General features: G+C 57.2%; 109 protein-coding genes and 2 tRNA genes (2 of these 111 running past the window's edge). 66 read left to right on the forward strand and 45 right to left on the reverse strand.

Going from position 1 to position 113,494, the window contains the following annotated elements; translation table 11 throughout:
- The 18 genes from J2Y91_RS05005 to J2Y91_RS05090 all read left to right on the forward strand — a co-directional run.
- A protein-coding gene (locus J2Y91_RS05005) for a fimbrial protein (protein WP_253537539.1) crosses the window boundary here: on the forward strand, nt 1-399 show its 3' portion. Its footprint begins 159 nt before the window's first position; only the last 399 of its 558 coding nucleotides appear in the window; its start codon lies off the left edge, out of view; the stop codon is at nt 397-399.
- A gap of 397 nt (nt 400-796) precedes the next feature.
- Nucleotides 797-3,280: a fimbria/pilus outer membrane usher protein gene (locus tag J2Y91_RS05010; protein WP_253537541.1), complete on the forward strand. Its 2,484-nt coding sequence runs from the start codon at nt 797-799 to the stop codon at nt 3,278-3,280.
- Nucleotides 3,281-3,327: 47 nt separating this feature from the next.
- On the forward strand, nt 3,328-4,068 hold the full coding sequence (locus tag J2Y91_RS05015; protein ID WP_413449785.1) for a fimbrial biogenesis chaperone: 741 nt from the start codon (nt 3,328-3,330) through the stop codon (nt 4,066-4,068).
- A gap of 21 nt (nt 4,069-4,089) precedes the next feature.
- Nucleotides 4,090-4,713, forward strand: coding sequence for a fimbrial protein (locus tag J2Y91_RS05020; RefSeq protein ID WP_253537548.1), 624 nt, complete (start codon nt 4,090-4,092; stop codon nt 4,711-4,713).
- Nucleotides 4,713-5,771 carry a fimbrial protein gene (locus J2Y91_RS05025; protein ID WP_099754639.1) on the forward strand — a complete coding sequence of 353 codons (1,059 nt, stop codon included), beginning with the start codon at nt 4,713-4,715 and terminating at the stop codon, nt 5,769-5,771. Before J2Y91_RS05020 ends, J2Y91_RS05025 begins: the two co-directional genes overlap by 1 nt.
- Before the next feature lie 9 nt (nt 5,772-5,780).
- Nucleotides 5,781-6,329: a fimbrial protein gene (locus J2Y91_RS05030; RefSeq protein ID WP_253537551.1), complete on the forward strand. Its 549-nt coding sequence runs from the start codon at nt 5,781-5,783 to the stop codon at nt 6,327-6,329.
- A gap of 23 nt (nt 6,330-6,352) precedes the next feature.
- A complete protein-coding gene (locus J2Y91_RS05035) occupies nt 6,353-7,018 on the forward strand; it encodes a DNA-binding response regulator (RefSeq protein WP_187497119.1) in 666 nt (221 codons plus the stop codon).
- An 88-nt stretch (nt 7,019-7,106) separates the two neighbouring features.
- Nucleotides 7,107-7,304 (forward strand): DUF4762 family protein, encoded by a 198-nt coding sequence (locus J2Y91_RS05040; protein ID WP_048917458.1) that lies wholly within the window; start codon nt 7,107-7,109, stop codon nt 7,302-7,304.
- Between the two features lie 74 nt (nt 7,305-7,378).
- On the forward strand, nt 7,379-8,044 hold the full coding sequence (locus J2Y91_RS05045; protein WP_133625004.1) for a DsbA family protein: 666 nt from the start codon (nt 7,379-7,381) through the stop codon (nt 8,042-8,044).
- A gap of 5 nt (nt 8,045-8,049) precedes the next feature.
- Nucleotides 8,050-9,000 carry an ABC transporter gene (locus tag J2Y91_RS05050; RefSeq protein ID WP_253537554.1) on the forward strand — a complete coding sequence of 317 codons (951 nt, stop codon included), beginning with the start codon at nt 8,050-8,052 and terminating at the stop codon, nt 8,998-9,000.
- A gap of 8 nt (nt 9,001-9,008) precedes the next feature.
- Nucleotides 9,009-11,123, forward strand: coding sequence for a peptidase domain-containing ABC transporter (locus J2Y91_RS05055; RefSeq protein ID WP_253539463.1), 2,115 nt, complete (start codon nt 9,009-9,011; stop codon nt 11,121-11,123).
- Entirely contained in the window at nt 11,113-12,264 is a 1,152-nt protein-coding gene (locus tag J2Y91_RS05060; protein WP_191149828.1) for an efflux RND transporter periplasmic adaptor subunit, read from the forward strand. The genes J2Y91_RS05055 and J2Y91_RS05060 overlap by 11 nt, the downstream gene beginning before the upstream one ends.
- Before the next feature lie 3 nt (nt 12,265-12,267).
- A complete protein-coding gene (locus J2Y91_RS05065) occupies nt 12,268-14,199 on the forward strand; it encodes an ABC transporter permease (protein ID WP_253537558.1) in 1,932 nt (643 codons plus the stop codon).
- Complete coding sequence (locus J2Y91_RS05070; protein ID WP_253537561.1) at nt 14,196-15,590, forward strand: TolC family protein; 1,395 nt, start codon at nt 14,196-14,198, stop codon at nt 15,588-15,590. Before J2Y91_RS05065 ends, J2Y91_RS05070 begins: the two co-directional genes overlap by 4 nt.
- The gene (locus J2Y91_RS05075) at nt 15,577-16,830 is read left to right on the forward strand and encodes a beta-ketoacyl-[acyl-carrier-protein] synthase family protein (protein ID WP_253537564.1); all 1,254 of its coding nucleotides are present in this window, start codon (nt 15,577-15,579) and stop codon (nt 16,828-16,830) included. Before J2Y91_RS05070 ends, J2Y91_RS05075 begins: the two co-directional genes overlap by 14 nt.
- Nucleotides 16,827-17,618 (forward strand): hotdog family protein, encoded by a 792-nt coding sequence (locus tag J2Y91_RS05080; RefSeq protein WP_253537567.1) that lies wholly within the window; start codon nt 16,827-16,829, stop codon nt 17,616-17,618. The genes J2Y91_RS05075 and J2Y91_RS05080 overlap by 4 nt, the downstream gene beginning before the upstream one ends.
- A 14-nt stretch (nt 17,619-17,632) precedes the next feature.
- Entirely contained in the window at nt 17,633-17,872 is a 240-nt protein-coding gene (locus tag J2Y91_RS05085) for an acyl carrier protein (protein WP_048917451.1), read from the forward strand.
- 1 nt (nt 17,873) lies between these two features.
- Nucleotides 17,874-18,611: an SDR family NAD(P)-dependent oxidoreductase gene (locus J2Y91_RS05090; RefSeq protein ID WP_253537570.1), complete on the forward strand. Its 738-nt coding sequence runs from the start codon at nt 17,874-17,876 to the stop codon at nt 18,609-18,611.
- Between the two features lie 117 nt (nt 18,612-18,728).
- Here the strand turns inward: J2Y91_RS05090 and J2Y91_RS05095 are convergent, their stop codons facing one another.
- Together J2Y91_RS05095 and J2Y91_RS05100 are read right to left on the reverse strand one after the other, a co-directional pair.
- Nucleotides 18,729-19,214 carry a FidL-like protein gene (locus tag J2Y91_RS05095; RefSeq protein WP_048917449.1) on the reverse strand — a complete coding sequence of 162 codons (486 nt, stop codon included), beginning with the start codon at nt 19,212-19,214 and terminating at the stop codon, nt 18,729-18,731.
- Nucleotides 19,207-19,941 (reverse strand): winged helix-turn-helix domain-containing protein, encoded by a 735-nt coding sequence (locus J2Y91_RS05100; RefSeq protein WP_062818068.1) that lies wholly within the window; start codon nt 19,939-19,941, stop codon nt 19,207-19,209. Before J2Y91_RS05100 ends, J2Y91_RS05095 begins: the two co-directional genes overlap by 8 nt.
- A gap of 172 nt (nt 19,942-20,113) precedes the next feature.
- Here J2Y91_RS05100 and J2Y91_RS05105 point away from each other — a divergent pair, with 172 nt between their 5' ends.
- The 3 genes from J2Y91_RS05105 to J2Y91_RS05115 all read left to right on the forward strand — a co-directional run bounded on the left by J2Y91_RS05105 (nt 20,114) and on the right by J2Y91_RS05115 (nt 23,680).
- Nucleotides 20,114-20,461 (forward strand): FaeA/PapI family transcriptional regulator, encoded by a 348-nt coding sequence (locus J2Y91_RS05105; protein ID WP_048918870.1) that lies wholly within the window; start codon nt 20,114-20,116, stop codon nt 20,459-20,461.
- A gap of 431 nt (nt 20,462-20,892) precedes the next feature.
- Nucleotides 20,893-22,395, forward strand: coding sequence for a helicase HerA-like C-terminal domain-containing protein (locus J2Y91_RS05110; RefSeq protein WP_253537572.1), 1,503 nt, complete (start codon nt 20,893-20,895; stop codon nt 22,393-22,395).
- A gap of 7 nt (nt 22,396-22,402) precedes the next feature.
- Entirely contained in the window at nt 22,403-23,680 is a 1,278-nt protein-coding gene (locus J2Y91_RS05115) for a DUF445 domain-containing protein (RefSeq protein WP_253537575.1), read from the forward strand.
- A 131-nt stretch (nt 23,681-23,811) separates the two neighbouring features.
- On the opposite strand, the gene lptG is transcribed toward J2Y91_RS05115, so the two are convergent.
- Together lptG and lptF are read right to left on the reverse strand one after the other, a co-directional pair.
- A complete protein-coding gene (lptG, locus tag J2Y91_RS05120) occupies nt 23,812-24,888 on the reverse strand; it encodes an LPS export ABC transporter permease LptG (RefSeq protein WP_048914532.1) in 1,077 nt (358 codons plus the stop codon).
- Nucleotides 24,888-25,988, reverse strand: a complete 1,101-nt coding sequence (gene lptF / locus J2Y91_RS05125; RefSeq protein ID WP_048914531.1) for an LPS export ABC transporter permease LptF — start codon at nt 25,986-25,988, stop codon at nt 24,888-24,890. The genes lptG and lptF overlap by 1 nt, the downstream gene beginning before the upstream one ends.
- A gap of 256 nt (nt 25,989-26,244) precedes the next feature.
- On the opposite strand from lptF, the gene pepA reads away from it, so the two are divergent.
- The 3 genes from pepA to J2Y91_RS05140 all read left to right on the forward strand — a co-directional run bounded on the left by pepA (nt 26,245) and on the right by J2Y91_RS05140 (nt 31,137).
- Complete coding sequence (gene pepA / locus J2Y91_RS05130; RefSeq protein WP_048914530.1) at nt 26,245-27,753, forward strand: leucyl aminopeptidase; 1,509 nt, start codon at nt 26,245-26,247, stop codon at nt 27,751-27,753.
- Between the two features lie 66 nt (nt 27,754-27,819).
- Nucleotides 27,820-28,269 (forward strand): DNA polymerase III subunit chi, encoded by a 450-nt coding sequence (locus tag J2Y91_RS05135; RefSeq protein ID WP_048914529.1) that lies wholly within the window; start codon nt 27,820-27,822, stop codon nt 28,267-28,269.
- A gap of 12 nt (nt 28,270-28,281) precedes the next feature.
- Complete coding sequence (locus tag J2Y91_RS05140) at nt 28,282-31,137, forward strand: valine--tRNA ligase (RefSeq protein WP_048914528.1); 2,856 nt, start codon at nt 28,282-28,284, stop codon at nt 31,135-31,137.
- 66 nt (nt 31,138-31,203) lie between these two features.
- Here the strand turns inward: J2Y91_RS05140 and J2Y91_RS05145 are convergent, their stop codons facing one another.
- Both J2Y91_RS05145 and J2Y91_RS05150 read right to left on the reverse strand, forming a co-directional pair.
- Nucleotides 31,204-32,226, reverse strand: coding sequence for a M48 family metallopeptidase (locus J2Y91_RS05145; RefSeq protein ID WP_253539466.1), 1,023 nt, complete (start codon nt 32,224-32,226; stop codon nt 31,204-31,206).
- A 2-nt stretch (nt 32,227-32,228) separates the two neighbouring features.
- Nucleotides 32,229-33,416, reverse strand: a complete 1,188-nt coding sequence (locus tag J2Y91_RS05150; protein ID WP_133622644.1) for a YjgN family protein — start codon at nt 33,414-33,416, stop codon at nt 32,229-32,231.
- Between the two features lie 224 nt (nt 33,417-33,640).
- On the opposite strand from J2Y91_RS05150, the gene J2Y91_RS05155 reads away from it, so the two are divergent.
- Nucleotides 33,641-34,144 carry a GNAT family N-acetyltransferase gene (locus J2Y91_RS05155; protein WP_048917313.1) on the forward strand — a complete coding sequence of 168 codons (504 nt, stop codon included), beginning with the start codon at nt 33,641-33,643 and terminating at the stop codon, nt 34,142-34,144.
- Between the two features lie 38 nt (nt 34,145-34,182).
- On the opposite strand, the gene miaE is transcribed toward J2Y91_RS05155, so the two are convergent.
- Nucleotides 34,183-34,941 (reverse strand): tRNA isopentenyl-2-thiomethyl-A-37 hydroxylase MiaE, encoded by a 759-nt coding sequence (miaE, locus tag J2Y91_RS05160; RefSeq protein WP_099754124.1) that lies wholly within the window; start codon nt 34,939-34,941, stop codon nt 34,183-34,185.
- Between the two features lie 51 nt (nt 34,942-34,992).
- Nucleotides 34,993-35,415, reverse strand: coding sequence for a ribonuclease E inhibitor RraB (gene rraB, locus J2Y91_RS05165; protein ID WP_048917315.1), 423 nt, complete (start codon nt 35,413-35,415; stop codon nt 34,993-34,995).
- A gap of 156 nt (nt 35,416-35,571) precedes the next feature.
- Between rraB and argF the strand changes: the two genes are divergently transcribed.
- The 5 genes from argF to ridA all read left to right on the forward strand — a co-directional run bounded on the left by argF (nt 35,572) and on the right by ridA (nt 38,792).
- Nucleotides 35,572-36,582 (forward strand): ornithine carbamoyltransferase, encoded by a 1,011-nt coding sequence (gene argF, locus J2Y91_RS05170; RefSeq protein WP_048917316.1) that lies wholly within the window; start codon nt 35,572-35,574, stop codon nt 36,580-36,582.
- Nucleotides 36,583-36,674: 92 nt separating this feature from the next.
- Nucleotides 36,675-36,824, forward strand: coding sequence for a hypothetical protein (locus J2Y91_RS05175; RefSeq protein ID WP_166643152.1), 150 nt, complete (start codon nt 36,675-36,677; stop codon nt 36,822-36,824).
- Nucleotides 36,825-36,836: 12 nt separating this feature from the next.
- Nucleotides 36,837-37,775, forward strand: a complete 939-nt coding sequence (gene pyrB / locus J2Y91_RS05180; RefSeq protein WP_253537579.1) for an aspartate carbamoyltransferase — start codon at nt 36,837-36,839, stop codon at nt 37,773-37,775.
- 10 nt (nt 37,776-37,785) lie between these two features.
- The gene (gene pyrI, locus J2Y91_RS05185) at nt 37,786-38,250 is read left to right on the forward strand and encodes an aspartate carbamoyltransferase regulatory subunit (protein WP_133622642.1); all 465 of its coding nucleotides are present in this window, start codon (nt 37,786-37,788) and stop codon (nt 38,248-38,250) included.
- A gap of 155 nt (nt 38,251-38,405) precedes the next feature.
- Nucleotides 38,406-38,792 carry a 2-iminobutanoate/2-iminopropanoate deaminase gene (gene ridA / locus J2Y91_RS05190; protein WP_253537581.1) on the forward strand — a complete coding sequence of 129 codons (387 nt, stop codon included), beginning with the start codon at nt 38,406-38,408 and terminating at the stop codon, nt 38,790-38,792.
- A gap of 130 nt (nt 38,793-38,922) precedes the next feature.
- Here the strand turns inward: ridA and J2Y91_RS05195 are convergent, their stop codons facing one another.
- Nucleotides 38,923-41,295, reverse strand: coding sequence for a beta-N-acetylhexosaminidase (locus J2Y91_RS05195; RefSeq protein WP_253537584.1), 2,373 nt, complete (start codon nt 41,293-41,295; stop codon nt 38,923-38,925).
- 192 nt (nt 41,296-41,487) lie between these two features.
- Here J2Y91_RS05195 and treC point away from each other — a divergent pair, with 192 nt between their 5' ends.
- Nucleotides 41,488-43,149: an alpha,alpha-phosphotrehalase gene (gene treC, locus J2Y91_RS05200; RefSeq protein WP_253537587.1), complete on the forward strand. Its 1,662-nt coding sequence runs from the start codon at nt 41,488-41,490 to the stop codon at nt 43,147-43,149.
- 26 nt (nt 43,150-43,175) lie between these two features.
- Here the strand turns inward: treC and J2Y91_RS05205 are convergent, their stop codons facing one another.
- Genes J2Y91_RS05205 through uxaC form a run of 3 tightly spaced genes read right to left on the reverse strand, consistent with a single transcriptional unit; the run spans nt 43,176 to nt 47,546 of the window.
- Nucleotides 43,176-44,666 carry a UxaA family hydrolase gene (locus tag J2Y91_RS05205; RefSeq protein WP_253537590.1) on the reverse strand — a complete coding sequence of 497 codons (1,491 nt, stop codon included), beginning with the start codon at nt 44,664-44,666 and terminating at the stop codon, nt 43,176-43,178.
- A 9-nt stretch (nt 44,667-44,675) separates the two neighbouring features.
- Nucleotides 44,676-46,124 (reverse strand): tagaturonate reductase, encoded by a 1,449-nt coding sequence (locus J2Y91_RS05210; RefSeq protein WP_253537593.1) that lies wholly within the window; start codon nt 46,122-46,124, stop codon nt 44,676-44,678.
- 12 nt (nt 46,125-46,136) lie between these two features.
- Nucleotides 46,137-47,546, reverse strand: coding sequence for a glucuronate isomerase (gene uxaC / locus J2Y91_RS05215; protein WP_133622638.1), 1,410 nt, complete (start codon nt 47,544-47,546; stop codon nt 46,137-46,139).
- Nucleotides 47,547-47,913: 367 nt separating this feature from the next.
- Here uxaC and J2Y91_RS05220 point away from each other — a divergent pair, with 367 nt between their 5' ends.
- From J2Y91_RS05220 to J2Y91_RS05270, 11 genes are all read left to right on the forward strand, one after another.
- On the forward strand, nt 47,914-49,224 hold the full coding sequence (locus tag J2Y91_RS05220) for an MFS transporter (RefSeq protein ID WP_253537595.1): 1,311 nt from the start codon (nt 47,914-47,916) through the stop codon (nt 49,222-49,224).
- Nucleotides 49,225-49,371: 147 nt separating this feature from the next.
- Nucleotides 49,372-50,148, forward strand: a complete 777-nt coding sequence (exuR, locus tag J2Y91_RS05225; protein ID WP_048917326.1) for a transcriptional regulator ExuR — start codon at nt 49,372-49,374, stop codon at nt 50,146-50,148.
- A gap of 315 nt (nt 50,149-50,463) precedes the next feature.
- A complete protein-coding gene (locus J2Y91_RS05230; protein WP_048917327.1) occupies nt 50,464-51,135 on the forward strand; it encodes a DedA family protein in 672 nt (223 codons plus the stop codon).
- Nucleotides 51,135-51,524 carry an EnvZ/OmpR regulon moderator MzrA gene (gene mzrA, locus J2Y91_RS05235; RefSeq protein WP_048917328.1) on the forward strand — a complete coding sequence of 130 codons (390 nt, stop codon included), beginning with the start codon at nt 51,135-51,137 and terminating at the stop codon, nt 51,522-51,524. Before J2Y91_RS05230 ends, mzrA begins: the two co-directional genes overlap by 1 nt.
- Nucleotides 51,525-51,691: 167 nt before the next feature.
- Nucleotides 51,692-52,060 carry a DUF1090 domain-containing protein gene (locus J2Y91_RS05240; protein ID WP_048917329.1) on the forward strand — a complete coding sequence of 123 codons (369 nt, stop codon included), beginning with the start codon at nt 51,692-51,694 and terminating at the stop codon, nt 52,058-52,060.
- A 41-nt stretch (nt 52,061-52,101) separates the two neighbouring features.
- Entirely contained in the window at nt 52,102-52,407 is a 306-nt protein-coding gene (locus tag J2Y91_RS05245) for an ElaB/YgaM/YqjD family protein (RefSeq protein ID WP_048917330.1), read from the forward strand.
- A gap of 1 nt (nt 52,408) precedes the next feature.
- A complete protein-coding gene (locus J2Y91_RS05250) occupies nt 52,409-52,801 on the forward strand; it encodes a phage holin family protein (protein WP_048917331.1) in 393 nt (130 codons plus the stop codon).
- Nucleotides 52,801-53,082, forward strand: coding sequence for a YqjK-like family protein (locus J2Y91_RS05255; RefSeq protein ID WP_048917332.1), 282 nt, complete (start codon nt 52,801-52,803; stop codon nt 53,080-53,082). Before J2Y91_RS05250 ends, J2Y91_RS05255 begins: the two co-directional genes overlap by 1 nt.
- A gap of 208 nt (nt 53,083-53,290) precedes the next feature.
- Nucleotides 53,291-53,680 carry a DoxX family protein gene (locus J2Y91_RS05260; RefSeq protein WP_048917333.1) on the forward strand — a complete coding sequence of 130 codons (390 nt, stop codon included), beginning with the start codon at nt 53,291-53,293 and terminating at the stop codon, nt 53,678-53,680.
- Nucleotides 53,681-53,757: 77 nt separating this feature from the next.
- On the forward strand, nt 53,758-54,744 hold the full coding sequence (locus J2Y91_RS05265) for a glutathione S-transferase family protein (protein WP_133622637.1): 987 nt from the start codon (nt 53,758-53,760) through the stop codon (nt 54,742-54,744).
- Nucleotides 54,745-54,897: 153 nt separating this feature from the next.
- On the forward strand, nt 54,898-55,044 hold the full coding sequence (locus J2Y91_RS05270) for a hypothetical protein (protein WP_166643151.1): 147 nt from the start codon (nt 54,898-54,900) through the stop codon (nt 55,042-55,044).
- 22 nt (nt 55,045-55,066) lie between these two features.
- On the opposite strand, the gene J2Y91_RS05275 is transcribed toward J2Y91_RS05270, so the two are convergent.
- Nucleotides 55,067-55,972 (reverse strand): LysR family transcriptional regulator, encoded by a 906-nt coding sequence (locus tag J2Y91_RS05275; protein WP_099754119.1) that lies wholly within the window; start codon nt 55,970-55,972, stop codon nt 55,067-55,069.
- A gap of 123 nt (nt 55,973-56,095) precedes the next feature.
- Here J2Y91_RS05275 and J2Y91_RS05280 point away from each other — a divergent pair, with 123 nt between their 5' ends.
- Nucleotides 56,096-56,800 carry a pirin family protein gene (locus J2Y91_RS05280; RefSeq protein ID WP_048917336.1) on the forward strand — a complete coding sequence of 235 codons (705 nt, stop codon included), beginning with the start codon at nt 56,096-56,098 and terminating at the stop codon, nt 56,798-56,800.
- 43 nt (nt 56,801-56,843) lie between these two features.
- Here the strand turns inward: J2Y91_RS05280 and J2Y91_RS05285 are convergent, their stop codons facing one another.
- Both J2Y91_RS05285 and J2Y91_RS05290 read right to left on the reverse strand, forming a co-directional pair.
- Nucleotides 56,844-58,322, reverse strand: coding sequence for a SulP family inorganic anion transporter (locus tag J2Y91_RS05285; protein WP_133622636.1), 1,479 nt, complete (start codon nt 58,320-58,322; stop codon nt 56,844-56,846).
- The gene (locus J2Y91_RS05290) at nt 58,319-58,942 is read right to left on the reverse strand and encodes a carbonic anhydrase (protein WP_133622635.1); all 624 of its coding nucleotides are present in this window, start codon (nt 58,940-58,942) and stop codon (nt 58,319-58,321) included. The genes J2Y91_RS05285 and J2Y91_RS05290 overlap by 4 nt, the downstream gene beginning before the upstream one ends.
- A gap of 733 nt (nt 58,943-59,675) precedes the next feature.
- Here J2Y91_RS05290 and J2Y91_RS05295 point away from each other — a divergent pair.
- The 4 genes from J2Y91_RS05295 to aroQ are packed head-to-tail and all read left to right on the forward strand — an operon-like array spanning nt 59,676 to nt 63,611.
- Nucleotides 59,676-61,055, forward strand: a complete 1,380-nt coding sequence (locus J2Y91_RS05295) for an MFS transporter (protein WP_048914525.1) — start codon at nt 59,676-59,678, stop codon at nt 61,053-61,055.
- A 17-nt stretch (nt 61,056-61,072) separates the two neighbouring features.
- Entirely contained in the window at nt 61,073-62,332 is a 1,260-nt protein-coding gene (locus tag J2Y91_RS05300; protein ID WP_133622634.1) for a gallate dioxygenase, read from the forward strand.
- Nucleotides 62,332-63,168 carry an amidohydrolase family protein gene (locus J2Y91_RS05305; protein WP_048914523.1) on the forward strand — a complete coding sequence of 279 codons (837 nt, stop codon included), beginning with the start codon at nt 62,332-62,334 and terminating at the stop codon, nt 63,166-63,168. The genes J2Y91_RS05300 and J2Y91_RS05305 overlap by 1 nt, the downstream gene beginning before the upstream one ends.
- A complete protein-coding gene (gene aroQ, locus J2Y91_RS05310) occupies nt 63,168-63,611 on the forward strand; it encodes a type II 3-dehydroquinate dehydratase (RefSeq protein ID WP_048914522.1) in 444 nt (147 codons plus the stop codon). Before J2Y91_RS05305 ends, aroQ begins: the two co-directional genes overlap by 1 nt.
- A 19-nt stretch (nt 63,612-63,630) precedes the next feature.
- Here the strand turns inward: aroQ and epmA are convergent, their stop codons facing one another.
- Nucleotides 63,631-64,608: an elongation factor P--(R)-beta-lysine ligase gene (epmA, locus tag J2Y91_RS05315; RefSeq protein WP_099754289.1), complete on the reverse strand. Its 978-nt coding sequence runs from the start codon at nt 64,606-64,608 to the stop codon at nt 63,631-63,633.
- 252 nt (nt 64,609-64,860) lie between these two features.
- Here epmA and frdA point away from each other — a divergent pair, with 252 nt between their 5' ends.
- From frdA to J2Y91_RS05340, 5 genes are all read left to right on the forward strand, one after another.
- On the forward strand, nt 64,861-66,651 hold the full coding sequence (frdA, locus tag J2Y91_RS05320) for a fumarate reductase (quinol) flavoprotein subunit (RefSeq protein WP_253537598.1): 1,791 nt from the start codon (nt 64,861-64,863) through the stop codon (nt 66,649-66,651).
- A complete protein-coding gene (locus J2Y91_RS05325; RefSeq protein ID WP_048914519.1) occupies nt 66,644-67,378 on the forward strand; it encodes a succinate dehydrogenase/fumarate reductase iron-sulfur subunit in 735 nt (244 codons plus the stop codon). The genes frdA and J2Y91_RS05325 overlap by 8 nt, the downstream gene beginning before the upstream one ends.
- 10 nt (nt 67,379-67,388) lie before the next feature.
- Nucleotides 67,389-67,784 (forward strand): fumarate reductase subunit FrdC, encoded by a 396-nt coding sequence (gene frdC, locus J2Y91_RS05330; RefSeq protein ID WP_253537601.1) that lies wholly within the window; start codon nt 67,389-67,391, stop codon nt 67,782-67,784.
- Between the two features lie 9 nt (nt 67,785-67,793).
- Nucleotides 67,794-68,150, forward strand: a complete 357-nt coding sequence (gene frdD / locus J2Y91_RS05335; protein WP_253537605.1) for a fumarate reductase subunit FrdD — start codon at nt 67,794-67,796, stop codon at nt 68,148-68,150.
- A 284-nt stretch (nt 68,151-68,434) separates the two neighbouring features.
- Nucleotides 68,435-68,959: a lipocalin family protein gene (locus J2Y91_RS05340; protein ID WP_253537608.1), complete on the forward strand. Its 525-nt coding sequence runs from the start codon at nt 68,435-68,437 to the stop codon at nt 68,957-68,959.
- Nucleotides 68,960-68,995: 36 nt separating this feature from the next.
- Here J2Y91_RS05340 and J2Y91_RS05345 read toward each other — a convergent pair whose 3' ends face one another.
- Entirely contained in the window at nt 68,996-69,127 is a 132-nt protein-coding gene (locus J2Y91_RS05345) for an entericidin A/B family lipoprotein (protein WP_048914515.1), read from the reverse strand.
- 139 nt (nt 69,128-69,266) lie between these two features.
- Entirely contained in the window at nt 69,267-69,833 is a 567-nt protein-coding gene (gene efp, locus J2Y91_RS05350; protein WP_048914514.1) for an elongation factor P, read from the reverse strand.
- A gap of 41 nt (nt 69,834-69,874) precedes the next feature.
- Here efp and epmB point away from each other — a divergent pair, with 41 nt between their 5' ends.
- Together epmB and sstT are read left to right on the forward strand one after the other, a co-directional pair.
- Nucleotides 69,875-70,903 (forward strand): EF-P beta-lysylation protein EpmB, encoded by a 1,029-nt coding sequence (epmB, locus tag J2Y91_RS05355; protein WP_048914513.1) that lies wholly within the window; start codon nt 69,875-69,877, stop codon nt 70,901-70,903.
- Between the two features lie 229 nt (nt 70,904-71,132).
- On the forward strand, nt 71,133-72,371 hold the full coding sequence (sstT, locus tag J2Y91_RS05360; RefSeq protein ID WP_048914512.1) for a serine/threonine transporter SstT: 1,239 nt from the start codon (nt 71,133-71,135) through the stop codon (nt 72,369-72,371).
- Between the two features lie 39 nt (nt 72,372-72,410).
- Here the strand turns inward: sstT and J2Y91_RS05365 are convergent, their stop codons facing one another.
- Both J2Y91_RS05365 and J2Y91_RS05370 read right to left on the reverse strand, forming a co-directional pair.
- Nucleotides 72,411-74,969: a DEAD/DEAH box helicase gene (locus tag J2Y91_RS05365; protein WP_253537611.1), complete on the reverse strand. Its 2,559-nt coding sequence runs from the start codon at nt 74,967-74,969 to the stop codon at nt 72,411-72,413.
- A gap of 148 nt (nt 74,970-75,117) precedes the next feature.
- Nucleotides 75,118-76,944, reverse strand: a complete 1,827-nt coding sequence (locus J2Y91_RS05370) for an FAD/NAD(P)-binding protein (RefSeq protein WP_253537614.1) — start codon at nt 76,942-76,944, stop codon at nt 75,118-75,120.
- Between the two features lie 218 nt (nt 76,945-77,162).
- Between J2Y91_RS05370 and J2Y91_RS05375 the strand changes: the two genes are divergently transcribed.
- The 3 genes from J2Y91_RS05375 to nrdG all read left to right on the forward strand — a co-directional run bounded on the left by J2Y91_RS05375 (nt 77,163) and on the right by nrdG (nt 81,056).
- On the forward strand, nt 77,163-78,329 hold the full coding sequence (locus J2Y91_RS05375) for a YbfB/YjiJ family MFS transporter (protein ID WP_253537617.1): 1,167 nt from the start codon (nt 77,163-77,165) through the stop codon (nt 78,327-78,329).
- A 127-nt stretch (nt 78,330-78,456) separates the two neighbouring features.
- Nucleotides 78,457-80,595 carry an anaerobic ribonucleoside-triphosphate reductase gene (nrdD, locus tag J2Y91_RS05380; RefSeq protein WP_253537620.1) on the forward strand — a complete coding sequence of 713 codons (2,139 nt, stop codon included), beginning with the start codon at nt 78,457-78,459 and terminating at the stop codon, nt 80,593-80,595.
- Complete coding sequence (nrdG, locus tag J2Y91_RS05385; protein ID WP_253537623.1) at nt 80,592-81,056, forward strand: anaerobic ribonucleoside-triphosphate reductase-activating protein; 465 nt, start codon at nt 80,592-80,594, stop codon at nt 81,054-81,056. Before nrdD ends, nrdG begins: the two co-directional genes overlap by 4 nt.
- Before the next feature lie 2 nt (nt 81,057-81,058).
- Here nrdG and J2Y91_RS05390 read toward each other — a convergent pair whose 3' ends face one another.
- Nucleotides 81,059-81,457, reverse strand: coding sequence for a DUF350 domain-containing protein (locus J2Y91_RS05390; RefSeq protein ID WP_133622622.1), 399 nt, complete (start codon nt 81,455-81,457; stop codon nt 81,059-81,061).
- Between the two features lie 177 nt (nt 81,458-81,634).
- Between J2Y91_RS05390 and J2Y91_RS05395 the strand changes: the two genes are divergently transcribed.
- Both J2Y91_RS05395 and J2Y91_RS05400 read left to right on the forward strand, forming a co-directional pair.
- Complete coding sequence (locus J2Y91_RS05395; protein WP_253537626.1) at nt 81,635-82,156, forward strand: type 1 glutamine amidotransferase domain-containing protein; 522 nt, start codon at nt 81,635-81,637, stop codon at nt 82,154-82,156.
- A gap of 103 nt (nt 82,157-82,259) precedes the next feature.
- Nucleotides 82,260-82,565: a GIY-YIG nuclease family protein gene (locus tag J2Y91_RS05400; RefSeq protein ID WP_133622620.1), complete on the forward strand. Its 306-nt coding sequence runs from the start codon at nt 82,260-82,262 to the stop codon at nt 82,563-82,565.
- On the opposite strand, the gene J2Y91_RS05405 is transcribed toward J2Y91_RS05400, so the two are convergent.
- Both J2Y91_RS05405 and ubiT read right to left on the reverse strand, forming a co-directional pair.
- A complete protein-coding gene (locus J2Y91_RS05405; protein ID WP_133622619.1) occupies nt 82,552-83,055 on the reverse strand; it encodes a GNAT family N-acetyltransferase in 504 nt (167 codons plus the stop codon). The two genes, J2Y91_RS05400 and J2Y91_RS05405, sit on opposite strands and share 14 nt — an antisense overlap.
- Nucleotides 83,049-83,573, reverse strand: coding sequence for a ubiquinone anaerobic biosynthesis accessory factor UbiT (gene ubiT / locus J2Y91_RS05410; RefSeq protein WP_413449794.1), 525 nt, complete (start codon nt 83,571-83,573; stop codon nt 83,049-83,051). The genes J2Y91_RS05405 and ubiT overlap by 7 nt, the downstream gene beginning before the upstream one ends.
- Nucleotides 83,574-83,781: 208 nt before the next feature.
- On the opposite strand from ubiT, the gene ubiU reads away from it, so the two are divergent.
- Nucleotides 83,782-84,777 carry a ubiquinone anaerobic biosynthesis protein UbiU gene (gene ubiU, locus J2Y91_RS05415; protein ID WP_253537629.1) on the forward strand — a complete coding sequence of 332 codons (996 nt, stop codon included), beginning with the start codon at nt 83,782-83,784 and terminating at the stop codon, nt 84,775-84,777.
- A gap of 9 nt (nt 84,778-84,786) precedes the next feature.
- Nucleotides 84,787-85,665: a U32 family peptidase gene (locus J2Y91_RS05420; protein WP_253537631.1), complete on the forward strand. Its 879-nt coding sequence runs from the start codon at nt 84,787-84,789 to the stop codon at nt 85,663-85,665.
- 269 nt (nt 85,666-85,934) lie between these two features.
- Here the strand turns inward: J2Y91_RS05420 and J2Y91_RS05425 are convergent, their stop codons facing one another.
- Genes J2Y91_RS05425 through J2Y91_RS05435 form a run of 3 tightly spaced genes read right to left on the reverse strand, consistent with a single transcriptional unit; the run spans nt 85,935 to nt 89,151 of the window.
- Complete coding sequence (locus J2Y91_RS05425; protein ID WP_253537633.1) at nt 85,935-87,047, reverse strand: ABC transporter permease; 1,113 nt, start codon at nt 87,045-87,047, stop codon at nt 85,935-85,937.
- Nucleotides 87,044-88,198, reverse strand: coding sequence for an ABC transporter permease (locus J2Y91_RS05430; RefSeq protein WP_253537635.1), 1,155 nt, complete (start codon nt 88,196-88,198; stop codon nt 87,044-87,046). Before J2Y91_RS05430 ends, J2Y91_RS05425 begins: the two co-directional genes overlap by 4 nt.
- Nucleotides 88,180-89,151, reverse strand: coding sequence for an HlyD family secretion protein (locus tag J2Y91_RS05435; protein ID WP_253537637.1), 972 nt, complete (start codon nt 89,149-89,151; stop codon nt 88,180-88,182). The genes J2Y91_RS05430 and J2Y91_RS05435 overlap by 19 nt, the downstream gene beginning before the upstream one ends.
- Before the next feature lie 338 nt (nt 89,152-89,489).
- Here J2Y91_RS05435 and J2Y91_RS05440 point away from each other — a divergent pair, with 338 nt between their 5' ends.
- A complete protein-coding gene (locus J2Y91_RS05440) occupies nt 89,490-90,500 on the forward strand; it encodes a luciferase-like monooxygenase (protein ID WP_133622612.1) in 1,011 nt (336 codons plus the stop codon).
- 98 nt (nt 90,501-90,598) lie between these two features.
- Here J2Y91_RS05440 and J2Y91_RS05445 read toward each other — a convergent pair whose 3' ends face one another.
- From J2Y91_RS05445 to rlmE, 17 genes are all read right to left on the reverse strand, one after another.
- Entirely contained in the window at nt 90,599-92,512 is a 1,914-nt protein-coding gene (locus J2Y91_RS05445; protein ID WP_062818065.1) for a DEAD/DEAH family ATP-dependent RNA helicase, read from the reverse strand.
- Entirely contained in the window at nt 92,505-92,585 is an 81-nt protein-coding gene (yrbN, locus tag J2Y91_RS23040) for a protein YrbN (protein WP_099753987.1), read from the reverse strand. Before yrbN ends, J2Y91_RS05445 begins: the two co-directional genes overlap by 8 nt.
- 104 nt (nt 92,586-92,689) lie before the next feature.
- The gene (gene nlpI, locus J2Y91_RS05450; RefSeq protein WP_133622611.1) at nt 92,690-93,574 is read right to left on the reverse strand and encodes a lipoprotein NlpI; all 885 of its coding nucleotides are present in this window, start codon (nt 93,572-93,574) and stop codon (nt 92,690-92,692) included.
- A gap of 129 nt (nt 93,575-93,703) precedes the next feature.
- The gene (pnp, locus tag J2Y91_RS05455; RefSeq protein WP_099753986.1) at nt 93,704-95,842 is read right to left on the reverse strand and encodes a polyribonucleotide nucleotidyltransferase; all 2,139 of its coding nucleotides are present in this window, start codon (nt 95,840-95,842) and stop codon (nt 93,704-93,706) included.
- A gap of 308 nt (nt 95,843-96,150) precedes the next feature.
- Nucleotides 96,151-96,420, reverse strand: coding sequence for a 30S ribosomal protein S15 (rpsO, locus tag J2Y91_RS05460; protein ID WP_048914493.1), 270 nt, complete (start codon nt 96,418-96,420; stop codon nt 96,151-96,153).
- A 107-nt stretch (nt 96,421-96,527) separates the two neighbouring features.
- A complete protein-coding gene (truB, locus tag J2Y91_RS05465) occupies nt 96,528-97,472 on the reverse strand; it encodes a tRNA pseudouridine(55) synthase TruB (RefSeq protein ID WP_048914492.1) in 945 nt (314 codons plus the stop codon).
- On the reverse strand, nt 97,472-97,885 hold the full coding sequence (gene rbfA, locus J2Y91_RS05470; protein ID WP_048914491.1) for a 30S ribosome-binding factor RbfA: 414 nt from the start codon (nt 97,883-97,885) through the stop codon (nt 97,472-97,474). Before rbfA ends, truB begins: the two co-directional genes overlap by 1 nt.
- A gap of 69 nt (nt 97,886-97,954) precedes the next feature.
- Nucleotides 97,955-100,648: a translation initiation factor IF-2 gene (gene infB / locus J2Y91_RS05475; RefSeq protein WP_048914490.1), complete on the reverse strand. Its 2,694-nt coding sequence runs from the start codon at nt 100,646-100,648 to the stop codon at nt 97,955-97,957.
- A 24-nt stretch (nt 100,649-100,672) separates the two neighbouring features.
- A complete protein-coding gene (nusA, locus tag J2Y91_RS05480; RefSeq protein WP_048914489.1) occupies nt 100,673-102,178 on the reverse strand; it encodes a transcription termination factor NusA in 1,506 nt (501 codons plus the stop codon).
- A 24-nt stretch (nt 102,179-102,202) separates the two neighbouring features.
- Nucleotides 102,203-102,655: a ribosome maturation factor RimP gene (gene rimP, locus J2Y91_RS05485; protein WP_048914488.1), complete on the reverse strand. Its 453-nt coding sequence runs from the start codon at nt 102,653-102,655 to the stop codon at nt 102,203-102,205.
- Nucleotides 102,656-102,867: 212 nt separating this feature from the next.
- A tRNA-Met gene (locus J2Y91_RS05490) sits at nt 102,868-102,944 on the reverse strand.
- Between the two features lie 48 nt (nt 102,945-102,992).
- Nucleotides 102,993-103,079 (reverse strand) — tRNA-Leu (locus J2Y91_RS05495).
- A gap of 55 nt (nt 103,080-103,134) precedes the next feature.
- The gene (gene secG, locus J2Y91_RS05500) at nt 103,135-103,467 is read right to left on the reverse strand and encodes a preprotein translocase subunit SecG (RefSeq protein ID WP_048914487.1); all 333 of its coding nucleotides are present in this window, start codon (nt 103,465-103,467) and stop codon (nt 103,135-103,137) included.
- A gap of 257 nt (nt 103,468-103,724) precedes the next feature.
- Nucleotides 103,725-105,059 carry a phosphoglucosamine mutase gene (gene glmM, locus J2Y91_RS05505; protein WP_099753985.1) on the reverse strand — a complete coding sequence of 445 codons (1,335 nt, stop codon included), beginning with the start codon at nt 105,057-105,059 and terminating at the stop codon, nt 103,725-103,727.
- A gap of 4 nt (nt 105,060-105,063) precedes the next feature.
- The gene (folP, locus tag J2Y91_RS05510) at nt 105,064-105,900 is read right to left on the reverse strand and encodes a dihydropteroate synthase (protein ID WP_099753984.1); all 837 of its coding nucleotides are present in this window, start codon (nt 105,898-105,900) and stop codon (nt 105,064-105,066) included.
- Between the two features lie 159 nt (nt 105,901-106,059).
- Nucleotides 106,060-107,994 (reverse strand): ATP-dependent zinc metalloprotease FtsH, encoded by a 1,935-nt coding sequence (gene ftsH, locus J2Y91_RS05515; RefSeq protein ID WP_048914484.1) that lies wholly within the window; start codon nt 107,992-107,994, stop codon nt 106,060-106,062.
- A gap of 102 nt (nt 107,995-108,096) precedes the next feature.
- Nucleotides 108,097-108,726 (reverse strand): 23S rRNA (uridine(2552)-2'-O)-methyltransferase RlmE, encoded by a 630-nt coding sequence (gene rlmE, locus J2Y91_RS05520; RefSeq protein ID WP_048914483.1) that lies wholly within the window; start codon nt 108,724-108,726, stop codon nt 108,097-108,099.
- Nucleotides 108,727-108,854: 128 nt separating this feature from the next.
- Here rlmE and yhbY point away from each other — a divergent pair, with 128 nt between their 5' ends.
- Nucleotides 108,855-109,148 carry a ribosome assembly RNA-binding protein YhbY gene (yhbY, locus tag J2Y91_RS05525; RefSeq protein WP_048914482.1) on the forward strand — a complete coding sequence of 98 codons (294 nt, stop codon included), beginning with the start codon at nt 108,855-108,857 and terminating at the stop codon, nt 109,146-109,148.
- A 130-nt stretch (nt 109,149-109,278) separates the two neighbouring features.
- On the opposite strand, the gene greA is transcribed toward yhbY, so the two are convergent.
- Nucleotides 109,279-109,761, reverse strand: coding sequence for a transcription elongation factor GreA (gene greA, locus J2Y91_RS05530; protein ID WP_048914481.1), 483 nt, complete (start codon nt 109,759-109,761; stop codon nt 109,279-109,281).
- Nucleotides 109,762-110,010: 249 nt separating this feature from the next.
- On the opposite strand from greA, the gene dacB reads away from it, so the two are divergent.
- Genes dacB through pmrB form a run of 3 tightly spaced genes read left to right on the forward strand, consistent with a single transcriptional unit; the run spans nt 110,011 to nt 113,163 of the window.
- Nucleotides 110,011-111,444, forward strand: coding sequence for a serine-type D-Ala-D-Ala carboxypeptidase (gene dacB, locus J2Y91_RS05535; protein ID WP_253539468.1), 1,434 nt, complete (start codon nt 110,011-110,013; stop codon nt 111,442-111,444).
- A gap of 4 nt (nt 111,445-111,448) precedes the next feature.
- Nucleotides 111,449-112,111, forward strand: coding sequence for a two-component system response regulator PmrA (gene pmrA, locus J2Y91_RS05540; RefSeq protein WP_187498678.1), 663 nt, complete (start codon nt 111,449-111,451; stop codon nt 112,109-112,111).
- Nucleotides 112,108-113,163 (forward strand): two-component system sensor histidine kinase PmrB, encoded by a 1,056-nt coding sequence (pmrB, locus tag J2Y91_RS05545; RefSeq protein ID WP_253537638.1) that lies wholly within the window; start codon nt 112,108-112,110, stop codon nt 113,161-113,163. Before pmrA ends, pmrB begins: the two co-directional genes overlap by 4 nt.
- Nucleotides 113,164-113,303: 140 nt before the next feature.
- Here pmrB and cgtA read toward each other — a convergent pair whose 3' ends face one another.
- Nucleotides 113,304-113,494: the 3' end of an Obg family GTPase CgtA gene (cgtA, locus tag J2Y91_RS05550; protein WP_048914473.1), read on the reverse strand. The gene runs 988 nt beyond the window's last position; only the last 191 of its 1,179 coding nucleotides appear in the window; its start codon lies off the right edge, out of view — the gene reads right to left on this strand; its stop codon occupies nt 113,304-113,306.

A 113,494-nucleotide genomic window follows, 5' to 3' on the forward strand; every position in this document is an offset into this window, starting at 1 on the left:
AATTTCTACCAGGTTCCTGTATCAGCACTGGCAAATGGCCAGCGTGCAGCCAGCGTTCAGAAAAATATTGAACTGCAGTACTGCGACACCACCATAGCGCAAAGTGCTGTTGTCACCTATAACCCAACCAGCCCAAATGCCGTTGATGACTCACTGGCAGCATTTACTTCGGGTACTGCCTCTGGCGCGGGTATCGGCCTGCTGGACAGCGCTAACCAGGAAGTTAAGTGGGGCCAGCCTACTGCATCCGTGAAGCTGGTTAACGGCACGACGACCATTCCGTTTGTTGCTTTCCTGCGTTCAGAAAAAACCACAGATACTGAGAATAATGTTGCTTACAGCCCGGTTACAGCAGGTTCTTTCGAGTCGACAATTAATTTCGAAATCGCCTACCAGTAATACGCAATAAAGATACAGTGCGGGGGGATCCCCCCGCACATTTTCACATTCGATGGCAATGCCAGGGAGAGTCAGAATGGAGATCGGCAACGCAATAAGTAGCGATGAGCGTCTCACTGCTCTTTTTTCTGCGCGCGCTGAAGCAGGAAAAAGTCAGACCCGATCGGGCCATAAACGGAAAAATAAAATATCACCACAAAAAAGAACCCCAGCAAAGAGCAGAAAAATTAAACTCAGAGCATTAAAACACTTATCATTGAGAGCGCTAGCCAATAAAAAAACACCCCGATGATATTACGGAAGGCATCTGTTTTCGGGGGGTAGGTTTACGCTATCCGTACTGAAAAGTTCGTTATGAAACGCAGAGCATTTAAACATTTTTTCCAGGATTGAAATCATGTTGGGAACTTTCAGAGTTAAATCAACCGCGGCCATTTTGCAGGCAATCAGCGTCTGCTACGCCACGGCAATATATGCTGACGATAGCGTTGAATTCAATACCGACGTGTTAGATACCGCCGATCGTACCCATATCGATTTATCTCGTTTCTCAACGGATAACTACATCTCGCCTGGCAGCTACCTGCTTGATATTCGCGTTAACGGCAAGTCGCTGGATCAGGAAAAAATTCGCTATATCGAAACCGCAAAGGGAAAAAGTGCCCAGCCCTGCATCAGCAGCAGCCTGCTGAATAAGCTGGCGCTGAAAGAAGAAGCGCGGCTGAAGGTCGCCCAGCCCTATGAGAATTGCTACTCGCTGCAAACGCTGCCGGGTGTGCAATTAAGTAACTATGCCGGTTCGCTCGACATTACCGTGCCCCAGGCATGGATGAAATACGACGATCCTGACTGGACGCCCCCCGAGCGCTGGGATAACGGCATCGCCGGGCTGATTTTTGATTACAGTCTTAACGGACAAATGACCCGACAATTCGACGACAGCCATAATTACAGCACGGTATCAGGCTACGGCCAGGCCGGCGCTAATCTTGGCGCGTGGCGTCTGCGCGGTGAGTATCAAACCAGCTATTACAGTGACAATCACCAGTTTGCTTTCGACTGGAATCAGATTTACGCCTATCGTCCCCTGCCGATGATGGCGGCCAAACTGACGCTGGGTGAAATCTCGCTCAATTCGCAGGTTTTTAGTACGGTGCGTTTTACCGGGGCAAACCTCGTCAGTGACGAACGCATGCTCCCCCCCGCCCTGCAAGGCTACGCGCCTGAAATTCAGGGAATTGCGCGCGGGAACGCCACCGTAACGGTCAGCCAGAGCGGTCGTATTATCTACCAAACCACCGTGCCTGCGGGACCGTTCAATATTCAGGACTTGCGCAGCTCGGTGCGCGGCACGCTGGACGTCCGCGTCGAAGAGCAGGACGGCTCGGTGTCTACCTTCCAGATTAATACCGCCGACATTCCCTATCTGACGCGCCCGGGATACGTACGCTACAACCTTGCCGGCGGCACGCCGTCGACTTACAGCCATAAGCTGCAGGGGCCTTCGTTCATTTCCGGGGATTTTTCCTGGGGGGTCAGTAATGCCTGGTCGTTATACGGCGGGCTGCAAACGTCTGGTGAGGAATTTTCCGCCTCCACAGTGGGCGTCGGGCGCGACCTGAGCGTGCTGGGGGCCCTTTCTGTCGATGCCACCCAATCCCTGAGTAAACAGCGTGATGGCGAGCGTCTTACCGGCACCTCCTGGAAGCTGAGCTATGCGAAAACCTTTGACGAATACCACAGTGCGATCACCTTCGCAGGCTACCGCTTTTCGCAAAAAAATTACCGAACGATGGCGCAATACCTCGACGATCGCTACCGCGACTATCAGGACTCACCGTTTTTTGGCCGTGAAAAAGAGCTGTACACCATCACCGCCAATAAAACCTTTTGGCCGGATAGCGCGGACCAGGCTACCACACTGTTTTTGTCCTACACCCATCAAAATTACTGGGAAAACAAACGCAGGGAGCGCTACGGCATGTCTGTCAGCCGCAGCTTCCGCGTGGGGGATACCAAAGGCATCAGCGCTAATCTTTCGGCATACCGCTCCGACTATCGGGGACGCACGGATGATTCTCTCGCCCTCTCGCTCTCGATCCCGATAGGTGACAGCCGGTGGGCCGGTGTGGATGTACAGAGCTATAACGGCAAGAGCAGCCCGATGGCGTCCTACACCGATAACAGCGACGCTAACAATCTGTGGCGTATCCGCAGCGGCGCCAGCCAGGACGGCAACGCCAGCGTTGACGGCTACTACCAGCGTCGTGCGCAGATGGCAGATATCAACACCAATGCCAGCTACCAGCAAAATCGCTTTGTGGCGCTAGGCACATCAGTGCGCGGCGGCTTTACCGCCACACGTCATGGCGCGGCGCTGCACAACGGCGGAGCCACCATGAACACGGCGCGGGTGATGGTCGACACCAACGGGATCGGCGGCGTGCCGCTTAATGACAAACGTTCAAGAACCAACAGTTTTGGTATTGCCGTGGTGCCGGACATCGTGAGCTACAGCAGTTTTGATACCCGCGTTGACGTTGACGCGATGGATGGCGACATCGAACCCGCCAAAGCCATTACCACCGCAACGCTGACCGAAGGGGCCATCGGCTATCAGGCTTTTGGCATGGCAAGGGGATTGAAAATCATGGCCACGCTGCGCCTGGCTGACAATAGCGTACCGCCATTTGGTGCCGAGGTTTATAACGCAGACGGTGTCAGCGTGGCGATGGTGCTGGATAACGGGCAAGCCTGGCTGGCCGGGGTCAATCCTGACGAGACGCTCAACGTGGTCTGGAATGGTAAAAATCAGTGCCGCATCGCCATGCCGTCGGATATCAACGAGCAAGCCACCAGCATGCTGCTGCCGTGCCGCTAAGCACGCACATGATGTTAATTCACAGTCATAAAAGGTCAAAAATGAGCATGAATAAATACACAACCCATTGGATGGCCGCCGTGGCGCTGAGCGTACTCAGTGGCCAGGCCGTAGCGGGTATTTCACTCGATCGGACCCGGCTGATTATTACCGAGAAAGAGGCCTCAGCTAGCGTAAATCTCTCGAATACCAGTTCAGCCATTCCTTTTCTTGCCCAGTCGTGGGTAGAGGATGAAAAGGGCAATAAGATCACGGCACCGCTGCTGGTTTTACCTCCGCTGCAGCGCATTAATGGCGGGCAAAAGGGAATTGCACGCGTCACAAAGACTTCGGGAATAGAGCAGCTGCCTAAGGACAGAGAGAGTCTGTTCTTCCTCAACGTGCGTGAGATCCCGCCGAAACCCGATAAGCCGAATACGCTGCAGCTGGCGATGCAGTCACGCATCAAGCTGTTTTACCGGCCGGCTGCCGTGATCCCAAAAAGTAAAAGCGAGGTCTGGCAGGACCAGGTGGTGTTCCAGAAAAACGGCAATCAGATAACGGCACAGAATCCGACGCCTTATTACATCACCCTTCTTGGCCTGTCGGACGATGCGAAGCGCAAACTCACCCACTTTCCAGGGATCATGATTGCGCCGAAATCCAGCCAGCAGTTTGCTATCACGGAAGCGAGCGTCAGCACCTTCTCCATGATGTACGTCAACGATTATGGCGGCCACCCGGAGCTGAAATACCGCTGTGACGGCAACACCTGTAAAGCGCTACCGCCTGCGCAGCAGGATCAGTAACCAGGTAACAGGGAGCCGACAATGCGCCACACACTTTCATCTCTGTCTCTGTTGATGATGAGCCTGACACTTCCGCTGCAGGCAGAGACGTTACGGCTGCCAGATCTTAAGGCCGGGGAGCAGACTCGCGAGGTCAACGGCATTGTCCGGTTCCACAGTCTGGATCTTACCTTGCCGTGTACGGTGATAACGCAGAGCCATATGCGGGATATTGCGCTGGGCGCAATTGACGCGGGACGTTTTCATCAGGCTGGCGATCGCAGTCAGCCGGTACACATCAGACTGAATCTGAAAAATTGCCTGAAAGGAGCCGCCGGTGCGCCAGCCCCTAACGGGGCGAAGCGGGTGGTCAGTAACAGGGCGGCCAATCCCGCGGGTGAGCGAACTATCCAGCTGATTTTTATGGGAGAGGCCGATCCCAGCAACGCGGAACTGCTGCGTATTCGCGGAACCGTGCAGGGCGCAGGCATCCGGCTGCTGGATATCAACGGCAACGCGCTGGCGTTCAATCAAACAGCCCGATCTTATCTGATCAATGCCGGAGACAGCGAGTTTGACTTTGTGGCCGCGCTGGAATCAACGGGCGGTCACGTCAGCAATGGCGAATTTAGCAGTCTGATCCGCCTGAAAATGGAGTATCTGTAATGAAAAATTCCACGCTGTTACGCCAGCCACGCTGTCGGGGCCTGCTCTCTGCTGCTGCACTGCTGCTGCCTCATTTAGCCTGGTCCGCCGAGCCTCATGGCGCCATTGAGCCGACGGCGGGCACCTATGACTACAACATCAACCTGGAAAATCAGGACATTACCGATAACCGCATAGGGGCCACTATCCCGCGCGCTTATAGCCTGAGCGGAAGCTACTCGGCCAGGGTGTTTTGCAACAGCAATATTAGCAATGCGCCTATCTACTTCTCCTCCACGGCGACGCTGCCACAGGACAGTCGCTACGCAGGCTTTCTCAAGCTCAATGACTACCTGTCCGTCAAAATTGAGATCTGGATTAGCGGCGCGCGGCGCGAGTATTTTGCCGTGCCGTTTAATAACGTTTCAAATATGTTGGCGAACAGCTGCACCGCGCCCTCCTCAAGAATAACGCCCGATATGGACTCGGGCTCGATGGGCCGCGTGACCTTTATGGTGACCAAACCCATTATTAACGGCATCAGGCTGGAGGGTACCGAGATTGCCAGGCTGTTCGGCAGCCTCGTCGCGGGTAACCAGGGCACGGTGGCCCTTTCGCGCACCAACATCAATTCCGCCATCATTACCGTTCCGGACAAGTGCATCATTAATCAGGGCACGCCTGTGGTGGTGGATTTTGGCACCATCCCCGGAACGGGCAGCAAGCTGAACGGCATTAATTACAGCCAAAATATACCGATCCACGTGAAGTGCCAGGGAGGAAGTTTTGCCAGTGGCGCACTGAATATCAAGCTGGGTATTCAACAGCCCTCGCCGGCTTTTGACGACGGTCGATATCTCAGCGTCAGTGGCTCTCCTGCGCGTCCCGAGCTGGGTATCGCCCTTAAGGACAGTCAGGGTAAAGCCATCATCCCCAATACTTTTTATGACGTTCCGGGCTTTACCAATAATGAAGGGAACTGGAATCTCGTGGCCGCGCCGATTGCAAAAAGCGCCACGTCGATGATTCAGGAAGGCGAATTCAGCGCCTCGGCAACTATCGTTGCGCAATTCCAGTAAGGGAAGAGAATGAAAAATATCATTATTGGTCTCGTACTGATGCTGCCTTTGCTTCTTGCGGGTCCCGCGCAGGCCGCTGGCGAACTGATTGGTGGCCAGCTGGATTTTAAAGGCGTTGTGGTGGCTATCCCCTGCAGCATCGCTCCGGAATCGGAAAGTGCACCGGTAGATTTTGGCAAAATTTCCACGCGCGATCTTTACCACTCTGAGAAAAGTGAACCCATTGCTTTCACGCTCAAGCTACAGGACTGTAATCCGCAATTGGCAAGTACCGTCACCGTAACCTTTAGCGGCAGCGAAAACCCCAATCTGAAAGACCACCTGGCGATAAAGCCCTCAACATCCAATGGGGCCAGCGGTATTGGCATCGGACTGCTGGAAGAAAATAACACGCCGATCCAACTGGGAGTGGCAACGCTTCCTGTCACGCTTAAAAGCGGGATGATGCAGCTGAACTTTAAAGCTTTTATCGCCGCAGAGCCTGAAGCGCTATCAAAAGAAACCTTGACCACCGGGCCTTTTACCGCCACGGCAAACTACATATTGAATTATCAGTAACGGCATCAAAAGGGATTTTCAGCATGACGTATCGATGTTTTTTTTATGACGAAAATGCCTACTTTTTTGAGGGGATGAAGGCGAGCATTTCATCTTTATTTCGTGAAACAAGAAATGTGTCATTTTCGCTAACGGATGATTACGAACAGCTTATTGATCGAACTAAAAGCAGGATCGAGGGTAACCAACACCTGTGGCTTTTCTGCGATTTAGATATGCTCCCTATGGAGCGTTTTGTGATGCTGAACAGAATGCAGGGTTGTTATAAGCACCAGAACAAAAAGCTGGTCATTATGCTAAGCAATCATCATATGCCATTTTTCTTAACCATCTACAACCTGTTTCCACAGGCGCACTGGTTAATGAAAAATGAAAAAATGGAGCATATCCCTGCTTTTCTTAATGGACTGAATCAAAAAAAAGCCAATGAAAACCGGTTCAGCTACTCGCTGATAGATTATACCCGTAACACTATACGCAGTGGTGATGTCCATCATTTAATCTCCTGTAATGAGTGGTGGTTAATTGAAGAGATATTGAGAGGGAAATCTCTGTCAAATATTGCCCATCAGGCGGACACCGACATCCGAAAAATAAGCTATGTAAAGCGCAAGCTAATGAAAAGGCTAAATATAAAAAACAACATCGCTCTTTTTGAGAAGTTCAAATGGCTTACGCCCTCAAGATAAAGCAATAAATTCGATATTTACCGCCGGGTTTTCCGTCGGTATCGCGCAGCACCTGTCTGCAAAATCAACCTAAAGTAAGGAAATAAAGATGAAAAAAGTGACCGCTGTTGAAGCCGCACGCATTATTGGTGGCACCTGTAAGACCTGTGAAAGCACCTATCAGCTGATTACATCAGGGAGCGTGAAGTCCTGTAAGCTGGTAACAACCTGCACCGATAAGCACGGTACGGTTATTTCCAGCACCTCAAAAGATGCGGCCAGCAGCAATTGTGGCGTGTTGAACTAAACCCTTGAAGGGCTAATACCCGGAGTCACTCTTTTCCGGGTATTTTTCTGTTTCATAACGAGATGAAGATGACTATCCAGATTAAACGCCGCACATTTATCGGCTATTCCCTGTTGCTGATTATAATCTCTGTACTGATAACCGTACTGTGCTATCACCTGTTTGTGTTTAATACTTTTTCCTCTGACGTTAACCAGACGCAAGCTTTTCGTGAGGTCAGCGATGAAGAGGTTAAAAACAGCCCTATTAAGGACAACAAAACCATTATTGAGGTGATGTCCCTTGGCTGCCACTACTGTGCCGCGAATGAAGATAACCTCGCCGAATTCGCACGTTCGCTGCCGGCGGGAAGCCAGTTCAAAGCGATTCACATCACCAGCGACGATAATGGCCTGGCCGTCTACGCTCCGCTATTTGCCACGCTGGAGGAGATGGGTATTGAAGAGAAGTATCGCGACAGCGCCTATAACGCCATCATTACGCGCAATATTAACCTCAGCGATGGCGAAGCGCTTGAAGCCTGGCTAACAAAAAATAATATTGACGTGGGGGAATATCATCGTGTCAGTCAGAGTGACGCAGTAAAAAATCGCCTGAACTATATGGCGGAGGTGACCCGCCATTACGCTATCCGCTCCACGCCAATTTTTATTATTAACCGGCGTTACGTCGTCGCTCAGGATCGCGATTTCCCGGCGTTTGCCGACCGAATGCGGCAACTGCTCAGCGAGGATAAGTGATCCCAGTGCTGAAGCTTCTGTTGATCCGTATCGTCTTTAGCGTCAGAAATGGCGTTGAGCGGACTGCTGCATTACGCAGTCTGGGGTCGCGCGCGGCCATGGTGATACTGCGCAAAATTTTGCGATACGGCTATCTGCCCGCGCTACTCGCGGTCGCCAGGGCGCTCTGTGCACTGCGTATTGTCGGCCGGGGCTGGCGTTTGCAAAATGCGGTGGCAACCGAGAACTACCGCTGTCTGACGGGGCAGACTGGGCAGATCAACGCCGCGTGGATTGCGGTGCGCCGTCGCCTGCTGGAAGAAGCGGCCACCTGGGGACAGAACCCGGCACTTCTGCAACAGATCCAGCGCTGCGCCAGACAGCTTGATGCGGTAGTGGCACCGCTGCACCGCGAAAAGCACCCGATTATTCTCGCGCCGTTACACTCCGTCTCCGATGTGCTGGCCGCGATGGTGGGCGCCAGCGTGACGCCGGGGAGAGCCAGCGTGGTCGTCTCCGCCAGTGCGGCGCGCTATAACCGCCACACGCGGGCGCTGGGTGGGATCCAGCTCTCCTACTGCTCTATTCATCAGCAGAATAAGGCGCTGGCTGGCGATCTGATGTCGCTGCTGAACGACGTCATCGATGGTCAGCAGAATATGATCATTTTCCCGGATATTACTCCGGACTATACCCTGCAGGCAGAGGGCGCGCTGGCGGCTAAGCTGCCCTGCCGTCTGTTTGGACGCGCGGCAAAGTTACACAACGGCGTGGTACGCCTATCTGCTGCCATCTCCGCACAGGTGGTTTTTTATCATCTCTATTACGATCGCGGCCTGCATATCCATATTCATGCCCCCGTGGCGGCTAAAGCGGTGCCCGGCGCCCTGCCTGGCATTATCGAACAGACGCTGCGAACCCGTCCCCAGGACTGGTTGCTCTGGCACAACCACTCTCTCTATTTTATTAATCACTGAACATCATGATGAAAACGACGATCCCCGATGTTATTTTTCAGGAAGAGACCAACGAGTGCGGTCTCGCCTGTGTGGCGATGCTGGCACAAACCCAGGGGCACCGCGTCTCTCTGGAAACCCTGCGCGAGCTGTTTCCGGCTTCCGATCACGGCACCTCACTTGATGCACTGATGAAGATGATGGCCCGCCTGGGCGTGGCCACTACGCCGGTCCTGTTTGAGCATGCTGAGCTGCGGGATCTGCCGCTACCGGCCATTTTGCACTACGGTGCCAGCCACTTTGTGCTGCTGGCTTACCGCAAAGGCAATCACGCCTGCGTGATGAATCCGGCGATAGGAGAGCAGTGGCTGCCGCTGGCGGCGCTGAAGCAGGAGATCAGCGGCTATGCCCTGATTGTCGATCCCGACACGCATCTGACCGCTCAGATCGCTGAACCCCCGCAGAGCAAAACGCCGCGCGCGCCGCGTGCTATGAGCCTGAAAGAGACCGCCGCCGTACCGGGGATCTACCGGCTGATGATGCTGACTTTTCTGGTGTCGCTTAGCCTGTTTCTGATGCCAACGATGGTGAGCAACGCGATTAACCAGGCCTTCTCCAGTACCGGGAGCGACACCTTCCCCTACGGGGCATTTATCGTGGCGTTTATTGTCTCCACGCTGATGGCAATGGGTGTCAGGATCGTCAGCGAAAGGTTTATCAAACGCTTCGTGCTGATCAACAGCAGCCTCGGCTTTTCGCGTCTGCTGAACAACCCGCTGCGCTTTTTTGAAAAGCGCGCGCCGGGGGAGATTTTCAGCCGTTTCACCGCCTGGCAGTCGGGAATGCTACAAAAGATCGAGCTCGACAACAGTCTGCGCTCCGACTGGGTGATCGCCGTCATCTCCCTTGCCATCATGTTCTGGATCGCCCCCCTGCTGGCGGCCATCTCTGCCGTCGGCGTGACGGTCATGGGCCTGATCAGCATCTGGGCGGTGATCCGCGATCGCTGGTACACCCAGCAGCTACAGCTGAAGGGTGCGGCACTGAACGATTTCTTTATGGAGACGTTACAGGGCGTTCTGACGGTCAAAACCGCCGGGCTGGAGAGCCAGCGCCAGATCGCCTTCGCTGCCTATAGCCGCGATCTGTTCTCCTGCCTGCAGCGGCAAAAAATCTATCAGCAGGTAAAAGAGGGGCTTTACCAGCTGACGGGCAGCATAGAGATGGTGATTTTTATGCTGCTGGTGCTGCCCATGGTCCACAGCAAGCTGATCTCGCTGGGCGATTTTTTTGCCTACAGCTTTCTGCGCCAGATCTTTACCTCATACATTACGCGCATCTTCTACTCGGTGATCCAGAAGTCTCAGCTGCACATCATTGACGGCCGCGCGCACAGCCTGTTTCTGCCAGCGGAAAACGGTGCAGAAGCCGCCCCGCCCGAACCGGTCCTGGCGCACAGCCCGCCACATCTCCACTTTGAGGCCATCCGCTATGCCTGGGATGCGGAGAAAACGATTCTCGACTCGGTCTCTTTCTCTCTGGCGGCCGGTGAGCAGATAGCCATTTTCGGTGAGTCCGGCGCGGGGAAAAGCACCTTACTGCGGCTGATTGCCGGGCTGTTTTCGCCGCAGGCGGGCACCTGCTATGCCGGTGATATTCCGCTACCTCGCCAGCAGCTGGCGCAGTTTGTCTGCCTGCAAAGCCAGGAAGATATCCTGTTTAACGCCTCCGTACGCGAAAACATTACCCTGTTTGACGCCGCCTACCGCGAGCGCGACCAGCAGCGCATTGAGGCACTGCTGGAGTCGCTTGCGCTCGGGGAGGCGGTGCGCGGCTTGCCCGGTGGGATTAATGCCCTGATCCGCGAAAGCCATGCCGCTCTGTCGCTGGGGCAACGTCAGCGCCTGCTGCTGGCGCGGGCGATGTACAGCTCGCGCCCGGTTCTGCTGCTTGATGAACCGACGGCCAATCTTGACGACGAAACGGCCGCCATCGTGATGGCAGCCCTCCACGCCCACTGTCAGCGCCACGGAAAATCGTTGATTGTCGTGACCCATAGCGAACAGGTGATGTCCGGTTTTCATCGCGTTTATCGTCTCGCTGAAGGCCACCTGACGCCACAGGAGCCGCGACGTGAAGCTTAGACCCCGTTGGATAGCGACAGGCTGTGTGCTGGCGATAGCCGTGACCCTCGCCGCCATTGCAGCCTTCGACACCTCATCTTCCCCACAGGAAAGCCTTCAGCTTGAAACGCTTGAACGTGGTGACATCACAAAAATAGTCATGGTTACCGGCATACTGAAACCCGCCGTGCAGGTTAACGTCGGAGCCCAGGTGAATGGCCAGCTGCGCAAGCTCTACGTGCAGCAGGGCGACACTGTGCGTAAAGGCCAGCTGCTGGCCGAGATCGATCCCACTCTCCAGGAGTCAGAACTGAACAATGCGCTGGCGCAGTTAGCCAGCGCGAAGGCGCAGAAGCTGGCGGCGCAAGCCACGCTGCTGCGCTACCGCCAGGAGTATCAGCGGCAGAAGATGATGATGCGCGATGGCTCCGGCATTCGCAGTGAATTTGAACAGGCGAAGGCACAGTACGATGCGCAGCAGCAGCAAATTGCGGTAAACGACGCGCTGATTGTGCAGGGTGAAATGGCGGTGAAAACGGCCAACGCGAACCTTGGCTATACCCGCATCGTCGCCCCAATGGACGGCGAGGTACTCGGTATTGTGACACGCGAAGGGCAGACGATTGTGTCGTCGCAAACCGCACCGACGATCCTGGTGCTGGCCGATCTCGACACCATGCAGGTACAGACGCGCATTTCCGAAGCGGATATTCAGAAGATCCATCCTGGCCAGCCGCTGCAGTTTTACGTTATCGCCAATCCCGACAAACGCTACGACAGTGAGATGGGCTACGTGCAGCCGGCCCCCCAGGAGGCGCTGGAAGAGCAAAACAGCCGGGGAAATAGCACCAATCAGCAGGCCTCTGCGGTCTATTACACCGGCACCTTTACCGTGCCGAACGCCGACCGCGAGCTGAAAACCTCGATGACGGCTCAGGTGTTTATCCGCATTGCTGAAGCGAACAACGTGCTGCGCATTCCGCTGGCCGCACTGGGGCAGCCGCTGGAGGCCAACCACTACCGCATCCGCGTCTTTAATCACGGCAAACTCTACTCGCGCACCGTACAGATTGGCATCTCCGACCGTCAGTACGCCGAAGTGCTGGCGGGGGCTCAGCCCGGCGATCGGGTGGCACTGACCCCGGACGGAGGCCAGGCGTAATCCATGGAACCCATAATCATCTTACGCCATGTCTGCCGGGCGTTTCGTGCCGGAACGCAAACCCTACCGGTGTTAAGCGATATCTCACTTACCATTGGGCACGGGGAGATGGTGGCCATCGTCGGCGCTTCCGGTTCCGGTAAATCTACCCTGATGAATATCATTGGCTGCCTGGACCGCCCGACCTCCGGCGAGGTGCTGATCGATGGCGCGGCGGTACACCTGGCCGACAGCCAGCATCTTGCCGAACTGCGCAGTCGCTATCTGGGCTTTATTTTTCAGCGCTACCACTTAATGCCCTATCTGACGGCGGAAGAGAATATCGCCATGCCGGCGCTGTATACCGCGATGCCGGAAAAAGAGCGCCACGCCCGTATTCATTCCCTGGCAGACAAGCTGGGCCTGCGCGAACGCCTTCATCATCGCCCGACCCAGCTTTCAGGCGGTCAGCAGCAGCGCGTCAGCATCTGCAGGGCGTTAATCAACGGGGCGCAGGTCATCCTCGCCGACGAGCCGACCGGAGCGCTCGATAGCGTCAGCGGCAAAGCCCTGATGGACGTACTGCATCAGCTTCATGCCGCAGGTCACACGGTGATTATCGTCACCCATGACCACCAGATTGCCCGCCAGGCGCAGCGAGTGATTGAGATCCGCGACGGCAGAATCATCAAAGATGCCCGTCAGACCCGGCCAGCTACGCCCGTCTCCCTGCCTGAGCAGGATAACGGGCGTGCCTCGCTGACGCGCAGTCTGACGGAATCTTTCCGCATGGCCTGGCGCGCCCTGCGCGGGCACCGCATGCGCGCCTTTCTCTCCATGCTGGGGATTATTATCGGCATCTCCTCCGTTGTCTCCTCCATGGCCGTGGGTGAAGGCGCCCGTCAGACCATCATGAATGAAATTGGTAAGTTCGGCACCACCACGCTGGAAATCCATCCCGGTAGCGGCTGGGGCAATCAGCGCCCGGATATGACACGTGCTCTGTCAATGGATGATGTCAGCAGCCTGGAAAAACTCCCGTGGGTGGTGGGCGTCTCCCCGCTGCTGAGCAGCATGACGACAGCCGTGCGCAAAGGCTACGACGCTTCCGTCATGCTGAACGGCGTGTCGCAGAACTACTTTGCCTTACAGGGACTGCAGTTCGTACAGGGACACGGCTTTGGCGCACGGGATGTGGCTGAAAGCGAACCGGTGTTGATCCTTGATGAAACCGGCCGTGATGCCCTCTTTCCGGATGGCGAGGATCCGTTAGGCAAGATCGTTCAGATTGCCGGGGCGCCCTGGCGCGTGATCGGCGTGGCCTCACGCCCCGGGCCGAAGATGATCGGCGGTTTTGTCAGCGGCTGGATACCCTACACCTCGCTACAGCAGCGCATCACCGGCGACAAACCGCTCGAAGCCATCACTCTGCGCTTTCAGGAGACGCTGTCGCCTGCCGACGCGACGCGCAGAGCGGTGGATCATCTGGTACGCAGTCATGGCAAAAAGGATTTTTTTACCCAGACCGACGATAAGCTGGCAACGGCACTGCAAAAAACCTCGGACTCGATGTCGCTGCTGATTACGGCGATTGCCGCTATTTCGCTGCTGGTCGGCGGCGTCGGTGTGATGAACATCATGCTGGTATCGGTGACGGAACGCACCCATGAAATCGGCATTCGCCTGTCTGTTGGGGCGCGGCCATCGGACATTATGAATCAGTTTCTGATCGAGGCCGTCACCATCTGCGTGCTGGGCGGGCTGGCAGGCATCGCCGGTTCGTGGCTGGTAGGTACGCTGTTTTCACTGATAACGGATGAGTTCACGATGGTGTTTACCCTCTTTCCGCTGGTCATCGCCTGCCTGTTTTCCGCGGCTATTGGAGTGACGTTCGGCTATTTTCCGGCGCGCAGAGCCGCCCGGCTTAACCCGATGGAGGCGCTGGCGCGAGAATGAAGATCCCCGCCTTACTTACCGCGATATTGCTGCTGAGCGGCTGCGGTCACCTCGGCAAGAGTGACTATCAGCGCCCGCTGCTTTCACTGCCCGAGCGCTGGCCCGCTGTCGATCGGGCCGATCGGTTCGATCGGCGATATGACAACTGGTGGGAGCGTTTCGACGATCCCACACTGTCGCGCATCATCACCCAGGTTCTGACCAGTAATAACGATGTGGCCGCCGCGGCCATTACCCTGCAGCAGGCGCGCGTGGCTGCCGGGCTAACCGCAACCAACCTGTCGCCAAACGTGGAGCTGAACGGCAGTGCCAGCAACAGCCAGCGGCTGCGCGGCGCGGCGGCGTCCAGCGAGAGCTACAGCAGCCAGTTAAGCCTGAGCTACGAGCTGGATCTGTGGGGCAAGCTGGCGCGTATTCGCGAGCAAAGTGAATGGCAGGCCGTCGCCAGCGCTGAGGACTATCAGGCCACGCTGCTCTCCACCATTGGCACCACCGCGCAGCTTTACTGGAACATTGCCCTCTACAACCAGCAGATCCGCAACCGGCAACAAAGCCTGGCGATCGCGCAACAGACGGCGCAGCAGGTGGCATCCTGGTTCAGGGCAGGTAAGGTCGGACAGCTGGATGTGTTGCTCTCTCAGCAGGCGCTGATTGAGCATCAGAACCAGCTGCGCACGCTGCAGCAACAGCGTGAAAACGCGCGCAATGCGCTGGCGCTGCTGCTTAACCGCCCTGCGGAGCAGCACACGGCGGAGGCCGCCTTCCTGCTGCCCAGCCAGCGCGTGCCGGTGCGGGAAAAAACGCCGCTGCAGGTGATTGCCCATCGCCCCGATATTCAGGCGGCTGAGTCACGCCTGCGCGCGGCACTGGCGGGCTATGACGCCTCGCGGCTGAGCTTCTACCCCTCGCTGTCGTTAAATGCGGCTCTGAATGCCGGAAGCCAGGCGTTCAGCCAGTGGTTCCGCGACCCCGTTCGCACCGTCGGCACGTCACTCGCGCTGCCCTTTATCCAGTGGAATACCACACAGCTCACCGTCAGGCAGTCGGGGCTGGCGATCCAACAGGCGGCCATCACTTTTCGCCGCACCGCGTATACCGCTCTCGCCGAGGTGGATAACGCGATGGAGAAGCGCCTCAGCGCCGCGGAGCAGCGAAGCCGCCTGCAGCAGTCGCTGTCGCTGGGCCGCCAGCGTTTAACCCTGACTGAAAGCCGCTATCGCGCTGGCGCGGTGGATTTTAAAACGCTGCTGGACGCCCAGGACGATCTGCTGACGCTGGAAAATACCCTTGCACAAACGCAATACGATTACCTCTACGCCACGCTTCAGCTCTGGCTGGCGCAGGGGGGTGGCAAAACGCAATACAGGATATTAAATAATGACGTTAAATAATCAGGGAAAACGCGTGGTTGTGACCGGATACGGTGCCGTCACGCCGCTTGGCGCAACGGCAGCAGCAAGCTGGCAGTCGATCATGGAATACCGCCGGGGCTACCGCTACGTGGATAAAACTGAGCTGGGCATCCATACCCGTTTTCTCGGGCTGATCGATGAGGAGCCAAGCCTGAAAGGTGTGCCCGCAGCGATCCGCCGTAAGCTGCCGCGCTTTGCGCGCCTGACGGTCGGCGCGGCGCGCCAGGCGATGGCAATGGCCTTTGGTGAGGCGCTGCCGCGGGCATTTTATTCTGCGCTGGATTGTGGGGTGATTATGGGAACAGGCTGGGCGGGACTGGATGAAAGCTACAGCGCCCAGGAGGAGTTTGCCACCACCGGCGTCACCTCGCCGTTTAACTGTTTCTTCGCGATGCCCAGCGTGACCACGGCCGCGTGCAGCCAGTTCTGGGGGCTAAGCGGCTATCAAAATACGGTTATTGCTGCCTGCGCCACCGGTACAATGGTGATTGGCGATGCCTGCGAGGTGATCCGCAGCGGCAGAGCAAAAATGATGCTGGCCGGCGCCGGAGAGTCGCTGACCAGCCACTGCGCGGTGTGGAACATCGACGTTCTGGGGGCGTTAAGTAAGGAGCAGTCCGATCCACAACGCGCCAGCTGCCCGTTCAGCGCCCACCGCAGTGGGTTTGTGCTCTCCGAAGGCGCGGCGGTACTCTGCCTTGAAGAACGCGAAAGTGCCCTGGCGCGCGGCGCAACGATCCTCGGGGAGATCACCGGTTACGCAAACTTCTCCGATGCCTGGGACTTCACGTCGCCCGCCGGGGATTGTCTCGCGCGCGTTAAAACCATTACTGAAGCCCTGCATCAGGCGCAGCTGGCGCCCACGCAGCTGGACTATATCAATGCTCACGGCACTTCAACGCCGCTGAACGATCTCAATGAAACCCAGGCGCTGAAGATGGCGCTCGGTGAGGCCGCGTATGCGATCCCCGTCTCCAGCACCAAGTCCTACTCGGGCCATCTCATCTCCGCTGCAGGCGTTTTTGAAAGCATTGTTTGTCTGCAGGCGATGGCACAGAGCACCATGCCGGCAACCGCCAACTATCAGCAGCCGGACGAGCTCTGTGACCTCGACTATATCGTTGAGGGACATCGCGCCGGGAACATTCGCCGCACGCTGAACCTGAGCTTTGGTTTTGGGGGAGCCAATGCGGCACTGATTCTGGAAAAACACCCATGATGCCGCTGCACTACACCCTGAGCGATGCACACGGCTGGGCAGGCTTCTCCGGGGATTACAATCCTGTCCATTTCGACGCGTCCTGGGCAAAAAAACAGGGCGCAGCGCATCTTAGCGTACACGGCATGCGCGCGTTACTTGATGTTAAAGCCGCAATCAGTCCATCTGCCAGCGATGCCCCCCTGCTGAAATGCACGGTACGCCTGCGCAGACCGCTGTGGTGTGACATGCCCTATCAGCTGATACGCGATGAGAAAAAAGCGGCAGCGGCCATCGTTCGCGACCCGGCCAGCGGAGAAATCTGCCTCACCTGCCAGATCGCACCCACCGCTGCCCTGCCGGACGTCGACAGCGTCAACGTCAGCCGCGGCGAGCTGGATCGCCCCACGCTGGCGCGACTTCAGCAGAAGTTTGCCTCGCTTTTACCTGCCGGACAGCGCTGGCACTTCCTCGACGCGCTGCTGTTTCGCCACCTGATTCAGGATGAGGCGCTGCTTCGTCAGGAGGCCGTCGCCGCTATGCTGCCGCAGGGCACGACGCTGGAAGCCCTGTTCGCCCACATTCCCGTGATTCAGACGCATCAGGAAAGCCTTTTTGACCACCGCCTGCTGGCAGACTGGCATCCGCACGACCCGGCAGAAAATCTGACGCTGGAAACGCTGCCGGTGATGGTCATCGGCGATCTTCAGCAAGGTGCGATTATCCGTATTGCAGCCAGAACCCACTCGCGCAATCACTTTATCAGCACTGCCGTCACTCTCAAGATTGGCCCGGTGGCCATAGCATAAATAAGGATAATATTATGACTGTATACCGCAAAATCAGCGAAATGATCTGCGATGCAAAGGATCTGGAACCCGGCGAAATCACGCCAGAAACGACGCTGCCACAGCTTGAGCTGGATAGCCTGGATTATGTCGAACTCATGGTGCTGGCAAAGCGCGAGTTTAAGGTCACGCTGACGGCCGATATGTTTATCAATCATCCCTTTATGACCCTCAAAGAGCTTTGTCAGCTTATTGAGCAGGAGATGGCGCGTTAATATGACCAACAAATGGATATTGATAACCGGCGGCAGCCGGGGAATAGGCAAGGCGCTGGTTATGCACCTGCTGACCGAGTGGAACATCGTCTTTACCGGCCGCAGCGCAGAGAGCATTGCGCCGACGCTGGCGCAGGCACGGAGTATGGGCACCGACACCTGGGTTGAAGGGGTATGCTGCGACGGCACGGATGACGGGCGCGTCGCGCAGGTCGCCGGGTCGTTACTCGAACAGTTTGGCGCACCGCACGCCATTATTCATAACGCGGGGATCGCCCGCGATGCCCTGCACATTCATCAGAATGCGCAGGACTGGCGCGCAATTCTTGATAACAACCTGGTCTCAGTGATGAACTGGCACCAGGGGCTGCTTGCCGAGATGATGACGCAGGGAAGCGGTGCGATCGTGCTGATGTCGTCCGTCACAGCGCTTCAGGGCAACAGCGGGCAGACGGCCTATGCCGCCAGCAAGGCGGCGATGATTGGCATGGCTCGTTCGCTGGCGCGGGAGGTCGGCCGGTTTGGTCTTCGGGTCAACTGCCTGGCCCCGGGATTAATCGCCAGCGAAATGATTGAGGCTGTGCCCGCCGCGAAACTGAAAACGATGCGGCAAAATATCGCGCTGCGGCGGCTGGGCGACCCTGTGGATGTGGCCCAGGCCGCCGCCTTTCTGATTGGTGATAACAGCAGCTATTTAACCGGGCAGACGCTGGTGCTTGACGGTGGGCTCTCGGCCTGATTAACCCACGCCGCGAAATAGCTGATTTCGCGGCATCATCAGCTGTGATTGGGCCCACCGCTTGCGGTTAACCTGCTGCACCTGGACAGAGAATTTCCTGTTAGCGCAGCGAGGGGATTAACTGTGGGCCTCCGCTGGATTGCGTAGGCAACCGAACTGCGGAAAGGTATTATTGCCGAACAAAATGACACTATCCCCGACACGCTTAAGGAAAATAATTTTTTCCTTCTGCCTCATACCGAAAAGCAAGCCCGAGACCAGCCCATCATCAATATTGTCTGTGTCGTCGCGCACAGTGTCGAGGCTGACAACTTTATAGAGGTCGGCCTTAAGATTATAGCGTTTATACGCTAGCTCAATCGTGCGGGCGATAATATACTTTTTGCTTTGGTGAGTGAGCAGGCCATCCATTTTAATAAACAGTTTATCACCGTCAACATGGACAAACATGACGCCCTGGGCACGGATCACCTCATTATTTACATTTTGAGTCATGGTGAATGGCGTTTCACAGATAAAAACGGGATCCTTGGAAAAATAAATTACTCCGCCTACCGACAGCAGACAGGTAATAATTGCAAGCAAAGCTGACAGCTTAAGCATTGTGAATCTCTCTTATATACTCACTGGTACAACGATTGCCATTTCGTTCGCATTCAACCATCAAAATTTGAACGTGGTAACCTAAATCACTTTCTATAACCTGACTGTAAAGATAGATTTTTTTTGGCACCGAGCAGTCCAGCACTCTTCCGGACAAAGAAAAAGCGTTATGAATATCCTGCATTGACATGGGAAGATAGACATAAAAACTACACTGATTCAGTGACATCTTTGACGGAATTAATTCTGTGATGTGCTCTTCCACCCTGAAGAAAAAGACAATAAATGCTAAAAAAACAACACTCCCTCCGGCCATAAAATAGATCCGACCCGCGATGAGCTTTTCGTATAAAAAAGGCAGCCATCGTTGATTGACAGCGACATTGGGAGCGTTGACTTCTTCATTAATTACCGCATGTTCCGAGATCGTAAACCCAACGCGAGGGACAGTAATAATAATCTCCTGTTCGATCCCCAAATCATGTAAATTTTTTCGCAGTATTGAAATATATTGATTCAAATTACTGTTAGAAGCCCGTGCGCCAAACTTATCAAAAATAGACTGAAAAATCTCATCGCGCGCTAATACCTCTCCGGAATGCGTCAGCAATGCAGCCAGCAGGCGCGCCGATGTTTGGGATAACTCGATACAATCTCCCGTGAGCAGATTGACAAGTAAAGCCTTTTCGGTATCAAAAATAACTACGCCTTCGATATTGAATCTCATATTCTCCTCCAAACTTAGATTTACTGAACACCCAAAAACAGAACAATAAAATAAAAAAATGATAAATTTTAGATAAAACTTCTGATTCAAGCTTCATTTCACGTTAATGTTGCTAACGAATTACTGGGATCTCATACTACGAGCTTCCTTTGAAGCCCATGGAGTAGGCAAAATGAAAACCTCTGTATGTTCTTACAGTTCAGGTGAGTTACGCAAAGGTCACCACAATCATCTTAAAAATCTGCTTATGCTGGCAATGGAAATGGGTATTAGCAATGTCGAGATTAAAAAGGTTAATATCCCCGAACAGATCTTTATTCTCAACTCGTTAAAAGAGCACTCTTCTGAGGGGTTGTCGACAAGAGAAATTGCCGACCTATGCGGCATTTCCATTTACAAAGTCAGACATTTGCTTCTCCCGTTAGAACAACGCGGCTGTGTGAGCAGAGATAAAATAAAAAAGTATCATAAATGGTACTTACTCAAGGACCAACAGGATCTTAAAATATTGCAGCGATGAATGTTCCCTCTTAGAACAGAAAATCACGCTATATTCATCGCATTTAGAGCATTAAGAGCCGTTGCATCCAAAATGGGGTGCAACGCTCTTTCATTTAAATTGTAATTATTAATAACATCCTGTCTAAGACGGATGATTTAACTTTAAAAAACACCCCTGCCCGCCAGCACATTTTTTAACCTTCCTGGCTTTTATTTTCATCATGAAAATAAAAAGAGATGAGGAGTTGTTATTATCTCCGCCATCCTCCCCTGCCGTGACAGCTTGAAAATCCGCATTGACAGAGAGTAAATAGCGCTATTAATTTATCCTTTACACTACGCGATGATTTCCTCATCATCGCCTTATGGTTATGTATTTTTTGTAGAAAAATGGATGCCTGCCAGGCTTACAGGGGTCCCCTCCTCTTCCAACCCGATGGATAACTCACTATGACCGAGCCGCTGCTGATTGCCCAGACCACCGAACACCAACTGCACCTGCTGCCCTCTATGGCCAACCGTCACGGGCTGATCACCGGGGCGACCGGCACCGGAAAAACCGTCACGCTGCAAAAGCTGGCGGAGAGCTTCTCCAACATCGGCGTGCCGGTGTTTATGGCCGATGTAAAGGGTGACCTGACCGGCATTGCCAAAGCAGGTGCGGAGTCGGAAAAGCTCAGCGCCAGGCTGGCAAAAATCGGCGTCAGCGGCTGGACGCCGCAGAGCAACCCGGTGGTGCTGTGGGATATTTTCGGCGAGCGCGGCCACCCGGTGCGCGCCACGGTGTCCGACCTTGGCCCGCTGCTGCTGGCGCGCCTGCTAAACCTTAATGAGGTGCAGAGCGGCGTGCTGACCATCATCTTCCGCGTGGCCGATGACCAGGGGATGCTGCTGCTCGACTTTAAAGATCTGCGCGCCATGACGCAGTATATCGGCGACAACGCCAAGGCGTTCCAGAGCCAGTACGGCAACATCAGCAGCGCGTCGGTCGGGGCGATCCAGCGCGGGCTGCTGGCGCTGGAGCAGCAGGGTGCCGAGTATTTCTTCGGCGAGCCAATGCTGGATATCAAAGACTGGATGCGCACCGATGCCGACGGCAAAGGGGTGATCAACATCCTCGCCGCCGAGAAGCTGTACCAGATGCCGAAGCTGTACGCCACCAGCCTGCTGTGGCTGCTGTCGGAGCTGTACGAGCAGCTGCCGGAGGCGGGCGACCAGGAGAAACCCAAGCTGGTGTTCTTCTTCGACGAGGCGCACCTGCTGTTTGATGAAGCGCCCGCCGTTTTGCTGGATAAAATTGAGCAGGTGATCCGCCTGATCCGTTCCAAGGCGGTCGGGGTGTACTTCGTGTCGCAGAACCCGGCGGATATTCCCGATGCGGTGCTCGGCCAGCTGGGGAACCGCGTGCAGCACGCGCTGCGCGCCTTTACGCCGAAGGATCAGAAAGCGGTGAAGGTCGCCGCACAGACCATGCGCGCCAATCCGGCGTTTGATACTGTCACAGCAATTCAGGAGCTGGGCACCGGCGAAGCGCTGATCTCCTTCCTGGATGAGAAAGGCAGCCCGTCGGTGGTGCAGCGCGCCTCGGTCATCGCCCCCGGTTCGCGCATGGGGCCGGTCACCGACGATGAGCGTAACGGGCTGATCAATCACTCGGCGCTGTCGGGCAAGTATGAAGAAGCGGTCGATCGTGAGTCGGCCTACGAGCTGCTGCAAAAAGGGGTGCAGGCAGCCACCGACAGCGCCAGCGCGCCGGCGGCGAAAGGCGATGCGGTGGCGGTCGATGACGGCATTCTCGGCGGGCTGAAGGATATCCTGTTTGGCAGCACCGGGCCGCGCGGCGGCAAGCGCGAAGGCGTGGTGCAGAGCGTGGCAAAAAGCGCCGCCCGGCAGATCACCAATCAAATCATTCGCGGAGTATTGGGCAGCATTATGGGCGGCCGCCGCAAGTAGGGAGTTTATGGATAAGGAACTGGAACTGCGGCAGGCCAGGCGCCTGCCGCTGATACTGCTGGGCGTGGCGGCGCTGCTGTTTATCGCCACGGTGGTCTGGCCGCTGTACTACCCGCCAAACCTATGGATAGCCGGACTTAAGGCGGTGTCGGAGGCGTCGATGGTTGGCGCGCTGGCCGACTGGTTTGCGGTCAGCGCGCTGTTTCGCCGCGTGCCGATCCCGCTGGTTGGCCGCCACACCGCGATCATTCCGCGCAACAAGGACCGCATCGCTGATAACCTCGCGCTGTTCGTACAGGACAAATTCCTCAACACCGAGTCGCTGCTGGCGCTGATCCGCCGCCACGATCCGGCGCAGATTATCGCCCGCTGGCTCAGCAGCGCTGAGAATACTGCCCGCCTCAGCGGCTATCTGCTGAAGATGGTGCGCGGCTTTCTCGACCTTGCCGATGACCAGCGTATTCAGGCATTCATGCGCCGCGCCATCCACAAGGCGATCGACAAAGTGGACCTCACGCAGTCGGCCGCGATGATCCTGGAAAGCCTGACCAAAAATAACCGCCACCAGCAGCTGCTGGACGATGCGCTGGCGCAGGTATTGCAGCTGATCAACAAGCCCGGCACGCACGAGTTTATCGCCCAGCAGGTGGTGCGCTGGCTGAAGCGCGAACACCCGCTGAAGGAGAAGATGCTGCCGAGCGAGTGGCTGGGTGAGCAGAGCGCCGGCGTGGCGGCGAAAGCGGTGCAGTCGATCCTCAGCGAGATTGAAAATGATGAGTCGCACCAGCTGCGCCAGGGCTTTAACCGCGCGGTGCAGCGGCTGATTACCCGCCTGCGCACCGACGCGGAAATGGCAGAAAAAGCGGAGGAGATTAAAACCTGGCTCAAGCAAGACGAGGCGCTGAACGGCTATATCAGCCAGCTGTGGGGCGATCTCAGAGCCTGGCTGAAGGCCGATCTCGACCGTGAGGACTCACAGCTGCACGCCAAAGTGAGCGCCGCCGGGCAGTGGTTTGGCGAAACGCTGATGCAGGACAGCGCGCTGCGCAGCTCGCTTAATCAGCATATGGAGGACGCCGCCAGCAGCGTGGCGCCGGAGTTCTCGGCGTTTCTCAGCCGCCATATCAGCGATACGGTAAAAAGCTGGGATGCTAAAGATATGTCACATCAGGTGGAGCTGAATATCGGCAGCGATCTGCAGCGCATCCGCATTAACGGCACGCTGGTCGGCGGGGTGATTGGTTTGATTTTGTATCTGCTGTCGCTGTTGCCGCTGGTGCTGTAAGAAAAAAGGGCTGACCGAAAAAGAGGGTCAGCCCCTACAGGGGGTAGTGAACGGTGCGCCGTCATCAGGGGCGGCCTGTACCGATCTTGTAGGGGTCGACCGCTTTTCTGGTCGACCCGCAACCGCAACAATTACCTGCGTTTCAACAGCATATATACGCTAATGGCGAAGAACGCCGCGCTGGGCAGCAGCGCGCCGAGGATCGGCGGGATGTTATACACCAGGCTCAGCGGGCCGAAAATCTGGTCCAGCACGTAGAACAGGAAGCCAAAGCTGATCCCGGTCACCACGCGCATCCCCATCGACACGCTGCGCAGCGGTCCGAAGATAAACGACAGCGCCATCAGCATCATCACCGCCACCGACAGCGGCTGGAAGATTTTGCTCCACATATTCAGCTGATAGCGTCCGGACATCTGGCCGCTCTGCTTCAGATACTTCGAGTAGTTATACAGGCCGGTGATCGACAGCGCCGCCGGGTCCAGCGCCACCACGCCCAGCTTGTCCGGCGTCAGCGTGGTTTTCCACTCGCCGGTCAGCGTCTGGCTGCCTCTCACCTGCTGCGGGTCAGTCAGGTCTGATTCATCTACCTGCGCCAGCGCCCACGCTTTTTTATTCGCATCGTACTTGGCCGATGCCGCGTAGCGCACCGACTGCAGGCGGCGCTGCTGGTTAAAGCTGTAGATGCTGATGCCCGCCAGCTGGTTGTCGTCGCGAATACGTTCAATAAAGATAAAGTTATTCCCGTCCTTCGCCCACAGCCCGCTCTGCGTGGAGAGCAGCGAACCGCCCACCAGCTGCTGCGCACGGTAGTTACGCGCCATCTGCTCGCCCTGTGGGGCGACAAACTCACCAATCGCCATGGTCAGCAGCACCAGCGGGATGGCGGTTTTCATCACCGAGGCGGCAATCTGCATACGGGTAAAGCCGGATGCCTGCATCACCACCAGCTCGCTGCGCTGAGCCAGCGTTCCGAGGCCCAGCAGCGCCCCCAGCAGCGCCGCCATCGGGAAGAAGATCTCGATATCTTTCGGCACGCTGAGGATGGTGTACAGCCCGGCGCCGAGCGCGGTGTAGTCGCCCTGCCCGGTTTTACGCAGCTGATCGACAAACTTAATGATGCCGGAGAGCGACACCAGCATAAACAGCGTCGCCATGATGGTATTGAAAATCGTTTTACCGATATATCTGTCAAGAACGCCAAACATCAGACCGATCCTCCGCGAGTAAAGCGCGCGCGCAGGCGGCGCATCGGTACGGTATCCCAGGCGTTCAGCACTATCGCCAGCCCCAGATAAGCCAGGTTAACCACCCACATCCAGAGTGCCGGGTCGAGGCGCCCTTTGCCGCCGCTGGAGCGTAACGAGCTCTGCAACAGGAAGAAAATCAGGTAGAGCAGCATGGCGGGCAGCATCGACAGCACGCGCCCCTGGCGTGGGTTGACCACGCTGAGCGGCACCACCATCAGCGCCATCACCAGCACCGAGAACACCAGCGTCAGGCGCCAGTGCAGCTCGCTGCGGAAATCGGGTTTATCGGACTGCCACAGGGCTTTCATGCTCATCTGCTCGGAATCATTGGGATCCAGAATCGCTTCCTGATGGCCGACAATCGCCTGATAGTTCTTGAAGTCGGTAATGCGGAAGTCGCGCAGCAGCGCGGTGCCTTCGAAGCGCGTGCCGCTATCCAGCGTCACCACCTGGGAACCATCGGCACGCTGCGACATATGGCCATGATCGGCCACCACCACGGACGGGCGGGCATTGCCCTTCGGCCGCATCTGCGCCAGGAACACGTTGTCAAAGGTGTTGCCTTTGGTGTTCTCGATAAACAGCACCGACTGGCCATCGCCCGACTGCTGGAACTGCCCGGCCGCGAGTGCAGCGGCACCCGGGTTGGCTTTGGCGTTCTGCATCACTTCGCTTTGATAGCGCGAGGACCACGGCCCGAGGAAGCCAACGTTGACCGCTGCCACCAGCGCGGTAAACAGCATCAGGATCATCGCCGCCTTCACCAGCACGCTTTTGCCTAAACCGCAGGCGTGCATCACCGTGATTTCACTCTCGGTGTATAACCGGCCAAGCGTCATCAAAATGGCTAAAAACAGGCTTAACGGCAGGATAAGCTGCGCCATTTCCGGCACGCCAAGGCCCAATAATGTGAGTACTAAATTTGTTGGAATCTCGCCATCCACCGCGGCTCCCAAAATCCTGACTAACTTCTGGCAAAAGAAGATCAGCAGCAGGATGAACAGGATAGCCAACTGGCTTTTGAGCGTTTCCCGAACCAGATATCTAATGATGATCACGCTGAGTACGCCTGTGAAAACTTGTCTTTTTGCAGGAAAATCGCTAGTTTCATCGCTTACACGCCATTTTTTCTATCAATGGCCCAAGTCATAGCTAAAATAGTATGACAACAATCGCGTTCTGGTGATGCAAAAAAAAACTTATTATCACCAAAACTCAATCTGACAGCGACATATTGCACCAGCGCTATACGGTACGAAAGCGGTCCATTCTAGCCGGAGCAAGCGCCGTTGTCTTTAAGATTCAGGAGAGTGCATGGAGTTCAGTGTAAAAAGCGGTAGCCCGGAAAAACAGCGCAGTGCCTGTATTGTAGTGGGCGTGTTTGAACCGCGCCGCTTGTCACCGATTGCTGAACAGCTCGATAAAATCAGCGATGGCTACATCAGTGCCCTGCTGCGCCGTGGTGAACTGGAAGGAAAAGTCGGTCAGACGCTGCTGCTGCATCATGTACCGAACATTCTCTCTGAGCGCATCCTTTTGATCGGCTGCGGCAAAGAACGTGAGCTGGACGAGCGCCAGTACAAGCAGGTTATTCAGAAAACAATTAACACTCTGAATGATACCGGTTCGATGGAAGCCGTCTGTTTCCTGACCGAGCTGCACGTAAAAGGTCGCAATACTTACTGGAAAGTGCGTCAGGCGGTGGAAACCTCCAAAGAGACGCTGTACAGCTTCGACCAGCTTAAAAGCAACAAGGTCGAGCCGCGCCGTCCGCTGCGTAAAATGGTGTTCAACGTGCCAACGCGCCGTGAGCTGACCAGCGGCGAGCGCGCTATCCAGCACGGCCTGGCCGTTGCGGCGGGCGTGAAGGCAGCGAAAGATCTCGGCAATATGCCGCCAAACATCTGTAATGCCGCATACCTGGCCTCGCAGGCGCGCCAGCTGGCGGATGCGTGGAGCAATATCACCACCCGCGTGATTGGCGAGCAGCAGATGAAAGAGCTGGGCATGAATGCCTACCTCGCCGTCGGAGCCGGATCGCAGAACGAATCGCTGATGTCGGTGATTGAGTACAAGGGCAACCCGGATGCGGATGCGCGCCCGATTGTGCTGGTCGGTAAAGGCGTCACCTTCGATACCGGCGGGATCTCGCTGAAGCCGGGCGAAGCGATGGACGAGATGAAGTACGATATGTGCGGCGCGGCGTCGGTGTACGGCGTGATGCGCATGGTGGCCGAGCTGGGCCTGCCGCTTAATGTGGTCGGCGTGCTGGCAGGCTGTGAGAACATGCCTGGCGGCCGCGCCTATCGTCCGGGTGACGTACTGACCACCATGTCCGGCCAGACGGTGGAAGTGTTGAATACCGATGCCGAAGGTCGCCTGGTGCTGTGCGATGCCCTGACCTACGTTGAGCGTTTCGATCCGGACGTGGTGATCGACGTGGCGACCCTGACCGGCGCCTGCGTGATTGCGCTCGGCCACCATATCAGCGGCCTGCTGTCGAACCATAACCCGCTGGCACACGAGCTGATTGGCGCGTCCGAGCAGGCGGGTGACCGCGCATGGCGTCTGCCGATGGCCGATGAGTATCAGGAGCAGCTGGACTCCAACTTTGCCGATATGGCAAACATTGGTGGCCGTCCCGGCGGTGCGATTACCGCGGCCTGCTTCCTGGCGCGCTTCACCCGTAAGTACAACTGGGCACACCTCGACGTGGCCGGTACGGCCTGGCGCTCCGGCAAGGCCAAAGGCGCAACGGGTCGCCCGGTCGCCCTGCTGTCGCAGTTCCTGCTTAATCGTGCGGGTCTGAACGGCGACGATTAATCCCGGCGGGGCGACCGAAAAAGAAGGTCGCCCCCTACAGTTTTATCGCAATCATTTGGCATCATTATGAAAAACGCAACTTTCTATCTGCTGGAAACCGACACCCCGGTTGACGGGCTGAGCGCGCAGGAAGCGCTGGTCTGTGACCTGGCCGAGGCGCGCTGGCGGGAAGGGAAACGCGTGCTGGTCGCCTGCCAGGATGAAGCCCAGGCTATCCGCCTGGATGAAGCCCTGTGGCAGCGTCCGGCCAGCGCCTTTGTGCCGCATAATCTGGCGGGTGAAGGCCCGAAATATGGCGCACCGGTCGAACTGGCCTGGCCGCAGCGGCGCGGAAACTCGCCGCGTGACCTGCTGATCAGCCTGCTGCCGCAGTTTGCAGATTTTGCCACCGCTTTCTATGAAGTGATAGACTTCGTTCCCTATGAAGCATCCTTGAAACAGCTGGCGCGCGACCGCTACAAAGCGTATCGCAGCGTTGGATTCCACTTGAATACGGCAACGCCGCCCCTTGCCTAAGACATAGCAGAAATGGAAAAGACATATAACCCGCAAGATATCGAGCAGCCGCTCTACGAGCACTGGGAACAACAGGGCTACTTCAAACCGAATGGCGACACCAGCCAGGAAAGCTTCTGCATCATGATCCCGCCGCCGAACGTCACCGGTAGCTTGCATATGGGGCACGCCTTCCAGCAGACCATCATGGACACCATGATCCGCTACCAGCGCATGCAGGGTAAAAACACCCTGTGGCAGGCGGGTACCGACCACGCGGGCATCGCCACGCAGATGGTGGTTGAGCGTAAAATCGCCGCCGAAGAGGGCAAAACCCGTAAAGATTATGGCCGTGATGCGTTCATCGAAAAAATCTGGCAGTGGAAGGCCGAGTCTGGCGGCACTATCACCCGTCAGATGCGCCGTCTGGGCAACTCCGTGGACTGGGAGCGCGAGCGCTTCACCATGGATGAAGGCCTGTCGAACGCGGTGAAAGAAGTGTTCGTGCGCCTGCACAAAGAGAACCTGATCTACCGCGGCAAGCGCCTGGTGAACTGGGATCCGAAGCTGCGCACCGCGATTTCTGATCTCGAAGTGGAAAACCGCGAGTCGAAAGGCTCGATGTGGCACATCCGCTACCCGCTGGCCGACGGCGTGAAAACCGCTGACGGTAAAGATTACCTGGTGGTCGCCACCACCCGCCCGGAAACCGTACTCGGTGATACCGGCGTGGCGGTCAACCCGGAAGATCCGCGCTACAAAGATCTGATCGGCAAATTCCTCGTGCTGCCGCTGGTCGGTCGCCGCATTCCGATTGTGGGCGATGAGCATGCCGATATGGAGAAAGGCACCGGCTGCGTGAAGATCACCCCGGCGCACGACTTCAACGACTACGAAGTGGGCCGTCGTCACAAGCTGCCGATGATCAACATCCTGACTTTCGACGGTGATATCCGCGAAAGCGCCCAGGTTTACGACACCAACGGCGAAGAGTCTGACGCCTGCGACCCGACCATTCCGGCGGCGTTCCAGAAGCTGGAACGCTTCGCGGCGCGTAAAGCGATTGTCGCGGCGATTGATGCACTCGGCCTGCTGGATGAGATCAAACCGCACGACCTGACCGTGCCTTACGGCGACCGTGGCGGCGTGGTGATCGAGCCGATGCTGACCGACCAGTGGTACGTGCGCACCGCTCCGCTGGCGAAAGTGGCGGTAGAAGCGGTGGAACAGGGTGATATCCAGTTCGTGCCGAAGCAGTATGAGAACATGTACTTCTCCTGGATGCGTGACATTCAGGACTGGTGCATCTCCCGCCAGCTGTGGTGGGGCCACCGTATTCCGGCCTGGTACGATGCCGAAGGCAACGTCTATGTGGCGCGCAGCGAAGCAGAAGCGCGTGCGGAAAACAACATCGCGCCCGAGGTGGTGCTGACCCAGGACGAAGACGTGCTCGACACCTGGTTCTCCTCCGGCCTGTGGACCTTCTCCACCCTCGGCTGGCCGGAGAACACCGAAGCGCTGCGCACCTTCCACCCGACCAGCGTGCTGGTCAGCGGCTTCGATATCATCTTCTTCTGGATTGCGCGCATGATCATGCTGACCATGCACTTCATCAAGGACGAAGACGGTAAGCCGCAGGTGCCGTTTAAAACCGTCTACATGACCGGCCTGATCCGCGACGACGAAGGGCAGAAAATGTCCAAGTCGAAGGGTAACGTGATCGATCCGCTGGATATGGTTGACGGGATTTCGCTGGAAGACCTGCTGGAAAAACGCACCGGTAACATGATGCAGCCGCAGCTGGCGGAGAAGATCCGCAAGCGCACCGAGAAGCAGTTCCCCAACGGCATTGAGCCGCACGGCACCGATGCCCTGCGCTTCACGCTGGCGGCGCTGGCCTCAACCGGCCGCGACATCAACTGGGATATGAAGCGCCTGGAAGGTTACCGCAACTTCTGTAACAAGCTGTGGAACGCCAGCCGCTTTGTGCTGATGAACACCCAGGAGCACGACTGCGGCTTCAACGGTGGCGAGCTGGAACTGTCGCTGGCGGACCGCTGGATCCTCGCGGAATTCAACGAAACCGTGAAGGCCTACCGCGGCGCGCTGGACAGCTACCGCTTCGATATCGCCGCCAACATCCTGTATGAGTTCACCTGGAACCAGTTCTGCGACTGGTATCTGGAGCTGGCGAAGCCGGTGATGAACGGCGGGACTGAAGCCCAGCTGCGCGGCACGCGTAATACGCTGGTGACGGTTCTGGAAGCGTTGCTGCGCCTGGCGCACCCAATTATTCCATTTATTACCGAAACCATCTGGCAGCAGGTGAAAGTGCTGAAGAACATCAGCGACGACACCATCATGCTGCAGCCGATGCCGGAGTTCAGCGCAAGCCGCGTTGATGCCGCTGCAATGGCCGATACCGAATGGCTGAAGCAGGCTATCGTCGCGGTGCGTAATATTCGCAACGAGATGAATATCTCCCCGGCTAAGCCGCTGGACGTGCTGCTGCGCGGCGCCAGTGCCGACGTGGTGCGTCGCGTTAACGACAACCACAACTTCCTGAAAACCCTGGCGCGCCTTACCACGCTGGCGCTGCTGCCAGCGGGTGAAAAAGGCCCGGTTGCCGTGACCAAGCTGGTTGATGGTGCTGAACTGCTGATCCCGATGGCGGACCTGGTGGATAAAGCGGCGGAGCTGGAACGTCTGGCGAAGGAAGTGGCGAAAGTGGAAGTGGAGATGGAAAAAATCACCACCAAGCTGGGCAACGAAGGGTTTGTGGCGCGCGCACCGGAAGCGGTAGTGGCGAAAGAGCGCGAGCGCCTGGCCGATTTCGAGCAGGCTAAGAGCAAACTGATTGAGCAGCAGGCGGTTATCGCCGCGCTGTAAAATGAGCGGGAGGGGCATGCCCCTCCCCTACAACACCCGTAGGGGCGCGGCATGCCGCGCCCTTTTTTATTGCCGCGATCCGTCCTGAATCGCCCTGATGCGCGCAGGCATATCCGGGTGGGTACTCATCCATTCCGGCAGACTCAACCCGCCGCTCACCTTCTCCCCCGACTGCGCCAGCTGCTGATAAATCTGCACCATCGCCGCCAGAGAGCGCCCCTGCGCCTTCATCTGTGCCACCGCGTACTCGTCCGCTTCGCGCTCCATACTGCGCGAGAACTGCAGCTGGTTAACAAAGGCGGCGGACTGCAGCAGCGTATCGCCGATGCCGCTGACGTCCCCGGTTAGCCACAGATAGCTGAGGCTGACCAGCGAAGAGCGCACCAGCATGCGCATTGGGTGACGGTAAGCGTGATGGCCGATTTCGTGCAGCATCACCGCCGCCAGCGCATCGTCGCTTTTCGCCATCTGCACCAGCTCATCGCTGATAATCAGCGTGCCGTCCGTCAGCATAAAGGCGTTGGGACCGCCGGAGAAATGCATCACCTTCAGCCGCAGCGGCGTCGGGTCATCTTTCATCTCAGCGGGCACGGTGGCGGCGAACAGGCCCTGTAAGCGCTTAAGCTGCCCGACCGCCAGCTGCCCGCTGCTAAAGCCGCTGTTTTGTAGCAGGGTGAAAGTCTGCTGCCCCACCTGACGCTCAACGTAGCTGGGGATATGGCGCGCCAGCACGCTGCTGACGGCGGGCAGGATCACCCAGACATACAGCGCGATAGCCGCCAGCGTTGCCAGCAGCATCAGGCCGACGCCGCGACGATGCTGCTCCAGCCGGTGAACCAGCCCCGGGCGATGGCGCTGCTGCCACCACTGGCGAAACGCAGCGTCATCCTGCGGCACAAAGCGGCCGCCGTCGGCAAAGGTCAGCGTCAGGGGGATGGTGCCGAGCGCAGCGGAAACCTTAACCGCGCTCAGCAGCTGGATCTGCTGCTGCCCACCCTGCTCCAGCGTCAGATGGCGCTCGCCCAGTGTGAGACGGGCAGCCTCGCGAGCTGCCCGTCCAGGGGACTGATAGTAGCCGTTCAGCTGCAGCATCAGATGCCCGGGTTAAGATCGAACGCCGCCACCACTTCTTCCGCCACGGCGGTACGCGCCGATTCGTGGTGCGCACTGATATCCAGCAGGGAGATATCGCCTTCCAGCGCGGTGGCGTTCGCCAGATAGCGCGCCAGACGAATTTCAGCAATTGGCGCACCCAGGCCCAGCGTGAAGATCACAATCAGGGTATTGGTCAGCGTCAGCGCAAGGAATGAACCTGTCGATAAAGTTGACTTAAGGCGCAGTTTTTCACCAAGTTGAGTCTGGCCGAAAACATAATTGCGCTGTGCGGCAATTAAATAGGCGGAGGAAACCAGCCCGCCGAAAATTAACACCACAAAGGTCAGGAAAATATTAAACAGATTGCCGCCCATCAGGTTGCCCATCATCGCTGGATCGCTCATGCCCATCGCGGCGGCATAAATAAGCGAAATAAACAGCGAGCCAATCAGCATCCCGGCGACAATCAGGAATGGCAGCATAATCGCGAAGCTGATTAATACCATTTTGATAAAGGTCTTTTTCTGCAGCTCAGCCTTAAAGGGCTGCTGGCCGTAAAACATATTATTGATATACAGGTCGTGATTCATTGCCGCAACCGTGCCCTGCACCGCTGCCAGCCCGGCGAGGAACAGCACAAAGCACAGCACGCCAACGGTCAGGGCCGCGCTGATATTGCCGCTGGTCGCCGCCATCATGCCAATCATACCCACCACCAGATACAGGGCGGCAATCATCAGCACCGGTGCCAGATACATGGTCCAGTAAGCGCGGCCAATGCGGCAGTGATAGTTAAAGCGCACGCCGCGGAAGCTGCTCATCAGCGCGTTGTAGCGCCAGCTGCGCACCACAATCCACGGCACCAGCGCAAAGAACGCCAGCAGGAACACCAGTGAAATGGTCGGCAATGCGGCGGAGAGAATAAAGAACAGCACCAGACCGACAAAGACAATAATGCGCCCTTTCAGAATGTCGATCGGGCGGGCATGATAATCAAAACGGTCACCGGCGATTTCGGTATTGCCATAGAAATAACGGCGGCGGCGCACGGTCGCCCAGGCGGAATAAATCCCCAGGGTAATGATGGTCAGTAATGCGTTGACCAGCCAGATAGAGAAATATTCGCCGGAACGGCCATGAAACAGCACAGCATGGCGCTGTGAAGTCGAGGTATTGTTTTCCATTAGATTTTCTTCCTGAAAATAAGAATAGTTATCTGCCAGGCAGATTATTAAAGTTAAATAAGTAGCGCGGCTATTTAAGCATGCCCCTCAGAAACGGACAATAAATAATTATCATTCAGCTTAATAGCGGTCTCTCAGGGGCGTTGCCACTGCGCAGGCATTGCATCAATACGCCACCAGTGTTATTACACTTACCTGCTGCCGAACTGCTATGAGCCTGAGTTATGACTACCGCTATAAATTCCACCCTGCTGGTGCGCCCGATCGCTGCTGCGGATAATCCCCACATTGCCGCCGTAATCCGCGCCGTGTCTGCCGAATTTGGCCTGACGGCGGATAAAGGCTATACCGTCTCCGACCCGAATCTCGATCATCTGTTTGAGGTTTACAGCGCAGCCAGCTGCGCCTATTGGGTGGTCGAGCTGGAAGGGAAAGTGGTGGGCGGTGGCGGTGTCGCACCGCTGGCGGGCAGCGATGCCGATGTCTGCGAGCTGCAGAAAATGTATTTCCTGCCGCAGGTGCGCGGCCTCGGGCTGGCACGTCGCCTGGCGATTCAGGCCATGGATTACGCCCGCGAGTGCGGCTTTAAGCGCTGCTACCTGGAAACCACCGCTTCGCTCACGCGCGCAATCCGCCTGTATGAGCACCTCGGTTTTTCCCATATCGACGGGCCGATGGGCTTTACCGGCCATGTCGACTGCGAAGTGACGATGCTGAAAAGTTTGTAACCGTGGCGGGCGCACCATCCAAGCGCCCCCCAACCCTGTCAGACCGGCACGCCGCTGTGAAAGCGCAGCTGGCTGTCCGGTTCGCTGATTAAGCGCGCTTCGACCTCCCCCATCTTCTGCACTCGCGCCGTGATATCCGTCGGCGAGATCAGCGCCGCCAGCGCCAGATAATCCTGATAGTGGCGCGCCTCGGAGCGCAGCAGCGAGACATAGAATGCCGCCAGCTCCCGATCGAGATGCGGCGCCAGGCTGGCAAAACGTTCGCAGGATCGCGCCTCGATATACGCCCCGCAGATCAGCTTATCCACCAGCGTTTGCGGCTCATGGGTCGCCACTTCGCGCAGTAATCCTTTGGCATAGCGGCTGGCGGTAATGCGCGCATACGGAATGCCGCGCGCCTGCATAATCTCCAGTACCTGATAAAAGTGGTGCAGCTCCTCTTTAATCAGCAGCACCATCTTATCCACCAGCTCGTCGCCGTAAGGCACCTCTTCGCGGCTGATAATGGTTTTCGACAACCCTTTGTGCTGTTCAAGGAAGGTGAGATCGGCCTGGTCGTTGTGGACAAAGTTTTCCCACGGTTTCAGCCACGCCAGCAGCGCATCGCCGCTCTCTTTGTCGGCCACGTATTTGCGGATCAGCCACATTGCGGTCTGGGCCGCTTTCAGCTCGCACACCAGGTGGTCGGTGAGCAGCGTTGCCAGGTTTTCCGGCTGGCGCGCGGCATCAATCCAGGCTTGCGGGGTGCGGCAGTGCAGGAAGCGGGTGACGGGGGCAAGAAGGTGTTCGATGTTCATCAAAGCAAACTCTATAGGGGTCAGACATGCCTGACCCGTCCTGATACAAAATTAATGGCGGATGCCGTTGTCTTCGCCGTCGATCTCTTCGCCGTCTTCGTCGTCTTCCTCTTCGCCGTCGGGATCTTCGAAGTAGGTGCCCCAGCCGTCGTAGTCGACGTTAAACTTCGCCACCAGGTCAATCAGCTGCTCAACCTGCGCGTCAATCAGCTCGGCGGTCAGCGCGCTCTCACTGATGATGTCGCAGCACTGCACTTTGGTGCCATCTTCCAGATCCAGCTCTTCTGGTTCAGTCACTTCATAGCCCAGCTTGAAGGCTTCTACCGCGGCTTTTTCCAGCGCGTCGAAGCTGTCACAGGAGAGATGATGCTCAATGGTGTACAGTGCATCAGGGTCGCTGCCATCATCCAGCAGCTCTTCAATAATCAGCCGCGTCTCTTCACGCTGCTCTTCCAACAATGCTTCGTTAGCCATGATCCATTCCTCATTAGGGCGTTATTTCCAGTATTTTCCCACAGTGCCCTCCGCGCCACTACCTTTAAACAAAAGTTTCTTCACGCCGGGGTTGAAAATGCATATTCATACGGTTAAATTGAATTTTAATTCATTAAAGGTTATCCGGAGTGCGTTATGAGTCACTTATATCACCGTCACTTTCTCAGGCTGCTGGATTTCACTCCCGCTGAAATCACCGGCCTGCTGGCGCTGGCGGCCACGCTGAAGACTGACAAGAAAAATGGCGAAGAAATTCAGCACCTGAAAGGCAAGAATATTGCGCTCATCTTCGAAAAAGACTCGACCCGTACCCGATGCTCTTTCGAAGTTGCCGCATTCGATCAGGGCGCCAACGTCACCTATCTTGGCCCGAGCGGCAGCCAGATAGGCCATAAAGAGTCGATGAAGGATACCGCCCGCGTGCTGGGCCGCATGTACCATGCCATCCAGTATCGCGGCCACGGCCAGGCGCTGGTGGAGTCGCTGGCTGAACATGCCGGCGTGCCGGTATGGAACGGGCTGACTAACGAGTTCCACCCTACCCAGCTGCTGGCCGACCTGCTGACCATGCAGGAACATCTGCCGGAAAAAGCGTTCAGCCAGATGACGCTGACCTACGTCGGCGATACTCACAACAATATGGGTAACACCCTGCTGGAAGCCGCCGCGCTGATGGGCATCGACCTGCGCCTCGCCGCGCCGGAAAGCTGCTGGCCGGACGCAGAGCTGGTCGCCGAGTGCCGCAAGGTGGCGGAGAAAACCGGCGGCAAAATCACCCTGACGGCCGATATTCACGCGGCGGTCAAAGGTGCCGACTTTATCTATACCGACGTCTGGGTGTCGATGGGCGAGCCGAAAGAGGTGTGGCAGGAGCGTATTGCCCTGCTGCGCCCTTACCAGGTCAATATGGCGATGCTGCAGGCTACCGGCAACCCGCAGGTGAAGTTCCTGCACTGCCTGCCTGCGTTCCACGACGACCAGACCACGCTCGGCCAGCAGATGGCGCAGCAGTACGATCTGCACGGCGGCATGGAAGTGACGGACGAGGTGTTTGAATCCGCGCACAGCGTGGTGTTTGATCAGGCGGAAAACCGTCTGCACACCATCAAGGCAGTGATGGTGGCGACCCTGGCGCAGCCCGGCTAAATCCGCCAGGGCAAACGATTACCTGCGCGGCGATTTTCGCTTGCCGCCGCCAGGTGAATGCGTATAATGCACCCCGTTTGCCGGGAGGATGCATGAAAATAACCAGCCAGAAAAATGCCGAACTGACGCGCCGTAATCGTGGCGGGCAGCATGCTTTTTCCTTCCGTGGCACTCCCGATCATCAGGAAAAGCCCCTCATTGAGGGGCTTTTTTTTGCCCGAATTTCAGCCCCGCACGCGTAGAGGAGAGTGAAAATGGCCGCTAACCCGCTCTATCACAAACATATTATTTCAATTAACGATCTCAACCGTGACGAGCTGGAGCTGGTGCTGCGTACCGCCGCCAGCCTGAAGGCCAACCCGCAGCCGGAGCTGCTGAAGCATAACGTGATTGCCAGCTGCTTCTTTGAGGCCTCCACCCGTACCCGCCTGTCGTTTGAAACCGCCATGCATCGCCTTGGCGCGTCGGTGGTCGGTTTTGCCGACGGTGGCAACACCTCGCTGGGCAAGAAAGGCGAAACCCTGGCGGATACCATTTCGGTGATTGGCACCTACGTTGATGCCATTGTGATGCGTCACCCGCAGGAAGGGGCCGCGCGCCTGGCGACCGAGTTCTCCGGCGGCGTGCCGATCCTCAACGCCGGCGATGGCGCTAACCAGCACCCGACCCAGACGCTGCTCGACCTGTTCACCATTCAGGAGACCCAGGGCCGCCTGAGCAACCTCAACGTGGCAATGGTCGGCGACCTGAAGTATGGCCGTACCGTGCACTCGCTGGCGCAGGCGCTGGCGAAGTTTGACGGCAACCGCTTCTACTTTATCGCCCCGGATGCGCTGGCAATGCCGGCCTACATCACCGATATGCTCGATGAGAAAGGGATTATCTGGACGCGTCATGACAGCATCGAAGAGGTGGTGCCGCAGGTGGATATTCTGTATATGACCCGCGTGCAGAAAGAGCGTCTGGATCCGTCGGAATACGCCAACGTGAAGGCGCAGTTTATCCTGCGTGCCGCCGATCTGGCGGGCGCGCGCGACAACATGAAGGTACTGCACCCGCTGCCGCGCATTGATGAAATTGATACTGACGTCGACGCCACGCCGCACGCCTGGTACTTCCAGCAGGCCGGCAACGGCATTTATGCGCGTCAGGCACTTCTGGCGCTGGTACTGAACAGCGAAGCGACTCTGTAAGGGGATAATCATGACGCAAGATAATAAATTACAGGTTGAAGCAATCAAACGCGGCACGGTGATTGACCATATCCCGGCGCAAATCGGCTTTAAGCTGCTGTCGCTGTTCCGCCTGACGGAAACCGACCAGCGCATCACCATCGGCCTTAATCTGCCATCGGGCGAGATGGGGCGTAAAGACCTGATCAAGATTGAAAACACCTTCCTGACCGACGACCAGGTGAACCAGCTGGCGGTGTATGCGCCGCATGCCACCGTGAACCGCATCGACGATTACAATGTGGTGGCGAAGATAGCGCCGACCCTGCCGGATCGCATCGAGCGCGTCCTGACCTGCCCGAACAGCAACTGCATCAGCCGCAGCGAGCCGGTGTTTTCCAGCTTCGCGGTGAAACAGCGCCAGCACGAGCTGCACCTGAAGTGCAAATACTGTGAGAAAGAGTTCGCGCACCATGTGGTGATGGCCAGCGATTAACCCCATTGCAATTGCCGTGTTGCGTGGGCAGGATGTTCCACGTGCCCGGTAAATACCAGGGCGAGGCATGCCTCACCCCTACGGAGAATTGCGTTTTGTAGGGGTCGGGCATGCCCGACCCGCAATCCCCCTAACAAACACCTTCAGGAGAAACTATGTCGCGTGAAATCAGTACGGAAAATGCGCCAGCCGCCATCGGACCTTACGTTCAGGGTGTCGATCTTGGCAGTATGATCATCACTTCCGGCCAGATCCCGGTCGATCCAAAAACCGGCGCGGTTGCCGACAATATCGCTGCACAGGCGCGCCAGTCGCTGGAAAACGTGCAGGCCATTGTGGAAGCAGCCGGTCTGAAAGTGGGCGATATCGTGAAAACCACGGTGTTCGTTAAGGATCTCAACGACTTTGCTACCGTTAATGCCACTTACGAAGCGTTCTTCACTGAGCACAACGCCAGCTTCCCTGCACGTTCCTGTGTGGAAGTGGCGCGCCTGCCAAAAGATGTGAAAATCGAAATCGAAGCGATTGCCGTTCGCCGTTAAGCGGCGCGCATGCGTCTGTTTGTAGGGGTCGATCAACGATCGACCCTCCGGGCGTCTGTTTGTAGGGGTCGATCGGCGATCGACCCTCCGGGCGTCTGTTTGTAGGGGGCGATCGGCGATCGACCCGCAGTTATTTCCCGTAGCGCAATAATTTCTCAATCGGATAGACCAGCGCAATCACCACTTCATCCTGCGTGAGTGCCGCCTGGTCCAGCAGCTGATGCATCTTCGCCACTTCGCGTGCGCCGAAGGTTCGCTCCGACTCCATCGCATCCAGCAGTGACAGCCCCATCTGACTGATCGCCGCCACCTGTCCCGCCACCGGCAGCAGTGGCCGCAGCTGTGGGTTTTGCGCCAGCAGCGGCTCCACCTGCGGGATATTTTGCTGCCACGCTCTGAGCTGATGGCGAATCGCCTGCAGCGCCTGACGGTCGCCGCGATTGACGATCAGAGCATCGACCTGATGGTCCAGTTCGCGCACTTTATCGCTCTCCGCCGGCAGGATATCGGCCAGGCGATTAAAGGGTTCGGCCAGCATGTAGTGCCCGGCCTGATATTTCAGGTGCTGGCGGGTATACCACTGCGCGGGCTCCAGCGCCTCGGCAAAAATCTGCAGGGGGATGATGTCGCTGCTGTTCGCCAGCCGGGTCATTTGCAGCTGCGCCTGCGCGTGCTGCTGTAGCCCGACCGACACCACCGACCAGCTGTCGACCGCCGCCAGCCGTCGGTACATGTTCTGCACGTTGTTGACGTCCTGCGCCGACCACAGGCGCTCACCCACCACAAAAGCGCGGGGCCACAGGCGCACATCAATCACGCTCTCATCAACCATTTCGGCCCACAGGGCGGCTTCGCCACCCAGCAGATTATTGCGCAGCTGCGCCTCGTCGGGCACCGGAGGCGCAATGCCGGGCGGCGTCTGTGCCAGGCGGCTGCCCGCCGTCGGATAGCGCACGTTGCCAATGCGCCAGTAGCCGCTTATTTTGTCCCCCGTCACGCTGAGGGTCGGCTGCAGCTCCCCCATCCAGCTGTCGACGCGGAAGGTGAACTGATTCGGCGCCAGCCAGCGCACATCACGCACCATGCGGCGTGAACGCCCGTCGAAATCAATAAAGCCGCGCCAGCCGCCGACGGCGTCAATCAGCGTAAAGCTTCCGCTCAGCGGCTTACCCTTAAGGCGCGGCAGCGTGAACTGCCAGCTCTGGGCCACCTCTTTGTCCTGCAGCCGATCTGCGCCCTTCAGCCCCTGTGGCCACACTTCATTACGGTAGTGATAGCTGGCGGGCTGCGCCTGGTCGAGATAGAAGCCGGTGGAGAGAATGCCGCGATAGTCGTTTTTCGCCACCTCGCCCAGCGCATCCGGCCCCTGCCAGGACTGGATCACAATGCTGCGCGGCAGGTCGGGGTGATAGATCTCATCCCAGCCGACCATCTGGCGCCGATGCTTTTCGAGGATCTTCTCCACGCGCTGATTAAAGTACGCCTGCAGCGCATGGGCATCCTTCAGCCCCTGCTGCTGCATAAACTGCCGGATAGACTCAGAGCTGTTCCACTGGCTGGCATCGACCTCATCGCCGCCGATATGGATATAGGGGTCGGGGAAGATGGCCGCCACTTCACCCACCAGGGTGTCGATAAACTGATAGACCTGCTCATTAGACGGGTCGAGCAGCGGCTTGAATACCCCCCAGCCGCGCTCCATCTGATACGGTCCCGGCGCCGATATCAGCTGCGGCATCGCTACCGCCAGCGCCGAAGCATGGCCCGGGAAGTCGATCTCCGGCACCACGCGCACGCCGCGCTCGCTGGCATAGCTGACGATATCGCGCATCTGCTGCTGGCTGTACCACAGGCCGTCGCTGGCCTTTTCCTGCAGCTGCGGGTAGTGGCTGGAGGCGAAGCGCCAGCCCTGATCGTCCGTCAGATGCCAGTGGAACACGTTCATCTTTGCGGCGGCAATGCCGTCGATCTGACGCTTTAGCGTCTCAATGGGCAGGAAGTGGCGCGCAGAGTCGATCAGAATACCGCGCCACGGGAAGCGCGGGCGGTCGTTGATGGTGACCAGCGGCAGCGCGCCGTTATGCACCAGCTGCAGCAGGGTCTCCATGCCGCGCATCGCGCCAAAACGCGTCTCAGCGTCGAGCTGTATCCCGGCGCCGTTCACCGTCAGCCGGTAGCTCTCATCGCTGTCCGGCTGCGGCGTAGGGGCCACCTTTCGCGCAATGGTGATCTTAAGCGTGGTAGCGCTGCTGGAAACCGGCAGGCGCGGATTGCCGGTCTGGCGTGCCAGCCGTAACTGCCAGCGCGGCAGCGCTTCGCTCAGGTCGTCGCCGCTTACCTTCACCTCCAGCGGCGTGGTCAGCGCCAGGCTACCGCCGTCCTGCGGCTGCTCCACCTGCTGCGGCCACGGCATCAGCGGGAGATCGCCCGCAGGTGCTGAAAGAACAGAAAATGGCAGGAACAGGGAGCAGACAAGCAGCGCGCGCGGCAGTGACCAGGGCATATTAAGATCCTTTAATAATGGTGTTCCCTTAAAACATAATTCGCGGGTTACATCAAGTTACACTCCTGAAAAGCTGCGCCAGCGCGACCTTTTACCTTTGTCAGCTAAAACCCCCTGACAGAGGGTGCGGGTTAGCCAGACACTGGCTACGCTTATCCCATCAGCCTAACCCACAACTCTCCGGACTGAGCGATGCATAAGATTCCACCCTGGTGGCAGAATGGCGTGATTTATCAAATCTATCCCAAGAGTTTTCAGGACACCACCGGCAGCGGGACCGGGGATTTAGCAGGGGTCATCCAGCGGCTGGATTATCTGCAAACGCTGGGCGTCGATGCCATCTGGCTAACGCCCTTCTACCTTTCGCCTCAGGTGGATAACGGCTATGACGTGGCGAACTACACCGCCATCGATCCGCAGTTTGGCACGCTGAGCGACTTCGACAATCTGGTGGCGGAGACCCACCGGCGCGGGATGCGTATCATCCTCGATATGGTGTTTAACCACAGCTCGACCCAGCATCACTGGTTTCATGAGGCGCTCGACCCGAGCAGCCCTTACCGCTCCTACTATATCTGGCGCGACGGCACCCCGCAGCAGCAGCCCAATAACTGGCTGTCGAAGTTTGGCGGTAGCGCCTGGCGCTGGCATCCGGAGAGCGGCCAGTACTATATGCATCTGTGGGCGCCCGAGCAGGCCGAGCTGAACTGGGAGAATGAAAACTTACGCGCCGAACTGAAGCAGGTGGTGAACTTCTGGGCCGATCGCGGCATCGACGGGCTGCGTCTCGACGTGATTAACCTGGTTTCCAAGCAGCAGGATTTTGCCGATGACCCCGGCGGGGACGGGCTGCGCCTGTATACCGACGGTCCGCGCATTCATGAGTTTATGCAGGAGATGAGCCGCGAGGTGTTCCGCCCGCGCCAGCTGGTGACGGTCGGCGAGATGTCGTCCGCTACGCTGGAGCACTGCCAGCAGTACGGGGCGCTGAGCGGGGAAGAGCTGTCGATGGTGTTCAGCTTCGATCATGTCGAAGTGGATTTTTATCACGGCCAGAAGTGGACGCTTACCTCGCTCGATCTGGTGGCGCTGAAGGCGATTTTTACCCACTGGCAGCAGGGCATGCACAATCAGGCGTGGAATGCGCTGTTCTGGTGTAATCACGACCAGCCGCGCGTGGTGTCACGCTGGGGCGACGAAACGCAGTATCGGGTGGAGTCCGCCAAGCTGATGGCGCTGGCGCTGCACGGGATGCAGGGCACGCCCTATATCTTCCAGGGGGAGGAGCTGGGCATGACCAATCCGCACTTCACCCGCATCATTGATTATCGCGATATTGAGAGCCACAACATGTACGCCGAGCTGCGAGCGCAGGGGCGCGACAGCGACAATTTGCTGGCTATCCTCGCCAGCAAATCGCGCGATAACGGGCGCACGCCGATGCAGTGGGACAGCAGCGAGAACGCCGGCTTCAGCAGCGGCACGCCGTGGATTGGCATGAGCGACAACTTCACCACGGTGAATGCTGCGGCGGCGCTGGATGACGAGAATTCGGTGTTTTACTGCTACCAAAAGCTGATCGCCCTGCGCAAACGCTATGCCATTCTGACGTTTGGCGACTATCTCGACCTGCTGCCCGACCATCCGCGGCTGTGGTGTTATTGCCGCCGCATAGCGGGGGCGACGCTGGTGGTGGCCACTAACTTCAGCGGCGACACGCAGGTGTGGCATCCGCCTGCCTACAGCGGCCACTGGGAGGTATTGATCAGTAATTACCCGGACACCCACGTCACGCCGGGCGAAGTGATGCTGCGGCCGTGGGAAGCCGTGTGGTGGTATCAGAAAACAGCGTAAGGGTCTGGGCGGGGCCGGCCTCGCCCCTATAGCGTGACCCCACTCTTAAATATCGCCAGCTCGCGGAAATCGTTCACTTCGTTGCGCGTCTGACGGCCGTTGGCGATCGCCACAATGGTATCGACAAACTGCGCCAGCAGTTCGGGCATCGGCGTGCCGTGGATCAGCTGCCCGGCATCGAAATCAATCCAGTGCGGCTTCTTCGCCGCCAGTTCGCTGTTGGTCGCCAGCTTTACCGTCGGCACAAAGCCGCCGTAAGGCGTTCCGCGCCCGGTGCTGAACAGCACCATATGACAGCCCGCTCCCGCCAGCGCGCTGGTGGCAACCGCATCATTACCCGGCGCGCTGAGCAGGTTTAACCCCGGCTGTTGCAGGCGCTCACCGTACTTCAGCACGTCCACCACCTGGCTCTGCCCGGCTTTCTGCGTGCAGCCCAGCGACTTCTCCTCCAGCGTGGTGATACCGCCCGCTTTATTGCCCGGTGACGGGTTCTCATAAATCGGCTGGTTGTGGGCGATAAAATAGCGTTTGAAGTCGTTGATCATGCGGACGGTACTGGCGAAGGTCGCTTCGTCGCGGCAGCGGCTCATCAGTATGCGCTCCGCACCAAACATCTCCGGCACTTCGGTCAGCACCGTGGTGCCGCCGTTGGCGATCATCTGGTCGGAGAAACGCCCGAGCAGCGGGTTCGCGGTGATGCCGGACAGGCCGTCGGAACCGCCGCACTCAAGGCCGAACTTCAGCTCGCTGAGCCGCCCCGGCTGACGCTTGTCGTGGCGCATCGCGGCGTACAGCTGGTGCAGCCGCTCCAGCCCTGCTTCCACCTCGTCGTCCTGCTGCTGGCAGATCATAAAGCTCACGCGCTGCGGGTCGAACTCGCCCAGCGTCTGGCGAAACACGTCCACCTGATTGTTTTCACACCCCAGCCCAATCACCAGCACCGCGCCGGCGTTCGGATGGCGCACCATGTTTTGCAGCATGGTGCGGGTGTTTTCATGATCCTGCCCGAGCTGTGAGCAGCCGAACGGATGGCTGAACAGATGCACGCCGTCGATATCCGCTGCGTTATCCGTCTCTTTCAGGAAGCGTTGCAGGATCTGGCGCGCAATGCCGTTGACGCAGCCTACCGTCGGCAGGATCCACAGCTCGTTGCGGATCCCCACCTCCCCGCTGGCACGGCGGTAAATCTGCACTTCACGGTCCGCAGCCTGCGGCGGCAGCGTAGCGAAAGCAGGCTGATAATGATAGTCGTCGAGATCGTTGAGATTGGTGCGCGCATTGTGCGAGTGGATAATCTCCCCGGCGGCGATCGGCTGGGTAGCATGGCCGATAGGCAGGCCGTACTTCACCACCAGCTCGCCCCCGGCCAGCGGCTGCAGCGCAAATTTATGCCCGCGCCCAACCGCCTGTTTCAGCACCAGCGGCTGCTCACCCTCGCTGATGCTCTCCCCTTCCTGCAGGTCGCGCAGCGCCACGGCAACATTGTCGAGGCTGTGGATCTTAATGATGCTTTGCATGTATCGGCCTTAGTTCAGCTGCGCCAGCGCGGCGCGCATCCCGAGCGTGTTGATGTGGTGTAAGTGAGCGGTAACCTGCGCCGCCAGCCCCGGTAACCTGGTTAAATCCTGCCCCCAGTGCGCCGCATCGCTCAGCACCTCGGCGACCAGCCGTTCGAGAGGCATGTCGCGGCACTCAACCTGCGGCCACAGCGTGGCGAAGCGCTGCAGCCAGTGCGCGTCATCCTGCAGGCTGTAGCGCACGCCCGCCCGTTCACCGCGGTAGTAAGCCAGCAGCGCCGCCAGCGCGAAGCTGAGGCGCGGTGACGGCTGGCCGTGCCGGGCGATCTGCCACAGCAGCGCGGGCAGCAGGCGGGTGCGGAATTTGGTCATGCCGTTCAGCGCGATGGCGCTGAGCGAGTGGCGAATATAGGGATTGCGAAAGCGGCTCAGCACCGCATCGGCAAACGCATTCAGCTCGTCACGCGGCTGCGCCAGCGTCGGGATAATCTCATCACGCAGCGTGCGCTCAACAAACTGCGCCAGCGCGCTGTCGTCCATCGCTTCTCCCACCGCCTCCAGCCCGGCCAGAAACGCCACCGGCACCATGGCGGTGTGCGCGCCGTTGAGGATCGCCACCTTGCGCTCTTTATAGGGTTTGATGTTGTCCACCAGGCGGATATTCAGCGCCAGGCTGTCGAGCCGCAGCTCGTCGGCCAGCGCTGGCGGCCCCTGGATCACCAGCTGGTAATAGACCTCCCCCGCCACCAGGTAGTCGTCGCGATAGCCCAGTTCGGCCTGTACCCCGGCGGCATCGTCGGGGTAGCCGGTAACAATGCGGTCCACCAGCGTGGAGCAAAAGAGGTTGTGTTGCTCAACCCACTGCATAAAGGCGGCGGGCAGCTGCCAGTGCTGCGCGGTTTGCCGCACGCAGCTCAGCAGCGCGGCGCCGTTATCGTCGATCAGTTCACAGGGCAGCATCACCCAGCCCTTGTCCGCCGCGCCGTCAAAGTGCTGCCAGCGCTCAAACAGCAACCGCGTCAGCTTCGCCGGGAAGCTGACGGGCGGTGCGGCGTCCAGCCGATCCTGCGGGTCAAAGTAGATCCCCGCTTCGGTGGTATTGGAAACCACAACACGCAGCAGCGGATCGCGCGCCAGCGCCAGAAACTCGGCAAACTGTTCTGCCGGCTGGATCTCACGATTCAGCGAGCGGATCAACCGCGGTTCGCTCACCACTTCACCCTGCGCATTGATGCCGCGGATCAGCGTGGTATACAGCCCGTCCTGATGATTCAGGCTGCGCGGGCTGTGGCTGCTGCGCGGCCTGACCACCACGATCCCGGCATCGAGATCGCTGTGCTGGTTGAGCAGATCGATCTGCCAGTCGATAAAGGCGCGTAAGAAGTTGCCCTCCCCGAACTGGATAATGCGCTCGGGATAGTGACGCCCCGGAAAATCGCGGCGGTTCAGCTGCTGCATGTGCACCTCTCCTTACAGCTCGATGGCGAAGTAGTCGCGGGCGTTGTTAAAGCAGATGTTCTGCACCATTTCGCCCAGCAGCGCGATATCGCCCGGCGCTTCGCCTTTTTCTACCCAGCGGCCGATCATCTGGCACAGCAGGCGGCGGAAATATTCGTGGCGCGTGTAGGAGAGGAAGCTGCGGCTGTCGGTCAGCATGCCGACAAAGCGGCTCAGCAGGCCCATCTGCGCCAGCTGGGTCATCTGCCGCTCCATGCCGTCCTTCTGGTCGTTGAACCACCAGGCGGAACCAAACTGCATCTTGCCCGGCTGCCCTTCGCCCTGGAAGTTTCCGGCCATGGTCGCCAGCACCTCGTTATCACGCGGGTTGAGGCAGTAAAGGATGGTTTTCGGCAGCGCGTTATCGCGGTTCTGCGCATCCAGCAGTTTCGACAGCGGCTCCGCCAGCGGGCGGTCGTTAATTGAGTCGAAGCCGACGTCCGGCCCCAGCAGCTGCAGCTGGCGGCGGTTGTTATTGCGCAGCGCGCCGATGTGATACTGCTGCACCCAGCCGCGACGGGCGTATTCTGCGCCCAGCCATACCAGCACCGCCGTTTTAAACTGCGCGACTTCAGACTCGGGCGGGATAGTCCCGGCCAGGCGGCGGGCAAGAATGCCGTCCAGCGTGGCTTCATCCGCTTCGCCATACAGCACCACGTCCAGCGCGTGATCCGACACCTTACAGCCGTGAGCGGCGAAGTGATCGAGGCGCGTTTTCAGCGCACGCTTAAGGTCGTCAAAGCGCGTGATATCGGTATCGGAGACTGCCGCAAGGGTTTGCAGATAGTCGGTGAACCCTTCCGCTTCGATATTAAAGGCTTTATCCGGCCGCCAGCTCGGCAGAACTTTGGTGGCAAAGCTGCCGTCTGCGGCCAGCGCACGGTGGTGGCGCAGATCGTCAACCGGATCGTCGGTGGTGCCCACCATCTTCACGTTCATCTGCTGCATGATGCCGCGCGCGCTGAAGGCATCCTGCGCCAGTAAATCGTTGCACTGGTGCCAGATAGCATCGGCGGTTTTTGGCGATAGCAGCGTGTCGGTGATGCCAAACGGGCGGCGCAGCTCAAGGTGCGTCCAGTGGTACAGCGGGTTGCCGATGGTGTCCGGCACCGTGCGCGCCCAGGCGTCAAACTTCGCGCGGTCGCTGGCATCCCCGGTACATAACGCTTCCGGCACGCCGTTGGCCCGCATGGCGCGCCATTTGTAGTGGTCCCCTTTCAGCCAGATATCGTAGAGATTGGTAAAGCGGTAATTTTCGGCAATCTGCTGCGGCGGCAGGTGGCAGTGATAGTCGAAAATCGGCTGATCGGCAGCGTAGTCATGATAGAGCCGACGGGAAAACTCACTCTCCAGTAAAAAATCTTCACTCATAAAGCGCGACATAGGGTCTCTCCTGCTTTGTGACAATGCCAGTAAAGTTATCATACCAATTATGGCGAACGCTGAATAAATAGTGAGAATTCGATCACAAATACACCACTAAATATCGCTGTAAAACGGCTCCACCCGGCAGAAAAGACGCTATCCGGCGCTCTTTTCAGCGATTTTATTATCCCTCATTGCAAAAATGGTTTTTGTGATGGCATTCAACTTTTAAATCTGTATGACAAGTTATCGTGTCGGCGTTTTGTCAATCTCTGTACAGATTTCTCACTGATGTGCGGGTGCTGATATGCAGCAAGCCGTCCCGCTCGATAGCGGTGTTCACCTCGGGTGCAACATCAATAATAATTACGGGAAGAGGTTTTAAATGCGTAAAATTAAAGGGTTACGCTGGTATATGATCGGTCTGGTGACCATCGGTACCATTCTGGGCTACCTGACGCGCAACGCCATTGCGGTGGCGGCCCCGACGCTGGAATCTCAGCTGCATATCACCACCCAACAGTACTCCTATATCGTTGCCGCTTACTCAGCCTGTTACACCATTATGCAGCCGGTGGCGGGCTACGTGCTGGACGTGCTCGGCACCAAAATTGGCTATGCGATGTTTGCAATTATCTGGGCGATTTTCTGTGCCGCCACCGCGCTGGCAGGCAGCTGGGGCGGGCTGGCGCTGGCCCGTGGCGCAGTCGGTGCGGCGGAGGCAGCGATGATCCCCGCCGGGCTGAAGGCCAGCAGCGAGTGGTTCCCGGCGAAGGAGCGTTCGATTGCCGTCGGCTACTTTAATGTTGGCTCTTCCATCGGGGCGATGATTGCTCCCCCGCTGGTGGTGTGGGCGATTGTCGCGCACAGCTGGGAGATGGCCTTTATCATCACCGGCGTGCTGAGCCTGATCTGGGCGCTGTGCTGGCTGGTGTTCTATAAGCATCCGAAAGACCAGAAGAAGCTCGACCCGGAGGAGCGCGACTACATTCTTTCCGGCCAGGAAGCTCAGCATCAGACCAATAATGGTAAAAAGATGTCGGCCTGGCAGATCCTGCGCAACCGCCAGTTCTGGGGCATTGCGCTGCCGCGCTTTCTTGCGGAACCCGCGTGGGGCACCTTCAACGCGTGGATCCCGCTGTTTATGTTTAAGGCTTACGGCTTCAATTTGAAAGAGATCGCCATGTTTGCCTGGATGCCGATGCTGTTCGCCGATCTCGGCTGCATCGTTGGGGGCTACCTGCCGCCGTTTTTCCAACGGGTGTTTGGCGTAAACCTGATTGTCTCACGCAAGCTGGTGGTGACCATGGGCGCGGTGCTGATGATCGGCCCCGGTACTATCGGCCTGTTTACCAGCCCGTATGCGGCGATTGCGCTGCTGTGCGTCGGCGGCTTTGCCCACCAGGCGCTGTCCGGCGCGCTGATTACGCTCTCATCCGACGTGTTTGGCCGTAATGAAGTGGCGACAGCCAACGGCCTGACCGGGATGGCGGCGTGGACGGCCAGCACCCTATTTGCGCTGGTGGTCGGGGCGCTGGCGGATACGCTCGGCTTCAGCCCGCTGTTTGCCGCGCTGGCGGTGTTTGACCTGCTGGGCGCGATAGTGATCTGGACGCTGCTGAAGAACCAGCCGATTTCCGAGCTTGAGCAGAAGAAGAACGAGCGCGTAGTCGGGGCGGTGACGCAGCATTCGTGATTGATATGACGGGCGGACCGAAAAAGAGGGTCCGCCCCTACGGCTCCGCCAAATGCCAGGGGTCGACATTTTTTCGGTCGACCCTTCACCGCCAAAAGTGGTATAACAAATTCCATTATCACCCTGTCCTCAACCGGAGCGTGGATCATGGAACCGACCGACTCGCGTCGCCTTTACCAACAGCTGGCCGCCGAACTGAAACGCCGCCTTGAACAGGGTGTTTATCAGGTGGGCGACAAGCTGCCCGCCGAACGTTTTATTGCCGAAGAGATGCGCGTCAGCCGTACCGTGGTGCGTGAGGCGATCATCATGCTGGAGGTGGAAGGCTATGTGGAAGTGCGTAAAGGCTCCGGCATCCACGTCATCTCCCAGCAGCAGCAGAACCGCGTTAACACCGACAGCAATCTTGAATTTGCCCATTTCGGTCCGTTTGAACTCTTGCAGGCGCGCCAGTTAATTGAAAGCAATATTGCCGAGTTTGCCGCCACGCAGGTGACGCGCCAGGATATTGTGCAGCTGATGGACATTCAGGCACAGGCCCGTAAGGAGGACCGCTTCCGCGACTCCGAATGGGATATGAAATTTCACGTGCAGATTGCCCTCTCCACCCAGAACAGCGCGCTGGCCGCAATTGTCGAAAAGATGTGGCTGCACCGCCGCCACAATCCTTACTGGCTGAAGCTGCACGAGCATATCGACGACAAATCGATTGAGAGCTGGTGTGAAGATCACGACAACATCCTTAAGGCGCTGATGCGTAAAGACCCTGCCGCCAGCAAGCTGGCGATGTGGCAGCACCTGGAAAACACCAAGCAGATGTTGTTTCATGCCACCACCGACGATTTTGAATTTAACGTCGACCGCTATATGTTTGCTGAAAATCCGGTGGTCACCCTCGATACCGCTGCCAACGACGAAAAATAGCACTCTTGATCCAGGCTGGCCTAACCCATTGAGTAAAATACGTTCAATAGTGTCAGCCTGTGTAAAACTCCTTCCTGCCAGCCGATTCCAACGGTAAAACATCGTTGGCCCGGTGTTTCTTCCTGTCCAGGCTTACGTAATTTTGTTACAGTTATCTGGCTTTTTTTACTCTTGCAACAGGGTGCAAAAAGCACAGTGATTTTCACTGGCTTCGCTGTTCAGCCGCTCGTTACATGGCAAAAAGCACCGCTAAAATGATTAATTAAGTGTGTAAATAGCTGTAAGACGAGCCTACTTTGGTGTACAGGACGATTAATGGATATTTTCAAATCTCTGGTGCAGGCGCTGTGGCAACAGGATTACGCCACTCTGGCTGACCCGACGCTGGTCTGGGCCATCTATTTTGTACTGTTTATGATCCTTTTTCTCGAAAACGGCCTGCTGCCCGCCGCTTTTCTGCCTGGCGACAGCCTGCTGATTCTGGTCGGCGTACTCATTGCCAAAGGCACCATGAGCTTCCCGTTGACGATATTTATTCTTACCACCGCTGCCAGCCTCGGCTGCTGGGTCAGCTATATTCAGGGGCGATGGCTGGGCAACACCGCCACCGTGCAGAAATGGCTGGCGCATCTGCCGGCGCAGTACCATCAGCGCGCACACCAGATGTTTCACCGCCACGGGCTGTCAGCCCTGCTGATTGGCCGTTTTATTGCATTCGTCCGCACGCTGCTGCCCACTATCGCCGGCCTGTCTGGCCTGAGCAATGCGCGCTTTCAGTTTTTTAACTGGATGAGCGCCCTGCTGTGGGTGCTGATTTTGACCGTAATGGGCTTTGCGCTCGGTAAGACGCCGATTTTCCGCAAATATGAAGATCAGCTGATGTTCTGCCTGATGTTACTGCCGCTGGTGCTGCTGGTGTTCGGCTTGTTTGGTTCGCTTTACGTCCTGTGGCGCAAAAAACATTCTAATGAGAAAGGAAACTCATAATGCCTGACTTTATTAAACTGCCCGCACGCTCGCTGCGGCTGCTTCCCTGGCTGGCGCTGGCAGTGGTGGCGCTGCTTGGCCTGGCGATGGTACCTGCGCTGTTTCGCAGCGATACCGCCCTGCAAATTCGCGCGTCGCGCCAGGGGATCAGCCTGCCCGACGGCTTTTATGTCTACCAGCGCCTGAACGCGCAGGGCATCCATATCAAAAGCATCACGCCGGAGCAGAATTCCCTGGTGATCAAGTTCGACTCCCAGGAGCAGAGCGCCGCCGCCGAAAAGGTGCTGCGTGAACTGCTGCCTTACGGATTTGATATCGCACGGCTGGATAATCAGGGTGCATCGAACTGGATTAACCGCATCAGCCTGCGTACGCAATCCATCGGCTAAGCCCTCTCGCCCCGCGCTCGTGCGGGGCTATCCCTAAGAATCCTCTCTCTTTTTGAGCTTTCGCCGTTTTCTGTCTATGCTTTATAAGCCGTAAATAGCGACACCCCTGTTTCAGGAACACGATATCTTCGATCCCGATATCCGCGCAAAGGAAGGTTACGACCACTATGACATACCGCATTATCCTCGGTGCAAGCCTGCTGGCTCTGGCCACCTTTAGCCAGGCGGCGTCCTTGTGCGAGCAGAAAGAGCAGTCTATCCAGCACGAAATCGACCTTGCGCAAAAGCATGATAACCAGCGCCGGGTCACCGGACTGGAACGTGCGCTGACGGAAACTCGCGCCACCTGTAGCGATGCCAGCCTGAGAGATGCACGTCAGGAAAAGATTAAGCAGCATCAGCAAAAAGTGGCCGAGCGCCAGCAGGAACTGAAACAGGTTGCGGACGGTGATGACCAGGAAAAGATCGCCAAGCGTGAAAAGAAACTGGCCGAAGCCCAACATGAATTGAAGGAAGTGCAGGCTGCCCCCTATTAAGGCCCTGTCAACGCTACTTAATATTATTAAAGGAGTTTTCCATGTCTAAAGATACTACCTCAGAACATCTGCGCGCCGAGCTGAAAAACCTGGCTGACACGCTGGAAGAAGTGCTTAGCTCCTCAACTGAAAAATCCAAAACCGAGCTGGATAAGCTGCGCAGTAAAGCACAGAGCGCGCTGAAAGATACCCGTGCCCGCCTGGGTGACTCTGGCGACCGCATCGCGCAGACCACGCGTGAAGCAGCAGAGCGCACCGATGTCTACGTGCGCGATAACCCATGGACCAGCGTGGGTATCGGTGCTGCTGTCGGTGTGGTTCTGGGCGTGCTGCTGACCCGTCGTTAATATGGCTGATAACCGTCAAAGCCAGGGCCCCGGCAAAGGGGTCATTAACATCGGGCAGCGCATCGTCACCACGCTGGTCGGCATGGTTGAAACCCGTATCCGTCTGGCGGTGGTGGAGCTGGAAGCTGAAAAAGCCAATCTGATTCAGATGCTGCTGATGATTGGCCTGACTATGCTGTTCACCGCGTTTGGTCTGATGAGCCTGATGGTGCTGATTATCTGGGCAGTAGATGCACAATACCGGCTGATGGCAATTGCCATTACCACCGGCGTGCTGTTCGCTCTGGCCTTGATATTGGGCCTGTGGACGCTGGCAAAATCGCGGCGTTCTACCCTGCTCAGCGCCACCCGCAAGGAGCTGTCGGAAGACCGCAAGCTGCTGGAGGATGAGTGATGAGCCGTGAACGTGAAGCCCGAAAGGCGGCGCTGCTGAAGGAGATCCAGCAGCAGCGCCTGGACCTGAGTGCCGGGCGTAAAGCCTGGCTCGTACGGACCGAGCGCTACGACCACGGCTGGCTGGCTCTCCTCAGCGCGAAACGCTATCTGGCGCTCGGCAGTGGTCTGATGGCCATCTGGTCGGCGCGCAACCCGCGCAAACTCGGGCGCCTGGCCCGACGTGGCCTGGGCCTGTGGAGTACCTGGCGCGTAGTGCGTAACTATCTGCCCCGCCGTTGATCGTTCTGCTTTTACAGCCGCGCTTAACCGGCGGCTGCACCTCACCAGTTTTCTTGAACAACTTCGACAGATTATCTCGCTTACAATAATTTCATCCCGCGCATATTATCTCCAGCAACGAACGGCAGTGTGCGCTTAAGACGCCTCAGGCCTAAGTAAAAGCTCGGTCGGGCTGCTGCACGACCTTCAATTCTTGTTTGGGGTAATCATGAAAAAATTAGAAGATAGCGGTATGGTACTGGCGCGTATCCTGATGGCTGTGCTGTTTATTGTGGCAGGCTGGGGCAAACTGACCAACTACGAAGGTACGCAGCAGTTTATGGCCTCCATGGGCATTCCGGCGCTGTTTGTGCCGCTAACCGTGCTGCTGGAGTTTGGCGGTGGTCTGGCTATCGTATTTGGCTTTTTCACCCGTACCACCGCGCTGATTACTGCGGTGTTCACCATCCTGACGGCGATTCTGGCGCACAGTAATTTCGCCGTTGATGGCTCAACCATGTTCCTGAAAAATGTCAGCATTGCAGGCGGTTTCCTGCTGCTGGCTATCACCGGCCCTGGCGCATTCAGCATCGACCGGGCGTTGGGTAAGAAGTGGTAAGTTCGCTATACTGATTTTATCGGGGGCGGGGATCATATCCTCGCCCCTTTTCATTTGCAGCAGCACAGGGAGGAAGTATGGGACAACTTATTGACGGCGTCTGGCACGATCGGTGGTATGACACCAAATCGACCGGCGGCCGCTTTAAACGCTCCGAATCGGCCTTTCGCAACTGGGTCACTGCCGATGGCAGCGCAGGCCCGCACGGCAAGGGTGGATTTCAGGCGGAGGCGGGGCGCTATCACCTGTATGTTTCACTGGCCTGCCCGTGGGCGCACCGCACGCTGATTATGCGCCAGCTGAAAGGGCTGGAGGAGATGATCACCGTCTCCGTGGTGCATCCGCTGATGCTGGAGAACGGCTGGACGTTTGATGAAGATTTCCCTGCTGCTACCGGCGACAGCCTGTATCAGAACGAATATCTTTACCAACTTTACCTGCATGCAGACCCGCAGTATAGCGGGCGCGTTACCGTGCCGGTGCTGTGGGATAAACATCAGCACACCATCGTGAGCAATGAGTCCGCCGATATCATCCGCATGCTGAACAGCGCATTTGATGGCGTAGGCGCGCGCGCCGGCGATTATTATCCGGCAAACCTGCGGGCAGAAATTGATGAGCTGAACGCCTGGATCTACGACAGCGTCAACAATGGCGTGTATAAGTCAGGATTTGCCACCAGCCAGGCGGCTTACGATGAGGCGGTGAATGCGCTATTCATCGCGCTGGATCGGCTGGAGTCGATCCTCGGCAAGCATCGCTATCTGACCGGGGAGCAGCTGACCGAAGCCGATATTCGGCTGTGGACCACGCTGGTGCGCTTCGACCCGGTGTACGTCACCCACTTTAAGTGCGACCGCCATCGCATCGGCGACTGTCTCAATCTCAACGGTTTCCTGCGCGATCTGTACCAGATGCCGGGCCTGGCCGAGACGGTGAATATTGAGCATATCCGCCATCACTACTACTGCAGCCACAAAACCATCAATCCGAGCGGCGTGATCTCACTCGGCCCGGCCTGGGACTGGGATGAGCCGCACGGACGCGACCGTCACTTTGGCTGATTTTTGACATAAGGAGCGAAATCAACTTTCGCTCCCGGCTTCTCCGGCCATTTCTTGATCTGGCACAACTTCCCGCCTCTGGCGCTTACGTATCTTTATTGATGTATTCGCCTGATGCGGGATATCCGCCAGATTTCAACCCGGAGAGAAGCCATGATCAAACCCCTCGCTTTCTGCCTTGCCGTCGTGATGCTGTGCTATGTGGCGTTTGTCGGCCACTATTACTATCAGACTTTTTCAACCTTCAGCGGTATTCAACATAGCCAGGAGATCGCTGCGTCAGATAATCCCGCGTCCTGACCCGTCAGCGTGCTGCGGGGGGTTAACTCTGGCGCTGTTTTGCCAGCAGCTTTGGTATCTCCCGCAGGCACCATGACTTCGCTTCACCCATACTGTCACGCCGCCACGCCATAATAATATCCACTTCCCGCGTATATTCCGGGCTGACCACCCGCAGGCGCCCTTCGTTAATATCCTTTTCCACCATCGAATACGGCATGGTGCCGACGCCCAGCCCCGCCAGCAGCGCACGATGCTTATCTTCAATGGTACTGACCGTCAGGCGCTGCTGCTTGTCGAGCAGCGTTACCGTCAGCACCGGACGTTCGCGGGCGGTATCCGCCACCGCAATGCCGCGATATTTAACCCGGGTGGTTTCCGACAGCGGTTCAGGTTCCTGATGGATCGGGTGTTCCGGGCTGGCAACATAGACGCTGAGCAGCGTATACAGCTTGCGGGTGTTAATTTCAGACGAGGCGCGAAAATGCAGGTCCGGGGCAATCACAATATCGGCACGCCCCTGCTCCAGGCGCTCCCACGCGCCGGCCAGCACCTCCGTCATCAGCGACAGTTGGGTATTGGCTTTGTCTGCCAGCCTCTCCACCAGCGGGAACAGCAGCTCGGTCGAGACCAGCGCCTCGGCGGCAATGGTCAGATGCGTTTCCCAGCCGCGCGCCAGCGCTTCCGCATCGGTGGTCAGCTTATCGGCCGCTTCCAGCAGCACGCGCCCGCGCTCCAGCAGCATGCGCCCGACGTTGGTGAACTTGGTGCGGTGACCCGAACGGTCAAACAGCACCACATCCAACTCCTCCTCCAGCTTCTGCATTGTATAACTGAGGGCGGAGGGGACTCTGCCGAGTTCGTCGGCGGCGGCGGCAAAACTGCCCCGACGATCGATGGCATCCATGACACGCAGCGCTTCCAGCGTCAGAGCACGATCTTTGGCCATAGTAATTCTCTGTCAGGAAATTTGAATATAGCCAGCAGATTAACTGGCTAACAATCCGCCGTCCAGAAACTTAACATAACAGGATAATAAGGCCGGTCCAGTCCGGCCAATAAGGAGAAACGTATGATTACCAGTCGAACCGCAGAGCAGTGTGGCACAGCCGATTATGGCTGGCTGCAGGCGCGCTATACCTTCTCCTTTGGTCACTATTTTGATCCAAAACTGCTCGGCTACGCGTCATTGCGCGTGCTGAACCAGGAAGTGCTGGCACCAGGGGCTTCCTTTCAACCACGCACCTACCCGAAGGTCGATGTCCTCAATCTGATTTTGCAGGGCACGGCCGAGTATCGCGACAGCGAGGGCAACCACGTCACGGCGCAGGCGGGTGAAGCGCTGCTGCTGGCGACGCAGGCGGGGGTGAGCTATTCAGAACATAACACCAGTAAAGAGAGCAGCCTGACGCGTATGCAGCTGTGGCTGGACGCCTGCCCGCTGCGCGAGAACAGCGCAGTGCAGCGCATGGCACTACCTGACTGCCAGCGCTATACGCTATTAGCCTCTCCGGACGGCAGCGACGGCAGCCTGCAGCTGCGCCAGCAGGCGTGGGTGCATCAGGTGCTGCTGGAGCCGGGCGAAAGTTTCAGCCTGCCGCTGCACGGCGCACGCGCCTACCTGCAATCGATCCACGGTTCACTAAAGGCGGTAACCCAGTCGCAGCAGCAGGAAAGCCTGACCTGCGGCGACGGCGCCTTCCTGCGCGAAGAGCAGAGCGTGACGCTGACGGCAGAAACCCCGCTGCGCGCGCTGGTGATTGATCTACCGGTTTAACCACAGCGAGCACGCCGATCCCCTCCGCGCAGCGTGAATTTGCCTACGCCAGCTTAACCGGCCACTGGTTGAGCTGGATCCCGCGTTTCTTCGCCCCTTCGCCAAAATCTTTCAGCAGCGCTTTAACGTCCGGGTCGATATATTCCGCGCTGTCGTGATCGACAATCACCACGCTATTTTCCGGGATCTCCGCCAGCAGCCCCTTCAGCCGTGGATTATGCATAAAGGTCAGATTCTGCTGGAAGCTCAGCACGTAGTGGTCGTCGTAGCGCGTCAGATGCATCGCGTTGCGGTGGCTTTGATAGATGCTGAACAGCAGCTGCGTCGCGAGGCCAATGCCGATCCCCGCCAGCATGCCAAATATCAGAATGCCGCCAACGGTGGCGAGGAACGGCACCGACTGCTGCGCCCCCTGACGCATCTGCGCGACAAACAGGCCCGGCGCCGCCAGCTTATAGCCGGTATACAGCAGCACGGCGGCCAGGCTTGCCAGCGGAATGGCGTTAAGCATGCCGCTGAACCATAGCCCGCAGATCAGCAGCAGCACGCCGTGCAGCAGGATCGACAGCTTGCTCTGTGCCCCCGCGCTGACGTTGACCGAACTGCGCACGATCACCGCGGTGATCGGCAGGCCGCCGAGAAAACCACAGAGTGCATTACCGATACCCTGCGCGCGCATCTCTTTATCCGGCGACGGCGGCGGATTTTGCGGCCGCAGCTTTTTCAGCGCTTCCTGGCTGAGCAGCGTTTCCAGGCTGGCAACAATCGCCAGCGTCAGCGCCACGATATACACCGCCGGGTTCTGCCACGCCAGCCAGTCGGGGCGCTCCAGCTCGCCGGTCAGCGCCTGAATGCTGTCGAACGCGGGCAGTGAAATGCGCGGCAGACCGGCAGAGAGCTCGGGCATCAGCCGCGCGCCAAACACGGTCGCCAGGCAGCCCAGCAGCACCGCCACCAGCGGGCCGGGCGCCCAGGCCAGCCATTTATTGCGCTTCACGGCGGGCGTGGTCCACAGCCAGAGGATCAGCAGCCCGCTCAGCGACACCGCCACCGCCGGCAGGGAGATATTTAGCGAACCGCCGGTCAGCAGCGAGGTCAGGTCGCTCTCCCCTTTTGCGCCCAGCGCCACCGGGATCTGCTGGATAATCAGCAGAATACCAATTGCCGCCAGCATGCCTTTGATCACCGTACCCGGCACCAGGCTGATAAAGCGCCCGGCGCGCAGTACGCCGAACATAAACTGCAGCACCCCGGCGATAATCAGCGCCAGCAGCAGCGCGGAGAACGACCCCAGCGTTTCAATCGCTCCGGTGACGATGGTCACCAGCCCGGCCGCCGGCCCGCTGACGGCAAACTTTGACGGACTGAACGTGGTCACCACCAGCCCGCCGACCACGCCGGTCAGCAGCCCGACAAACGGCGGCAGCCCGCTGGCCTGCGCAATGCCAAGGCACAGCGGCAGCGCCACCAGAAACACCACCAGCCCGGCCGGAATATCCTGTCGTAAGGTTTTCAGGTTCACGCGCTGGCCTCCTCTGTTTGCTGAATCAGCTCCTTCAGATGGCCGCTGTGCAGGTCATAGACGCAGCCAAACAGGTCAAGATCGCTCTTCTCCCGCCAGGCTTTCACAACCGGGGCGGTTTTGACCAGCTGGGCAAACTGCGCCAGCACGTTCGCTTCCACCAGCCGGTTGAGATGCTCACCCTGCTGCTCTTGCGCGCTCAGCGGAGCCAGATCGGCCGACAGCGCCTGGCGCAGCTGGCTGATGCGCCGCGCCAGCGCGGAGTTCTCGTCGCTCAGCGGCATATCCGGCAGCGTCAGGGCCGCCTGCACCCCGCCGCAGCCGTAGTGACCGCACAGCACGATGCGTGAAACCTTCAGGTATTCAATTGCATACTGCAAGACGCTCATAAAGTTATCGTCGTTGCTCACCACCATATTGGCGATGTTGCGATGCACAAACAGCTCGCCGGGATGCGCACCGGTCAGCACTTCCGCCGGGACGCGACTGTCGGAGCAGCCGATCCACAATGAGTGCGGCTGCTGCCCATCTACATTTTGCCGGAAATAGTGCGGATGACGTTGGCGTCGCTGTAATGCCCAACTGCGATTTTTAGCTAACAAGGGTTTAAGTGTCGTCAAAATAGCCTCTCTTCTCCGCAAAACGGATTATCGCTGTCATCGATTAACTGATGGACCTGGAAATAAGTTTTAACATCTTAGTTAATAGAAATGGATTAAGACTAATCTTAACTAGCAGTAAATAGTGCATTTGTAATTTTAATTAAATTCGCTTTCTATTGCGTGGATATTCCTGCATGCGCGCGTCATACCCTTTACTTATCGATATATAAAAACACCATCAATTCATAGAGATATAAAAAATAAAATTTCAGATTATCATCTAAATAAAATACCCACGTCTCTTAAAGTAATTAATTTAATCATAATTATTATCCGCCCTGCGCAACGCGCAATATTATCTTATTGCTCTACAACGCTTTATTATTTAGTCACTCTATTTATCAATAATTGTCAGCAGATGCGGATTTATTTAATCAGATTTACATTCTTCCTCTTTCGGCGTTTCCCGCCCTTGTTGCCTGCTTCCCCCGATTGATAAAATTACGACACAGCTCACCAAATAAACAAAACTCATACCCTCATAACGATTTTATGGCAGACAAATCTATGGGCTATCCCTAAGTTGGTAGTGGAAGTAAAAACAATGAAACTCGTAACAAACTGTTTTAACAGCAAAAAATAATAATACTTATCCCTGTAATCGGGTTAGAGTGAATTCCTTAAGGTGAGTCACGCCAGAGAAAATTCTTAACCCGTAGACGTTATCAATAAAAAAATCAGAGCGTATCCTATGAGCAATCACGACATTATCGATGTAAAAGGCTGGATCGACTCCCGCCCGATCACCGGATACCAGTGGCTGACCCTCGCCCTGTGTTTCATCATCATCATGTTTGATGGCTACGACGCGGCGGCGATGGGTTTTATTGCTCCGGCGCTGATTGAGGACTGGGGCATCAGCCACGCAGAGATGGGGCCTATTTTGGGTGCTGCCATGTTTGGCGTGGCGCTTGGCGCGCTGATTGCCGGCCCGTGGTCCGATAAATTTGGCCGCAAGCGCGTCCTGCTGCTGTCGATTGCCGTCTTCTCCAGCTTCAGTCTGCTGAGCGCCTTCGCCCGCACCCCGCTGGAAATGGGCGCGCTGCGCTTTCTTACCGGCCTCGGGCTGGGTGCGGTCATGCCCAACTGCGTGACCCTGGTATCAGAATATATGCCGGAGCGCCGCCGCAGCCTGATGATCACCGTGATGTATAGCGGTTTTAATATTGGTTCGGGGCTGGGCGGGTTTGTCGCGGCCGGAATGCTGCCGCATTATGGCTGGCAGTCCGTGCTCGGTTTGGGCGGCCTGCTGCCGCTGCTGATGCTGCCGCTGCTGGTGTGGTTACTGCCGGAATCGGCGATGTATATGGTGGTGCGCAAGGTCAGCCGCGACAAGATCGCTGCCGTGCTGCAGCGGCTGGGGGGCGAGTTTTCCGCAGGCACCGCCTTTATTCTCAATGCTCCGCTGATCCCGAAAAAAGCGCAGGTGCTGCAGCTGTTCAGCCGCGGCTATGCGGGCGGGACGCTGGTGCTGTGGCTCACCTACTTCATGGGGCTGTTCGTCATCTATCTGCTGAACGGCTGGCTGCCGACCATTATGCGTTCTGGCGGCGTAACGCTGGAGCGGGCGGCGATCGTCGCCGGTCTGTTCCAGCTGGGCGGCACGGTTGGCGGACTGCTGGTCGGCGGGCTGATGGACCGCTTTAAGGCGAAATACGTTATCGCGCTGTTCTATCTGATGGGCAGCCTGTGCCTCGTCTCTCAGGGCATTTGGGGCTTTGGCCCGTCGCTGCTGGCGCTGCTGGTGTTCCTTGCCGGGGTGTGCATCAACGGTGCGCAGACCGGCCTGCAGGCATTTTCTCCGGCATTTTACCCGACCGAAATGCGCGCCACCGGCGTGTGCTGGATGCACGGCATCGGCCGCAGCGGGGCCATTATCAGCTCTTCCCTGGGCGGCGTGCTGCTCGGCGTGTTCCCGGGGCAGACCGCTATTTTTATCGTTTTGTCGCTCCCGGCTGTATTAGCGGCGCTTTCAATCACCCGACATCACCCCGCTCAGGTGTCCCGTCAGGTCAAAGGCATCGACCTTAATGACCTGCCGTCCCTGTCGCGTACCCTGAATAACCGTTAAACCAGAGGTCACCACTCATGGCAAAAATTATCGGCGGTTTGGCCGTTTCTCACACCCCTACGATTGGCTTTGCGGTCGATCACAATAAGCAGCAGGAAGGCGCCTGGGCGCCGATTTTCGACGGCTTTGCGCCGATGCAGCGCTGGCTGGAGGAGAAGAAACCGGACGTGCTGCTGTACGTGTTCAACGATCACGTCACCTCATTCTTCTTCGACCACTATTCGGCCTTTGTGCTGGGCATTGACGACCAGTACGCCGTTGCGGATGAAGGGGGCGGCGCGCGCGATCTGCCTCCGGTGCGTGGTCATGCCGCCCTGTCGCAGCATATTGGCGCCAGCCTGATGGCCGATGAGTTCGATATGTCCTTCTTCCAGGATAAAGCGCTGGATCACGGCCTGTTTTCGCCGCTGTCGGCGCTGGCACCCTGGCAGGGTGGCTGGCCGATGCAGATCGTCCCGCTGGCGGTCGGGGTGCTCCAGTTCCCCATCCCCACGGCGCGGCGCTGTTACAAGCTGGGCCAGGCGCTGAAACGCGCGGTTGAAAGCTTCCCGGAAGATTTAAAGGTGGCCGTGGTGGCGACCGGCGGCGTGTCGCACCAGGTGCACGGCGAGCGCTGCGGGTTTAATAATCCCGAGTGGGACGCGCAGTTTATCGACCTGCTGATTAACGACCCTGAGCGCCTGACCGAGATTACGCTCGCCGAATATGCCACCCTGGGCGGTCTGGAGGGGGCGGAAGTGATTATGTGGCTGATTATGCGCGGCGCGCTGTCGGCCAACGTGGAGAAACTGCATCAGGACTACTATCTGCCGTCGATGACCGGGATTGCCACGCTGATCCTCGAAAACCAGTCGCGCGAGGCGCCGGTCGATGTGCATCAGCGCCAGCGCGATAAGATCACTCTGCAGATGAACGGCGTGGAAAAGCTGCCGGGCACCTATCCGTTCACCCAGGCACGCAGCCTGAAGGCCCTGCGCATCAATCGCTTCCTGCACCGCATGATCCAGCCGGAGTGGCGCAAGCGCTTCCGCGAAGCGCCGCAGGCGCTGTTTGATGAAGCCGGGCTGACCGCTGAAGAGCAGACGCTGATCAATCAGCTCGACTGGCGCGGCATGATCCACTACGGCGTCAGCTTCTTCCTGCTGGAAAAACTGGGTGCGGTGGTGGGTGTCTCGAACCTGCATATCTATTCGGCGATGCGCGGAGAGACGCTGGAACAGTTCCAGCAGACGCGCAATCAGCAGGTCCTCTACTCTGTGGCGGGGAAAGCAGACTGATGTTGACGCAACCGGTTATCGACTGTCATCACCACGTGTTTGATCCGGCGAATTTTCCCTGGGCGCCCGAGAGCGCCTATAACCCTGACGGCCACGAGCTGGCGACGCCGGATTACTACCGCGCGGTGATGCAGGCTTACCACATTCGCCACTCGCTGATTGTCGGCCCGACCTCAGGCTACAACACCGACAACCGCTGCCTGCTGGATACCATCAAGCGCGGCGCGGGGCGTTTTAAGGGGATTGCGGTGGTGCCGCGTGACGTGGACAGCGACACGCTCGCCAGCCTGCAGGCGCAGGGAATTGTCGGCATTGCGCTGAACGTGGCGATGCTGGGCACTGAACCCTTTGTCCAGCTGGATGCCCTGATGGGCAGGCTGGCAGAGCTGGATCTCTTCGCCCAGATTCAGGTGCAGAACGATCAGCTGCCCGCGCTGATGCCGATGCTGTCGCGCACGCGCACGCGCCTGCTGATTGACCACTCTGGCAGGCCGGACGTCAGCGCCGGGCTGGCGCAGCCCGCGTTTCAGGCGCTGCTGTCGCTGGCAGGCCAGCAGCGGACCAGCGTGAAGCTCTCCGGGCTGGCGAAGTTTTCCCATCAGCACTATCCCTGGAAAGATGGCCACCCATACCTGCTGGCGCTGCTGGAGGCGTTTGGCGCGGAGAACTGCATGTGGGGCTCTGACTGGCCGTTTCTGCGTGCAGGAGAGCGGATGGATATGGGCACTCAATTGATGCTGATTGAACAGCTGATCCCCGACGAGAAACGCCGCCGCCAGGTGCTGTGGCACACGCCAAAGCGGCTGTTTGGCTTTACTGAATCACAGGAGTCATGATGAGAACTATCTATGTACTGAACGGCCCTAACCTCAACCTGCTGGGCACCCGCGAACCGGAAACCTACGGCTCTGATACCCTCGCCAGCGTTGAAGCGCTGTGTCGCGCCAGCGCCCGGGAGCTGGACGTGGCGATTGAGTTTCGCCAGACCAACCACGAAGGCGAGATGATTGAGTGGATCCAGCAGGCGCGCCTGCACGCGCAGGCGCTGGTGATCAATCCCGCGGCGTGGACGCACACCTCGGTGGCGATTCGCGATGCGGTCACCGCCGTCGCGCTGCCGCTGTGGGAGGTGCATATCACCAACGTGCACAAGCGTGAGCCATTCCGTCATCATTCGTATCTGTCAGACGTGGCGCAGGGCGTGATCTGCGGTTACGGCATTCGCGGCTACCGCTATGCGTTGATGGAAGCGGCGCGGGCAATCGGGATGCAGAGCTGACGCCAGGGTGAAACCTGGCTTAGCAACGATCGACGGTAAAGGCGATCACATCGCTCAGCTTTTCCGCCTTCAGCGCCAGCATCACAATACGATCGACGCCCAGCGCCACGCCGGAACAATCCGGCATACCGTGCGCCAGGGCGTCCAGCAGGTTGGTATCAATCGGCTGCTGCGGTAGCCCGGCTTTGGCGCGCTTGCGGTTATCCTGCTCAAAGCGCAGCCGCTGCTCGCGGCTGTCGGTCAGTTCACGGAAGCCGTTCGCCAGCTCGATGCCCTTGAAGTAGACCTCAAAACGCTCCGCCACGCGGTGATCTTCGGTGCTGATCTCCGCCAGCGCCGCCTGGGTCGCCGGGAAGTGGTAAACAAAGGCGGGTTTCTCTTTGCCAATCTCCGGCTCCACGCCGAGCATAAACAGCAGCTGCAGCAGGGTATCGCGATCTTCCTCGCGGTTGGCCAGATCGCCCGCGCCGAGCTTCTCCGCCACTTCGCGCAGCTGCGCTTTATCCGCCGACAGCGGGTCAATCTCCAGATGGCGGATAAACGCCTGCTGGTAAGAGAGGGTTTCCGCCGGGGCGCACTCCAGCACCTGCTGCATCAGGTCATCGACCTCATTCATCAGGCGATACATATCGTAGTGCGGACGATACCACTCCAGCATGGTGAATTCCGGGTTGTGGTGACGGCCCATCTCTTCATTGCGGAAGCTGCGGCACAGCTGATAAATCGGGCCGCTTCCGGCCGCCAGCAGGCGCTTCATATGGTACTCCGGGCTGGTCATCAGATAGAGATCCACCCCTGCCGCCGCCCCCGGACCGACAAAGCGCGTCTGGAACGGGAACAGGTGGACATCGGTCACCGTCGCCTGGCTCATCGCCGGGGTTTCCACTTCCAGAACGCCACGATCGGCAAAGAAACGCCGGATTTCAGCCATAATTGCCGCACGTTTTAATAAGTTTGCGATGGGTGCGCTTGGCTGCCAGCTGGACGTTTCGCTCATGTTGCTACCTCTAAGTCAGTCAGGGGGAGGAAGTCTACCTGTCGCCGCAGCAACACACAATTCACCAGGAAATAAAACCCTCATCTCCCTTTATGGCACCTGCGCTGACTTTTTGCCAGCAACCCACCCAAATGCCCGAACACATCAACTTAGCGCATTTTTAACCCACCTATACTGGGCGACGACTGGCGGGCAATGCCTGCCGCTATCTCTCTGGTAAGCCTGAAAAACATCAATAATGGGGAGTAAACCGTGCAGACCCTGAATACCGATCTGGTGATTGTCGGCGCTGGTGGAGCGGGACTGCGGGCGGCAATCGCCGCCGCAGAAGCCAACCCGAAACTGAAGATTACGCTGATTTCCAAAGTCTATCCGATGCGCAGCCACACGGTTGCCGCCGAGGGCGGGGCTGCCGCCGTGACCCAGCAGCAGGACAGCTTCGATTCCCACTTTCACGACACCGTAGCGGGCGGCGACTGGCTGTGCGAGCAGCCGGTGGTCGACTACTTTGTTGAACACTGTCCGCAGGAGATGGCGCAGCTGGAGCTTTGGGGCTGCCCGTGGAGCCGCAAAGAAGATGGTTCGATCAACGTGCGCCGCTTCGGCGGGATGAAGATCGAACGCACCTGGTTTGCCGCTGATAAAACCGGCTTCCATATGCTGCATACCCTGTTTCAGACCTCGCTGAAATATCCGCAGATCCAGCGCCTGGATGAGCATTTCGTTCTCGACCTGCTGGTGGATGACGGCGTGACGCACGGTCTGGTGGCGATGAATATGATGGAGGGCACGCTGCTGGAAGTGCGCGGCCGGTCGGTGATCCTCGCCACCGGCGGGGCGGGCCGCGTCTACCGCTACAACACCAACGGCGGCATCGTCACCGGGGACGGCATGGCTATGGCATTCCGCCACGGCGTGCCGCTGCGCGATATGGAGTTTGTGCAGTATCACCCAACCGGCCTGCCGGGTTCCGGCATCCTGATGACCGAAGGCTGTCGCGGTGAGGGCGGTATTCTGGTCAATAAAGAGGGCTACCGCTACCTGCAGGATTACGGCATGGGGCCGGAAACGCCGCTCGGCGAACCGAGAAACAAATATATGGAGCTCGGCCCGCGCGATAAGGTTTCACAGGCTTTCTGGCACGAGTGGCGTGCTGGCCGCACCATTTCCACGCCGCGCGGCGATGTGGTGTATCTCGACCTGCGCCACCTCGGGGAGAAAAAGCTGCGCGAGCGGCTGCCGTTTATCTGCGAGCTGAGCAAAGCCTATGTCGGCGTCGATCCCATCGTCGCGCCGATCCCGGTGCGCCCGACCGCACACTACACCATGGGCGGCATTGAGACGAATGCGCAGTGCGAAACGCCCGTTCAGGGGCTGTACGCCGTCGGTGAATGCTCGTCCGTCGGGTTACACGGTGCCAATCGACTGGGTTCTAATTCGCTGGCCGAGCTGGTGGTGTTTGGCCGCCTGGCCGGTGAGCAGGCCGCACAGCGCGCTTCGCAACCGCATAAAGCGCAGGATGCCGCGCTGAGCGCCCAGAGCAGCGACATCAAAAAGCGGCTTTACGGGCGGGTTAATCCGCAGGGTGGCGAGAACCTGGCGCAGCTGCGCGATGAGATGGGCATGGCGATGGAAGAGGGCTGCGGTATCTACCGCACCACCGAGCTGATGCAGAAGACTATCGACAAGCTGGCCGAGCTGAAAGAGCGCTTTAACAACGTGCGCGTCACCGATAGCTCCAGCGTGTTTAACACTGAGCTGCTCTACACCGTCGAGCTGGGGCACGGTCTGGACGTGGCCGAATGCATGGCGCACTCGGCTATTGGGCGCAGAGAGTCGAGAGGTGCGCACCAGCGGCTGGATGAAGGCTGCACCACCCGCGATGACGAACACTTTCTGTGCCACACCCTGACCACATTCAACGCCCAGGGGGCGCCAACGGTGAGCTATCAGCCGGTCGCCATCACCCGCCTGCCGCCTGCCGCCCGCGTTTACGGTGCGGCGTCTGAGGAGAAAGCCACCAAGGAGCCCGCCCATGAGTGACATCAGGCAGCGTGAAATTGAAATTCTGCGCTACAACCCGGAAACCGACCGCCTGCCGCGCCACGAGTTCTTTACCGTGCCGTGGGATGAGCAAACCTCGCTGCTCGATGCGCTCGGCTTTATCAAAGATAACCTCGCCTTTGACCTTTCGTACCGCTGGTCATGCCGCATGGCGATCTGCGGCTCCTGCGGCATGATGGTCAACGGCGTGCCGAAGCTGGCCTGTAAAACCTTCCTGCGTGATTATCCTCATGGCATCAAGGTTGAGCCGCTGGCGAACTTCCCGATCGAGCGTGACCTGGTGGTCGATATGACCCACTTTATCGAGAGCCTGGAAGCGATCAAACCCTGGATCATCGGCAATACGCGCAGCGCCAGTGAAGGCCCGGGTCTGCAGACGCCGGGGCAGATGGCGAAATACCACCAGTTCTCCGGCTGCATCAACTGCGGCCTGTGCTACGCCGCCTGCCCGCAGTTTGGTCTTAACCCGGAATTTATTGGCCCGGCGGCCATCACCCTCGCCCACCGCTATAACCTTGACAGCCGCGACCGGGGCAAGGCAGAGCGCATGCCGCAGCTCAACGGCGCCAACGGCGTGTGGAGCTGTACGTTTGTCGGCTTCTGTTCGCAGGTGTGCCCGAAACACGTCGACCCGGCCGCCGCCATCCAGCAGGGCAAAATTGAAAGCAGTAAAGATTTCCTGATTGCCATGCTGAAACCCCATTAAGGAGGCTGTGATGACCACAAAACGTAACGCTTATGTTCGCCCGATGCGCGGCAGCTGGTGGCAGTCGCTGGCGTTTTACCGTTTCTATATGCTGCGTGAAGGCACGGCGCTGCCGGCGCTGTGGTTCAGCATTGAGCTGATCGCCGGGCTGTTTGCCCTGAAAAACGGGCCGCAGAGCTGGGCAGGATTCGTTGATTTCCTCCAGCACCCCATCGTGCTGCTGCTGAACCTCGTCACGCTGGCGGCAGCGCTGCTGCACAGTAAAACCTGGTTCGATCTGGCCCCCAAGGCGCAGATTATTATCGTTAAAGGGGAAAAGCTGTCGCCGGAGCCGGTGATCAAAGGGCTGTGGGCAGCATGCATCGTTATCACTGCCGTGGTGCTGGCCGTGGCGCTAAACGCCTGAGGAGAGAAGATGAAAACGCAACCGCAACGTTCGGATGAACCGATTTTCTGGGGGCTGTTTGGTGCTGGGGGGATGTGGGCCGCGCTGGTCAGCCCGGTAATGGTGCTGCTGGTCGGCCTGCTGCTGCCGCTGGGCTGGGCTTCAGCCGATGCATTCAGCTATCAGCGCATTCTCGGCTTCGCGCAGTCGCCCGGCGGCAGGCTGCTGCTGCTGCTGGTGATTGTGCTGCCGCTGTGGTGCAGCCTGCATCGCCTGCACCACAGCCTTCACGACCTGAAAGTGCACATCCCGCGCAGCAAACTGCTGTGCTACGGCATGGCCGCCGTGCTGAGCGCAATCGCGGTGATTGGGGTGATTGCCGTGTAGTGGCGAAGCTTCATCGTCGCGGTTTGAAAACTCACAGCGAGCACGATGATAGCGGGGGATGAGCTCAGCCTGAGGTAAGCCGGACGTCACGCGGCAGGGATGCCGCGTGCCGAGGCCCGCAGGGAGCGTCTTTTGCCGTTCCGGCGTGCTCAGGCTGAGCTCAGACCGGTTAGCCGACCTTTAGCGATGAAGGTCATTTCTGTCGATACCTCAGGGGCATACCCGGCCACTGCCCGGCAAAATAGAGACTATACTCAGGCCATTCATTATAAAAGGAATGGCCTATGTCACTGTGGAAAATGATCACCGCCGGCGGCGCCGCGCTACTCTCTGTTGCCTGCACCACCACCCCACCCAAAGGGATCACCCCGATCTCCGGCTTCGACGCCGATCGCTATCTTGGCAGCTGGTATGAGATCGCCCGCCTTAACCATCCGTTTGAACGTGGGTTAGATCACGTGACGGCAACCTACAGCAAGCGTGATGACGGTGGCCTGAAGGTGGTTAATCGGGGTTACAACCCTAAGAAGCAGAAGTGGCAGGAGAGCATCGGCAAAGCGTACTTCACCGGATCCCCGCAGCAGGCCGCGCTAAAAGTCTCGTTCTTCGGGCCGTTCTACGGTGGATATAACGTGATTTCGCTGGATAAGGATTATCAGCACGCGCTGGTATGCGGGCCGAATCGGGAATATCTGTGGATCCTGTCGCGCACGCCGCAGCTGGCGCCGCAGGTAAAGGAACAGCTGGTATCACAGGCACGTCAGGAAGGGTTCGCCGTGGATAAACTGATCTGGGTGAATCAGCAATAGCAAAGCCGGTGCGCAGGCACCGGCCCATCATACCGATCAGTTAGTGCTTTTCTGAATAGCTTTACCGCCGGCTTCAACGTCTTCACCCACGCCGCGCGTGGTGTTACAGGCCGTCAGCACCGAAGAGAGCACCAGAACAGAAAGAACAGCAACAATACTTTTCTTCATAGCAATTTCCTTTTAATTAGAGATAAGCACAGCGATATAAGCATAGCCGTAATTTATCTACCTGCATGTTTTGCGGGATAAAAGAAATTGAGGGGAAACGTAAGAAGGGCCTGACGATGCCAGGCCCCTTCGATCGGGCTTATTTTACGCGGGAAACGTATTCGCCAGAACGGGTATCAACTTTAATCACTTCGCCAATCTGCACAAACAGAGGCACTTTCACTACCGCACCGGTAGAGAGAGTCGCTGGCTTGCCGCCGGTACCTGCCGTGTCGCCTTTCAGGCCTGGGTCAGTATCGGTGATTTCCAGCTCAACGAAGTTCGGTGGCAGAACCTGGATAGGTTTGCCGTTCCACAGGGTCACGATGCACTCTGCATTGTCCAGCAGCCATTTAGCCGCATCGCCAACGGTTTTCGCTTCAACAGGGTGCTGTTCGAAGGTTTCCGGGTGCATAAAGTGGAAGAACTCGCCGTCGTTGTACAGGTAGTTCAGGTTGGTATCTACTACGTCAGCGCCTTCAGCGGAGTCGGTAGATTTGAAAGTTTTCTCAACGCGGCTTCCGGTCAGCAGACGACGCATTTTTACGCGTGCGAATGCCTGGCCTTTACCCGGCTTAACAAACTCGCTTGATTCGATGGCATAAGGCTCGCCTTCGAACATGATTTTAAGACCGGGACGGAAATCGTTGCTAGAATAAGTCGCCATGAAGGCCCTCTACAATTTATAACTGGTACTTAGCCAAAAAAATGGCACACATTGTAACCCTAAATCCCCCTGTGCGAGAAGATTGGTTGCATCAACTTGCTGATGTAATCACTGATCCGGATGAATTACTGCAACTTTTAGCGTTGCAACATCACCCTGAACTGGTTTCAGGCCATGACGCACGGCGTCTTTTCGCCCTGCGCGTCCCGCGCGCCTTTGCGGCACGTATGCGCAAAGGCGATCCGCAGGATCCGCTGCTGCTGCAGGTGATCACCTCAAAGCAGGAGTTTGTCGATGCACCGGGCTACAGTACCGATCCGCTCGATGAGCAGAGCAGCGTGGTGCCGGGTCTGTTACATAAATATCGTAATCGTGCGCTGTTGCTGGTCAAAGGCGGCTGCGCCGTCAATTGCCGTTACTGCTTCCGCCGCCATTTTCCTTACTCGGACAACCAGGGCAACAAACGCAACTGGCAGCAGGCCCTGGAGTATATCCGACAACAGCCAGAACTGGATGAGATTATTTTCTCCGGCGGCGATCCGCTGATGGCGAAGGATCATGAACTGAACTGGCTGATCGGCGAACTGGAGCAGATCCCGCATCTGAAGCGCCTGCGCATTCACAGCCGCCTGCCGGTGGTGATCCCGAAACGCATCACCGAAGCGCTGTGCCAGCGGCTGGCGCAGTCGCGTCTGCAAACGCTGATGGTCACGCACATTAACCACGCGCAGGAGATTGACGACGATCTGCGCCACGGCATGCGCATGCTGAAACGTGCCGGGGTAACGCTGCTCAATCAGAGCGTGCTGCTGCGCGGCGTTAACGATAATGCCCCCGCCCTTGCGCAGCTGAGCAATGCGCTGTTTGACGCCGGGATCCTGCCTTATTACCTGCACGTGCTGGATAAAGTGCAGGGTGCCGCGCACTTTTATGTCTCCGACGATGAAGCACGCGCCATCATGCGCCAGCTGCTGAGCATGGTGTCAGGCTATATGGTGCCGAAGCTGGCGCGCGAGATTGGCGGTGAGCCGAGCAAAACGCCGCTCGATTTGCAGCTGCGTCAGGAGTGATTGACCGGGGGGAGCAGATACTCAGGTAGCTGATATTAGAACCACCGCAGTGCCGGCATAGTGCGCCCCCCGCTATGCCATTTATCACTGTTACTCAGGTGGTCAGCCCGGGCCGATGCCTGGCCCGCAGGTGACAAAACCTGATTTTTCCCTTCCCCTGTCAGAACATTTCCTTATACTGCCCCTCGCAAACTCTCAGACACACCGATAACAATAGCGATTTAATATTATGCGGACAGAAAACAGCGGACGCGGGCTGATACAGCGCCTGATTCAGGGCAGCCTGGTAACACAAATTATGATTGGACTGCTGGCCGGTATTGCCCTGGCCTGGTTCTCGAAAAGTCATGCGCTGGCGGTTGGCCTGCTCGGCGAGCTGTTTGTCAGCGCGCTGAAAGCCGTGGCCCCCCTGCTGGTGCTGGTGCTGGTGATCTCGTCGATAGCTAACCACCAGCAGGGGCAGAAGACCAATATCCGCCCGATCGTTATCCTCTATCTGCTCAGCACCTTCTGCGCTGCCGTTGTCGCGGTGGTTGCCAGCCATCTGCTGCCGCAGAACCTGACGCTGCGCGCGGCCAGCAGCGAGATCGTGCCGCCTTCCGGCATCCTTGAAGTGCTGCACGGCCTGCTAATGAGCATGGTGTCGAACCCGATTAGCGCGCTGATGAACGCCAACTACATCGGCATTCTGGTGTGGGCGATCGGCCTTGGCTTTGCCTTCCGCCACAGCAGCGAGAGCACCCGCACTTTCCTCAACGATGCATCCGATGCAGTCACCCGCCTGGTGCGTATTGTGATCCGCTTTGCGCCGATCGGCATTTTCGGGCTGGTCGGTTCGATCCTCGCCTCTACCGGCTTCGATGCGCTGTGGGATTATGCCAGCCTGCTGGGGCTGCTGATCGGCTGTATGCTGCTGATGGCGCTGGTGTTCAACCCGCTGCTGGTGTGGTGGCAGATCCGCCGTAATCCGTATCCACTGGTCTTTACCTGCCTGCGTGAAAGCGGCGTGACCGCGTTCTTTACCCGCAGCTCAGCCGCCAATATTCCGGTGAATATGGCACTGGCGAAAAAGCTGGGCCTGGATGAAGACACCTATTCGGTCTCGATTCCGATCGGTGCCAATATCAGCATGGCCGGCGCGTCGATCACCATCACCGTACTGACGCTGGCGGCGGTGCATACGCTGGGGATTCAGGTGGATGTGGCCACGGCTATTCTGCTGAGCCTGGTGGCCTCGATTTGCGCCTGCGGCGCATCCGGCGTGGCGGGCGGCTCGCTGCTGCTGATCCCGGTGGCCTGTAACATGTTTGGCATACCCAATGAGGTGGCGATGCAGGTGGTGGCGGTCGGCTTTATTATCGGCGTATTGCAGGACTCAGCGGAAACCGCGCTGAACTCTTCGGCGGATATTCTGTTTACCGCCGCGGCCTGCATGGCCGACGAGCGCCGCATCGGGCAGAACGCGTAGGATTGAGGGAGGGGTCAGGCCTGCCTGACCCCGACTTATTTATGAGAAAAGTGCGGTTAAATCGTCCGGGCTAAACTGGCTGGGTTCGCTCAGCTCGTCATCAAGGATCTCCCCCGCCAGATCGGCTTTCTGCTGCTGCAGCGCCACAATCTTCTCTTCTATGGTATCGGCAGCGATCAGCTTATAGACAAATACCGGTTTATCCTGACCTAAGCGGTACGCGCGATCGGTGGCCTGATTTTCTGCCGCCGGGTTCCACCAGGGATCGTAGTGGATCACGGTATCCGCCGCCGTCAGGTTCAGACCCACGCCGCCCGCCTTAAGGCTAATCAGAAACACCGGCACTTCGCCGTTTTGGAAGCGTTCGACCGGCGCAGTGCGATCGCGGGTGCTGCCGGTGAGGGTGACAAACGGGATGCGAGCTTTAGTCAGCTCTTCCGCGATGATCGCCAGCATGGTGGTGAACTGCGAGAAGATCAGAATCCGGCGATCTTCCGCCAGCAGATCGTGCAGCATCTCACGCAGCAGCGCCAGCTTGGCCGAGTGCTTGACCTTCCCGGCGCGCGGGTCGGCCAGCAGGCGCGGATCGCAGCAGATCTGGCGCAGCTTGAGCAGCGCATCCAGCACCAGCAGATGGCTGCGCCCCGCGCCCTGCTGCTGCACCGCCAGCTGCACGCGGTCCTGCATTGCCAATTTCACCTGGTCATACAATTCGCGCTGGGCGCCGTCGAGCGCCACGCTGCGCACAATGGTGTTTTTCGGCGGCAGCTCTTTCGCCACCTCCTGCTTACGGCGGCGCAGCATAAATGGCCGCACGCGCTTCGCCAGCAGCTCGCGCCGCACCTTGTCGCCGTTGCGCTCCACCGGAATACGCCAGTGCTGGGTAAAGTCACGTTCGCTGCCGAGAAAACCGGGCAGCAGGAAGTCAAACTGCGACCACAGCTCGCCGAGGTGGTTTTCCAGCGGAGTACCGGTCAGGCACAGGCGGTGACGGGTTTTCAGCATGCGGATCACCGAGGCAGCGCGCGAGGCGCTGTTTTTCACGTACTGCGCCTCATCAAGGATCAGCAGGTGGTAGTAGTGCGCCACCAGCTGCGGCTGGTCGCGCCACAGCAGCGAGTAGGTGGTGATCACCACGTCATACTGTTCAATGCTGTGGTAAAACTCTTTGCGCTGCGGGCCGGTCAGCGCCAGCACGCGCAGATCGGGGGCGAAACGCGCGGCTTCGCAGCACCAGTTGTGCACCAGCGTGGTCGGCACCACGATCAGCGCAGGGCGGTCGAGCCGCCCCGCTTCTTTCTCCACCAGCAGGTGCGCCAGCGTCTGAATGGTTTTACCTAACCCCATATCATCCGCCAGTACCCCAGCCAGCTGGTGCTGACGCAGGAACTGCATCCAGTTAACGCCCTGCTGCTGATAGTCGCGCAGCGTGGCCCGAAGCCCGGCAGGGGGAGCCACCGGCTGTACCCCCGTATTGCCGTTGAGGCGCTCCGCAAGTTGGTGCACCGCGTTGTCGCCGTCAAATATCCAGCGGCTGCGGTCATCGGCCTGGCTGAGGCGGCCGACATCCCATGCGGCTAATCTCAGCGGCTGTGGGCTTTCACTGTCAAACAGATCGATCAGGTTGCCGACCAGCGGTTTCAGCTGTGCGGCGCGGAACAGCAGGCGCTGGTTGCGCTCGTCGCGCAGCTCAATCTGCTCATCGTCCGGGATCAGGCTGAGATTGCCGGACATCCAGCGACGATCGGCGGCAAACAGGCGTGCCAGCAGCGGTTCCAGCCGCACGCGACGGCGGCCGATTTTCATTGCCAGCTCCAGATCGAACCAGCCATCATCGCCCTGTACCGCGCGCCCTTCTATCGCTTCCACCTCGGTGATATTCCAGGTGAAGTCGTCGTCCATACTGACGCGCCAGCCGCGCCTGCGCAGGGCCGGCAGGCCTTTTTTGATAAAGTCGCGCCACAGGGCGGGAGATTCCGGTGCGAAGATCGCTGGCGGCAGCGGCGCCGGAGTGTAGATATGGCCGGCAGGAATGGTCTGCAGCCCGATGCTGGCGATCTGCGCCAGCCACGACTGCTCCTCTTCGGCATGGCGCTGAACGTGGTAACGCTGCCCGGCGCGGTCGGCAAAACTCTCGGCCCGGCTATTGGCATCCACCCTTACTCCGGCGTAGTCAAAGCTGACCGCCGCGAAGTCGAGGCGCTTCTGGCGATGGCCGTAGTGGCCATAACCGCTAATAAACTTGGCGCGTGACTCCAGCTGCAGGACCGGCACCGGCTCGGCCTGAATCGTCTCAAGCGCCACCGCGATCTTCGGCTGGCGCGGTTGCAGGTTGGCCAGCATCAGCGCCGCCACGTGCTTGCAGTTATTTTTCACCGCGCAGCTGCACTCGCCGCTGGCATGCAGCCTGCCCTGCGGGCGGCTGAAGTGGACGATAACGTTGAAAGGTTCCGCTTTGCGCCCCGGTACTTCGCCGGTCAACAGGGTGTTCTGCCACGCTATATTTTGCACGCTGGCGATCAAATCGCGCGCGCGCGCAACGGTTCGCGCACCGAGCCAGCGAATGACCTGTTTTTCATTATAAGCGACGGACGACATCGGGCAGTATCCCTGAGTAACCAGAGCGGAATGGGGTTCGCTCTACAGCAACCGACAATAGTAGTAACTCCTCAGGGTTTAATGCAACCGCCATGGCACTTCAGGACGGCAAAAAATATCGCAGCACAGTGACGGACTGCAGATCGCATCAGCAGCCCGCGTGTTTACGGATATTTTGATACATGTCGACGACACAACGCGCGGCCTCCTGCAGTGCCGTTGAGTTCACCGCCGGGCGCGGCAGCACATAGGTAAAATAGTTCGGCCCTTCCACCGGCGGACCCAGGGCATAGATGTTCTTCTGACTGATTTTTTTACGGCTGATGACGTGGTGCTGCCTGTCGATATCTATCCCGCCCGCGAGAAACCCCTCATTGTCATAGGGCCTGACCACCCCTTCAGCCAGCAGATTATGGTAGAGCCTTGAGTTGTCGCTGGCGGGTGAAAATGGCGCAATACGGGCTTTAATCAGGATATCAGCCAGCGTCACGCTCTCTTCCTGTGTAAAAGAGGTATACAGGGCAAAATGGCCGCTTTCCGGCTGACACATTAATCGGGCAGCGGGCCCGCCCGCCAGCGCAACTACGCCGCTCTCGAGTAGAGCCAGTAACTCCTGATTACGCCTTAAGGGCGGCCCCACCGCAATACGGTTGAATATCGGGCAAAACTCACTCAGAAACTGACGATGCGATTGTGGCGTCAATCCACCGTAGTTGATGGCATAACGCAGAATATCGCGCGTATCCCTGATGACATCGGCAGCGGCCTTGAGTGCGCCGTCAACATTGCCCTTTTCAGCGTCAGCAATATCCTTTATCAGCAGGGCTTTAAACCATGCCCGCCACTCTTCAAGGGTCGAAAAGGTTAACCCCTGATGCGGATAGAAGAGCTGATTCATCGCCTCACGTTCAGCCGCACCGGCCTGATAATCCCGAGCCTGCGTCCATTCCCCCCGCTCGACGCAGCTGTAGACGTAACACATTTCTTTGATCAACAGCGGCAGCAGGTCGGCAACAAAGTCGATTTTTCCCTGCGCTGTCCTCTGGCGTAAGCGATCGATGGCATCCAGGGTGAAAAAATGCGCCAGATAGCGCCCGCTGGCCCCCTTCTGATTCACGCCACGGCTGCCTGCAGGCAGCGACTGCCGGGAATAAATGTAAATTTGCGGTTCATCACCGGATGGGTGATAAATCAGGCGATGACCGGCGTCGCTAAATCGCCCCCCGCAGCCGCAGGTCAGTCTGGCAATAATGTCGTAGGTGGTTAAACCCATTCCGCCGATAATCACCTTGCTGGCCCTGGCAACGTGACTATATTTACGCAGCTCGTAGGGGCGCCGAATATAGCGCAGTGATTTATTTTTATGCAGGTTACCCGAAACGAAGCGTTGAATACGCAGGTCCTCTTCCGTCGACCGGCTTTCACCGTGTCCGGTCGCGAGAAAAAGATAGTTGGCCTTTATTTTTAAATCATTATCTAACTTGATCTTAACCGTATGGTTTGAAAACGAACTGACCTGAACGGCATAACCGCGAATGACGTTCAGCGTAATACCTGGAGGAAGGTTGTGCAAAATACTCAAATAGACTGAGTTAAGATACTCCCCTAACAGCGTGCGCGGCAGATAGTCGTCAGGCGAAATCTCTTCTCCCTGAGAAAGCCTGGAGTACAACTGCCCTGATTTTTTATAACCCTGGTCACGCGCCCACTGATATAAGTCGGGGCCCTGACGTATATTTCCGGCAGCGGCGACGCTTTCGTCACCATACAGGGTGATTTGACAAGCGACGGTGTTAGCCAGAAAGTAGCCGGGCTGGTTCGCTAAGTGCACGCCAAATCCCGCTTCATTTTTATCAATCAGCCATATTTCCATTTGCTTATTGGGACAATAGTCAGGATACAGTGTGACTATTCTTTCCAACAGGCTGATACCTCTCGAACCGGCGCCGATAATAGCGATGCTTATTTTACTCATATTATAACCCCTGTTAGCTGAAGTTTTTTTATTAAATAGCAGCAGCTGAGTTTATTCTGCGCTCAACGTGCCGTATGAAATATCAAAAAAGGCTAAAGTTGACTAATCAGGCTGAATTAAATAAACAGCGTCCTGAACACACTAAAGGTAACGTATTCATCATTGCGCCGCATGCTAACCTTTCACGCTCTCAATGATGGATAAAAGGAATATTATTCATGGCGCATAGCGATAAAGAACGGCTTATTCATACTAATATCCGCACCGCCTTTTATGGCGTGCTGCTGCTGGCCCTGGGCGTTGGCATCAGCCGTTTCTTATATACGCCGATGCTGCCGAAAATGCTGGAGGAGAAAATCTTTACTTTTCCCCAGCTGGCGTGGCTGGCGAGTGCCAACTACGGTGGCTACCTGGTCGGCAGCCTGCTGTTTTCATGGAGTGGCTTTCACCGCCCGCGCTCGCAAAATATGGTGTTTATTTTTGCCGTGCTTTCCGTGCTGCTGCTCTTCGCAATGGCGGGGGTAGATCGGGTTAATATGGCGCTGGCGGTGCGCTTTCTGGCGGGGCTGGCCAGTGCCGCACTGATGATTTTTGGCTCAGTCACCGTCCTGCACCACACCAATAATCACTGGGTTACCGCTTCGCTATTTTCCGGCGTTGGCGTGGGCATTCTGCTCGGCAATGAGTACGTCAATTGTGGGATTGCGCTTCAGCTGCATGCCGCCTCGCTGTGGCTTGGCGCGGGCGTAATCGGCCTGATCCTGCTGGTGCTGCTGGTTATCTTATCCCCCACCGCCATCGCCTTCACCCCTGAATCTCAGCAGATACCGAGACGAAAAAGCAGCGTGGTGGGCTGGTGGCAGCTGGCGATCGTTTATGGCCTGGCCGGGTTCGGCTACATCATTGTCGCCACCTTCCTGCCGCTGATCTCGCACCAGCTTGCGGATAGTGTGGTTTCACAGCATCTGTGGTCGCTGGTCGGGCTGGCGATTATCCCCGGCTGTTTTTTCTGGCTGCTGATGGAGCACCGCTTTGGCATCACCTTTTCACTGATTTTCAATCTGGTTTTGCAGGCCATCTGCGTGCTGCTGTCGCTGAACGGCCACTCACCGCTGCTGCTAATCCTCTGCTGTCTCGGCTTTGGTTTCACCTTTATGGGCACCACCGCGCTGGTGATGCCGCTGGCAAAAAAACTGCCGGTTCCTGCCGGCATCAACCTGATGGCGCTGGTGACCTTTACCTACGGCATTGGCCAGGTGTGCGGACCGCTGATGACCGGCCTGCTGCAGGGTCAGGGCGACCCGTTGAAAATATCGATTATCGCCGGTGCGGGTGCGCTGTTTATTGCTGCGCTGTTTTGCCTGAAGCGTTCAACGGTTATCTGAGTCGCAGATGAAAATCGCTGCCGACAGGTTCCTTGTGGCAAATCAATAAAACGGCCAATATTCCACGAGAAAACACTACATATAGCGCTTACCATAGCCCTGAAAAACTACATATAGGGGAAGCGCAGTGGCAACTCAGGTGATTAAACGCGACGGATGTCGGGTAAATTTCGATCCGGCACGCATTGCGGCGGCGATCCACGCGGCCGCGCAGGCAGCACAGATAAACGATGAAGATTACTGTACTTCCGTCGCCAGGTTGATTAGCCACCAGCTGATGCAGCGCCCGCAGGTGGATATTGCCGAAGTGCAGCAGGCGGTCGAAAACCAGCTGATGGCCGGACGTTACCCACAGCTGGCGCGCAGCTATATTGAGTATCGCCACGACCGCGATGTTGCGCGTGAACTGCGCGGGCGGCTTAACCATGAGATCCGCGGGCTGATCGAACAGAGTAACCCGGCGCTGCTGAATGAAAATGCCAATAAGGATAGCAAGGTGATCCCCACCCAGCGCGATCTGCTGGCCGGGATCGTCGCCAAACACTACGCCCGTCAGCATATGCTGCCGCGTGAGGTGGTCAGAGCCCATGAGCGCGGCGAGATCCACTATCACGATCTCGACTACTCGCCGTTTTTCCCGATGTTTAACTGCATGCTGATCGACCTGCAGGGCATGCTGACGCACGGCTTCAAAATGGGTAACGCCGAGATCGAACCGCCTAAGTCGATCTCCACCGCCACTGCCGTCACCGCGCAGATCATCGCCCAGGTCGCCAGCCACATTTACGGCGGCACCACCATTAACCGCATTGATGAAGTGCTGGCGCCGTTCGTGGATGCCAGCCTGGCTAAACACCGCGCCACCGCCGAGGAATGGCAGATTGCCGACGCCGAAGGCTATGCGCGCGCGCGCAGCGAAAAAGAGTGCTACGACGCCTTCCAGTCGCTGGAGTATGAGGTCAATACGCTGCACACCGCCAACGGCCAGACGCCGTTTGTCACCTTCGGCTTCGGCCTCGGCACCAGCTGGGCAGCGCGGCTGATCCAGCAGTCGATCCTGCGTAACCGCATCGCCGGGCTGGGCAAAAATCATAAAACTGCCGTGTTTCCCAAGCTGGTGTTCGCGATTAAAGCCGGGCTGAACCACCGTCCCGGCGAGCCGAATTACGATATCAAACAGCTGGCGCTGGAGTGCGCCAGTAAACGCATGTATCCCGATATCCTCAATTATGACCAGGTGGTGCAGGTCACCGGTTCGTTTAAAACGCCCATGGGCTGCCGCAGCTTCCTCGGCGTGTATCAGGAGAACGGCGAGCAGATCCACGAGGGGCGCAATAATATTGGCGTGATCAGCCTCAACCTGCCGCGCATTGCCCTGGAAGCGGATGGCGATGAAACGCGCTTCTGGGCGCTGCTGGACAGGCGCCTGCTGCTGGCGAAGCAGGCGCTGATGACGCGCATTGCGCGGCTGGAGAACGTGAAAGCGCGGGTTGCGCCGATCCTCTATATGGAGGGCGCCTGCGGGGTGCGCCTGCAGGCCGATGAGCCGGTGGCCGCGATCTTTAAGCACGGCCGGGCTTCAATCTCGCTGGGCTATATCGGCATTCACGAAACGCTAAACGCGCTGAGCGGCGCGGCAATTCATCCCTACGATGATGCGGCACTGCGCGCCAAAGGGCTGGAGATTGTCGCCCGCCTGCGTGCTGCCGTGGATCAGTGGAAGGAGGAGACCGACTACGGCTTCAGCCTGTACAGCACGCCGAGCGAAAACCTGTGCGACCGCTTCTGCCGCCTCGACGCCGCCGAATTTGGCGTGGTGCCGGGCGTCACCGACAAAGGCTACTACACCAACAGCTTCCACCTCGACGTGGAGAAAAAGGTCAATCCGTACGACAAAATCGACTTTGAAGCGGGCTATCCGCCGATCGCCAACGGCGGTTTTATCTGCTACGGCGAGTACCCGAATATCCAGCATAACCTGAAGGCACTGGAGGACGTCTGGGATTACAGCTACAGCCGCGTGCCCTATTACGGCACCAACACTCCGATTGATGAATGCTACGAGTGCGGCTTTACGGGTGAGTTCGCCTGCACCAGCAAAGGCTTCACCTGCCCGAACTGCGGCAATCACGACAGCACGCGGGTGTCCGTAACGCGCCGGGTGTGCGGTTATCTCGGCAGCCCGGACGCCAGGCCGTTCAACGCGGGCAAGCAGGAAGAGGTTAAGCGCCGGGTAAAACACCTGCGCCAGGGCCAGCCCGGATGAATATCCATCAGTATTATCCGGTGGATATCGTTAACGGCCCCGGCACGCGCTGCACGCTGTTCGTTTCCGGCTGCGTGCATCAGTGCCCGGGCTGCTATAACCAAAGCACCTGGCGGCTGAATTCCGGCGTGCCGTTTACTCTGCAGATGGAAGAGCAGCTGATCGCCGACCTTAACGATACGCGCATACCGCGGCAGGGGCTGTCGCTGTCCGGCGGCGATCCGCTGCACCCGGCGAACCTGGCGGATGTCGGGCGGCTGCTGCGCCGCGTCAGGCGCGAATGCGCGGGAAAAGATATCTGGCTGTGGACCGGCTATCGGCTGGACGAACTGAGCGCTCAACAGCAGCGGGTGGTGGCGCAGGTGAATGTGCTGATTGACGGTAAGTTTATTCAGGCACTGAAAGACCCGGCGCTGCCGTGGCGCGGCAGCAGCAACCAGGTTGTTCATCAACTGCGTTGAGATTAATAGGTCATGCAGGCCGCATTCAGGATACCGACGCCGGTGGAGACGCCACCCAGGAATAACCCGGCCGCCACGCTGTTGTCTTCGATACGTTGACTGATATCGCGCATAAACAGGCGCACGGCGGTAAAGACGATGAGCTGGATCACCAGCGCCACGGCGCCCCACACCAGGTAATCGACCAGATTAATGGAGTTAATCGCTACGCTGGCGAGCGGAATGATATAGCCCAGTAGCGCACCGATAAACCCCCAGGTTGCCGCCAGATTATTCTCTTTAATTAAGCGCCATTCGTTATGCGGCGTAATTCGCGTGTAGATAAACAGAAATATCAGCACCATCGCGATGCTGGTGAGAAAATAGGAGCCGAAAGCGAGGATCAAATACAAGGTAGCCATAGAGTCGTCCTGATTTATGGAGGTGCGGCAAAGAATTATCATAAAGTGCGCTATTCACAAACGCCAGCCGCCTGCGTCTTCTTTACCTTTAATGCCATTCGGAATCGACCTGGTTGATTTTCTGCATGTGTGAACCACACTTATCCCTATCAACCACTCAAGTTCACAGGAGAAAATATGAGCAAGAAGATTGCAGTGTTAATTACCGATGAATTTGAAGATTCGGAGTTCACCTCCCCGGCCAAAGCCTATAAAGAGGCTGGCCACGAAGTGATTACCATTGATACCGAGGCAGGAAAAACCATCACCGGCAAACAGGGTGATGCCAAAGTGAAGATAGACAAATCTATCGATGACGTGCAGCCGGCGGATTTTGACGCCCTGCTGCTCCCGGGTGGTCACTCCCCGGATACGCTGCGCGGTGATGACCGTTTCGTCGCCTTTACTAAAGAGTTTGTCGCGCTGGGCCGACCGGTGTTTGCTATCTGCCACGGACCTCAGCTGCTGATCAGCGCCAACGCCGTACGCGGGCGGCAGATGACCACCGTGAAAGCGATCGTTATCGATCTGAAAAATGCCGGTGCTGACTTCTACGATCAAGAGGTAGTGGTGGATAATGAGCGCCTGGTCACCAGCCGCACGCCGGACGACCTGCCAGCCTTCAATCGTGAATCACTGCGTATTCTTAACGCACTCTAACCCGCTGGCCAGCTGCGGCTGGCCCGCCATCGCTTTACCGATACTCCCCTACGCAGCTGATATGCGCTAAAGTACCCGCAGATTTATCACCCTGAGACAGCCTATGAATTCTGCGGCATCCGGCGACTGGCGGCTCTATATCCTGCGCACCGCCAGCGGCATGCTCTATACCGGGATCACCAATGACGTGCAGCGGCGCTTCGCCCAGCATCAGTGCGGCAAAGGGGCGAAAGCCTTGCGCGGCAAGGGTCCGCTCGAGCTGATGTTTCACTGCGAAGCCGGGGACCGTTCGCTGGCGTCAAAGCTGGAGTATCAGGTGAAGCAGTTAAAACGGCAGGAAAAAATCAGGCTGGTGGAGCACCAGCCCGTGTCATTGGTATTGTGGCTGAACACGCTCAGAGGCGGTTAAACGGCGCCGAATACTCGATGCGCCCTTCTGCACCGCTGAACGCATCCTCCGCCAGCTTATAGACCTGAAACGCCGCTTCGCTGTTCTGCCATTTGCACTGCAGGCCTTGACGCGCTGCCGGTTCAAAGCCATAACGCCCGAAGTATGCCGGGTCGCCCAGCACTACCACCGCGGCATAGCCAAACTCATTCAGCGTATCCAGCCCTTCATAAATCAGCTGTTTGCCCAGCCCCTGCTTACGCACGCTCTCATCCACCGCCAGCGGCGCCAGCCCCACCCACTGACGATCTTCTTCCGCCAGCGTAACCGGGCTGAACGCCGCATAGCCGAGAACCTGGCCTTCATCATCGGTGGCGACGACGCCGAGCGTTAACAAGCCATCTTCCCGCAGCTGCTGCACCAGTTCAGCTTCCGCTGAGGTGGGAAAACAGCGACGCAGCAGGCTGTCGATGCTGGCAGCATCCACTCCAATTTCTGTACGAATTAACATGTTGCACCTACGCGACCCGTAGGGGAAATCGCGCCCTCGTTCAGTCCGGCTTCAACAAAATCAGCCAGTTGCATAAGTCCGATGCGCAACGGCGTCGGCATGGATTCAAGATCAACCGCATCCATCAGGTTTTTCACTTCCAGACCCAGCTCGGTATCTCCTTCGATAATCAGGCGACGCTGGAAAAACAGCGTATCGGGATCCACCCTGCGGGCAGCGATTAACAGCAGATCGTTGGCTTCTGCACGAAACCAGACATCTGCCGTTTCCCGATTGGCTACCTGCAGTCGCCCCTGTTCCAGCGTGACTGACCAACGCAGCCCGAGGTCAGTGACCTCAATCCCTAACCAGCGCCCCTCAAGAAAGTCTAGCTCACCTTCCGCCAGTGCCTGTTGAAACTGCCAGCGTAACAGCGACTGCAGCAACGGCTTCTTCAATGCGAACGGGGTAAACCGCAGCGGGAAACGCAACAATTGCGGCCCCTTACGGACACAGTGGGTGCGTAGCGGGTTCAACACCATTATCACTCCTTACGAATAAATTTCGGCTATTTTGCCATACTGGCAAAACGCGTCAGACGGCTGGATCAACAAAGTGCGCGAACTATAGGGGTTTTATCCAGAGAATCGAACCCCATCAATACGCCAATAGCTGCCTTAAATCAAAATTTGTCGCAGCCTTCCTCACTAAACTCATCGATTCTACTGATAAGTTGGATTCGATTACATGGAACTTCTCTGCCCGGCCGGAAACCTTCCGGCGCTGAAGGCTGCCATTGAAAACGGCGCTGATGCGGTTTACATCGGTCTGAAAGATGAAACCAACGCCCGTCATTTTGCCGGACTGAACTTCAGCGATAAACGCCTGCAGGAAGCGGCAAATTATGTGCATCAGCGCAGGCGTAAGCTGCACGTCGCCATTAATACCTTTGCCCATCCTGACGGTTTCAACCGCTGGCAGCGCGCTGTGGATATGGCCGCCCACGCCGGAGCCGATGCTTTAATCCTGGCAGATATCGCCATGCTGGCGTATGCCGCCGAGCGATATCCCCATATTGAGCGTCACGTTTCCGTGCAGGCTTCCGCGACCAATGCCGCCGCGTTGCGCTTTTACCAGCGTAACTTCGATGTGGCACGCGTGGTATTGCCGCGCGTGCTATCGATGCATCAGGTGCGCCAGCTGGCACGCGACACGGAGGTTGCGCTGGAAGTATTTGCCTTTGGCAGCCTGTGCATCATGGCCGAGGGGCGCTGCTATCTCTCCTCTTATCTCACCGGCGAGTCACCGAATACCGTTGGCGCCTGCTCTCCTGCGCGCTTTGTACGCTGGCAGCAGACGCCTGCCGGGCTGGAGTCGCGCCTGAATGAGGTGCTGATCGACCGTTATGGTGCCGGTGAAAACGCGGGCTATCCTACGCTGTGCAAAGGGCGCTACAAGGTGGCAGAAACGCCTTATCACGCGCTGGAAGAGCCCACCAGCCTGAATACCCTTGCACTGCTGCCGGCGCTGCTGGCGGCCAATATTGCCTCGGTAAAAATTGAAGGTCGCCAGCGCAGCCCGGCATACGTTGAACAGGTGACGCGCATCTGGCGCCAGGCCATTGACCGCTGCCAAGCCGACCCGGCCCATTACGCGCCGCAGCCGCAGTGGATGACGGCACTCAGTGCACTGAGCGAAGGTACGCAGACGACCCTTGGCGCTTATCACCGCCAGTGGCAGTAGGAGAACGGTATGAAATATTCCCTCGGGCCGGTGCTGTGGTACTGGCCTAAAGAGACGCTGCAGGCGTTTTACCAGGCCGCAGCGCACAGTGAGGCCGAGATTATCTACCTTGGCGAATCGGTATGCAGCAAGCGCCGCAGTACTAAAGCAGCCGACTGGCTGGCGCTGGCAAAAGATCTGGCCGCCGCTGGCAAGCAGGTGGTGCTCAGCACCCTGGCGCTGGTGCAGTCACCTTCCGAGCTGACGGAGCTGAAGCGCTATGTGGATAACGGCGAGTTTCTGATTGAGGCGAACGACGTCGGCGCCGTCACCCTGGCCTGTGACGCGGGCGTACCGTTTGTTGCCGGGCCTGCGCTGAATATCTATAACGCGGTGACGCTGCAGCTGCTGCTGAAAATGGGCATGATGCGCTGGTGTATGCCGGTCGAGCTGTCGCGTGACTGGCTGGCGCAGCTGCTGCTGCAGTGTGACGAACTGGGGATCCGCCAGCAGTTTGAAGTCGAGGTGCTGAGCTATGGTTATCTGCCACTGGCGTACTCTGCCCGCTGTTTTAGCGCCCGCGCTGAAAACCGCAGTAAGGACGAGTGCCAGACCTGCTGTATTGACTACCCGCACGGGCGCCAGGTGCGCACCCAGGAAGATCAGCCGGTGTTTGTGCTGAACGGTATTCAGACCATGAGCGGCTACTGCTACAACCTGGGTAACGATCTGCTGTCGATGCAGGGGCTGGTGGATATTGTGCGCCTGTCGCCGCAGGGAGATGACACGCTGGCAATGATCGAGCGCTTTCGCGCCAATGAAACCGGCAGGCAGCCGCTGAGCCTGGCGCGATCGGCCGACTGCAACGGCTACTGGCAGCGGGTGGCGGGGTTAGAGTTGGTGGATTAACAACGCCATCAATACGGGCGGGGCATGCCGCCGCCCCTACTCATATTCATGTAGGGGCCGGGCATGCCACCGCCCCTAATCATATTCATGTAGGGGTCGGGCGTGCGCCGCCCCAAATCATATTCATGTAGGGGTCGGGCGTGCGCCGCCCCTAATCATATTCATGTAGGGGTCGGGCGTGCGCCGCCCCAAATCATATTCATGTAGGGGTCGGGCGTGCGCCGCCCCAAATCATATTCATGTAGGGGTCGGGCATGCCCGACCCACCGTCAATGGCGACGATCGAGGTAGTCGCGCAGCTTTCCGACCCCCATCCCCAGTACCGTGTAGACCACCGCCATGATCAGCAGCATCACCACATCTTTACTCACTTCGCTAAGCGGCAGCCCCATCTGATTCACCCCCGCTATCATCCGCGTGCCCCAGGTTGAGGGCAGCATCATCGAAATGCAGCGCACCCAGTCTGGCATCGACTGCACCGGCCACAGCGTGCCGGAAAGGTAGTAGACCGGGGTGGTAATAAACGACAGCGAAAAGTAGATGCGCTCTACCTCACGCAGGCACTCGGTCACCAGCTTCGCCAGGCCCAGCACCGCCAGCTGGAACGGCAACGTCAGCATCAGCAGCTCGGGGATACTGGCCGTTTGACGGTAGCCCAGCACCCATGGCCACAGGGCAAACAGCACGACAGAAAGAAACAGCCAGATGGGTATCAGCGCGGAGAGCGTGCCCAGCGTCACCGGCAGGGGCAAGGCGCCTTTGCTGCGCAGCGTCATGCTGACGCGCACGCCGGCAATCAGCAGCGAGTGCTGCAGCAGCATCACCAGCAGGCCGGGAAAGACAATCGCTGCAAAGCTGATCCCCGGGTTAAACACATCGATGGCCTGGCCAATAAACGGCGTCAGCACCACCGAGGCCTGCCGTTCGCTAAAGCCCGCCATCATCATCAGCTTGAGATTATAGTGCCCTAAAACCTGCTGCCAGGCGGCCATGACATCCTGCTGGATCTGGCCATTCGCCAGGCGGTTGGTGGCATCTCCGTAGACCGGCAGGGTGACCTCTTTCCCCGCCAGCATCTTCTGTTCCATATCCTGCGGCAGAATAATCACCGCAAATAGTTTGCGCAGGCCAAGGTCGCTGAGCGCCTGCGGCAGGCTGCTGTAGGCTACGTTGGTGATTTTCGGCGTGGCATCAAGCTGGCGCGTCAGCATTCTGCTGGCCGGGCTGTGGTCCATATCGATCACCGCGACGGGCAGATCCCAGACGCTGTGATTGAGATACACCGTACTCATCAGGCAGAGCGAGCAGAGCAGCATCATCCACATCGGTTTTTGCAGCAGCCCGCTGAGCGTTGTTGTGAAGGCCTGCCACCACAGCTTCACTGCACCTCCTCCGGCGTTTCCAGACGGCGGAACAGGCGTTTACGCACCAGCAGCGCCACAGCCAGCGGATAGATCAGCAGCAGCAGGCAGACGCTGGCAACCGGTTTTCCCGGAACGTCGCGCAGGAACAGGTCAAACATGGCGTACAGCGCGTGGGTGAGCGGCTCCAGATTGGAGATTAGCTGAGCCGGCCACGGCATCGACAGCTCCGGCATTGCCGTACCGGAAAACGTCATGGCAATGCTGACCATAATCCCCATCATCATATAGGCGGTGATCGCGCTGCCGGTGAAGCTAAATAGCAGGATGCCGAGGCTTTGCGCCGCCATGACGTAGAAGAAAGCCACGCACAGAATATAGAAGGGGTTTCCCACCACGCGCGCGCTGAATACGCCGACCAGCAGGGCGATTTCGCTCAGCAGCAGCACCGTGTAACACAGCGTGTAAGGGGCCAGCTTACCGAGCAGCGCCATAGCAAAATGCCGTTGGTAAATCAGCGGCCGGCTGCGCGCCAGCACGTAGATCATGCAGGTGACGGCGAACAGCTGCACCATATGAATACTGGCGGCGAACTGCTGATAGTAGATATAGCTGCCGCTGGCGTTAAACAGGCTGTCATAAGCCAGCGTTGCGTGGGGTAGCGCTGGCATTGCCCGCCCGGTGGCCGCCGCCAGCACCGGCTGATACTGCGCATTCAGCGTACTGACCAGCCCGGCGAAATCCTGCGTCGAGTAAAAGCCCGCGCCATAAAACAGCGCGTTGTAGTAGAGCGTGACGCGCGGCTGCCGACCCGCCAGCGTATCGGCTTCAAAAAATGGCGGGATCAACAGCACGGCATATGCCTGTGCCTGGCGTAGTTTCTCCAGCGCTTGCGGTTCACCGCCCGCATCCTGACTGACATCGGCATGCGAGCCTGCATTCAGATTGCGGATCAGCGTGCGCGACAGCGTGCTGTGATCCTGATCGACCGCCGCCACCGGCAGATCCATCAGCGATCCTTCGGAGAAATCGCTGGCAATCAGGGCGAACAGCAGCAGCGGAAAACACCAGCCCAGCCAGTGGAACAGCGGTTTACGCCAGGCAACGCGGACTTCACGACTGAAGGCGTGGCCAAATGCCCACAGCCCCTCTTTTATGTCTGCCATGACCATAGGGCACTCATTCCCTGACGCAGGCCTTCAACCGGCGTGAGTGGGTAAAGCCGCACCTCAAAGGTTTTGAGGTCAAAATCCCCGGTGGCGCGCGTGGCGCGTTTGGTCGCGTAGTCGCCGAGCGGCGCGATATAGCGCACCTCGGCCTCGATCACCCGATTATTCAGCGCCGGGACGCGAATCTGTATTTTATCGCCCTTGCGCACGTGAGCGAGAATGTCCTCGCGCAGATCAAAAGTGAACCAGGCGGTGGGCAGCTTGATCAGCGTCAGCAGCGGGCTGCCTGCATTAAGCAATTCTCCGCGCTCCGCCGGGATCGGCCCGACCTCCCCCGCTACCGGGGCATGCACCACCAGTTCATCGCTCTGGGCTTTAATCTCCAGCAGGTTCTGCTCTGCCTGGCGCAGCTGTGCCAGATAGGCTTCACGCTGCTCAATGCGATCGCCATTTATCCCCTGATCGAGATTAGCCCGCGCCGCCTGCACCTGCTGCCAGGCGCCGTCGCGCGCCTGGCGGGCATTATCCAGCTGTTCGGCGGAGATATAGCCCTTCTGCGCCACGCTCAGATCGCGCTGCCAGGTGGACTGGGCATCGCGCCAGGTCGCCTGAGCCTGTTGCAGCAATGCTTTCAGGTTGCGAATAGTTTCTTCGCGGGTGCCGTTCAGGGAGAGGTCTAACGTAGCCTGCGCCTGGTCACGCGCCGCTTCGGCGGCCTTGAGCTGGGCAATCAGTTCGGGTGCCTCCAGCACCATGAGTGACTGCCCGGCGCTGACATCGTCGCCGCGCCGCACCAGTTTCTCCACCACCCGCCCTTTCGCTTTTGAGGAGACGATCACTTCGGTGGCATCGACTTCTCCCTGCAACAGCAGGTCGTGATTATGCGCGCGGATAAGGACAGCCAGGGCGATGCCTGAAATGATAATCAGCAGGGTAAAAAAGGCTCTTTTTTTCATCGAAAAGCCCCTGAAATCAGTCGCTTCAGGGCGTTACTGAGGCAAGGCATTGCAATATCCTTCGCAAAGAAAGTCCAGGTTATCAGCAATATACTCGCTCGCAGGGGGCGATTTTTGTTGTTTAACCACTTTACGGCGCCGCCGGGGGGGTAAACCGAGTAAATAATGCGGTTTAATTCTGCTGGCAGTTAGGTAATACTTTATTTAACTAGCAGCCTAATTAATCCCCGAACGTTTTAGCAAAAGTGCTGCGAACGGACAATTACAGGGGCAAAAGATCCCGTAGCCTGTAATTTTGCACATGGCGCACTCCCGGCCGTTAGACAAAGTGAGCAACTATGCCTGATAAGAAAAATGTACCGTTGTCGGTACTCGACCTTGCCCCGATCCCGCAGGGCCGTTCTCCTCGCGATGCCTTTCACGCTTCCCTCGCGCTGGCACAGCAGTCAGAGAAACTCGGTTTTCACCGCTACTGGCTGGCCGAACACCATAATATGACCGGGATCGCCAGCGCCGCCACCTCGGTACTGATCGGCTATCTGGCGGCCAATACCGATACGCTGCGCTTAGGCTCTGGCGGCGTGATGCTGCCCAACCATGCGCCGCTGGTGATTGCCGAGCAGTTCGGCACGCTGGAGTCGCTCTATCCCGGCCGTATCGATCTGGGGCTTGGCCGTGCGCCGGGTTCAGACCAGCGCACCATGATGGCCCTGCGCCGCCATATGGCCGGCCACGTCGACAATTTTCCGGCCGATGTCGCTGAGCTGATCCGCTGGTTCGATGCGCCCGAAGACGAGCCCGCGCCGCCGGTGCAGCCCGTTCCCGGTACCGGACTGAAAATTCCGGTCTGGCTGCTCGGCTCCAGCCTGTATAGCGCGCAGCTCTCGGCTCAGATGGGGCTGCCGTTTGCCTTTGCCTCCCACTTTGCTCCTGAAATGCTGATGCAGGCGCTGCACCTCTACCGCGAGAACTTCAAGCCGTCAGAACGGCTGGCTAAACCGTATGCCATGGTATGCGTCAACGTGGTAGCGGCCGACAGCGAGCGTGATGCGCGCTTCCTGTTTACCTCCATGCAGCAGCAGTTCATCAATTTGCGCCGCGGCAAACCCGGCCCGCTGCCGGCTCCGGTAGAAAACATGGATAACCTGTGGTCGCCGTCCGAACAGTATGGCGTTCAGCAGGCGTTGAGCATGTCGGTGGTCGGTGATAAAGAGAAGGTACGTCACGGCCTTGCGGCGCTGATGCGCGAAACGCAGGCGGATGAGATTATGGTGAATGGCCAGATCTTTGACAGCCAGGCGCGGCTCTACTCTTTCGAGCTGGCGATGCAGGCGCGTAATTCACTTTAGTGATTAGTGAATAAAGGTCGAGGCATGCCTCGACCCTACGTAAACTGCAGGCATAAAAAAACCAGCCCGAAGGCTGGTTTTTTATTGTGCGTCAGTGATTATGCATCACGACGACGAGTTGGCGCTGCGCCAGTGTCTTCACGACGTGGGCCGCGTGATGGGCCGCCTGGACGACGCTCACCGCTACGCTCGTTGCTGAAGCGACGACCGCCTTCTGCACCACGACCACCTTCACGACCTGCACCAGCGCCGAAGCCACCGCGTGCCGGGCCGCCTGGACGACGTTCGCCGCCACGGTCGTTGCTGCGTGGAACCGCATCACCAATCAGCTGCATGTTCATCGGCTTGTTCAGAATACGCGTGCGGGTGAAATGCGACAGCACATCGCCCGGCATGCCTTTCGGCAGCTCGATGGTAGAGTGCGTACCGAACAGCTTGATGTTACCAATGTAGCGGCTGCTGATGTCGCCTTCGTTAGCGATAGCGCCAACGATATGACGCACTTCAACACCGTCATCACGGCCAACTTCAATACGGTAAACTTCCATATCGCCAACGTCACGACGTTCACGGCGTGGACGGTCACCGGCAGCTTCGCTACGTGGTTCACGTGGGCCACGCTCTGGACGGTCACCACGACCGCCTTCACGACGCTCGTCACGGTCACGGAACTGGCTGCGTGGGCGCTGTGGCGCATCAGCAGGCACGATCAGTGGACGTTCGCCCTGAGCCATTTTCAGCAGTGCTGCGGCCAGCGTTTCAATATCCAGCTCATCTTCCGGCTGCATTTTAGCCAGCAGTGCGCGGTACTGTTCCAGATCGCTGCTTTCCAGCTGCTGCTGAACTTTAGCGGCGAACTTAGCCAGACGACGCTCACCCAGCAGTTCTGCGTTAGGCAGTTCAACTTCTGGAATAGTCAGCTTCATGGTGCGTTCAATGTTACGCAGCAGACGACGCTCGCGGTTCTCAACGAACAGCAGCGCGCGGCCAGCACGACCAGCACGACCGGTACGGCCGATGCGGTGCACGTAAGATTCGGCATCCATAGGGATATCGTAGTTAACAACCAGGCTGATACGCTCAACGTCCAGACCACGTGCCGCAACGTCGGTCGCGATCAGGATGTCCAGACGACCATCTTTCAGGCGCTCCAGCGTCTGCTCACGCAGTGCCTGGTTCATGTCACCGTTCAGTGCAGCACTGTTGTAACCGCTACGCTCCAGCGCTTCGGCCACTTCCAGCGTGGCGTTTTTCGTACGCACGAAGATGATAGCAGCATCAAAATCTTCAGCTTCCAGGAAGCGGGTCAGTGCATCAGTTTTACGGCCGTAGGCAGTCCAGTAGCTCTGGCTGATGTCCGGGCGCGTAGTCATGCTTGACTGAATACGCACTTCCTGAGGATCTTTCATGAAGCGTTTAGTAATACGACGAATCGCTTCTGGCATGGTAGCCGAGAACAGCGCGGTCTGATGACCTTCTGGGATCTGCGCCATGATGGTTTCAACGTCTTCGATGAAGCCCATACGCAGCATTTCATCAGCTTCGTCCAGCACCAGGCCGCGCAGGTTAGACAGATCTAACGTGCCGCGCTTCAGGTGGTCAAGCAGACGGCCAGGGGTACCCACAACAACCTGTGGTCCCTGACGCAGTGCGCGCAGCTGCACGTCGTAACGCTGGCCGCCGTACAGGGCAACCACGTTCAGGCCACGCATGTGTTTCGCGAATTCGGTCATGGCTTCAGCAACCTGAACCGCCAGTTCGCGGGTCGGTGCCAGCACCAGAATCTGTGGTGCTTTAACAGTTGGGTCAATGTTATGCAGCAGCGGCAGAGAGAAAGCCGCCGTTTTTCCGCTACCGGTCTGTGCCATACCCAGCACGTCACGGCCCGCCAGCAGATGAGGAATACACTCAAGCTGGATTGGGGAAGGCTTCACGTAGCCCATACCGTTCAGTGATTCAAGGATGTCGGCGTTCAGGCCAAGGTCAGCAAAAGTAGTTTGGATATCAGTCATGTAGTACACGTGCCTCGTAGATTGCGGCGGCCAGTCTACATAACTCGTCGTGAAAATTTTCAGTCATTTTCATCAAAAAGTGTGAACCGGCTCAAATTAGTGGTTTCGACGAACAAAAAGGCCCTCATCCGCTAAGATGATGACTTTTCGAAAATTCGGGCAATAAAAGTTCGTCAGCTATTGCTGGTCAGATTCTGATAAATCGTCTTGTGTCTGGCCGAGTAGCGCCAGCTCCAACAATGCATATCGATGCTCAACAAAGTTGTGAACGTTGTTGGCGACCGTCAGCTTGAACAACGCTTCTGCGTTGTCCTTCTCCCCCAGACTTAGGTAGTACTTACCTAAATAGAAGTTGGTTTCACTGAGATGTTCAGCGAGCGAGGTGTTATCCGTTGCGTCTGCCTGGAGCCTTTCCATCAGCGTTTTTTCACTGATGTCACCCAGGTAGAACTCGACAATATTCCATCCCCATTGGTCCTTAACCGCTTTGTCGTAACGCTGTTTCAGCGAAACTTTGGCCTGGTCTGCGTTGATCTCACGTTCTGTGAGATACAGCCACAGGCTGCGGAAGGGATCGTTAGGATCGTCTTGATAAAACGCCAGCAGATCATCTTGCGCCAGTTTAAATCTTCCGCCGTAATACAGGGCGATACCACGATTTAAACGCGCATAATTGTAAGTTGGATCAAGCTCAAGTACAGAATCGAACGCTTCATAGGCAGCGTCAAAATTGCCTGCCTGCGTTAAATAAATGCCTAAGTAATTGAATACTTCAGGCATATCGGGTCTGATAGACAGCGCTTGTGAAAAATCATTCCGCGCCAGTGCTCTCAAACCCAAACTATCATACAACACTCCGCGCTCATATAACAGCTGTGCGCGTTCATCATCGGTCAATGACCGACTGGCAAGTATTTGTTCCATGCGAGCGAGAATGACTTCCTGTTGCAGCGTAGGCTGCAAAGGGACTGCCAAAACTTCGTTCTTACGCCAATCGGTGTTGCTGCATCCTGCCAGCGTTAAAGCTGTCGCAACAATACACCAGCGCAAAAATGGCTTCATTTCCCACTCCTGAAAACAAACATTGGGATGCACATCCTGTCATCCGCCTGCCATGCACAAGGCCATCCCGCCCTCGCGTTCAAACAATTCCCCGCACCGGCTGGCGCGGGGAACTCAATGGTGATGCGCTTATTCTGCTTCAGGCGTTGCCGCTGACGCTTCTGGAGCTGCTTCAGGCTGAGCCTGCTCGCTGGCTTCTTTGATGCTCAGGCGTACACGGCCCTGACGGTCAACTTCCAGCACTTTTACTGGAACTTCCTGACCCATCGCCAGATAGTCAGTCACTTTTTCTACGCGCTTGTCAGCGATCTGAGAAATGTGTACCAGACCTTCTTTACCGCCACCGATTGCGACGAAGGCACCGAAGTCAACGATGCGGGTCACTTTACCGTTGTAGATACGGCCTACTTCGATTTCTGCGGTGATCTCTTCGATACGACGAATCGCGAACTTCGCTTTGTCGCCGTCGGTTGCTGCGATTTTCACAGTACCGTCATCTTCGATTTCGATGGTAGTGCCAGTCTCTTCTGTCAGCGCACGGATAACCGAGCCACCTTTACCGATTACGTCTTTGATCTTATCAACGCTGATCTTGATGGTGTGGATGCGTGGAGCAAACTGAGAGATGTCGCCACGCGGCGTGCTGATAGCCTGTTCCATCACGCTGAGGATGTGCAGACGCGCGCCCTTAGCCTGGTTCAGTGCTTCATGCATGATTTCGCGGGTGATACCTTCAATTTTGATGTCCATCTGCAGCGCGGTGATACCTTCACGGCTACCGGCTACTTTGAAGTCCATGTCGCCGAGGTGATCTTCGTCGCCGAGGATATCGGACAGTACAACAAAGTTGTTTTCGTCTTTGACCAGGCCCATCGCGATACCGGCTACGGCAGCTTTGATTGGTACGCCTGCATCCATCAGTGCCAGAGAAGCACCGCAAACAGACGCCATTGAAGACGAGCCGTTTGATTCAGTGATTTCAGACACGACACGCACGGTGTATGGGAACGCATCGCCTTTAGGCATCACTGCCAGCACGCCGCGTTTCGCCAGACGACCGTGACCAATTTCACGACGCTTCGGTGAACCAACCATGCCGGTTTCGCCGACAGAGTATGGAGGGAAGTTGTAGTGGAACAGGAAGTTGTCGGTACGCTCGCCCATCAGCTCATCAAGGTTCTGCGCATCACGGGCAGTACCCAGAGTTGCCGTCACCAGCGCCTGAGTTTCACCACGGGTGAACAGCGCAGAGCCGTGAGTACGTGGCAGTACGCCAGTGCGCACGTCCAGACCACGGATCATGTCTTTTTCGCGACCGTCGATGCGTGGCTCACCGCGCAGGATGCGGCTACGAACCACATTTTTTTCCAGCGTGTGCAGGATGTCGCTGATTTCGCCAGCGTCCAGCGCTTCGTCTTCAGCCAGCAGTGCAGCGGTGGTTTCAGATTTGATCACGTCAACCTGAGCGTAACGCTCCTGTTTTTCGGTGATGCGGTAAGCATCGCTCAGGCGAGATTCCGCCAGTGCAGCGATACGACCATGTAAAGCTTCGTTTACAGCTTCTGGCTGCCAGTCCCAACGAGGTTTACCGGCAACGGCGACCAGTTCGTTGATGGTGTCGATAACGATCTGCTGCTGCTCGTGGCCAAACACCACTGCGCCCAGCATCTGGTCTTCGCTCAACAGCTCAGCTTCAGATTCCACCATCAGAACAGCGGCTTTAGTACCTGCAACCACCAGGTCCAGCTTGCTCTCTTTCAGCTCATCGGTAGTTGGGTTCAGTACGTACTGGTCGTTCAGGTAACCGACGCGCGCAGCACCGATTGGACCGTTGAACGGCAGGCCAGACAGCGCCAGCGCTGCAGAAGCACCGATCAGGGCAACGATATCCGGGTTAACCTGTGGGTTAACGGAAACCACGGTCGCGATAACCTGTACTTCGTTGACGAAACCTTCCGGGAACAGTGGGCGCAGCGGGCGGTCAATCAGACGTGAAGTCAGGGTCTCGCCTTCGCTTGGGCGGCCTTCACGACGGAAGAAGCTGCCTGGGATACGACCAGCAGCGTAAGTACGCTCCTGATAGTTAACGGTCAGCGGGAAGAAATCCTGACCTGGTTTTGCATTTTTACGGCCTACAACAGTTACGAACACCGCAGTGTCGTCCATGCTTACCATGACAGCAGCTGTTGCCTGGCGAGCCATCATACCGGTCTCAATAGTGACGGTATGCTGACCATACTGGAATTTTTTAACGATCGGATTCAGCAAAATTATTTCCTTAACATCAGGGCGGGTAGTTTTTTATACCGGCCGTGGATTTCCGATCTTCATTTTTGCATCCTCGCGACTAATGACAACCCTAATCCCCAATGGGACAAAGCCTCTCATTAGCCGCGCGAACCTCTGCAACTGAAGATCACACCCAGCAACAATACAATAGTTTGCGCATAATTGCTGCCGCTTGCGTGAAAAAAGGGGCCATAAAGGCCCCTTCCAGCGAATCTCGCACAGGTTGTCCGGTTTCCCCACTTTTCTGCCAGATTGCTCTGATAGCGTGGCGGGACAACCCGTAAGACTTAGCGACGCAGACCCAGACGCTCGATCAGGCTGGTGTAGCGTGCAACGTCTTTACGCTTCAGGTAATCCAGCAGCTTACGACGCTGAGATACCATGCGCAGCAGGCCACGACGGCTGTGGTGGTCTTTCTTGTGCTCAGAGAAGTGACCCTGCAGATGGTTAATCTGTGCGGTCAGCAGAGCAACCTGAACTTCGGTAGAACCACTGTCGTTTGCGCCGCGACCGAAATCAGCAACGATTTGTGCTTTAGATTCAACACTTAGAGACATGATACAACTCCAAATTAAAAGATAAATGTACAGGCGCCGATCTCTAATTCAGCAACCCAGTGTAAAGCCGCGCCATTCTACTCTGCGCGCCACTTAATCGCAAATGGCTAGTCGGAATATTCTACAACCAGGCGGCGCGGTGCCACGCGTCCATCGTCAGCAATTTCTGCCATGCCGATAAACTTGTGCTCGTCACCCTCAGTCACGCGAACCAGCCCGCTGGCCGGCGCGCCTGCTGCCTGAACCGGCATGCCCTGCTTGAAGTAAGCGGCAACCGAGCTCAGCAGGTTAACCACCGGGTATTCCGCCGCCGGGCTGTCCATCGGCATCAGCAGTGCATCCAGCAGCTCCGCCGGGGCTTTCTCCTGACGATGAGCCTCTTCCGCCAGCTCCTGCAACTGTTCCAGCGTCACCATCTTTTCAATGGGATAGGTGGCAACCTGTAAGCGGCGCAGATAGGTCACGTGTGCACCACAGCCCAGCTTCTCGCCGAGATCGTCGATAATGGTGCGGATGTAGGTGCCTTTCGACACGTGAATTTCCAACTCCAGCTCATCCCCTTCATGGCGGATAAACAGCAGCTCGTAAACCACGATACGGCGTGATTCACGCGGCACTTCAATGCCTTCTCGCGCATATTCATACAGCTTGCGCCCCTGGTACTTCAGGGCCGAATACATCGACGGCACCTGCTGGGTCTCACCACGGAAACTCTCCAGCGCCTGCTCCAGCATATCAGCGCTGAAGGTAACCGGACGCTCGCTGACCACGATGCCATCGGCATCAGATGTATCCGTGCGCTGCCCGAGGCGGGCAATCACCCGGTAACGCTTGTCGGACTCCAGCAGATACTGGGAAAACTTAGTCGCTTCCCCAAGGCAGATCGGCAGCATGCCGGTTGCCAGCGGATCCAGCGCACCGGTATGACCGGCACGGTTGGCGTTATACAGGCGTTTGACTTTCTGCAGCGCGTCGTTGGAGGACAATCCGCTAGATTTATCCAGCAACAGTACGCCGTGAATATCGCGACCGCGACGACGAGGACGACTCATTACTCTGCTTTGCCTTCTTGCTCTTCATCTTCTGCCGGGCCACGGCGCTCTTCATCGTTTCTGACGACGTTGGTCACCAGGTTCGACATACGCATCCCTTCAACCAGCGAGTTATCGTAGAAGAAGGTCAGCTCTGGCACGATGCGCAGGCGCATCGCTTTGCCCAGCAGGGTACGGATGTAGCCTGAGGCATCGCCCAGCGCACGCAGGCCAGCTTTGATTGCCGCTTCATCTTTGTCGTTGAGGAAGGTCACGAACACTTTGGCATAGGCCAGGTCGCGTGATACATCAACGCCAGAAACCGTCACCATCATGCCGAGGCGCGGATCTTTAATCTCGCGCTGCAGGATCATTGCGATCTCCTTTTGCAGCTCCTGTGAAACACGCTGCGGGCGACCGAATTCTTTCGCCATAATTATTCTCTCCAAATAATTTGGGAGGCCAGAAGCCTCCCAAATACAGTCAATTATGAAAAGTGACTATTAATCAATGGTACGCTGGATTTCGATAATTTCGAAGACTTCGATCATATCGCCAACACGCACATCGTTGTAGTTCTTCACGCCGATACCACATTCCATGCCGTTACGGACTTCGTTAACGTCATCTTTGAAGCGGCGCAGAGATTCCAGCTCGCCTTCGTAGATAACCACGTTGTCACGCAGTACGCGGATTGGGTTGTGACGTTTGATGTTACCTTCAGTCACCATACAACCGGCGATAGCACCAAATTTCGGTGATTTGAACACATCACGTACCGCAGCCAGACCAATGATCTGCTGTTTGTACTCAGGTGCCAGCATACCGCTCATCGCTGCTTTCACTTCGTCAATCAGATTATAGATGACGGAGTAGTAACGCAGATCCAGGCTTTCAGAATCAATCACGCGGCGCGCAGAAGCATCGGCACGAACGTTGAAGCCAACCAGGATTGCGTTAGACGCAGCGGCCAGAGTGGCGTCGGTTTCAGTGATACCGCCCACGCCAGAACCGATGATTTTCACTTTCACTTCATCAGTAGAAAGCTTCATCAGGGACTCGGAGATCGCTTCGACAGAACCCTGTACGTCAGCTTTCAGCACGATGTTCAGCTCGGAAACTTCGCCTTCGGTCATGTTAGCAAACATGTTTTCCAGCTTAGATTTCTGCTGACGCGCCAGCTTAACTTCACGGAATTTGCCCTGACGATACAGCGCAACTTCACGGGCTTTCTTCTCGTCACGTACCACGGTCGCTTCATCGCCCGCTGCCGGAACACCGGACAGGCCGAGGATCTCAACCGGGATAGATGGACCCGCAGTCATCACTTCGCGGCCCAGCTCGTCACGCATCGCACGCACACGGCCATACTCGAAGCCGCACAGTACGATATCGCCTTTGTTCAGCGTACCTTCACGTACCAGCACGGTAGCAACCGGACCACGACCTTTATCCAGGAAGGATTCGATAACCACACCGCTTGCCATACCCTGGCGAACTGCGCTCAGCTCCAGAACTTCAGCCTGCAGCAGGATAACGTTCAGCAGGTCGTCGATACCGGTACCGGCTTTTGCAGAAACGTTGACGAACATGTTCTCGCCGCCCCACTCTTCCGGGATGATCCCGTACTGAGTCAGTTCGTTTTTAACACGATCCGGATCGGCTTCTGGCTTATCGCACTTGTTCACTGCAACGACAACCGGCACTTTGGCCGCTTTGGCGTGCTGAATAGCTTCGATAGTCTGTGGCATCACGCCATCGTCTGCTGCAACAACCAGGATAACGATATCCGTTGCCTGAGCACCACGTGCACGCATTGAAGTAAACGCTGCGTGGCCCGGGGTATCCAGGAAGGTCACCATACCGTTGTCGGTTTCAACGTGGTATGCACCGATGTGCTGAGTAATGCCGCCCGCTTCGCCAGAGGCGACTTTGGTCGAACGGATATAGTCCAGCAGAGAGGTTTTACCGTGGTCAACGTGACCCATGATGGTGACAACCGGCGCACGGGATTCGTGAACGGCATCGGTATCACGATCGCTCATTACCGCTTCTTCCAGCTCATTCTCGCGGCGCAGCGTCACTTTGTGACCCATCTCTTCCGCGACCAGCTGGGCAGTTTCCTGATCGATAACCTGGTTGATGGTCGCCATTGCGCCCATTTTCATCATCGCTTTGATGACCTGGGAACCTTTGACTGCCATCTTGTTAGCCAGCTCAGCTACGGTAACAGTTTCGCCGATAATGACGTCACGGTTAACCGCCTGAACAGGCTTGTTGAAGCTCTGCTGCAGGGTGCTTGGCTTACGCTTGCCGCCTTTACCGCCGCGAACCTGCGCACGCGCTTCTTCACGGTCAGTTTTCGCTTCAGAATGCTTGTTGCCTTTCTTGCGAACCGGGGCTTTGGCTGGGCGTACCGCAGTGCGAGTGCGACGGTCACCTTCAACCTGAGCGTCGTTTTCGTCTTCTGCAGCACGGGCGTGAGTTGAAGTGGTGACGTGGTAATCAGAGGTGTCTTCAACCTCTTTAACTTGCGCCCACTCTTCACCTCGTTCGGCCGCCATTTTGCGAGCTTCTTCGGCTACGCGCTTCGCTTCTTCTTCGATCTTGCGATGCGCTTCTTCTTCAGCTTTACGCTTCAGTTCTGCCGCTTCCGCTTCACGGCGGGCTTTGTCGGACTGGGAAGCCCGGGTGGTATCGTCGGTATGTTGATTGCTCACTTTATCTTTTTCCGCTGCTTCACGTTTGGCTTTATCAGCTGCCTCACGCTTGGCCTGCTCCTCGGCTTCACGCTTCGCTTTGTCTTGAGCTGCGCGCTGGGCTTGTTCTTCAGCCTCGCGACGAGCCAGTTCTTCCGCTTCACGCTCTGCCTGGGCTTCTGCTTCTGCCTGTTCAGCATCAGCCGGATCGCCTTTTACATAAGTGCGTTTTTTGCGGACTTCGATTTGCACCGACTTACTTTTGCCCCCGGTGCCTGGAACACTTAATGTGCTGCGCGTCTTGCGCTGCAAAGTCAGCTTACCAGATCCGCCGCCATGATCGCGATTCAGATGGGTAAGTAATGTCTCTTTCTCGTGCTGGGTAACAGAGTCGGTTTCAGACTTTTGGATCCCTGCATCAGCAAATTGCTGTACCAGGCGTTCTACCGGTGTCTGAATCTCTGCGGCCAGCGATTTTACGGTTACATCTGTCGTCATGCTGTTCCTTCCTGCTACAGTTTATTACGCGTCGTCGCCGAACCAGCAGATATTTCGTGCAGCCATAATCAGCTCACCAGCCCGCTCATCGCTCAGGCCATCAATATCTGACAGGTCGTCAACACCCTGCTCGGCAAGATCTTCCAGCGTGCAAACGCCTTTTGCCGCCAGCTTAAAGGCCATCTCACGCTCCAGACCTTCCAGACCTAACAGGTCATCCGCCGGTTTGGTATCGCCGAGGCTCTCTTCTTTTGCCAGTGCCAGGGTGGTCAACGCGTTTTTAGCCCGGTCGCGCAACGCTTCTACCGTGTCTTCATCCAGACCGTCGATTTCCAACAGCTCGTTGATTGGCACGTAAGCCAACTCTTCGAGAGAGGAGAAGCCCTCTTCTACCAGTACGGTAGCAAAGTCTTCATCGATATCGAGGTGTTTGGTGAAGACATCAATGGCAGCATGAGCTTCAGCCTGATGCTTAGCCTGCAGGTCGTCGACCGTCATCACGTTCAGATCCCAGCCACTCAGCTGAGAAGCCAGACGCACGTTTTGGCCATTACGGCCGATCGCCTGAGCCAGATTTCCGGCTTCTACAGCGATATCCATGGTGTGATTATCTTCATCCACCACGATAGAGGCGACATCCGCAGGGGCCATTGCGTTGATCACGAACTGCGCAGGATTATCATCCCACAGCACGATATCAATACGCTCGCCACCCAGTTCACTGGATACCGCCTGAACACGCGCACCACGCATACCTACGCAGGCGCCGACCGGGTCGATACGCTTGTCGTTGGTTTTCACGGCGATCTTAGCTCGGGAGCCTGGATCGCGCGCAGCGGCTTTAATTTCTAACACTTCTTCAGCAATTTCCGGCACTTCAATGCGGAATAGTTCGATCAGCATTTCCGGTTTGGAACGGCTAACGAACAGCTGAGCACCACGCGCTTCAGGGCGCACGGCGTAAAGTACGCCACGGATACGGTCACCCGGGCGGAAGTTTTCACGTGGCAGCATATCTTCACGAATGATCACGGCTTCCGCGTTGGTGTTAGAACCATCGTTTGGACGCACTTCAAGCGAGATATTGTCGCGGTTTACTTTCTTCACCACGCCGGTGATGATTTCGCCTTCCTGCTCACGGAACTGATCAACCACCATCGCACGCTCTGCTTCGCGCACTTTCTGCACGATAACCTGCTTGGCAGTTTGCGTGGTGATACGGTCAAAGGTCACAGACTCAATCTGATCTTCAACGAAGCCACCGAGTCCGAGAGTTTCATCTTCGAACTGTGCCGCATCCAGCGTAATTTCGCGGGTAGGCATGGTGACTTCATCAACAATCAGCCAACGGCGGAAGGTATCGAAATCGCCACTTTTGCGATCGATGCTGACGCGAACGTCAATTTCCTGCTCGTATTTTTTCTTGGTGGCTGTGGCCAGCGCGCTCTCCAGCGCTTCGAAAATCTTCTCGCGTGGGAGGGACTTCTCATTAGAGACCGCTTCTACAACAGCTAAGATTTCTTTGTTCATCCTGGTATGCCTCAATCCGGACTTTTAAAAGTGGGGAACCAGGTTCGCCTTCTGGATGTTGCTCAGCGCGAACACTTCGTCGTTACCCTCAACGGCAACAGTGATCATCTCACCTTCCACAGATTTGATGATGCCCTGCCATTTGCGTCGGTTCTGAACCGCCATACGCAGAACCAGGCTCACTTCTTCGCCAGTAAATCGTACGTAATGCTCTGCGGTAAACATTGGACGGTCAAGGCCAGGCGAGGAGACTTCGAGGTTGTAAGCCACGGTGATCGGGTCTTCGACGTCAAATACCGCACTGACCTGGTGGCTCACATCAGCACAATCATCAACATTGATGCCATCTTCACTATCAATATAGATGCGCAAGGTGGATGTGCGACCGCGTACAAACTCAATACCAACCAGTTCGTAGCCTAGCGCTTCTACCGGTGCTGAGATCAGCTCTGTTAATTTTTGCTCTAATGTGGACAATCCCACCCCCAAGACGTAAAAAAAGGGCCTATAGCCCAGTGATGCTGCTTCCTGATAACAAAAAACCCCGAAAATTCGGGGCTTAATGTCACTGGACCCTGTAAACCGCCAAAGGCGGCTCGGCACAGTCCAAAAGAATTTTTTTCAAAATCGCTGCAGTGCGCCATTAAGTAGTGCAAACAGTATATTTGAAAAAGAACTCTAAGGGAAAGTGGTTGCGGGGGCCGGATTTGAACCGACGACCTTCGGGTTATGAGCCCGACGAGCTACCAGGCTGCTCCACCCCGCGTCCGAATACTACGCAAAACTTGCATAAATTGCAAGCACAACTGAGATTTGGTACCGAGGACGGGACTTGAACCCGTAAGCCCATGCGGGCACTACCACCTCAAGGTAGCGTGTCTACCAATTCCACCACCACGGCACTAAAGAGGCGACTTTTTTATTTCTGTCGCGTCGAAACGGTTACTGCTTACTGCTTACTGCGGGATATCGTTGCCCGGCGCTGCCGGTTTAGCTGGCGTAGTCTGTTGGGACTGCGCTGGCTGGGTCAGATTTTCCCACTCGCTTCCTTTCTGAGTTTTGTTGCTGTTGATGTTACCCAGAACCAGACTGATAATGAAGAACAGGGTCGCCAGCACTGCAGTCATACGGGTCATGAAGTTACCAGAACCGTTAGAACCGAACAGCGTACCAGAAGCGCCTGCACCAAATGATGCTCCCATATCAGCGCCTTTACCTTGCTGCAGCATGATCAGACCTACAAGGCCCAGCGCTACAATAAGGAAAACAACTAAAAGAGCTTCGTACATAATCAACCTTGTTCCTTGCGCGTTAACCGCACATCAAAAGCTTCAAACCAGTTAGTCTTGATAAGCAGGTAACAACCTACCTATGAAGCGGGTGTGAATACTAACCAAAGGCGCCCGCCCGTGCAAGAGCAATTTCATAGGCTGCTGCTGAGTGCGGAAAAAATCAGCAAAGCGCTCTATTTACGTGCGAACGATGACGATATCCCACATTTTCAACGGGTCAGGCATGCCTGACCCCTACGCATATCGGTGGTAACTTAAACCGCTTTTACCGCGTCGGCAATGCGGTGCGCCAGCGCGGTGACCTGCGCTTCGTCCTCGCCTTCCACCATCACGCGGATCAGCGGTTCGGTGCCGGATTTACGTAGCAGCACGCGGCCACGGCCTTTCAGCTCGGCCTCCACTTCTGCCGTGACGGCTTTCACCGTGGCATCTTCCAGAGGATCGTGGCTACCGCTAAAGCGTACATTGACCAGAATCTGCGGCAGCAGTTTCATGCCGCTGCACAGGTCATGCAGGCTCATATGGTTACGCACCATCGCGGTCAGCACCTGCAGGCCGGCCACAATACCGTCACCGGTGGTGGTTTTGTCCAGCAGAATGACGTGCCCGGAATTTTCAGCGCCAAGACGCCAGCCCTTCTCTTTCAGCTTCTCCAGTACGTAACGGTCGCCGACCTTGGCACGCGCAAACGGAATACCAAGCTGCTTCAGCGCCAGCTCCAGGCCCATATTGCTCATCAGCGTACCCACCACGCCGCCGCGCAGCTGGCCCTGACGCAGACCTTCGCGCGCGATCAGATAGAGGATCTGGTCGCCATCCACTTTTTGACCAAGGTGGTCAACCATCATGATGCGGTCGCCGTCACCGTCGTAGGCCAGACCCACGTCAGCTTTCTCTGCCAGCACCCGCTCCTGCAACAGACGCAGGTCGGTCGCACCGCACTCTTTGTTAATGTTCATGCCGTCCGGCTGCACGCCGATAGCAATCACCGTCGCACCCAGTTCACGCAGCACGTTAGGGGCGATGTGATAGGTGGCACCGTTAGCGCAGTCGACCACAATTTTCAGGCCGTTCAGGCTCAGTTCGCTCGGGAAAGTTCCTTTGCAGAACTCAATGTAGCGCCCGGCAGCATCGACAATACGACTGGCTCTACCCAGCGCGGCGGACTCGACGCAGGTGATCGGCTTTTCCATCTCGGCTTCAATCGCCTCTTCCACGTCGTCCGGCAGCTTGGTGCCCTCGGTGGAGAAGAATTTAATGCCGTTATCGTCGAACGGGTTATGCGAGGCGGAAATCACAATCCCAGCCTCAGCACGGAAAGTACGGGTCAGATAAGCAACCGCAGGGGTCGGCATCGGGCCGGTAAATGCCGCAGAGAGTCCGGCTGCGGCAAGGCCTGCTTCCAGCGCGGATTCCAGCATGTAGCCAGAAATACGCGTGTCTTTACCAATGATGATTTTCTTCGAGCCGTGGCGCGCCAGCACCTTGCCTGCAGCAAAACCCAATTTCAGCACAAAATCAGGCGTGATTGGCGATTCACCCACTTTGCCGCGGATGCCGTCGGTACCAAAATACTTGCGGTTACTCATAGTGTTATTCTTCCCTTGCGGACTGTGTAGCTTCGACGACGCGCATCGCTTCTACGGTTTCTTTCACATCGTGTACGCGCAAAATATGGGCGCCCTGCATTGCCGCAATCACCGCGCAGGCCAGGCTGCCGGTCAGGCGCTGCGAAGGGCCTACATTGAGTAACTGTCCAATCATACTTTTGCGCGACATGCCGACTAACAGCGGCAGCCCAAAGCGATGATAATCGGCCAGATGCGCCAGTAACTGATAGTTGTGCGACAGATTCTTACCGAAACCGAAACCCGGGTCGAGTAGCAACTGCGATTTTTTGATCCCGGCCGCTTCGCAACGGGCGATATGTTCAACAAAGAACTGATCCACATCGCGCAGAACATCGTGGTATTGCGGCGACTGCTGCATGGTTTTCGGCTCACCCTGCATATGCATCAGGCACACCGGCAGCCCGGTCTCTGCCGCCGCGGCCAGCGCGCCCGGCTCCTGCAGGGAGCGGATATCGTTGATGATATGGGCGCCAACGCGCGCCGATTCGCGGATCACCTCGGGCTTAGACGTATCCACAGAGATCCACACTTCAAAGCGCTGAGCGATAGCCTCAACCACCGGAATAACACGCTCCAGCTCCTGCTCCACGCTAACGTCAGCAGCGCCCGGGCGGGTTGATTCCCCCCCCACATCAATAATGGTCGCACCGGCGTTGATCATCTCATTGGCATGGGTCAGTGCCTGAATCAATTCGTTATGTTTGCCGCCATCAGAAAAAGAGTCGGGGGTGACGTTCAGAATCCCCATAACGTGAGGATGAGAAAGGTCGAGCACGGAATCTCTGGCGTACAGCTTCATGACGAATGGTCTCCGGTTAACAAGTCTATATCCGTCATACTTGAAGCTGCATCTGTGTTGGCTGCGTTTGCTCGCCTTGATGCAGTTCCAATTATTTGGGATATAAAAAAACCCCGGTCAGCGCCGGGGTTTCGATTATAACAGCTTACTGCGGCAAAATTACTTGTCGCCGAACTGCTCTGACATGGTGTTACCTGGGTTTGGCGTACGCGGTTCATCGACCGGACGCGGCGCCTTAGGCGTGCCGTTGTTGTCTGAGCTGTTGCTGCTACCAGAGTCTTCCCAACCCGCTGGCGGACGCACTTCGCGGCGTGCCATCAGGTCGTCGATCTGTGGAGCATCAATGGTTTCATACTTCATCAGCGCGTCTTTCATCGCGTGAAGGATGTCCATGTTCTCACCAAGCAGGACACGGGCACGCTTGTAGTTCACTTCTACCAGTGACTTAACTTCCTGGTCGATGATACGCGCGGTTTCGTCAGACATATGCTTAGCTTTCGCCACGGAGCGGCCGAGGAACACCTCGCCATCTTCTTCTGCATACAGCAACGGACCGAGTTTCTCAGAGAAGCCCCACTGCGTAACCATGTTACGTGCGATCGAAGTAGCGACTTTAATGTCGTTCGACGCGCCGGTAGAAACATGTTCCACACCGTAGATAATCTCTTCCGCCAGACGGCCGCCGTACAGGGTGGAGATCTGACTTTCCAGTTTCTGACGGCTGGCGCTGATGGCGTCGCCTTCAGGCAGGAAGAAGGTCACACCCAGAGCGCGTCCACGTGGAATAATCGTCACTTTATGTACCGGGTCATGCTCAGGAACCAGACGGCCGATGATGGCATGGCCTGCTTCGTGATACGCGGTAGACTCTTTCTGTGCTTCGGTCATCACCATGGAGCGACGTTCCGCACCCATCATGATTTTGTCTTTGGCTTTTTCAAACTCTACCATCGACACCACACGCTTGTTACCACGTGCCGCGAACAGAGCAGCTTCGTTGACCAGGTTAGCCAGGTCAGCACCGGAGAAGCCAGGCGTACCGCGCGCAATGATTGCCGCATCGATATCCGTCGCCAGCGGTACACGGCGCATATGCACTTTCAGGATCTGCTCACGTCCGCGAACATCCGGCAGACCAACGACAACCTGACGGTCAAAACGGCCCGGACGCAGCAGCGCAGGGTCGAGTACGTCAGGACGGTTAGTTGCGGCGATAACGATGATGCCTTCATTGCCTTCGAAGCCGTCCATCTCAACCAGCATCTGGTTCAACGTCTGCTCACGCTCATCGTGACCACCACCTAAACCGGCACCGCGCTGACGGCCAACGGCATCGATCTCATCGATAAAGATGATGCACGGCGCGGCTTTCTTAGCCTGTTCGAACATGTCGCGCACACGAGATGCACCCACACCAACAAACATTTCAACGAAGTCAGAACCGGAAATGGTAAAGAAAGGCACTTTTGCTTCACCGGCAATCGCTTTTGCCAGCAGGGTTTTACCGGTACCCGGAGGACCGACCATCAGCACGCCTTTCGGAATTTTACCGCCGAGTTTCTGGAAGCGGCTTGGCTCGCGCAGGTATTCAACCAGCTCGCTCACTTCCTCTTTAGCTTCGTCACAACCGGCAACATCGCCAAAGGTTGTTTTGATTTGATCTTCTGTCAGCATGCGGGCCTTGCTCTTGCCGAAGGACATCGCGCCCTTTCCGCCGCCGCCCTGCATCTGACGCATAAAGAAGATCCAGACACCGATAAGAAGCAGCATAGGGAACCAGGAAATGAAGATTGAAGCCAGCAGGCTCGGCTCTTCTGGTGGTTCACCCACTACTTTTACATTTTTAGTCAACAGGTTATCGAGTAACTTGGGGTCGTTGACGGGGATGTAGGTCGTATATCGATTACTGTCTTTTTTGGTTACGTTAATCTCACGCCCGTTAATACGTGCCTCGCGGACCTGATCCTGGTTCACTTCAGACAGGAAGGTTGAATAATCAACCCTACGGCCATTCGACTCGCTGGGCCCAAAGCTCTGGAATACAGACATCAGCACGACTGCGATGACTAACCAAAGAATTAGGTTTTTCGCCATGTCACTCAAGGGATTAACCTCATATTACAACTGTGTTAACAGACAGCGTAGGGTACTATATATCCGTCATATCTGGAATCGCTGTGATCCCGGCTATTAGGGTTATAGTTTGCGCCCTGTCGCTACAATGTACACTTCACGCGAACGAGAGCGTGAAGCGTCCGGCTTACGAATTTTTACTTTCGTAAACAGGGAGCGAATTTCCCGCAGGTATTCTTCAAAGCCATCTCCCTGAAACACTTTCACTAAAAAACTGCCGCCAGGTGCCAGAACATCACGGCACATCTCTAACGCCAGCTCACATAAATACATCGAGCGGGGAATATCAACTGCAGGGGTACCCGTCATGTTTGGTGCCATATCTGACATCACAACCTGAACTTTGGTATCCCCTACGCGATCCAGCAGGGCTTTCAATACCAGTTCATCACGAAAATCGCCCTGAAGGAAATCGACACCAACGATGGGATCCATTGGCAGGATATCACAGGCGATGACGCGCCCCTTTGACCCAATCTGCGTTACCACATATTGCGACCAGCCGCCTGGCGCCGCGCCGAGGTCAACCACGGTCATACCAGGTTTGAAAAGCTTGTCGCCTTGCTGTATTTCATCAAGTTTAAACCAGGCGCGCGAGCGCAACCCTTTTTTCTGTGCCTGAAGCACATATTTATCGCTAAAGTGTTCCTGTAGCCAGCGGCTGGAACTGGCCGAACGCTTTTTACCAGTCATACAATTTCCAACTATGATTCGTTGTTCGCGATAAATAAACCGCGCAAATCAGCTCTGCCGATTTGGTGATACACCAGAGATGGCGGTAGAATGACCCGTTTTCAATCCCAATGTAAGTAAAAAATACGATGAATCTGAGTACCAAACAAAAACAGCACCTGAAAGGCCTGGCCCATCCTCTGAAGCCCGTTGTCATGCTGGGCAACAATGGTTTGACCGAAGGGGTGCTGGCCGAGATCGAACAAGCACTTGAGCACCATGAACTTATCAAGGTGAAAATCGCCACAGAAGATCGTGAGACGAAAGCCCTGGTAGTGGAAGCTATCGTGCGCGAAACACGTGCAGTTAACGTGCAGGTCATCGGCAAGACGCTGGTGCTGTACCGTCCAACGAAGGAACGCAAGATCTCCATTCCGCGCTGAGGAGTCGGCCGTTTTTCGTCACGGCCCGTCCATACTAAGCTCAGGTCTGGAGAAAGTGCCATGCTCCTGATTCTGATAAAAGGCCGCGATGCGGCCTTTTTCTTATCTTTACAAAACCTTCAGAGAATAATTAAAGATACTCTACTTTCAGGATTTCGTATTCGACATCGCCGCCGGGGGTTTTGACAATGGTAACGTCATCAACGACTTTACCAATCAAACCGCGCGCCATCGGAGAGTTCACTGAAATCAGGTTCTTTTTAAAATCGGCTTCATCATCGCCCACAATGCGGTAGGTCGACTCTTCGTCCGTTTCGACATTCAGCACGGTAACGGTGGTGCCAAAAATCACGCGGCCGTTCGCATTGCCGGCCATTTTTGTGACATCGATCACCTGAGCATTGGAAAGCTTGGCTTCGATTTCCTGAATACGGCCTTCACAGAACCCCTGCTCCTCACGGGCAGCATGGTATTCCGCATTTTCTTTTAAGTCGCCGTGTTCCCTTGCATCCGCAATTGAGGCAATAATTCTTGGGCGTTTTACGGTTTTCAGCTCTTCCAGCTCTTCGCGCAATTTTTCCGCGCCCTTTAACGTCATCGGAATCTGATTCATCTCAATACCTCGTAAAATCTGTCCTGTTCAATGTGTCGTCGTCCTGACGCATGGCATGCAGGAAAGGCGTCCCGCGGCGCTTATTACTGATTTAAAACGAAAGAAGCCTGACCCGGAGCAGTTTCCAGGGTCTGGCTTATTTTGCAATTTGATACGTATTTTACCCCAGAGTTCCTCAAGGGTCATCGTTTACTTTCCACCACGATGCACCGTAGTATGACAGCATCACCTGTCAGTTACCGCGAGATTATGCGATTTTCACGAATTGTCACCGGCATTAGCTGCGCATTTATGCTGCAAGCGCAGGCAGCCCCCGTCGAAGACTACACCCAATACTTACCCGACGGCGCGAACCTGGCGCTGATTGTGCAGAAAATTGGCGCTGCGTCGCCCTCGATTGATTATCACAGCCAGCAGATGGCGCTGCCGGCCAGTACCATGAAAGTGATCACCGCGCTGGCGGCACTGTTACAGCTTGGTCCTGATTACCGTTTTCACACCCAGCTCGAAAGCAAAGGCAGCCTGAGCGGCGATACGCTGCGTGGCGATCTCGTAGCACGCTTCGGCGGTGACCCGACGCTGACGCGTCAGGACCTGCGCAATATGGTGGCGGCGCTGAAGAAACAGGGCGTGCAGCATATTGACGGCAACCTGGTGATCGACACCTCGGTGTTCGCCAGCCACGACAAAGCCCCCGGCTGGCCGTGGAATGATATGACCCAGTGCTTTAGTGCTCCGCCTGGCGCCGCTATCGTTGACCGTAACTGCTTCTCGGTGTCGCTGTACAGCGCGCCGAATCCGGGAGAAAAAGCCTTTATCCGCGTGGCTTCCTGGTATCCGGTCAATATGTTCAGCGAAGTGCGCACTCTGGCAAAAGGGTCACCGGATGCGCAGTATTGCGAGCTGGACGTGGTCCCCGGTGAGCTGAACCGCTTTACGCTCACCGGCTGCCTGACGCAGCGCAGTGAGCCGCTGCCGCTGGCGTTCGCGATACAGGATGGAGCGAGCTATGCGGGTGCTATCCTCAAATCCGAACTTCAGAGCGCCGGTATCGACTATACCGGGCATCTGGTGCGCCAGACGCAGGTGACGCAAACCGGTACCGTACTGGCCGCGACGCAGTCGGCTCCGCTGCACGATCTGCTGAAGATCATGCTGAAAAAATCCGACAATATGATCGCTGATACGGTGTTCCGCACCATCGGTCATGAGCGCTTCGGCGTGCCGGGCACATGGCGAGCAGGCTCGGATGCCGTACGTCAGATCCTGCGTCAGAAAGCCAATATCGATCTCGGTAACAGCATTCAGGTCGACGGTTCCGGCCTGTCGCGCCACGATCTGATTTCGCCTGCGACAATGATGCAGGTGCTGCAGTACATTGCGCAGAACGATCAGCAGCTAAACTATATTTCTATGCTGCCGCTGGCGGGTTATGACGGAACCTTACGCTATCGCGGCGGTCTTCATGAAGCCGGCGTGGATGGCAAAGTGTCCGCCAAAACGGGTTCGTTGCAGGGTGTTTACAACCTGGCCGGCTTTATGACCACCGCCAGCGGACAGCGCGTGGCTTTTGTCCAGTATCTGTCTGGTTACGCCGTACCACCTGAGGATCAGCGTCAGCGCCGTATCCCACTGGTGCGCTTCGAAAGCCGTCTGTATAAAGACGTTTATCAGAACAACTGAGCCGATGAAAATACTGATCGTTGAAGATGATGTGCTGCTGCAGGAAGGATTATCCCTCGCCCTGACCGGTGAGGGATATGCGGTTGACTGTGCCGCCAACGCCCGCGAAGCGGTGGCCTTGCTGCAAAACGCTCAGTACAGTTTAATCGTGCTGGACCTTGGCCTGCCGGACCGGGACGGAGCCGACCTGCTGCGCCAGTGGCGCAAAGAGCAGGTTGACCTGCCGGTGCTGATCCTCACCGCACGCGATGCGTTAGAAGATCGCGTGGAGGGGCTGGATGCCGGCGCAGATGACTACCTGATCAAGCCGTTTGCGCTGGTTGAGCTGAAAGCGCGCGCCCGTGCACTGATCCGCCGCTACCAGGGTAAGAGCGATAACCTGCTGCAGCATGGTGACATTGCGCTCAATCTCTCCTCTCAGCAGGTGGGGGTTGAGGGCAAGCCGGTCGAAGTCACCCCGAAAGAGTTTGCCCTTCTGACCCGGCTATTAATGCGCATCGGTCAGACCGTACATCGCGAAACCTTACAGCAGGATCTCTACAGCTGGCAGGATGATACCGGCTCCAACACCCTCGAGGTTCACATTCACAATCTGCGCCGCAAGCTGGGTAAGGATCGGATCAAAACGGTACGCGGCGTCGGCTATCGCCTGGAAGAGCGTGAATGAACAGTATGCGTCGGCGTTTGCTGATCATGCTGGCGCTGATCCTGCTCAGCTGCCAGCTGATGAGCGCGTTATGGCTGTGGCATGAGAGCCGTGAGCAGATCAGCTTTCTGGTCAACGAAACGCTCTCCGCCCATTCCCGCAATGAGCACGTCGAAAATGAGATCCGCGAGGCGATTGCCTCACTGCTGCTCCCCTCTTTAGTGATGGTGTGCTTCACGCTGCTGCTCTCATTCTGGGCCATCAGCTGGATCATCCGCCCGCTGCGTTCGCTGCAAAAAAGCCTCACCGCCCGCTCTGCCGATAATCTCACCCCGCTGCCGCTGCATTCTGACATGGATGAAATTGTCGCGGTTACCGGCGCGCTGAATCAGCTGCTGGGCCGCCTGGATCATCAGCTGCAGCAGGAAAGATTATTCACCGCCGACGCGGCGCATGAACTGCGCACCCCGCTGGCGGGCCTGCGTCTGCATCTGGAACTGCTGGAGCAGGAAGGGGTAAAAAAAGGGCCAATGCTGGTTGAGCGCATCGATCAGCTGATGCACGTTATCGAACAGCTATTGATGCTGTCGCGTGCAGGCCACGCGCTGGCCAGCGGGCATTATCAGACGGTATCGTGGCAGGAGATCGTTGAACCATTGCGCGAAGAGATTAATGAACTGCTGGCCCTGCGTCAGCAGCAGCTGATCGTCAGCGGCGATCTGATGCTGACGGCTCAAGGCGACGCGGTATTGCTGCGTTTGATGCTACGCAACCTGTTGGAAAATGCCTCACGCTACAGCCCACCGGACAGCACCGTCACACTGAATATCACTGCCGGCAATGATGGCAGTGAAATCACCGTCAGCGATGAAGGCCCCGGCATCGAAGAAAGCGCAGTGCGCGAAGTGGTAAAAGCCTTCCGCCGGATGGACCAGCGCTATGGTGGCAGCGGCCTCGGGCTGAATATCGTCCAGCGCATTATCCAGATTCACCACGGCAATTTTGACCTGGCCAACCGCACAGACCGCCAGGGATTGATCGCCACCTGCTGGCTACCTTACCAACTCGGTTAATCGCCGCCTTCCCCCAGTGGATAAAAAACGCCTGAGTCAGCGGGATCGGCCGTGCTGCATCTCCCGCCTGACCACCGCGATTATCGGTTAGCACCATGTAAAACGGGACGCCAGTGGCGTCCCGTTTTTTTTAGCGTGGATTAACGCTGATAGACCGTTTCGACACCTTCTTCGTCGTCTTCGTCCCAGTCGTCATCCCAGTCATCGTCTTCTTCAACTTCTGGCTGTGCTTCTTCCAGCTGCTGACGATGGTAGTCATCCCACATGAATTCCACTTTCTCTGGCTGCTTCGCTTCCAGTTCTGCTTCTTTCGGGTTGGCGTTGATAAAGG

Source organism: Erwinia aphidicola, assembly GCF_024169515.1.
Classification (GTDB): Bacteria; Pseudomonadota; Gammaproteobacteria; order Enterobacterales; family Enterobacteriaceae; genus Erwinia; species Erwinia aphidicola.

What these genes read in the sequence shown, in the direction of transcription:
- J2Y91_RS05010 (WP_253537541.1), top strand. Translation starts at nt 797, where the DNA reads ATGTTGGGAACTTTCAGAGTTAAATCAACCGCGGCCATTTTGCAGGCA.
- J2Y91_RS05015 (WP_413449785.1), top strand. Translation starts at nt 3,328, where the DNA reads ATGAATAAATACACAACCCATTGGATGGCCGCCGTGGCGCTGAGCGTA.
- J2Y91_RS05020 (WP_253537548.1), top strand. Translation starts at nt 4,090, where the DNA reads ATGCGCCACACACTTTCATCTCTGTCTCTGTTGATGATGAGCCTGACA.
- J2Y91_RS05025 (WP_099754639.1), top strand. Translation starts at nt 4,713, where the DNA reads ATGAAAAATTCCACGCTGTTACGCCAGCCACGCTGTCGGGGCCTGCTC.
- J2Y91_RS05030 (WP_253537551.1), top strand. Translation starts at nt 5,781, where the DNA reads ATGAAAAATATCATTATTGGTCTCGTACTGATGCTGCCTTTGCTTCTT.
- J2Y91_RS05035 (WP_187497119.1), top strand. Translation starts at nt 6,353, where the DNA reads ATGACGTATCGATGTTTTTTTTATGACGAAAATGCCTACTTTTTTGAG.
- J2Y91_RS05040 (WP_048917458.1), top strand. Translation starts at nt 7,107, where the DNA reads ATGAAAAAAGTGACCGCTGTTGAAGCCGCACGCATTATTGGTGGCACC.
- J2Y91_RS05055 (WP_253539463.1), top strand. Translation starts at nt 9,009, where the DNA reads ATGAAAACGACGATCCCCGATGTTATTTTTCAGGAAGAGACCAACGAG.
- J2Y91_RS05065 (WP_253537558.1), top strand. Translation starts at nt 12,268, where the DNA reads ATGGAACCCATAATCATCTTACGCCATGTCTGCCGGGCGTTTCGTGCC.
- J2Y91_RS05070 (WP_253537561.1), top strand. Translation starts at nt 14,196, where the DNA reads ATGAAGATCCCCGCCTTACTTACCGCGATATTGCTGCTGAGCGGCTGC.
- J2Y91_RS05075 (WP_253537564.1), top strand. Translation starts at nt 15,577, where the DNA reads ATGACGTTAAATAATCAGGGAAAACGCGTGGTTGTGACCGGATACGGT.
- J2Y91_RS05080 (WP_253537567.1), top strand. Translation starts at nt 16,827, where the DNA reads ATGATGCCGCTGCACTACACCCTGAGCGATGCACACGGCTGGGCAGGC.
- J2Y91_RS05085 (WP_048917451.1), top strand. Translation starts at nt 17,633, where the DNA reads ATGACTGTATACCGCAAAATCAGCGAAATGATCTGCGATGCAAAGGAT.
- J2Y91_RS05090 (WP_253537570.1), top strand. Translation starts at nt 17,874, where the DNA reads ATGACCAACAAATGGATATTGATAACCGGCGGCAGCCGGGGAATAGGC.
- J2Y91_RS05095 (WP_048917449.1), bottom strand. Translation starts at nt 19,214, where the DNA reads ATGCTTAAGCTGTCAGCTTTGCTTGCAATTATTACCTGTCTGCTGTCG.
- J2Y91_RS05100 (WP_062818068.1), bottom strand. Translation starts at nt 19,941, where the DNA reads ATGAGATTCAATATCGAAGGCGTAGTTATTTTTGATACCGAAAAGGCT.
- J2Y91_RS05105 (WP_048918870.1), top strand. Translation starts at nt 20,114, where the DNA reads ATGAAAACCTCTGTATGTTCTTACAGTTCAGGTGAGTTACGCAAAGGT.
- J2Y91_RS05110 (WP_253537572.1), top strand. Translation starts at nt 20,893, where the DNA reads ATGACCGAGCCGCTGCTGATTGCCCAGACCACCGAACACCAACTGCAC.
- J2Y91_RS05115 (WP_253537575.1), top strand. Translation starts at nt 22,403, where the DNA reads ATGGATAAGGAACTGGAACTGCGGCAGGCCAGGCGCCTGCCGCTGATA.
- lptG (WP_048914532.1), bottom strand. Translation starts at nt 24,888, where the DNA reads ATGTTTGGCGTTCTTGACAGATATATCGGTAAAACGATTTTCAATACC.
- pepA (WP_048914530.1), top strand. Translation starts at nt 26,245, where the DNA reads ATGGAGTTCAGTGTAAAAAGCGGTAGCCCGGAAAAACAGCGCAGTGCC.
- J2Y91_RS05135 (WP_048914529.1), top strand. Translation starts at nt 27,820, where the DNA reads ATGAAAAACGCAACTTTCTATCTGCTGGAAACCGACACCCCGGTTGAC.
- J2Y91_RS05140 (WP_048914528.1), top strand. Translation starts at nt 28,282, where the DNA reads ATGGAAAAGACATATAACCCGCAAGATATCGAGCAGCCGCTCTACGAG.
- J2Y91_RS05150 (WP_133622644.1), bottom strand. Translation starts at nt 33,416, where the DNA reads ATGGAAAACAATACCTCGACTTCACAGCGCCATGCTGTGCTGTTTCAT.
- J2Y91_RS05155 (WP_048917313.1), top strand. Translation starts at nt 33,641, where the DNA reads ATGACTACCGCTATAAATTCCACCCTGCTGGTGCGCCCGATCGCTGCT.
- miaE (WP_099754124.1), bottom strand. Translation starts at nt 34,941, where the DNA reads ATGAACATCGAACACCTTCTTGCCCCCGTCACCCGCTTCCTGCACTGC.
- rraB (WP_048917315.1), bottom strand. Translation starts at nt 35,415, where the DNA reads ATGGCTAACGAAGCATTGTTGGAAGAGCAGCGTGAAGAGACGCGGCTG.
- argF (WP_048917316.1), top strand. Translation starts at nt 35,572, where the DNA reads ATGAGTCACTTATATCACCGTCACTTTCTCAGGCTGCTGGATTTCACT.
- J2Y91_RS05175 (WP_166643152.1), top strand. Translation starts at nt 36,675, where the DNA reads ATGAAAATAACCAGCCAGAAAAATGCCGAACTGACGCGCCGTAATCGT.
- pyrB (WP_253537579.1), top strand. Translation starts at nt 36,837, where the DNA reads ATGGCCGCTAACCCGCTCTATCACAAACATATTATTTCAATTAACGAT.
- pyrI (WP_133622642.1), top strand. Translation starts at nt 37,786, where the DNA reads ATGACGCAAGATAATAAATTACAGGTTGAAGCAATCAAACGCGGCACG.
- ridA (WP_253537581.1), top strand. Translation starts at nt 38,406, where the DNA reads ATGTCGCGTGAAATCAGTACGGAAAATGCGCCAGCCGCCATCGGACCT.
- J2Y91_RS05195 (WP_253537584.1), bottom strand. Translation starts at nt 41,295, where the DNA reads ATGCCCTGGTCACTGCCGCGCGCGCTGCTTGTCTGCTCCCTGTTCCTG.
- treC (WP_253537587.1), top strand. Translation starts at nt 41,488, where the DNA reads ATGCATAAGATTCCACCCTGGTGGCAGAATGGCGTGATTTATCAAATC.
- J2Y91_RS05205 (WP_253537590.1), bottom strand. Translation starts at nt 44,666, where the DNA reads ATGCAAAGCATCATTAAGATCCACAGCCTCGACAATGTTGCCGTGGCG.
- J2Y91_RS05210 (WP_253537593.1), bottom strand. Translation starts at nt 46,124, where the DNA reads ATGCAGCAGCTGAACCGCCGCGATTTTCCGGGGCGTCACTATCCCGAG.
- uxaC (WP_133622638.1), bottom strand. Translation starts at nt 47,546, where the DNA reads ATGTCGCGCTTTATGAGTGAAGATTTTTTACTGGAGAGTGAGTTTTCC.
- J2Y91_RS05220 (WP_253537595.1), top strand. Translation starts at nt 47,914, where the DNA reads ATGCGTAAAATTAAAGGGTTACGCTGGTATATGATCGGTCTGGTGACC.
- exuR (WP_048917326.1), top strand. Translation starts at nt 49,372, where the DNA reads ATGGAACCGACCGACTCGCGTCGCCTTTACCAACAGCTGGCCGCCGAA.
- J2Y91_RS05230 (WP_048917327.1), top strand. Translation starts at nt 50,464, where the DNA reads ATGGATATTTTCAAATCTCTGGTGCAGGCGCTGTGGCAACAGGATTAC.
- mzrA (WP_048917328.1), top strand. Translation starts at nt 51,135, where the DNA reads ATGCCTGACTTTATTAAACTGCCCGCACGCTCGCTGCGGCTGCTTCCC.
- J2Y91_RS05240 (WP_048917329.1), top strand. Translation starts at nt 51,692, where the DNA reads ATGACATACCGCATTATCCTCGGTGCAAGCCTGCTGGCTCTGGCCACC.
- J2Y91_RS05245 (WP_048917330.1), top strand. Translation starts at nt 52,102, where the DNA reads ATGTCTAAAGATACTACCTCAGAACATCTGCGCGCCGAGCTGAAAAAC.
- J2Y91_RS05250 (WP_048917331.1), top strand. Translation starts at nt 52,409, where the DNA reads ATGGCTGATAACCGTCAAAGCCAGGGCCCCGGCAAAGGGGTCATTAAC.
- J2Y91_RS05255 (WP_048917332.1), top strand. Translation starts at nt 52,801, where the DNA reads ATGAGCCGTGAACGTGAAGCCCGAAAGGCGGCGCTGCTGAAGGAGATC.
- J2Y91_RS05260 (WP_048917333.1), top strand. Translation starts at nt 53,291, where the DNA reads ATGAAAAAATTAGAAGATAGCGGTATGGTACTGGCGCGTATCCTGATG.
- J2Y91_RS05265 (WP_133622637.1), top strand. Translation starts at nt 53,758, where the DNA reads ATGGGACAACTTATTGACGGCGTCTGGCACGATCGGTGGTATGACACC.
- J2Y91_RS05270 (WP_166643151.1), top strand. Translation starts at nt 54,898, where the DNA reads ATGATCAAACCCCTCGCTTTCTGCCTTGCCGTCGTGATGCTGTGCTAT.
- J2Y91_RS05275 (WP_099754119.1), bottom strand. Translation starts at nt 55,972, where the DNA reads ATGGCCAAAGATCGTGCTCTGACGCTGGAAGCGCTGCGTGTCATGGAT.
- J2Y91_RS05280 (WP_048917336.1), top strand. Translation starts at nt 56,096, where the DNA reads ATGATTACCAGTCGAACCGCAGAGCAGTGTGGCACAGCCGATTATGGC.
- J2Y91_RS05295 (WP_048914525.1), top strand. Translation starts at nt 59,676, where the DNA reads ATGAGCAATCACGACATTATCGATGTAAAAGGCTGGATCGACTCCCGC.
- J2Y91_RS05300 (WP_133622634.1), top strand. Translation starts at nt 61,073, where the DNA reads ATGGCAAAAATTATCGGCGGTTTGGCCGTTTCTCACACCCCTACGATT.
- J2Y91_RS05305 (WP_048914523.1), top strand. Translation starts at nt 62,332, where the DNA reads ATGTTGACGCAACCGGTTATCGACTGTCATCACCACGTGTTTGATCCG.
- aroQ (WP_048914522.1), top strand. Translation starts at nt 63,168, where the DNA reads ATGAGAACTATCTATGTACTGAACGGCCCTAACCTCAACCTGCTGGGC.
- epmA (WP_099754289.1), bottom strand. Translation starts at nt 64,608, where the DNA reads ATGAGCGAAACGTCCAGCTGGCAGCCAAGCGCACCCATCGCAAACTTA.
- J2Y91_RS05325 (WP_048914519.1), top strand. Translation starts at nt 66,644, where the DNA reads ATGAGTGACATCAGGCAGCGTGAAATTGAAATTCTGCGCTACAACCCG.
- frdC (WP_253537601.1), top strand. Translation starts at nt 67,389, where the DNA reads ATGACCACAAAACGTAACGCTTATGTTCGCCCGATGCGCGGCAGCTGG.
- frdD (WP_253537605.1), top strand. Translation starts at nt 67,794, where the DNA reads ATGAAAACGCAACCGCAACGTTCGGATGAACCGATTTTCTGGGGGCTG.
- J2Y91_RS05340 (WP_253537608.1), top strand. Translation starts at nt 68,435, where the DNA reads ATGTCACTGTGGAAAATGATCACCGCCGGCGGCGCCGCGCTACTCTCT.
- J2Y91_RS05345 (WP_048914515.1), bottom strand. Translation starts at nt 69,127, where the DNA reads ATGAAGAAAAGTATTGTTGCTGTTCTTTCTGTTCTGGTGCTCTCTTCG.
- efp (WP_048914514.1), bottom strand. Translation starts at nt 69,833, where the DNA reads ATGGCGACTTATTCTAGCAACGATTTCCGTCCCGGTCTTAAAATCATG.
- epmB (WP_048914513.1), top strand. Translation starts at nt 69,875, where the DNA reads ATGGCACACATTGTAACCCTAAATCCCCCTGTGCGAGAAGATTGGTTG.
- sstT (WP_048914512.1), top strand. Translation starts at nt 71,133, where the DNA reads ATGCGGACAGAAAACAGCGGACGCGGGCTGATACAGCGCCTGATTCAG.
- J2Y91_RS05365 (WP_253537611.1), bottom strand. Translation starts at nt 74,969, where the DNA reads ATGTCGTCCGTCGCTTATAATGAAAAACAGGTCATTCGCTGGCTCGGT.
- J2Y91_RS05370 (WP_253537614.1), bottom strand. Translation starts at nt 76,944, where the DNA reads ATGAGTAAAATAAGCATCGCTATTATCGGCGCCGGTTCGAGAGGTATC.
- J2Y91_RS05375 (WP_253537617.1), top strand. Translation starts at nt 77,163, where the DNA reads ATGGCGCATAGCGATAAAGAACGGCTTATTCATACTAATATCCGCACC.
- nrdG (WP_253537623.1), top strand. Translation starts at nt 80,592, where the DNA reads ATGAATATCCATCAGTATTATCCGGTGGATATCGTTAACGGCCCCGGC.
- J2Y91_RS05390 (WP_133622622.1), bottom strand. Translation starts at nt 81,457, where the DNA reads ATGGCTACCTTGTATTTGATCCTCGCTTTCGGCTCCTATTTTCTCACC.
- J2Y91_RS05395 (WP_253537626.1), top strand. Translation starts at nt 81,635, where the DNA reads ATGAGCAAGAAGATTGCAGTGTTAATTACCGATGAATTTGAAGATTCG.
- J2Y91_RS05400 (WP_133622620.1), top strand. Translation starts at nt 82,260, where the DNA reads ATGAATTCTGCGGCATCCGGCGACTGGCGGCTCTATATCCTGCGCACC.
- J2Y91_RS05405 (WP_133622619.1), bottom strand. Translation starts at nt 83,055, where the DNA reads ATGTTAATTCGTACAGAAATTGGAGTGGATGCTGCCAGCATCGACAGC.
- ubiU (WP_253537629.1), top strand. Translation starts at nt 83,782, where the DNA reads ATGGAACTTCTCTGCCCGGCCGGAAACCTTCCGGCGCTGAAGGCTGCC.
- J2Y91_RS05420 (WP_253537631.1), top strand. Translation starts at nt 84,787, where the DNA reads ATGAAATATTCCCTCGGGCCGGTGCTGTGGTACTGGCCTAAAGAGACG.
- J2Y91_RS05430 (WP_253537635.1), bottom strand. Translation starts at nt 88,198, where the DNA reads ATGGTCATGGCAGACATAAAAGAGGGGCTGTGGGCATTTGGCCACGCC.
- J2Y91_RS05435 (WP_253537637.1), bottom strand. Translation starts at nt 89,151, where the DNA reads ATGAAAAAAAGAGCCTTTTTTACCCTGCTGATTATCATTTCAGGCATC.
- J2Y91_RS05440 (WP_133622612.1), top strand. Translation starts at nt 89,490, where the DNA reads ATGCCTGATAAGAAAAATGTACCGTTGTCGGTACTCGACCTTGCCCCG.
- J2Y91_RS05445 (WP_062818065.1), bottom strand. Translation starts at nt 92,512, where the DNA reads ATGACTGATATCCAAACTACTTTTGCTGACCTTGGCCTGAACGCCGAC.
- yrbN (WP_099753987.1), bottom strand. Translation starts at nt 92,585, where the DNA reads ATGAAAATGACTGAAAATTTTCACGACGAGTTATGTAGACTGGCCGCC.
- nlpI (WP_133622611.1), bottom strand. Translation starts at nt 93,574, where the DNA reads ATGAAGCCATTTTTGCGCTGGTGTATTGTTGCGACAGCTTTAACGCTG.
- rpsO (WP_048914493.1), bottom strand. Translation starts at nt 96,420, where the DNA reads ATGTCTCTAAGTGTTGAATCTAAAGCACAAATCGTTGCTGATTTCGGT.
- truB (WP_048914492.1), bottom strand. Translation starts at nt 97,472, where the DNA reads ATGAGTCGTCCTCGTCGTCGCGGTCGCGATATTCACGGCGTACTGTTG.
- rbfA (WP_048914491.1), bottom strand. Translation starts at nt 97,885, where the DNA reads ATGGCGAAAGAATTCGGTCGCCCGCAGCGTGTTTCACAGGAGCTGCAA.
- infB (WP_048914490.1), bottom strand. Translation starts at nt 100,648, where the DNA reads ATGACGACAGATGTAACCGTAAAATCGCTGGCCGCAGAGATTCAGACA.
- nusA (WP_048914489.1), bottom strand. Translation starts at nt 102,178, where the DNA reads ATGAACAAAGAAATCTTAGCTGTTGTAGAAGCGGTCTCTAATGAGAAG.
- secG (WP_048914487.1), bottom strand. Translation starts at nt 103,467, where the DNA reads ATGTACGAAGCTCTTTTAGTTGTTTTCCTTATTGTAGCGCTGGGCCTT.
- glmM (WP_099753985.1), bottom strand. Translation starts at nt 105,059, where the DNA reads ATGAGTAACCGCAAGTATTTTGGTACCGACGGCATCCGCGGCAAAGTG.
- folP (WP_099753984.1), bottom strand. Translation starts at nt 105,900, where the DNA reads ATGAAGCTGTACGCCAGAGATTCCGTGCTCGACCTTTCTCATCCTCAC.
- ftsH (WP_048914484.1), bottom strand. Translation starts at nt 107,994, where the DNA reads ATGGCGAAAAACCTAATTCTTTGGTTAGTCATCGCAGTCGTGCTGATG.
- rlmE (WP_048914483.1), bottom strand. Translation starts at nt 108,726, where the DNA reads ATGACTGGTAAAAAGCGTTCGGCCAGTTCCAGCCGCTGGCTACAGGAA.
- yhbY (WP_048914482.1), top strand. Translation starts at nt 108,855, where the DNA reads ATGAATCTGAGTACCAAACAAAAACAGCACCTGAAAGGCCTGGCCCAT.
- greA (WP_048914481.1), bottom strand. Translation starts at nt 109,761, where the DNA reads ATGAATCAGATTCCGATGACGTTAAAGGGCGCGGAAAAATTGCGCGAA.
- dacB (WP_253539468.1), top strand. Translation starts at nt 110,011, where the DNA reads ATGCGATTTTCACGAATTGTCACCGGCATTAGCTGCGCATTTATGCTG.
- pmrA (WP_187498678.1), top strand. Translation starts at nt 111,449, where the DNA reads ATGAAAATACTGATCGTTGAAGATGATGTGCTGCTGCAGGAAGGATTA.
- pmrB (WP_253537638.1), top strand. Translation starts at nt 112,108, where the DNA reads ATGAACAGTATGCGTCGGCGTTTGCTGATCATGCTGGCGCTGATCCTG.